The organism is Mesorhizobium sp. M5C.F.Cr.IN.023.01.1.1 (genome assembly GCF_003997585.1).
GTDB lineage: Bacteria > Pseudomonadota > Alphaproteobacteria > Rhizobiales > Rhizobiaceae > Mesorhizobium > Mesorhizobium wenxiniae.
Window position 1 is genome coordinate 1 of the sequence record NZ_RZSU01000016.1, and the last position, 87727, is coordinate 87727.

Genomic DNA, 87727 nt, shown 5'->3' on the forward strand with positions numbered 1-87727 from the left:
GATCAGGGTGAAGCGTGGGCTCAGCCGGCACGTTCCGTGCAAGCAACCCCCTTTCTGCGATCTGATCGTTGTTCAACGCATTTGGGGCACTTGGGCAGCCGATGGAACGTTATGTCGAGGACTACCAGAAACGACGGCTCACCGAGCGCGTCGACATCATGACCGCCATCAACATTCTGAAATCGCAAGGATACGATCACGACGAGCTGATCGCAGAGATCACCAAGGTCTTCTACGTCGATCTCGATGCTTACAACGAGGTCTTGATGGCGGCGTGAGGGCTGACGGAAGGGGCGGTACGCCGCCAAGCGGCTAGCTTGCGCGTCGGAAGGTCGAGGCCGCGACGCGGTTGCGACCGCCGCGCTTGGCGGCATAGAGCGCCTTGTCGGCGGCGCTGAGCACTTTGTCGAAGGTCATGCCGTCCTTGCTGCCGAAGGCGTATCCGGCGCTGACCGTACATGTCAGGGGACGGGTTTCGGTCTCGATGATACGCGCGGCAAAGGCGGTGCGTATACGCTCGGCGGTGAACTCCACCGCTTCGGGCAGGGTCCGCTGCATAACCAGCGCGAACTCCTCTCCGCCCATGCGCGCGGCGACATCGGTGGGGCGAAGGTTCTCCACCAGTTCCTCGGCGAACACTCTCAGCACCTGATCGCCTGTGGCGTGGCCGAATTCGTCGTTGATGGCCTTGAAGCCGTCGAGGTCGAATACGACCACCGCCGTGAAGGCCCCGATCGGGGCGCCGCCATTGAGATCGAACAGGGCGCGCCGATTGAGCAGGCCAGTCAGCGGATCGGTTAGCGCAGCCAGACGATGATATCGGGCCAGACGGCCCTGGTTGAGTGCCAGTGAAAGAGCGCCGATGCCAGTCATGCTGGCGATGACGACGACGAGGCTCAGATCCTCGGCCCAGTTGCTCGGCGCATGTCCGAGGACAAGCTTCCCATCCCATGCAAGAGCCATGGCACACAGTACAAAGGAAATGCCGGTGGCCGAGTAGAGCACGGCGAGGCCGATGATCGGGACAGGGGCTTCAGCGCGCCCGATCCAGTACTGATAAGCCGTTGCAAATAGAAGCAGGGCGGCAAGAAGATTTTCGAACATGAAGCCGAGCCCGTCATAGCCGAGCGCCATCGGCGGCAACGCCAGGGCAAGCGAGATGCAACTGCCGAAAACCGTCAGCGGGATCGGCGACCGGCCGGACCTGAACTGGTAGGCGGCGCCCAGCATGGTCGAGAACCCAACCAGGAGCAGGGCGAACGTCGCGATGCCGAGGATGCGTCCGGGCGTCTCAATATAGTCCTCGTAGATAAAAACATCGCCGACGATCAACAACGCGCTGATCGACCATGTCAGCAGAAACTTTTCAGTTCGCGCGGTCAGCCAGATGCCGAACAACGTCAGGCTCAGGCAGGCGGCGGAAAAACCGACAGCCAGCAGAAGTGAGTGGTAGTCGAGCGACATGCCCTAACCCGCGGCTGCCCTAGCTCCGCGGATTCATGCAGCAAGGAGGTATCGATAAGGTTACGATGGTGATGTAGATGTCACAACTCGAGCCATCAGCCTGTGACGCGTTTCATCAGCGCCATGGCGCCGAACGGCGCGCGGACCTTGCCTTCGGTGATGAAGTAGGCAAACACATCACGCGGTTTGACTGGTGCGTCGGTTGAAGGATCGGTGCGCGGCAGGTCGGCAGGCACATTGCCTTCCGCCCAGGTTTTTGCCCGCGCCGCCCATTCGTCGAGCGCCTTTGGCGTGTAACAGTCGGGATTGTCGTCGCTGCCTGTCTGCAGCCGGAGATAGACGAAATCGCCGGTGATATCGGCGATTGCTGGATATTTGGCGTGGTCGGCGTAGACGATCGCGACCTTGTATTTGCGCGCCAGGGCGGCGAATTCCGGCACGACGAAGCTGTCGTTGCGCACCTCGACCGCATGGCGCAGCGCAACGCCGTCCTGCTTTTCAGGCAACAGCTTGAGGAAGGCCTCGAAATCGTCCGGATCGAACTTTTTCGTCGGCGCGAACTGCCACAGGATCGGCCCGAGCTTGTCGCCGAGTGCGGCGACGCCCGACCCCAGGAAGCGCGTCATCGACTCGCCGGCCTCGCCGAGCACGCGGCGGTTGGTGACGAAGCGGTTGCCTTTAAGCGAATAGACGAAGCCATCCGGCGCTTCGTTAGCCCATTTGACGAAGGTCGGCTCCTTGAAACTCGAATAATAGGTGCCGTTGACCTCGATGCTCGGCACCTGCCGGGTTGCGTAGTGCAGTTGCTTCGCCTTGGACAGTTTGTCCGGATAGAAGGACGTGTCCCATGGCTCGAAGGTCCAGCCACCCATGCCGGCGCGAATTTTTCCAGGTTGGGTCATTGTCGTCCTCCCGAGTTTGAAATGGATCAAGCCGTAGCGATCGTCTCGACACTCTTGGCCATATCGACGAGCGTCCATCCTGGCCGGTACGGATTGGGCCGACGACCCGTTTCGTTAAAGCCATACTTTTTGTAGAGCGCGATGTTTCGTTCCATCTTCGGGTTTGTATAGAGCCGCACCTCGGGCAAACCCCACAGCCGTGTGTGTTCGTTCGCCCATTTGAGCAGGGCGACGCCATGACCCTTGCCTTGGAAGGCGGGCGAGACCGCAACGCTGAAAATCACGCTGTGGTCCCGATGCCGTTCGAGAACCAGCAGTCCAGCCGGCTGTCCATCTTGCTCCAAAAGCCAGACCTCGCCGCGTTCGATCCGCGGCGCATAATCCTCGGTGACCGGGATCGGTGGCGCGCCGAGCAGAGCGGTGTAGGGCGCGTAGGCGGCGGTGGTCAGCTGGACGACAGCATCAAGATCACCGGCAAGCGCTCTTCTGATCTTCATTTGAAGGTTCTTCCAGACGCCAGCCAGTCCTCATTCACTCTGCCGCTTCGCGCTTGCCTCCGGGCCGCCGCTCCAGCAGTTCCCGCAGGAACTGGCCGGTGTAGCTGCGCTTCTCGCGGACGATATCCTCCGGCGTGCCGGACGCCACCAGCTCGCCGCCGCCGTCGCCACCCTCGGGGCCGAGGTCGAGCACCCAGTCGGCGGTCTTGATCACTTCGAGATTGTGCTCGATGACGACCACGGTGTTACCCTGGTCGACCAGCTCGTGCAGCACTTCGAGCAGCTTGGCGACGTCGTGGAAATGCAGGCCGGTGGTCGGCTCGTCGAGGATGTAGAGCGTCTTGCCGGTCGCCTTGCGCGACAGTTCCTTGGCGAGCTTGATGCGCTGCGCCTCGCCGCCCGACAGCGTCGTCGCCTGCTGGCCGACATGGATGTAGCCGAGGCCGACCTGCTTCAGCGTCTCCAGCTTGTCGCGCACGCCGGGCACGGCGGCGAAGAAATCGACGCCCTCCTCGACCGTCATATCGAGCACGTCGGCAATCGACTTGCCCTTGAACAAGACATCGAGCGTTTCGCGGTTGTAGCGCTTGCCATGGCAGACGTCGCAGGTGACGTAGACGTCGGGCAGGAAGTGCATCTCGATCTTGATGACGCCGTCGCCCTGGCAGGCCTCGCAGCGGCCGCCCTTGACGTTGAACGAGAAGCGGCCCGGCTGATAGCCGCGCGCCTTGGATTCCGGCAGGCCGGCGAACCAGTCGCGGATCGGTGTGAAGGCGCCGGTATAGGTGGCGGGATTGGAGCGCGGTGTCCGTCCAATGGGCGACTGGTCGATATCGATGACCTTGTCGAGGAACTCCAACCCCTCGACGCGGTCGTGCTCGGCCGGGTGCTCGCGTGAGCCCATGATGCGGCGCGACGCTGCTTTGAACAGCGTTTCGATCAGGAAGGTCGACTTGCCGCCGCCGGAGACGCCGGTGACTGCGGTGAAGGTGCCGAGCGGGATTTCGGCGGTAACGTTCTTCAGATTGTTGCCGCGCGCGCCGACGATCTTCAGACGCCGGTTCTTCTTGGCTTCGCGCCGCACGGCCGGCGTCGCCACTTCGAGCTCACCCGACAAATATTTGCCGGTGATCGAGGCCGGGCTCGCCATGATCTGCTGCGGTGTTCCCTGCGCGATGATGTGGCCGCCATGGATGCCGGCGGCCGGGCCGATGTCGACGACATAGTCGGCATGCAGGATGGCGTCCTCGTCATGCTCGACGACGATCACCGTGTTGCCGATGTCGCGCAGGTGCTTCAGCGTGTCGAGCAGGCGCGCATTGTCGCGCTGGTGCAGGCCAATCGACGGCTCGTCCAGCACATAGAGCACGCCGGTGAGGCCGGAGCCGATCTGCGAGGCCAGGCGAATGCGCTGGCTCTCGCCGCCCGACAGCGTGCCGGAATTACGCGATAGCGTCAGGTAGTCGAGCCCGACATCGTTGAGGAAGCGCAGCCGCTCGCGGATCTCCTTGAGCACGCGCACGGCGATCTCGTTCTGCTTTTCGGTGAGCGAAGCGGGCAGGGCGGTAAACCATTGGTCGGCCTTGCGGATCGACAGTTCGGTGACCTCGCCAATGTGCTTGTCGGCAATCTTCACCGCAAGCGCTTCCGGCTTCAGCCGGTAGCCGCGGCAGGCCGGGCAAGGCGTGGCCGACATGAAGCGCTCGATCTCCTCGCGCATCCAGGCAGATTCGGTCTCCTTCCAACGCCGCTCGAGATTGGGGATGACCCCTTCGAAGGTTTTCGTCGTCTTGTAGGAGCGCAGGCCGTCATCGTACTGGAAGGTGACCTCGCGCTCGCCGGTGCCATGCAGGATGGCTTGCTTTGCCGCTTCGGTCAGATCCCTGAACTTGTCGCCGAGCTTGAAGCCATAGACCTTGCCCAGCGCCTCCAGCGTCTGCACGTAATAGGGCGAGGTCGATTTCGCCCACGGGCTGACGGCGCCGGCACGCAGGGACAGGTTGTCGTCGGGCACGACCAGGCTGGCGTCGATGGCGCGCTGGCTGCCAAGGCCGTCGCAGGTCGGGCAAGCGCCGAACGGGTTGTTGAAGGAGAACAGCCGCGGCTCGATCTCGGGAATGGTGAAGCCGGACACCGGACAGGCGAACTTTTCCGAAAACAGAATACGTTCGTGCGTCTCGTTCTTCGACTTGTTGACCGAATCCTCGCCGGTCTGGCTGGAGTCGAGCGGACGGTCGGCGAATTCGGCCACCGCCAGCCCGTCGGCGAGCTTCAGCGCGGTTTCGATGGAATCTGCAAGCCGCGTCGCCAGATCGCCGCGCACCACGATGCGGTCGACGACGACATCGAGATCATGCTTGTACTTCTTGTCCAGCGCCGGCACGTCGGCGATTTCGTAGAAGACACCGTCGACCTTGACGCGCTGGAAGCCCTTTTTCTGCAGCTCCAGCAGTTCCTTGCGGTACTCGCCTTTGCGGCCTCGCACCATCGGCGCCAGGATGAAAAGCCGCGTGCCTTCCTCGACCGCCAGCACGCGGTCGACCATCTGCGACACCGTCTGGCTCTCGATCGGCAGGCCGGTGGCCGGCGAGTAGGGGACGCCGACGCGCGCGAACAGCAGCCGCATGTAGTCGTAGATTTCCGTGACGGTGCCGACCGTCGAGCGTGGATTCTTCGAGGTGGTCTTCTGCTCGATCGAGATGGCCGGCGACAGGCCGTCGATCTGGTCGACGTCCGGCTTCTGCATCATTTCGAGGAACTGCCGCGCATAGGCCGACAGGCTCTCGACATAGCGGCGCTGGCCCTCGGCATAGATGGTATCGAAGGCGAGCGATGACTTGCCGGAGCCCGACAGGCCGGTCATGACGATCAGGCTGTCACGCGGCAGGTCGAGATCGACATTCTTCAGGTTGTGTTCGCGCGCCCCGCGAATGGAAAGATATTTATGGTCGGCCATCGCCGGTCGCCGCCTCAGGTCTGGAATCTCGTGGGATGGCGGGTTGTCCCGGCCGTCCCCTATGTAGGTAATTTCGCCACCTTTTCGAGAGACGCCACAACTCTCGACCAAAGCCTTTAACCGTCTTTCGCGCGGGCGGGCAAGCGGAAAGAACAAAGACCGAACAAGCTCCTGACAAAAGCGTCCACGTAATCCAAGGCCGACGCCGGGCTGCTTGAAACGGATGCAAATTTCGGATTCGCCCCACAAGCGATCACATTTTTTGTAATCGGCTGTCCAACGGTTGACGTCTCAGGCTCAGGGAGTCAGACTCCAAACGTCACCGAAGCCGGCCGTCTTTCGATGGCCTCGCCGCCCCAAGGTGGTCTGCGAGACGCCGCGGGTTTTTGCGATATGCGCTTCGGACGACACCAGTCGCAATGGACAGAAAAGGAGAGCAGAGGAATGACTCCACCGGACAGTCCCTTGAGGCTCCACGTGTCGCTGGAGCCGCGGCAGGCATAAGTGCCAGGGCCAGGCGTGTGCGCCGCCCGACAAACCGTGACTTGCCGATCCCCACCAAAATCAGAGACTACTAGTCGGATCGTCGGCTGAATGCCGCGAAGCATCCGAAATCAAAAGCCGGTCACTCCCGGCCAGTTGGATTTTAGATCCAAGAAAGCCCCGACCGTTTGCGGAAGCAGCGGCGGGGCTGTTCGTTTTAGGGCCGCAAGGGCACGAGTGCCTGGAGGTCGTGGCAGCGATGATGGCCCGCACGCATGCCTTATTGCCGAGGGACCTTGATCGCGCCGGCGCCGACATCGATGGTTATGCTGCCGGAAATCCTGATGTCGGTTTCGCCGATCTTGAACTGGCCGTTACCGTTGCTGAGCACGGCGTCGTCGGGTTCGGGAGCCGGCTCGGCGATGCGATAGTCGTTGGACACCGGGCAGCGTGCCGTTCTGCAAAGGCGTTGAATTGTCTTGGGCGAACGCCGTGCCGAAGGTCATCGCCGCGACGGCAACACCGATGACTAGCCGGTTCAAGCGGGTGCGTGAAATCTTGTGGAGCATTGACGGACTATATCCGCCGAGCCCTGGTCGAGCCAGACCGGCGGCGATGAAACTTGCCGAACGACTTGGCCCCCATCGCTCATGAGCCGGCTACCTTTTCACGCCGCCTTCTTACGGGTGTCAAAAACATGATCGACGAGCCCCCAAGTCTTTGCCTCCTCGGCGGTCATGAAATGGTCGCGGTCAAGCGTGCGTTCGACCTCTTCGAACGTGCGACCGCAATGGTGCGCGTAAAGCTCGGTCATGCGCCGCTTGGTCCTGAGGATGCCTTCGGCGTGGCGCTGGATGTCGGAGGCCTGGCCCTGGAAGCCGCCTGACGGCTGGTGCAGCAGGATGCTGGTGTTGGGCAGCGCGATGCGCCGGCCCGGCGTGCCTGCCATCAGCAGGAACGAGGCCATCGAGGCGGCAAAGCCCATGCAGACGGTCGATACCGGACTGCTTATATACTGCATCGTGTCGTAGATGGCGAAACCGCTGGTCACCACGCCGCCCGGCGAGTTGATGTAGAGCGAAATCTCCTTATCGGGATTGTCGGATTCCAGCGACAGAAGCTGGGCACAGACCAGCGCCGACACATTATCGTCGATCGGACCGTTGATGAAGACGATGCGCTCGCGCAGCAGCCGCGAAAAAATGTCGAAGGCGCGTTCGCCGCGGCTCGACTGCTCGATCACCATCGGCACCAGGTTGGCAAAACCGCTCATCGCTTTTCTCCGTTGTGCCGCTCAGGCCGCGCCCAGGAAGAGGCGAGGCGAGTTTGCAGCTATGATCTGTCTGGGGCTGTGTGCGTTGAGCGAAAGCCGGCAACCGGCGCCTGCAAACGCAGGCGTAGCTACTCGTGCAAATCCGTCGTGGACGATGCGCAGATGCGTGCCGCCCGACACGGTGCGGTCGAGCGTGAAGGTGACGATACTGTCCAGCGGGCTGGTAAGCGGATCCGCTGCGTTGCCAGGCGCCGGCCGCTCCCGCCAGGAATAACGCAGCAGGCGTTCGGGCTCGGCGTCGAGGATTTCGCACTCGATCTGCGCATCAGCCTTAGCAAAGGCAAAGCGGCCGCCGATCTCCGGCTTGATGTCGTTCGGCATCATCCAGGCCGCGAGCAGGTCCGGCACCGTCAGCGCCCGCCACACTTTTTCCGGTGGGTCTGGAAGCTCGCACTCGAACTCAATCGAATCTGCCGCCATGTCCGAATGGTGTTTTACCGTCATTGGTCCATATCCTTCAAAACCGCCTTGAGCCGTTCGATACGCTCGGGCCAGAACGCACGGTAGCGTTCGATCCAGCTGAGCAGAGGGTCAAGCCCTTGCGGATCGGCGCGGTAATAGGCGTTGCGGCCGGTCCGCCGCTCGGTGACCAGGCCGGCGCCGCGCAGCACCGCCAGATGCTGGGAGACCGCCGGCTGCGACACCGTCATGCCGGTGCGCAATTCCGACACCGTCATCTCGCTGGCGGCGAGCCGCTCATAGACGGCACGGCGCGTCGGGTCGGCAAGGGCGCGGAAAATCTCTGCTTCGATCATGGCAAAAGCATAAGTGGATACTTATTGGTTTGGCAAGCGCTGTTTTACGGAGCCGCCAAAAGCCAGCGCTTCACCGGCGCGGCGGATCCGTCAAACGTGGCCTCGAAGATCGATGATGCGAGCACAGCATGGACGTGAAGTGTATCGGAGCCGACATTTCGGAAACCGTGCTTCCTAAAGGCTGGAACGATGAGTGACTGGCCGGAGGTCAGGACGGTGTGCTCTTCGTCGATCCACATCTCGGCATTGCCGGTGACGACGGTAAGCACTTCCTCGACCGGGTGCCAATGCGTTGGGGCACCTGCCGCAGGTTCCACCCATTGCTCGAAGAGGCAAAGGTTACTTGCGCCGCTACTGGCCGAGATAAGCATCCGGGTTTCCACTCCCGCTCGCCATTGCTCGCGCTGCTGGTCCTTGTGAATGATTGGCTTCATTTGGACTCCCTCATATCGTGGAAATTCTGGTTCGAAACACTACATGCTGCTGACAAGCATTGACATGACATTGCTTTGTTCTGTAGAACGAAAAGAGAACAAAAACCTTGTGGGAAAAGGCAGCCGCGGCAGGCGGGGAGTGTCCCCAGTCTATAAGGTGAGCGACAGAAATTTTGTTTCGGATGAGCGCGGAGAAGTATCATGGCGGGTAGCGTCAACAAAGTCATTCTGGTGGGCAATCTCGGGGCGGACCCGGAAATCCGTCGTTTGAATTCGGGTGAGCCGGTCGTCAACATCCGCGTCGCCACGTCGGAAAGCTGGCGCGACAAGACTTCCGGCGAGCGCAAGGAAAAGACCGAGTGGCACAATGTCGTCATCTTCAACGACCAGCTCGCCAAGGTAGCCGAGCAGTATCTGAAGAAGGGTGCGAAGGTTTATGTCGAGGGCCAGTTGCAGACGCGCAAATGGCAGGACCAGACCGGCAATGACCGCTACACGACCGAAATCGTGCTGCAGAAATTCCGTGGCGAGCTGCAGATGCTCGACGCACGCGGGCAGGGCGAGGGCGGTCAGGTCGGCAGCTATGCCGGTGGCGGCAGCAGCCGCGGTTCCGATTTTGGCCAGTCCGGCCCTGGCGAGAGTTTCAATCGCGGCGGTGGTGGCGGCAACAAGGGTGGCGGCGGTTCGTCGCGCGAGCTTGACGACGAAATTCCGTTCTGATCCCTCGGAGCGAGCGGCTCTGCGCGGGCTGACAACGCCAGCTACTCGAGGCCACGAATTGGCGTCCCGAAAATCTGTCTTGGGTTTCGGGACGTTCTGCATTTGAGCAGTGCGCGATGAAAGGACCATCAAGTGAAAGCAAGGGTCAAATGGGTCGAGGAGCGCACCTTTGTCGGCGAGTCCGGCAGCGGCCACAAGCTGGTGCTGGGGACTGCGTTCGGGCCGGAAGGCAGGACGCCGGGGCCGAGCCCGATGGAGCTGGTGCTGCTCGGCACTGGCGGCTGTTCGGCCTATGATGTGGTTCACATCCTCGAAAAAGGACGCGAGGCGGTCGAAGACTGCGTGGTCGAACTCGATGCCGACCGGGCAGAAACCGAGCCCAGGGTGTTCACCCGCATCCACATGCATTTCATCGTCAAGGGCCGGGCGCTCTCGCAGGACAAGGTGAGGCGGGCGATCGATCTGTCGATCGAAAAATACTGCTCGGCGACCGCGATGATGGCCAATACGGCGACCATCACTCACGATTTTGAAGTCATCGACACGGCGAAGTAGGATAGCGTCACAGCGGCAGCGGTTCGCCGCGCGAGCTGGACGACGATAATGACGGCCTCGGCAATCAAACGCGAGGCCGCTTTCGTTTTCATGCCGCCATCAGCGCTTTGATGCCATCGGCGACGAACTGCACGGCGAGCGCCGCCAGGATGACGCCGAGCAGCCGGGTCAGGATCGAGCGGCCGGTCTGGCCGAGGATGCGGTCGATGCGCTCGGCCAGCACGAACACCAGGTAGGTGATGACAAGACAGATCGCGATGATGCCGACAAGGGCTGCCTGCGCGCCAAAACCTGGAAAAGAGCCGGACAGCAGGACGGTCGCTGAAATCGCGCCCGGACCGGCGATCAGGGGGATCGCCAGCGGAAACGCGGCGATGTTGTGGATCATGTCCTTGGTGATGGCGACGTCGCCGATCTTTTCCTTGCGGTCCTGCCGGCGCTCGAACACCATTTCAAAGGCGATGAAGAACAGCAGGAACCCGCCGGCGACGCGGAACGCCGGCAGCGTGATGCCGAACACCGACAGGATCGATGCACCGGCGATTGCAAACAGCGCCATCACCAGGAAACCGATGATCGAGGCGCGGACGGAAACCTGGTTGCGCTCCTCGCGGTTCATGCCTCGCGTCACGGCGAGGAAGAGCGGTGCCAGGCCGGGCGGGTCGATGGTCACGAGAATGGTGACGAAGGCGTTGAACAGGCTGTCGAAGCTCGGCATCTCTGACCCTCCCCGCCGGGCCGTGCCCGAGACCCCTGCATTGGTAGAGCAAAGCAGCGTCAGGGGAAACCGTGCAGGTCAGGTGCTGCCGGCTCGCCGCGCCAGGAACTCGACTTCGAGCCGCCAGGTCGCGCCATCGTCCTGAGAGCGTTCGCCCTGCCAGCGGAAGGAGTTTTCGGTAATCCGGGAAAAGCTCCAGCGCACCGAGGCGCCGCTGCCGTCAGCGCCTTGCTGGACGATGGTGTCGCCCTCGGCGCGGCCGAGCTGGCGGCTGTAGTACTGGGTGCGCGGATCGCTCCAGAAAATATGCCAGGCGTCGACGCCGGGGTCATAGACACGCAATGTCGTGCCATAGAAAGTCCATTTGCCGAGGGAGGGTGAGGGACCGGCGTCGCGCGCCGGCAGGATCCATACGTCCTGGATCGCGCGGCCCTCGAGCACCCAGCCGAAATGCACCTCGCCGCGCCCGGTCAGCACCTGGCCGTTCTCGAGATGGCGCGTGGCATCGAATGTCCAGGCGCCGACGAAGCGGCCGTAAAGGTTCAGTTTTTCGGCCAGGTCCCCGGCAGGCTCGTCGCTATGCAGGGCTTCGACAAAGGAAGATGAATTGAACATGATTTCGACCTCGTCTTGTCAGGAGACTGGAGGGAATAGGCGGCGGCAGGGTTCTGTGCTTGGGAAAAATTGCTATCTTTCAAGCCATGACGACGAGCGCGCATACACTGGCGTCCGGACGAGGCTGGCAGGTGTTGGACGTGGTCTGCACCGCCGGCGCCGCCGATCGCCCGTTCGAGGAAGAACATCGCAATTTCTGCGTCGCCGTGGTGACCAATGGCACCTTTCGCTACCGCGCACGCCAGGGCACGGCGATGCTGACGCCGGGCGCGCTTCTGCTCGGCAACCCCGGCACTTGCTACGAGTGTGGGCACGAGCATGGCGCCGGCGACCGCTGCCTCTCCTTCCAGTTCGAGCCGGCCTATATGGAACAGATCGTTGCCGACATGCCGGGCGTGAAGAAGCTGGCCTTCGAGACGCCGCGGCTGCCGCCCTTGCCGGCGCTGGCACCGCTGCTGGCCGAGGCGGAAGCCGCACGCGAGATGGCCGACGTCGACGCGTTCGAGGAAATCGGTCTGCGGATTGCCGGCGCAGCCGTCGCCTCCGGCGTCACGCCTGCTGCCCGGGTGCCGAGCCGCCGCGACCAGAAACGTGTCGCGGAGGCGGTGCGGCGCATCGAAAAAGATGCCGAAAGGCGGGTCTCGCTTGCCGAGCTTGCAAGCGAGACGGCGACCAGTCCGTACCATTTCCTGCGCAGCTTCCGGCACGTGGCGGGCATGACGCCCTACCAGTTCCTGCTGAAAACCCGGCTGCACAGGGCGGCGGTGCGGCTGCGCATGTCGGACGAGGCGATCTCGACGATCGCCTTCGAGGCGGGGTTCAACGATTTGTCGACGTTCAACCGCCGTTTCCGGCGCGTGATGGGGGATGCGCCAGGTGCTTATCGCGCTCGGCAACGGAGAGAAAAATTGCCAGACACCTCTATCGTTCAGAATTCGTGAGGCAATATCCTCCTGACGCTGTGCTACATTAATCAGCTCTTACCTCAAAGTGAGCTCGACCGCCCATTGAACGGACTTGACTCCGGCGGGGATGACCGATGACAGCCCCTTCTCGGGCTTCACTTGTTGTCGCGTTTTCGATAGATGCTTTAAGAAAGCCGGAGACGCCGGAGGTCGGGTTAATGGTTTCAGTCAGAAGGGTGCTTCCGTCCGAGTGGCCGCAGGCGTTTCCGATAATCTCTCAACTGCGTCCGTTGGACGAAGAAGAATTCCTAAGTCGCGTGCGGCGACAGTCGTACTCGGGCTACGAGCTTGTGGGCGCGTATCGGGATGGCGAGCTCATTGGCGTGATGGGTATGCGGCCGGTGCACACGCTAGCGCGTGGTCCGCACCTTCACGTGGACGATTTAGTGGTCGATGCCAGAGCCCGCGGGAGCGGTGCCGGACGAGCCTTGATGTCATTCGCTGAGGCAGATGCCCGGGCTCGCGAAATGACAGCCGTGTTTCTCGACGCGCGACAAGAAGCGATCCCCTTCTACGAACGCGAGAATTATGTCTTTCATCCGGCTCCCTCGATGAAAAAGGCGCTTGCTACTCGCAGCTAAGGCGCGCCTCGGCCATATCGTCGCAATCAGTGATATCCTTTTGAAATCACCACAAAAATCGACACTGGAAAACTACCGCGGACATTGGAGTTTCGACCCGGCTTCCTATATAAGCACCGAGTGATTCCCGATTAGATTGTGACCTGATTTGACCGACCAGAAGACACCGCGCGGCGCCGACGGCGGCCCGACCGGCATCGAGCCGATATCCATCATCGAGGAGATGCAGCGCTCCTACCTCGATTACGCCATGAGCGTGATCGTCAGCCGTGCGCTGCCCGATGTACGCGACGGGCTGAAGCCGGTGCATCGCCGCATCCTCTATGCCGCCCATGAGAGCGGCTACCACTGGAACCGCAAATACGTGAAGTCGGCGCGCCCGGTCGCCGACGTGATGGGTAAATACCATCCGCATGGCGACGCCTCGATCTACGACGCCTTGGTGCGCATGGCGCAGGATTGGTCGCTGCGCGTGCCGCTAATCGACGGGCAGGGCAATTTCGGCTCGATCGACGGTGATCCGCCGGCGGCGATGCGTTACACCGAATCGCGCCTGACGAAGGTCGCGCATGAGTTGCTGGAAGACATCGACAAAGACACCGTCGATTTCCAGGACACTTATGATGCGTCCGGCAGCGAGCCGAAAGTCCTGCCGGCGCGCTTTCCAAACCTGTTGGTCAACGGCTCCGGCGGCATCGCCGTCGGCATGGCCACCAACATCCCGCCGCACAATCTGGGCGAGGTCTGCAACGGCGCCATCGCCCTCATCGACAATCCGGCGATCGATCTGCCGGCGTTGATGGAGATCATTCCGGGGCCGGATTTCCCGACCGGCGGAATCGTGCTCGGCCGCTCCGGCATCTACAGCGCCTATTCGACCGGCCGCGGTTCCATCGTCATGCGCGGGCGCGTCAACGTCGAGGCGCGCGGCAACGACCGTGAATCGATCGTCATCACCGAAGTTCCCTACCAGGTGAACAAGTCGTCGATGATTGAGAAGATGGCGGAGCTGGTGCGTGACAAGCGCATAGAGGGCATTTCCGACATCCGCGACGAGAGCGACCGCCAAGGTTACCGCGTCGTCATCGAACTGAAGCGCGACGCGGTCGCCGACGTCATCCTCAACCAGCTCTACCGTTTCACGCCGCTGCAGACGTCGTTCGGCGCCAATATGGTGGCGCTGAACGGCGGCAAGCCGGAATTGCTGACGCTGACCGACATGCTGAAGGCGTTTGTCGCCTTCCGCGAGGACGTGATCAGCCGGCGCACGAAATTCCTGCTGCGCAAGGCGCGCGATCGCGCCCATGTGCTGGTCGGCCTTGCCATTGCCGTCGCCAACATCGACGAGGTCATAAAGCTGATCCGCACCGCGCCGGACCCGCAGACGGCGCGCGAGCAGTTGATGGAGCGGCGCTGGCCTTCGGGCGACGTCGAATCGCTGATCCTGCTGATCGACGATCCGCGCCACCGCATCAACGAGGACGGCACCTACAATCTGTCCGAGGAACAGGCGCGCGCCATCCTCGAACTGCGCCTGCAGCGCCTGACCGCGCTCGGCCGCGACGAGATCGCCGACGAGTTGAACACGATCGGCGACGAGATCAAGGACTACCTGGACATCCTGTCGTCCCGCGCCCGCATCCAGCAGATCGTCAAGGACGAGCTTGCCGCCGTGCGCGACGAGTTCGGCACGCCGCGCCGCACCGAACTCTCCGAGGGCGGGGCTGATATGGAAGACGAGGACCTGATCCAGCGCGAGGACATGGTCGTGACGGTCAGCCATTCCGGCTACATTAAGCGTGTGCCGCTGTCGCTCTACCGGGCGCAGCGCCGCGGCGGCAAGGGCCGCTCCGGCATGTCGACCAAGGAAGAGGATTTCGTCACTAGGCTGTTCGTTGCCAACACGCACACGCCGGTGCTTTTCTTCTCTTCGCGTGGCATCGTCTACAAGGAAAAGGTCTGGCGCCTGCCGATCGGCAATCCGCAGTCGCGGGGCAAGGCGCTGATCAACATGCTGCCGCTGGAGCAGGGCGAACGCATCACCACCATCATGCCGCTGCCTGAGGACGAGACCAGCTGGGGCGAGCTCGACGTGATGTTCGCCACCACCCGCGGCACGGTCCGCCGCAACAAGCTGTCGGACTTCGTCCAGGTCAACCGCAACGGCAAGATCGCCATGAAGCTGGAAGAGGAAGGCGACGAGATCCTCGGCGTCGAGACCTGCACCGACAATGACGACGTGCTTCTGACCGCTAGCTCCGGCCAGTGTATCCGCTTCTCGGTCAGCGACGTGCGCGTATTCCAAAGCCGCAACTCGGTCGGCGTGCGCGGCATCGCCATGGCTGCCACCGACCGGGTGATCTCGATGGCGGTGATCGAACATGTCGAGGCGCCGCCGGCCGAGCGCGCCGCTTATCTCAAGCGGGTGGCGGCCGAACGGCGGCTCGCCGCCGGCATTGCGGCCGGCGAGGACGAAGACATCCAGCTCACCAATGAGGAGGTCGGCGAGGAGACGGAGCTTTCCGACGAGCGCTACGAATTCCTCAAGGCACACGAGCAGTTCGTGCTGACGGTGACGGAATATGGCTACGGCAAGCGTTCGTCTTCCTATGATTTCCGCCTCACAGGGCGCGGCGGCAAGGGCATCCGCGCCACCGATGTGTCGAAAGTGGCTGAGATCGGCCGTCTGGTGGCGACTTTCCCGGTCGGCAATGACGACCAGATCATGCTTGTCTCGGATGGCGGCACCGTCATCCGCGTGCCGGTCAACGGCATTCGTTTCGCCAGCCGCGCCACCAAGGGCGTGACCATCTTCAACACGGCCGACGGCGAGAAGGTCGTTTCGGTAGAGCGGATATCGGAACCGCAATCGGACGAGGAAGCCGAAGAGAGTGTCGAGGGCGACGCAACTCTGGATACCGGTACTGAAGGCGTTGGCCCGGACAACAACGCCGAGTAGGTCTTGACGGGCAATGCCGGCCCGATGGGCCGGCGGTATTCAGCTAGTGGCCGGTTAGAAGTGGCGATACGGCTTGCGGATACCGAAGCCTCCGAACCGCTTGGCATTGGACTTGGCGCGGACGCGCTCTGCTTCCTGATGCAGCCCGAATACGGTGGCGATCAGCATGGCGACGGTCATTGCGGTGGCGAGCATGTAGATCAGCATGTGCGTGTTCTCCTGCACCTAGCAACGATTAAATGAGGTTTTGGTTTCATCTTCTGAAGCTGCAACCTAGTGAACGCTGCGTGAGGGCTTCGTGATCGGCCCGTTCATTGGTCGTTCATCTCGGCCAAAAGGTTCACACAAAGCGCATCGCGATTACCGTGGCTCAGGCGTTGCGCTTTGAGGCTCTGTTTGGGTGCATGTCGTTGTCGAGTCCAAGGGCATGCTTTTGGGCGACATGCATTGGCGGCTCGCTGATCGGATTTGCCTTTAAGAGAGAGGCTCGTTAGAAGCACCTTCCATGACCGAACGCATCGCCCTTTATGCCGGCTCCTTCGACCCGCTGACCAACGGCCATCTCGACGTGCTGAAGGCGTCGCTGGCCGTGGCGGACACAGTGTATGCGGCGATCGGCATTCATCCTGGCAAAAAGCCGCTGTTTTCGTTCGAGGAACGGGTCGGCCTCATCGAAGCAGCGACGAAGGCCGAATTCGGCCGCGATGGTGCGCGCATCAGGATTGTCGCTTTCGACGGGCTGGTCATCGACGCGGCCAGGAAGCAGGGCGCCTCGATCATGATCCGTGGCCTGCGCGACGGCACCGATCTCGACTACGAGATGCAGATGGCCGGCATGAACGAGACGATGGCGCCGGAACTGCAGACAGTTTTTCTGCCCGCCAGCCCTTCGGTGCGAACCATTACCGCCACACTTGTCCGCCAGATAGCCTCGATGGGAGGCGACATCCGCCCCTTCGTGCCGGCGGCTGTGGCCGGCGCACTTACCGCCAAATTCGCGAAATAATGCATGTCGCCCAAAATTGGAACCCCGTTTTGGGACAACGACATGCATGAAACAAAGGTTTTCGGAGAAATATCCATGCAGCTCAAAAGGCTCGCCACCTGCTTTGTCGTTGTTTTCGGTCTTGTGGCTGCAACCGTTTCGGCGTTCGCGGCCGATCCGGAAAACACCATGATCATAACGCTGAAGGGCGGCGACGTGACCATCGCGCTCAGGCCCGATCTCGCGCCGAAGCATGTCGAGCAGATCAAGAAGCTGGTTCGTCAGGGCGCTTACGACAACGTCGCTTTCCACCGCGTCATCGACGGCTTCATGGCGCAGACCGGCGACGTGAAGTTCGGCAACATGAAGAACGGCTTCAACGCCGATGCTGTCGGTACTGGCGGTTCCGATCTTCCCGACCTACCGGCCGAATTCTCGACATCCGAGCGCTACGAGCGCGGCGTGGTCGGCATGGCCCGCTCGCAGGACCCGAATTCAGCCAATTCGCAGTTCTTCATTATGTTCGCGCCGGCGCCGCCGCTCGATGGCCAGTACACTATCGTCGGTAATGTCGAGAACGGCATGGAGTTGGTGGACCAGATAAAGAAAGGCGATGCGGCACAGAACGGGGTCGTCACCGATCCCGATCGCATGATCAAGGTGCGCATCGCCGCCGACGGCAAGTAAACCCATTAGTTTCAAAGGATATTCTGACATGGCCGAGATCAAGGACCGCGAGAACGCGCTCATCATGGAAACGACCAAGGGCAAGGTCGTCATCGAACTGTTTCCCGATCTGGCGCCTGGCCATGTCGGCCGCATCAAGGAACTGGCGCGCGAAGGCGCTTACGACGGCGTGGTGTTCCATCGCGTCATCGAGGGGTTCATGGCGCAGACCGGCGACGTGAAATTCGGCAATTCCACCAAGCCCTCTTTCGCACCGGCGCGCGCTGGCACGGGCGGCTCCGACAAGCCCGACCTGAAGGCGGAGTTCTCCAACGCCAATCACGGCCGCGGCACCTGCTCGATGGCGCGCTCGCAGAATCCGAACTCGGCCAATTCGCAGTTTTTCATCTGCTTCGACGATGCCGCCTTCCTCAACCGCCAATACACGGTCTGGGGCCAGGTCATCGAGGGCATGGACAATGTCGACAAGATCAAGCGCGGCGAGCCGGTGCCGGATCCCGACAAGATCGTGTCGCTGAAGGTGGCGGCCGACGTGAAATGACCTACCGGGCTGTCGCGGCTATCACTCTGATGCTTGTCGCGGCGGCCACTCCGGCGCTGGCGACGGAATCGATTGTTTGTAGCGCTGAAGGCGACGCGGCATCGATCGACGTCCTGATGGGGCAGACTGCCGTCATCGCGGTTGCGCGTGTATGGCTTGATGCCGGCGGCAGGAACTGGACCACCGACGGTCAGCCGGGTTCGACGAAAGTCATCGTCGGACAGGCATTCGAGGACGACCAGCACATGGCGATCGATCTCACCGATGAGGGCATCAGCTCGATCGTCGCCAAATTGCGACTGGTCAAGGCCAGCGAACAGTCCAATTTCGCAATGGGCGGCACGCTGAGCATCGACGGTGTTGGCGCCTGGGCGGTGACCTGCCCGGAATTTTGAGGCGGGATTTTCTTGCGCGTCGATCTTTTCGACTTTGATCTGCCGGAGGAGCGTATCGCGCTTCGACCGGCAGAACCGCGCGACAGCGCCAAAATGCTGGTTGTCAGGCCGGGTGAGGGCCGCGAAGACCGGACGGTGCGCGAGCTGCCGTCCCTGCTCGAGACCGGTGACGTGCTGGTCTTCAACGACACCAAGGTCATTCCGGCACAGTTGAAAGGCATCAGGCGGCGCGGCGAAGCGGTGGCGCAAGTCGAAGCCACGCTGCACATGCGGGTGGCTCCCGACCGCTGGCTGGCTTTCATGCGGCCGGGCAAGCGCATCGCCGCCGGTGACCGCGTCCATTTCGGCCATGACGCCAATTCCTGCTTTCTCGGCCAGCTCGATGCCACGGTGATCGAGAAAGGCGAGGCCGGCGAGGCTTTGCTCGGTTTTGACCTCTCAGGTCCGTTTCTCGATGAGGCGTTGCACGCCGTCGGTCACATTCCGCTGCCGCCTTACATCGCTTCGAAGCGCGACGACGACGAACGCGACCGCAAAGACTACCAGACCATCTATGCCAGGGAGGAGGGGGCCGTGGCGGCACCCACTGCCGGCCTGCATTTCACGCCCGAGCTTTTCGCGGCGCTGGATGCCAAAGGCGTCGAGCGGCGCTTCGTCACCCTGCATGTCGGCGCCGGCACGTTCCTGCCGGTGAAAGTCGACGACACCGCCGATCACAAGATGCATGCCGAAATCGGTTCGGTCAGCCGGGAAACCGCCGAGGCGCTGAACGCGGCGAAAGCGCGCGGCGGGCACATCATCGCCGTCGGTACGACGTCGCTGCGCCTGCTGGAGAGCGCCGCGCGGGAGGACGGCACATTGGCTGGATGGTCGGGTCCGACCGACATCTTCATCACCCCCGGCTACCGTTTTAAGGCCGCCGACATGCTGATGACCAATTTCCATCTGCCGCGTTCGACGCTGTTCATGCTGGTTTCGGCGTTTTGTGGTCTGGAAACAATGCGTGCGGCCTATGCGCATGCCATCGAGAACCGCTACAGGTTCTACTCCTACGGAGATGCAAGCCTTCTGTTCAAAGAGGAGAACGATGGACGCGCGCCCGGTATAGAACAAGGAATTCAATGACTAAGGCGTTCACCTTCGAGGTGCTGGCGACCGACGGAAAAGCGCGGCGCGGCTCTATCACTATGCCGCGCGGAGAAATCCGCACGCCAGCCTTCATGCCGGTCGGCACCGGCGGCACGGTCAAGACCATGTATATGGATCAGGTGCGCGGCGTCGGCTCGGACATTATCCTTGGCAATACTTACCATCTGATGCTGCGGCCTGGCGCCGAACGTGTGGCGCGGCTTGGCGGTCTGCATGAATTCGCCCGCTGGCCGCACCCGATCCTGACCGACAGCGGCGGCTTCCAGGTAATGTCGCTGTCGAAACTGAGGAAACTCACCGAAAAGGGCGTCACCTTTCGCTCACATATTGATGGCGCCCCCTATGAGATGTCGCCCGAGCGCTCGATCGAAATCCAGGGACTGCTCGGTTCCGATATCCAGATGCAGCTCGACGAATGCACCGCGCTGCCGGCTATGGAGAAGGAGATCGAGCGCGCCATGGAGCTGTCGCTGCGCTGGGCCGAACGTTGCAAGACGGCATTCGGCGACCAACCGGGCAAGGCGATGTTCGGCATCGTCCAGGGCGGCGACATACCGGCCCTGCGGCTGCGCTCGGCGCAGGCGCTGAAAGCGATGGACCTCAAGGGCTATGCGATCGGCGGGCTGGCGGTGGGCGAGCCGCAAGCGGTGATGCTCGAAATGCTCGACATCACCTGCCCGGAGCTGCCGGCGGACAGGCCGCGCTATCTGATGGGTGTCGGCACGCCTGACGACATATTGAAATCGGTGGCGCGCGGCATCGATATGTTCGATTGCGTGATGCCGACGCGCGCCGGCCGTCATGGCCTCGCCTATACAAGGCGCGGCAAGGTCAATCTGCGCAACGCTCGCCATGCCGACGATCCGCGCCCGCTGGACGAGGAGAGCGACTGCCCGGCCGCCAGAGATTATTCACGCGCCTATCTGCACCATCTGGTCCGCTCGCAAGAGGCGCTGGGGGCGATGCTGCTGACCTGGAACAATCTTTCCTACTACCAGAGGCTGATGCAGGATATTCGTGCCGCCATCGAAGCCGGCGCCTTCGAGGCGCGGGCGGCGGCAATTTCCCAGGGCTGGGCAACGGGCGATATCCCGGTGATGTGAGCAGGCCCTCTCAGCGAAGCGAACGCGCGCAGGCATAGCCTACGCTTGGCAACGCTCCACAGGGTCAGCGCCCGCGGCATCCGTCGTTTGGCTGCACTAAAGCTTCCCTCAGGTCGCGTTCTGCCTGAGCCCCGTCCTGATGCTTGAAAGCCGGGCGGCAGTCTGCCACAAGGGCCGCTTATGCGTGCAAGTTGAGCAGGACCGGGCAATGAAGGCATTTTTCGTGCAGATAAAGTGCGATCTGGGCAGGGCCTATGACGTTGCCGGCGCATTGGCCGATGCCGAGATCGCTTCGGAAATCTACTCGACAGCCGGCAACTACGATTTGCTCGCCAAATTCTATGTCGACGACGAGGAAGACATCGGCCACTTCGTCAACGAGAAGGTGCAGATTCTTCCCGGCATCAAGGACACGTTTACGGTCGTCACCTTCCGCGCCTTCTGAGCGGCGCCGGCCGCCTGCCCGGGCAAAAGGCAAAGCCTGACCCAGCCATATCGGCGCTGCCCCAATTTTAGGCAGGTCGCGACATACTGATCGCCAGCATCCTCCAAATCACCGATTGCGCTTGATTTTCTCCCGTGACGCCAGTGAAATGGTCTCACAGGGGAGTATGCGATTGGCAGCGTTCGACGAAATGCTTCCGGAAGTCTCCGGATTGAGAAAACCGTATTCGGCTTACGATCGCTGGCTGAAGGAGCAGGATCCAGCCAGGCTTACCGAGAAGATGCAGGACGCCGAACGCGTCTTTCGCAAGACCGGCATCACCTTTGCCGTCTATGGCGAGCAGGAAGCCTCCGAACGCCTTATTCCCTTTGATATCGTTCCGCGCATCATTTCCGGCAACGAATGGCGACGGCTGACGCAAGGCATCGAGCAGCGCGTCCAGGCGCTGAACGCGTTTCTCGACGATATCTACCACCGCCAGGAGATATTGCGCGCCGGGCGCGTCCCCAAGGAATTGATCGCCAGGAACGAGGCGTTCCTGCCGGAGATGATCGGGGTAAGGCCGCCGGCCGGCGTCTACACCCATATCATTGGCGTCGATATCGTGCGTATCAGCGAGAACGAATTCTACGTGCTGGAGGACAATGCGCGCACGCCGTCCGGCGTCTCCTACATGCTGGAGAACCGCGAGACGATGATGCAGCTCTTTCCCGAGCTGTTCCAGCAGATCAAGGTGCGGCCGGTGGAAAACTATCCGCAGCTCTTGCGCCAGTCGCTGGCGGCGGTGCGGCCGCAAAGCACCAAGGGTGCGCCGACCATTGCCGTGCTGACGCCGGGCAGCTTCAACTCCGCCTATTTCGAACATGCCTTCCTTGCCGACCAGATGGGCGTGCAGCTTGTCGAGGGGCAGGATCTGCGCGTCGTCGATGGCCACGTCGCAATGCGTACGACCGAAGGCTACAAGCAGATCGATGTGCTTTATCGAAGGGTTGACGATTCTTTCCTCGATCCGCTGACCTTCCGTCCGGACTCGGCACTTGGAGTGCCGGGCATCATGGATGTCTACCGCGCCGGCAACATCACCATCGCCAATGCGCCGGGAACCGGCATCGCCGATGATAAGGCGATCTATTCCTACATGCCCGAGATCGTCGAATTCTACACTGGCCGCAAGGCAATCCTCGGCAACATCCCGACCTGGCGCTGCTCGGAGCCGGACAGCCTGAAATACGTGCTCGAACATATCGACGAGCTGGTGGTGAAGGAGGTGCACGGCTCAGGCGGCTACGGTATGCTGGTCGGGCCGGCGGCGACCAAGAAAGAATGCGAGGATTTTTCCAAGAAACTCGCGGCAAAACCGTCGAACTACATCGCCCAGCCAACGCTGGCGCTGTCGACCTGTCCGATCCTGACCGACAAAGGGCTGGCGCCGCGCCATGTCGACCTCAGGCCCTACGTGCTGGTTTCCGACCGCATCCAGATCGTGCCGGGCGGGCTGACGCGCGTGGCGCTGAAGGAAGGCTCGCTGGTGGTCAACTCATCGCAGGGCGGCGGCACCAAGGATACGTGGGTGCTGGATGATTGAGACGAGTAAGTAGTGAATAGTAAGTATTCAGTAGTAGGGGAAAGCACAATGTCATACTCCGTCAAAATCCAAACATTCGCCATGCACTACTCACCACTCACTACTCACTAGCCCGAAGGGCAGCCCCACATGCTTCTCGGCCGCACCGCCAACGGGCTCTACTGGATGAACCGCTACATCGAGCGGGCGGAAAACATGGCGCGGCTGGTCGATGCCGGGCTGCGCATGGCGCTGACCCGTACCCAGAACGCCTCCGAAGAGTGGAATTCGGTGCTGCTCAGCGCCGGTTCGGACGCTGCCTTCACGCAGAAATATTCCGACTATACCGCCGCCAACGTCGCGGATTTCCTGCTTCGCGACACATCGAACCCGTCGAGCACGATGGCGTCGATCGAGACGGCTCGCAACAACGCCCGCATGGTGCGCACCGCGCTGACGCGCGAAACCTGGGAAAGCATCAACGAGGCCTGGATGTCGCTGAAGCGCATGCTGGCCAAGCCGATCGACGAACGTGACCTGCCCAGCGTGCTCGACGCGATCAAGCGCGAAACGGCGCTGATCCGCGGCGCGTTCTACGGCACCATGCTGCGCAACGAGATCTTCGATTTCTCGCAGCTCGGCACCTATGTCGAACGCGCCGACAACACGGCACGTATTCTGGACGTGAAATACTACGTGCTGTTGCCGTCGATCTCGTGGGTCGGCTCTACGCTCGATAACTACCAGTGGGAATCGATCCTGCGCTCGGTGTCGGCGCATCGCTCCTATCGCTGGGTCTACGAGGCCGACTACAAGCCGAGCAACATCGCCGACTATCTGATCCTCAACGTTCGGATGCCGCGCTCGCTGACCTTCTGCTACCGTTTCCTGACGGAGCACCTGAAATTCCTGGGCGACGATTATGGCGAACGCCACGCCTGTCACGCGACAGCCGGCAAGACCCAGGCCATGCTGACGGCCGGCTCGATCAAGGACATATTCGATGCCGGCCTGCATGAATTCCTGGCCAATTTCATTCGCGACAACACCAGGCTCGGCGACGAAATCGCGCAGGACTACAGGTTTTATTGATCATGATACCGGAAAGTGGAAGCCGGTTTCCGGAAAAGATCATGCTCTGGGGACGAGAGCAATGCGGCTGAAGATCACCCACCGGACCGAGTACCGCTACGATGCGCCGGTGCACTATCTATTGCAGCGGTTGCGGCTGCTTCCGGTCAGCGGGCCGACACAGACCGTTTTGTCCTGGGCGCTGACGATCGAAGGGGCACGCGAGGAGGTGCGCTTTACCGACCATTTCGGCAACGACACGCGGCTTTTGAGCGTCGAAGGTGACCGCGATTTCATCACCGTCGAGGCATCAGGCGAGGTGGTGACACGCGACACCGCTGGCGTCTCCGGGCCACATCAGGGTTTTGCGCCGCTCTGGCTGTTTGGCCATGAAACGCCGTTGACCACGATCGGCAGCGGCATTCGCGAACTCGCGGCCTCAGTAGGCGAGGGGACCGATATCGAAAGATTGCACCGGCTGATGGCCGTGATCGGCGAGCGCGTCGCCTACACGCCGGGCACCACCAACGCAGCGACCCCGGCCGAGGACGCGCTGGCGCTCAAGACCGGCGTCTGCCAGGACCACAGCCACATCTTTGCCGCCGCCGCGCGCGCCATGGGGTTTCCCGCCCGCTACGTCAGCGGCTATTTGATGATGGATGCGGCGGTCGAGCAGGCGGCAAGCCATGCCTGGGCCGAGGCGCATGTTGCGGGCCTCGGCTGGGTCGCCTTCGACGTCGCCAACGGCATTTCGCCCGACGAACGCTATGTAAAGGTGGCGACCGGCCGTGATTACCGCGACGCCACGCCGGTGTCGGGAATTCGGCTGGGACAAGCGGAAGAACAGCTTGCGGTCACCGTCACCGTGGAGCAGTAATCCCCGGCAAGATTTGCTGCCAAAGAGATTCGATGACCTATTGCGTCGGCCTGAAGATCGATCGCGGGCTCGTGTTCATGTCCGACACGCGTACCAACGCCGGCATGGATTCGATCTCGACCTTCAAGAAGATGCATGTCTGGGAGGAGCCGGGCGAGCGCGTCATCGTGCTGATGTCGGCCGGCAATCTGGCGACGACGCAGGCCGTCGTAAGCCTGCTCGACGAGCGCACCAAGGCGGTGGCCGATCGCCACGCCACTTTGCTTGAAACGCCTTCCATGTACCAGACGGTGCGGATGGTCGGCGACACCGTCAAGGAAGTCATCGCCAGTTCGTCACCGGCGGGCGAAAAGGCCGATTCCTATTTCAATGCCTCCTTTATCCTCGGCGGCCAGATCAAGGGCAGCGCGCCTCGGCTGTTCATGATCTATCCGGAAGGCAATTTCATCGAATCGACCGATGACACGCCGTTTTTCCAGATCGGCGAGACCAAATACGGCAAGCCGATCATCATCCGCGCCTATGAAAAGTCGATGAGTTTCGCCGAGACGGTGAAACTGCTGCTGGTGTCGTTCGACTCGACGCTGAAATCGAACCTGTCGGTCGGTCTGCCGCTTGACCTGCTGTTCTACGAAAAGGATGCCTTCAAGGTCAGCCTGAAGAAACGGATAGCCCAGGACGATCAATACTATCGCACGATCTCGGACGGCTGGTCGAACGCGCTGAAGACCGCTTTCGCGAGCTTGCCTGATTTTCCCGAATGAAAGCCTCCGTTTTTCGTGCTCTTTGATCGCTGGGCTCGCTGCGACGGAGAGCAAGATGAATAGCAACGAATTCCGGGAATGGTCGCTGTACGCGGCCGAATGGGGTGCCGATTACAGGAGCACACTTCGCGAAAGACCGGTGCGGCCGCTTGTCGAACCGGGCGAAATCTCTAGAAGCATCGATGTCTCGCCGCCGGAAGAGGGCGAAACGATGCAGGCAATCTTCGCCGACTTCGAGCAAAAAATCCTGCCGGGCATGACACATTGGCAGCATCCGCGCTTCTTCGCCTATTTCCCGGCCAACGCCGCACCGGTCTCGGTGGTGGCCGAATATCTGGTCTCGGTGATGGCCGCGCAATGCATGCTCTGGCAGACCTCGCCGGCAGCGACCGAACTCGAGACGCGCGTCGTCGACTGGATGCGTCAGGCGCTTAGCCTGCCGGAAGGGTTTTCCGGCGTCATGCAGGATTCGGCATCATCGGCGACGCTTGCCGCCGTGCTGACCATGCGCGAGCGCGCGCTAGACTGGCAGGGCAACAAGAAGGGCCTGCAAGGCCAGCCGATATTGCGCATCTATTCTTCCGACCAGGTCCATACTTCCATCGACCGGGCGATCTGGGTATCGGGCATTGGCGAGGACAATCTCGTGCGCATTCCGGTTGCTGGCCGCCTTCGCGCCATGGATGTCACAGCCCTCGAAGCGGCGATCGTCGCCGACCGGGATGCGGGCATGCTGCCGGCCGGCATCATCGCTTGTGTCGGCGGCACCAGCACCGGCGGCACCGATGACATCGCCGGCGTCGCCGCTGTGGCTAAGCGGTACGGGCTCTATCTGCATGTCGATGCCGCCTGGGCCGGATCGGCGATGATATGTCCGGAATACCGGCATTTCTGGGCCGGCGCGGAGCACGCGGATTCCATCGTCTTTAATCCGCACAAATGGCTGGGCGCGCAGTTCGACTGCTCGATGCAGTTCATCCGCCGGCCGGAAGACCTGGTGCGGACGCTCGCCATCAAGCCGGATTACCTGAAGACGCACGGGCGCGACGGCATCATCAACTATTCAGAATGGTCGGTGCCGCTCGGGCGGCGCTTTCGCGCACTGAAACTGTGGTTCCTGCTGCGCGCCCACGGGCTGGAAAATCTCCGGACCATGATCCGCAACCATGTCGGCTGGAGCGAAGGCCTTGCCGCGCGGCTGGCTCGGGAACCGGATTTCGAGATCGTCACGGAACCGATGCTGTCGCTGTTCTCGTTCCGGCATTTGGCGGCCGGCATCGATTCGGACGAACACAATCTGCGGCTGGTCAACGCGATCAACGACGATGGCCGCATCTATCTGACACAGACACGGGTGGACGGGCAGATCGCGATCCGCTTTCAAGTCGGTCAGTTCGAGACGACGGCGGCGGATATCGATACAGCTTTCGAGGTCATCACCGAAGTCGCCCGCGGTCTGGGTTGAGTTGAAATGGACGGCAAAGTTGCGCAGTGGTTGTCTTTGGACGGATGTAATTTCGTTAGCCGGCTTATGCCTTTTCATCACTTTCGTTTTCCGCTATAGACAAGAAAAACGAAAACGAGAGGCCCCCAATGTATCTGTCGCCGCGTCATTCCGAAATCATCCAGATGGCCAAGGACAATGGCCGCGTGCTGGTCGACGATCTGGCAACGCATTTCAGCGTGACGCCGCAGACCATCCGCAAGGACCTTAACGACCTCTGCGACCAGCGGCTGCTTTCCCGTATCCATGGCGGGGCGCTGTTTCCGTCCGGCATCGAGAACATGGAGTATGAAGCGAGGCGCAAGATCGCCGCCGAGGAGAAGGAGGCGATCGGCCGCGCAGCAGCAAGGCTGATCCCGGACAATGCCTCGCTGTTCATCAATATCGGCACCACGACGGAGTCAGTCAGCAAGGCGCTCCTTGATCATACCGGCTTGATGGTCATCACCAATAATATCAATGTTGCCAATAGGATGCGCATATATCCTTCCATCGAAGTTGTTATTGCCGGCGGTGTTGTGCGCGGCTCCGATGGCGGCGTGGTCGGCGAGGCGGCGGTCGATTTCATCAGGCAGTTCAAAGTCGACTACGCGGTGATCGGCGCCTCGGCTATCGACCATGACGGTGCGTTGCTCGATTTCGATTTTCGCGAGGTGAAGGTGGCGCAGGCGATCATCGCCAATGCAAGGCATGTCATCCTCGTTTCCGACCAGACCAAATTCGAGCGGACGGCGCCGGTCCGCATCGGCCATCTGTCGCAGGTCAACACCTTCATCACCGACCGCTGCGACATTCCCTCGGTGCGCAAGATCTGCCAGGAGGCCGAGGTTCAACTGATCGAAACGTCGCTCTCCTAGAGGGTGCCGTTGCGGCAGCAGCCGCCGTTTACATTTCGTTTGACATTCGTTCTTATTTCGAAATAATCCCACCACGGTTTCGTAAAAACCTAAAAATGCTGCAATGCGAAATCCGGGAGGACTATTGTGAGCGCACCCCCGATCCATGACATCTTCGTCATCGGTGGCGGTATCAACGGCTGCGGCATTGCTCGCGATGCGGTTGGGCGCGGCTTTTCGGTCTTCCTTGCCGAAATGAACGATCTGGCCAGCGGAACCTCCTCCGGCTCGACCAAACTGATCCATGGCGGCCTGCGCTATCTCGAATTCTACGAATTCCGCCTGGTGCGCGAGGCGCTTATGGAGCGCGAGGTTCTCTGGAAGATCGCGCCGCACATCATCTGGCCGATGCGCTTCGTGCTGCCCTATGCCAAGGGTTTGCGTCCGGCCTGGCTGATTAGGCTCGGCCTTTTCCTTTACGACCACATTGGCGGGCGCAAATTGCTGCCGGCGACCAAGACCCTGGACATGGCAAAGGACCCGGCGGGCAAGCCGCTGAAGCCGTTGTTTCGCAAGGCCTTCGAATATTCCGACGGCTGGGTCAACGATGCGCGGCTGGTGGCGTTGAACGCCCGCGACGCCGCCGATCGCGGCGCAACGATCCGAACGCGCACGAAAGTCATCGGCGCACGCCGTGAAGGCGAGCTTTGGACGGTCAGTCTGAAAAACGCGCAGACCGGGGACACCGAGGAGGTCAAGGCGCGGCTTTTGGTCAACGCCGCCGGTCCATGGGTCGACCACGTGCTGTCGGCTACGGTCGGCTTGAACGAGGTGCACAATGTCCGGCTGGTACAGGGCAGCCATATCGTCATCGGCAAGAAGTTTGACGATCCGCGCGCCTATTTCTTCCAGAACAAGGATGGCCGCATCATCTTTGCTATCCCCTACGAGGAAGAGTTCACGCTGATCGGCACCACCGACCAGGACTATGCTGGCGACCCACATGACGTGAAGATCAGCGATGCCGAGATCGATTATCTGTGTGCTGCGGCGAGCGAGTATTTCGCGCAGCCGGTCAAGCGTTCGGACATCGTCTGGACCTATTCCGCCGTGCGCCCGCTTTATGACGACGGCGCTTCGAAGGCGCAGGAAGCAACCCGCGATTATGTGCTGAAGACCGACGGCGGCGAGGGCACGGCGCCGATCATCAACACCTTCGGCGGCAAGATCACCACCTATCGCCGGCTGTCTGAGTCGATGCTCGAGAAAATCGAGGGTCTTCTCGGCAAGCGCGGCAAGCCGTGGACGGCAAACGCGCCGCTGCCGGGCGGCGATTTCCCGGCGAGCGGTTTCGAAGCCGAAGTGGCGAAACTGAAAACGGCCTATCCGTTCCTCGACGCACGTCTGGCGCGCCGCCTGAGCCGGCTTTACGGAACTCGCGCAAGGATGCTGCTGGGCCTCGCCAGATCGAATGCCGACCTTGGCCGCAACTTTGGCGCCGATCTCTATGAGGCCGAAGTGCGCTACCTCGTTCAAAATGAATGGGCGATGACGGCTGAAGATGTATTGTGGCGCAGGACCAAGCGCGGCCTGCATCTGAGCCGCGAGCAGACGGCAGCGCTCGACGAATTCATGCGCGGAATAAGCCGGCGCCATGTCGCGGCTGCCGAATAGTCATGCAGAAAGCCTGGGAGGAGGCATCATGCTGGAACTGAGAAACGTGACGAAGACGGTCGGGGCGACGGAGCATATACGCGACGTGTCGCTGACGCTTCAGCACGGCTCGCTCAATGTCCTTCTCGGGCCGACGCTTTCCGGCAAGACCAGCCTGATGCGGCTGATGGCCGGCCTCGATGTGCCGACATCAGGCTCGGTCTGGTTCGATGGCAAGGATGTCACCGGCATGCCGGTGCAGAAGCGCAACGTCGCCATGGTCTACCAGCAGTTCATCAACTATCCGGCGATGACCGTTTACGAGAACATCGCCTCGCCGCTGAGGGTGGCCGGGACCGAGCGGGCAAAGATCGACAAGGAGGTGCGCAGTGCGGCAGCCCTTCTCAAGCTGACGCCCTATCTCGACCGCACGCCGCTCAGCCTCTCGGGCGGCCAGCAGCAGCGCACCGCGCTGGCGCGCGCCATCGTCAAGAACGCCAGCCTCGTGCTGCTCGATGAGCCGCTCGCCAACCTCGACTACAAGCTGCGCGAGGAGCTGCGCGCGGAATTGCCGAAAATCTTCGCGGCGACCGGCACCATTTTCGTCTACGCCACTACGGAGCCGCACGAAGCCTTGCTGCTCGGCGGCAACACGGCGACGCTTTCCGAAGGCCGCATCACTCAGTTCGGCCCGACGATCGACGTCTTTCGCAGGCCGAACGACCTCGTCACGGCCAAGACATTCGCCGATCCGCCGCTCAACACGATCGTGCTGAAGAAGAGCGGTTCGAGCTTCCTTCTTGATGGTGGGGTGAACCTCCCGGTGCCGGCTGAACTCGCCGGTATTGCCGATACGAGCTACACGATCGGCTTCCAGCCTCACCATCTCTCTCTTGCTCGGCCGAGCCCGTCTGCGGTTGCGGTGAGAGCCAAGGTCTCGGTCACCGAAATCACTGGTTCGGAAAGCTTTGTGCATCTCGATTTCGCCGACGTCCGCTGGGTGATGCTGGAGCACGGCATCCTGGTGTTCGAACCGGACCAGACCATCGAGGTGTTCATCGATCCGCGGCACATCATGGTATTCGACGCGAACGGCCGCTCGGCCGCGCCGCCACAGATGCTGGCGGCTTGAGGAGGAGGGCACATGGCGCGCATCGACTGCAATCATATCCGCCACGCCTACGGGCCGCATCCAAAGTCGGACAAGGACTATGCGCTGAAGGAGGTGCATCACGCCTTCGAGGATGGCGGCGCCTATGCGCTGCTCGGGCCGTCGGGCTGCGGCAAGACCACGCTGCTCAACATCATTTCCGGCCTGTTGTATCCGTCGCATGGCGAGCTTCTGTTCGACGGCAAGGACGTTACCAATCTGTCGACGCAGGAGCGCAACATAGCGCAGGTGTTCCAGTTCCCGGTCATCTACGACACCATGACCGTCTACGACAATCTGGCGTTCCCGCTGCGCAACCGCGGCGTTCCGGAACCTGACGTTGACCGTAAGGTGCGCGAAACGCTGGAAATGACCGGTCTGGCCAATATGGCCAAAAGAAAGGCGAGGGGTCTGACCGCCGACCAGAAGCAGAAGATCTCGCTCGGACGCGGGCTGGTGCGCTCCGATGTCAACGCGATCCTGTTCGACGAGCCGCTGACCGTCATCGACCCGCATATGAAGTGGGTGCTGCGCTCGCAGTTGAAGCAGCTGCACAGGCGTTTCGGTTTCACCATGGTCTATGTCACGCACGACCAGACCGAGGCGCTCACCTTCGCCGAAAACGTCGTCGTCATGTATGAGGGCGAGGTTGTGCAGATCGGCTCTCCAGCCGAACTGTTCGAGCGGCCCAAGCATACGTTCGTTGGCTATTTCATCGGCTCGCCGGGCATGAACGTCATGCCGGTCGCGGTCGAAGGCAGGAATGCGCGGCTCGGCAGCCAGACGATCGAATTGCCTGGCGCGCCAAAGGCTGGAACCACAGGCATGATCGAACTCGGCATCCGCCCCGAATATGTCAGGCTTGGCGCTGGCGGCATGCCGGTTTCTATCCGGAAGGTCGAGGATATCGGCCGCCACAAGGTGGTGCGCGCCAGTTTCGAAGGCCGCGACATAGCGGCGATCGTCGGCGAGGACGAGGATATTCCCGCCGATCCGAAGATCGCTTTCGACCCGGCCGGCATCAACATCTATGCCGATTCATGGCGCGTCGAGATGGGAGGCTGAACTCCATGGATAAGACCTGGAACAACAAGGCGTGGTTCATGGTGCTCCCGGTGCTGGTGCTGGTGGCGTTCAACGCAATCATCCCGCTGATGACGGTGGTCAACTATTCAGTTCAGGAGACGTTCGGAAACAACCTGTTCTTCTTTGAAGGCGTTAAGTGGTTCCAGGAAGTGCTTAATTCGCCGCGCTTCCACGCATCGCTCCTGCGCCAGTTCGCCTTCACCGGGTTAATCCTGCTGATCGAGGTGCCGCTAGGCGTGGCGGTGGCGCTTGCCATGCCGCGTTCCGGCCCATGGGTCGCGGTCTGCCTGGTGTTGATGTCGCTGCCGTTGCTGATCCCATGGAACGTCGTCGGCGCTATGTGGAACATCTTTGCGCTGCCGGACATCGGGCTGCTCGGCTATGTTATCAACGCGATGGGCATCAGCTACAATTTCACCAGCCAGCCGCTGTCGGCGTGGTTCACCGTCGTCCTGATGGACGTATGGCATTGGACCTCGCTGGTGGTGCTGCTTGCCTACGCAGGCCTCGTCTCGATACCCGACGCCTATTATCAGGCTGCAAAGATTGACGGTGCATCACGTTGGTCGGTGTTCCGCTTTATCCAGCTGCCCAAGATGAAGCGCGTGCTGACCATTGCCATGCTGCTGCGGTTCATGGATTCCTTCATGGTCTACACTGAACCGTTCGTACTGACAGGCGGGGGACCGGGCAATGCCACGACCTTCCTGTCGATCGATCTTGTCAAGGCAGCGCTCGGCGAATTCAACCTTGGAATCGCGGCGGCCATGAGCATCATCTACTTCCTGATGACGCTGCTGGTGTCGTGGCTCTTCTACACCCTGATGACCCAATCCGAAGCGGAGGGCTGAGATGACATCGGTGAAGGAAGGCCTCGGGGATAAAAGGGGCGACGTTTTGATGCGAGAGCAGACAACGCCGCCACCGGCGTCGAATGCGGCGGGTCTCCAGTCAGCAAGCGTAATGAGCGGACGCGGCCGGGAGGCGCGCTTCCTTTGGCTCGTGCCGACGGGCTACATCATCTTCCTGATGCTGCCGATCTACTGGCTGCTCAACATGTCGTTCAAGACGACGAACGAAATCCTCGGCGGCTTTTCATTGTGGCCACGCAGTTTCACGGTGGCGAGCTATGTCGAGATCCTCACCAACCCCGTTTGGTACAATGGCTACATCAGCTCCATCAGCTATGTATTTATCAACACTGCGATTTCCGTCAGCGTGGCGCTGCCCGCTGCCTATGCCTTCTCGCGCTACCGTTTTCTCGGCGACAAGCACCTGTTCTTCTGGCTGCTGACCAACCGCATGGCGCCGCCGGCGGTTTTCGCGCTGCCGTTTTACCAGCTCTACTCGGCCATCAATCTCTTCGACACGCCATGGGCCGTTGCGCTGGCGCACTGCCTGTTCAACATACCGCTCGCAGTGTGGATTCTCGAAGGCTTCATGTCCGGCGTGCCGAAGGAGATCGACGAGACGGCCTTCATAGACGGCTATTCCTGGCCGCGGTTCTTCGTGAAGATATTCATGCCGCTGATCGCTTCCGGCATCGGTGTCACGGCGTTCTTCTGCTTCATGTTCTCTTGGGTCGAGCTGTTGCTCGCCAAGACGCTGACGTCTGTCGCCGCGAAGCCGATCGCCGCCGTGATGACCCGGACGGCGAGCACATCGGGCTACGAACTCGGATTGCTGGCGGCCGCCGGCGTGCTCACCATTGTTCCGGGCGCGATCGTCATCTGGTTCGTCCGGAACTATATCGCCAAGGGGTTTGCGCTCGGCCGCGTCTAGCGGCGGCGCGGGAAGGAGTAAAGACGATGGATCTGTCATGGATGGCCTGGACCTGGCAGACCGCCACTTTCTTTGGCGTGATCCTGCTTCTTCTGGTCGGAATGACCGTGTGGGAGTGGGCCAGTCCTGGCGGAGCGCCGCGCCATGGCGTTCTCGGCCTCGATACTACGCGTGGCGACCGACTGTTCATTTCGCTGTTAGGCAGCGCCTACATCCATCTCGCTTGGCTGGGTCTTGTCGGACCCAACCTGTGGTGGGCACTCGCCCTCTCGATCGTCTACGCCATCGGCGTTTTTCGATTCGTCTAGGGGGAGAAACTGTTGGAGCGGCCGCGCAACGACCGCTCCGATCGCACTTGAAACCGAAAATGGGAGGAACCTTATGCGACGTCACCTACTAACATCGACAACGGCACTAGTCCTGCTGCTCGGGGCCAGTCAGGCCTACGCAGGCATGGACGAAGCCAAGACATTCCTTGACACGGAAATCAATGGCCTTTCGACCCTTGATCGCTCGGCTCAGGAAGCCGAAATGCAATGGTTTGTCGATGCCGCGAAACCCTTCGCCGGCATGGAAATCAACGTGCTGTCGGAAGGTATCCCGACACACACCTATGAATCGACCGTGCTCACCAAGGCGTTCGAGGCGATCACCGGCATCAAGGTCAACCACCAGATCCTCGGCGAGGGCGAAGTCGTCCAGGCCGTGCAGACCCAGATGCAGACCAACCGCAATCTTTATGACGCTTATGTCAACGACAGCGACCTGATCGGCACCCATTCGCGGCTGCAGCTTGCCGTAAACCTCACCGATTTCATGGCCGGCGAAGGCAAGGATGTCACCCTTCCGACGCTCGATCTCGAAGACTTCATTGGCATTAAGTTCACGACCGGCCCGGACGGCAAACTCTACCAGCTCCCGGACCAGCAGTTCGCCAACCTCTACTGGTTCCGCAAGGACTGGTTCGACAAGCCGGAACTCAAGGAAAAGTTCAAGGCCAAGTATGGCTACGATCTCGGCGTCCCGGTGAACTGGTCCGCCTACGAGGATATCGCCGAATTCTTCTCCAAGGACGTGAAGGAAATCGACGGCGTGCAGGTCTTCGGACATATGGACTACGGCAAGCGGGCACCCGATCTCGGTTGGCGCATGACTGACGCGTGGCTGTCCATGGCCGGCACCGGCAGCCCCGGCGAGCCGAATGGCATCCCGATCGACGAATGGGGCATTCGCATGGAGGCTGGCACCTGCAATCCGGTCGGCGCGAGCGTTTCGCGCGGTGGCGAGGCGAATGGTCCGGCGTCGGTCTATGCCATCGCAAAGTGGGACGAGTGGCTGCGTAACTTTGCGCCTCCCGGAGCAGCGAGCTACGATTTCTACCAGTCGCTGCCCGCGCTGAGCCAAGGCAACGTGGCCCAGCAGATCTTCTGGTACACGGCTTTCCTCGCCGACATGGTGAAGCCCAAGTCGGAAGGGAACAACACGGTCGATGATGAGGGCAATTTGTTGTGGCGAATGGCCCCGTCGCCGCACGGCCCGTACTGGAAGGAAGGGCAGAAGATCGGCTACCAGGACGTGGGCTCTTGGACGATCCTGAAATCGACCCCGGCCGATCGTGCCAAGGCCGCCTGGCTTTATGCGCAGTTTGTCGTGTCGAAGACCGTGTCTTTGAAGAAGTCCCATGTCGGGCTCACTCTGATCCGCGATTCAGACATTCGGCATCAGTCGTTTACCGACCGTGCGCCCAAACTCGGCGGCTGGGTGGAGTTCTACCGCTCTCCAGACCGGGTCGCCTGGTCGCCCACCGGCATCAACGTGCCCGACTACCCGAAGCTCGCCCAGATCTGGTGGCAGCAGATCGGCGACGTGAACTCCGGGGCGTTCACGCCGCAGCAGGCGATGGACCGCCTCGCTGAGGAAATGGACATCACGATGGCCCGCATGCAGGCTGCCGACGAGTCCGCCAAGGTCTACGGCGGCTGTGGTCCGCGACTCAACGAGCCGAAAGATCCGGCCGAATGGTTGGGCAAGGAGAACGGTCCCAAGGCCAAACTCGAGAACGAGAAGCCGAAAGGCGAGACCATCGTCTATGAGGAACTGATCAAGCGCTGGACCACCCAGTAGGCTTGCCGAACCGCGAAAGCGAAAAGAGGCTACAGGGAGGCGGCGCGAGCCGTCTCCCTTCTTTGCGAATGATGGGGGAGACAGCATGACCGGATACATCCTTGCAATTGACCAGGGGACGACGTCGAGCCGGGCGATCTTGTTCGATCCCGAAATGAAGGTCGCAGGCAGCGGGCAGAAGGAATTTACCCAGCATTATCCGGCCTCCGGCTGGGTCGAGCACGATCCGGAGGAAATCTGGTCGAGTGTCGTGGCGACGGTGAAGGCTGCGCTGAACAGCGCCGGCCGCGATGCGTCGGATGTCGCGGCAATCGGCATCACCAATCAGCGCGAGACCGTCGTCATCTGGGACAGGGCGACCGGCAAGCCGATCCATAACGCGATTGTCTGGCAAGACCGCCGCACCGCGCCGCTGTGCCAGAAATTGAAGAAGCAGGGGCTGGAGAAGAAGTTCACCAGAAAGACCGGCCTGCTGCTCGATCCCTATTTCTCCGGCACCAAGATCGCCTGGATGCTGGACAAGGTGAAGGGCGCGAGGAAACGCGCCGCCAAGGGCGAATTGCTGGCCGGCACCATCGACAGCTTTCTGATCTGGCGGCTGACCGGCGGCAAGGTTCACGCCACCGATGCCACCAATGCCTCGCGAACGCTGGTCTACAACATCGAGAAGAATGCCTGGGACGACGAGCTTCTGGCCATTCTCGGCATACCGGGAAAAATGCTGCCGCAGGTGAAGGATTGCGCTGACGACTATGGAATCACAGAGAAAAGCCTGTTCGGCGCAGAGATAAGAATCCTCGGCGTGGCTGGCGACCAGCATGCGGCGACCATCGGCCAGGCCTGTTTCGAGCCGGGCATGATGAAGTCCACCTATGGCACCGGCTGCTTCGCGCTGCTCAACACCGGCAGCGATCTGGTGCGCTCGAAGAACCGGTTGTTGACGACCATTGCCTACAGGCTGAACGGCACGACCACTTATGCGCTGGAGGGGTCGATCTTCATCGCAGGTGCTGCCGTGCAATGGCTGCGCGACGGCATCAAGGTGATCGGCAAGGCCGAGCAGAGCGGCGTGCTGGCGGCGAGCGCCGACCCGACTCAAGAAGTGTATCTAGTGCCGGCTTTCGTTGGACTTGGCGCGCCACACTGGGACGCCGACGCGCGCGGCGCCATCTTCGGGCTGACCCGCAATTCGGGCCCGGCCGAATTTGCCAGCGCCGCACTTGAATCCGTTGCGTTCCAGACGCGCGACCTGCTCGACGCGATGCGCAAGGACTGGAAGGGCGCGTCAGCGAAGACCGTTCTCAGGGTCGATGGCGGGATGGTGGCGTCGGACTGGACCTTGCAGCGGCTGGCCGACATCCTCGATGCGCCGGTCGACCGTCCGACGATCCTGGAGACGACGGCGCTTGGCGCGGCATGGCTGGCCGGCTCGAAAGCGGGAGTCTGGCCGAAGGCCAGGGACTTCGCCAGGAGTTGGGCGCTGGAGCGACGGTTCAAGCCGGATATGAACGCTACGGTTCGTTCCGTAAAGCTGGCGGGCTGGCGCGATGCTGTGCGCAGGACGCTGAGCACGCTTTAGATTCGCGCACCAAAAAAAGCCCACGCCGTTGTCGGCGCAGGCTCTTCAACAAAACTTACACGACTTCGCCCGGGCTTTATCAATAGGGCGAGATGCACTGCCGACGCGGCCCGTAGTAAGGCTGGTACGTGTTGTCATATGCCCGGTAGGATCTGTAGCGATTATAGCACCACGCCACGTGGGCATCGCCTCCTCGATAGACGCGGTTCTGGTTGTTGATGATCGCGCCGGTAATCAGCGCGCCAGTGGCGAAGGCTGCCAGCGGGAACCAGTAGTCGCCGTGACGGCGATAGCCGCGACGCCAACTGCGGTAGCCGCGATGGCCGCGCCAATACCTGCCGTCGTCATGCGAGAAACTGCGACGAAAATCGCGGCGCGAGAAATCGCGGCGGGAAAAATCGCGATCGCCGTCGAAACGCCTCCAACGCCTGTGGTCGACGGTCTGGACATCCGACGCGACGTTCTGACCTAGCGGCACGTAAATGGGCTGGGCGTTGACGGGCACGATTTCCGCCACAGCGAATGACGCTGACAGCGCGGTCGCCAGCAAGCCCGACATGATTCTGTTCATGATCTTCTCCTTGAAAGCGTCGTCCCTTGTAGCGACAAAAACGGACAGGTTGCGCAATTGTTCCGCTAAAAATAGCAAGCTGCTGATTTGTAATGCGTCTCAGCTTTCTGCGGGACAGCCACGCAGGCTTTGCCGAAGCGGTTGGAGAGGCGCTGCAAGTGTGCGGAAAAGCCCTGCTTGCGCGTCCTCTTTTTCCAGTTGACCGGTCGAGGCACTCTCCCTATGTTCCGCGCAATTTCGAGGGCGGCATTCTGAGCCCGCGGGAGCGCGTAGCTCAGCCGGTAGAGCAACTGACTTTTAATCAGTAGGTCCAGGGTTCGAATCCCTGCGCGCTCACCATTGTTTCATTGAATTCAACTACTTAGGCTTACTCGGCGAGCGTAGCCAGAACCTGGGAGACTGCAAAGCCTCACGGCACAGCTGTTTCCGCCGTCAGATGGCTGACTATCGCAAAACGATAGCACAGCAGCATTCTCCTAGCCGCCCGCCCCGTCGTCCATCATTGTATTGGTCAGCGCCTCATAGGCCATGCTGCATAGCTGAGAACGTGGACAATTTTACAATGAGTACTGGCGCCACTGTAAGAATCGCGGCGACCGGGATTTGCAGGCAAAGATGGCTCCCGGCCTCGTGCCGAGCACCGCGGTCAAGAAAAAGTAAATGCCTTGGGCCATAGTGGCTGCCGTCAGGCTGCCCAAAAGCGTTCTGGTCGCTCTTGCGAAGGGCGATGTATACCCATCCGGAAAGCCCAGCATGCTGAGTTCCTTAGACCATTGCAGGGCTAGCACAACGCTCAACGCCGCCCAAAGAACAGCGGTCGCACGAGTGAATGGCATCCGGAAAACCTCGATCAAACCAGCGAGACATTGCCGCCGGCGTGGCGCTCCAGCCGGCCGGCGAGGTCGAGTTCCAGCAACACCATGAAAACCTGGGCGGGATGCAGGCCGGTGTGGCGGATGATTTCGTCGACCGCCACCGGCGTCGGGCCGAGGGCTTCGATGACGCGGGCGCGGTCTGAAATGATGGCGCCGCCGCGCTCGGCAATCTCGTTACAGAGTTCGGCATTCTCGGGCGGGTAGGGCAGGTCGAGGCCGCCGGCCAGCACGCCGATCGTGCCGGTCGCAAGGCTGCCCTGATGTGCTGCCGTGTCGATGCCGCGCGCCAGACCGGAGACGATGCCGTATCCGTCGCGGCCGAGTTCGGCGGCGAGCGTTCGCGCCAACTTGATGCCGGCCAGCGAGGCGTTGCGGGCGCCGACGATGGCGACTGCCGGTAGCCGAAACACCGCGCCTTCGCCTTTGACCGCGAGCAGCGGCGGCGGATGGTCCATGCTTTTCATCAGCGGTGGATAGTCGGCCTCGCCGATGCCGACGAAGCGGGCGCCGGCACGCCGGGCTGTCTCCACTTCCGCCTCGGCCTCGGCAATCGACGGGATGCGGACGATCTTTCTGGCACCGCCCGAAATCATCAGCTCGGGCAGCATCTCAAGCGCCGTCTCGGCCGAGCCGAAACGGTTGATCAGGTCGCGAAAGGTGGCCCGGCCGACATTCGGCGTGCGGATCAAACGAAGCCAGCTCAACCGCTGCCGGTCGCTGAGCCGCGGCCCGGCGGCGCGCTGGCTCACTCCTTGGCCCCGATCTTGCCCTCGGTGCCGGCCAGCAGCCGCGTGATGTTGGCCCGGTGTTTTATGATGACGATCAGGCTCATCAGTGCGAACAGCCCGGCAATCTCAGGCGTGCTGAGGACATAGAGCGCGATCGGCACGATGACTGCTGCCGTCAGCGCCGCCAGCGAGGAATAGCGGAACAAGAAAGCGACGGCCAGCCAGACGATGGCGAAGATCAGTGCCACCTGCCAGGCCAATGCAATCAGTACGCCGAGATAGGTGGCGACCCCCTTGCCGCCCTTGAAACCGAGCCAGACCGGAAAGAGATGGCCGAAAAAGGCGCCGAGACCGGCCCAGGGCCCGAGCTCCAGTGCAAAGCGACCGGCGATCAGCACGGCCGCCGTGCCTTTCAGCGCGTCGAGCAGCAGCGTGGCGGCGGCCAGGCCCTTGTTGCCGGTGCGCAGTACATTGGTGGCGCCGATGTTGCCGGAGCCGATATTGCGGACGTCGCCCAGACCGGCGGCGCGGGTGATCAGGAGCCCGAACGGGATCGAGCCGAGCAGGTAGCCGAACACTAGTGCCAAGACGATGCCGTAAGCCATTGTTCCCCCAGATATGCCCTAGGCTGAAAACATTGTGCGGCCCGCCACCATCGTTTGCAAGACCTTGCCCTGCAGCCGCGCGCCTTCGAAACAGGTGTTTTTCGAGCGCGAACGGATACCGGCTTCGCTGACGATCCATGGCTCGTTGAGATCGACCAGCGCAAGATCGGCGATCGCGCCTGGCTTCAGCGTGCCGCCGGGCAGGCCGAACAGTCTTGCCGGCGCGGTGGACAAGGTCTCGACCAATCTAAGCAGCGTCACGTCGCCATTGTGATAAAGCCGCAGCGCCGCGCCCAGCAGCGTTTCCAGCCCGATCGCGCCGGCCGCGGCGTCGGCGAAGGGCAGGCGCTTGGTGTCGACATCCTGCGGGTCGTGCGAGGACACGATGAGGTCGATCGTGCCGTCCTTGACCGCCTCGATCATCGCCAGCCTGTCTTCCTCGGCGCGCAGCGGCGGCGTCAGCCGGAAGAAGGTGCGGTATTCGCCGACATCGTTCTCGTTGAGCGACAGATTGTGGATCGACACGCCTGCTGTGACATTCGCGCCGTCGGCTTTCGCCCGCGTTACCGCGTTTGCCGCCATGGCCGTCGAGATCTTGGCCGCGTGATAGGCGCCGCCGGTCAGCCGCGCCAGCGCAAGGTCACGCTCCAGCGGAATGGACTCGGCCTCGCGCGGAATGCCGGCGAGGCCGAGCCAGCTGGCATAGAGGCTTTCGTTCATGACGCCTGATGAGGCGAGGTCGGCGTCTTGGGTTTCATGTGCGATCACGCCGCCGAAGTCGCGCGCATAGGTCAGCGCGCGGCGCATCACCAGTGCGCTTGATATGGTGTGCCGCCCGTCAGTGAAGGCGACCGCGCCGGCCTCGCGCAGCAGGCCGAATTCGGTCATCTCGCGGCCTTCGAGGCCCTTGGTGATCGCCGCCGCCGGAAAGATGTTGACGATGGCCGTATCCTTGGCGGTGCGTAGCACGAATTCGACCAGCGCCACATTGTCGATCACCGGGTCGGTGTCGGGCATCATGACGATGGAAGTGACGCCGCCGGCCGCCGCCGCCAGGCTGGCCGAAGCGATGGTTTCGCGGTGCTCGCCGCCCGGTTCGCCGATGAAGACGCGCGCATCGATCAGGCCCGGGATGATTGCTTTGCCGCCGCAGTCGATGACGGTAGCATCTTGCGGAGCGCCCTGGTTCAAGGCCGACTTGCCGGCAGCCACGATCTTGCGGCCCTCGACAATGACGGTGCCGACCTCGTCAATGCCGCGCGACGGATCGACGATGCGGGCCCGGCTGAAGACCGTTGTGCTCATCGGGCAACTTCGCGGTTGCGACGGGGGTCGAGCAGCGCTTCCATCACTGCCATGCGCACGGCAACACCCATCTCCACCTGTTCCTGGATGACGCTCTGAGGACCGTCGGCGATTTCCGATGCGATCTCGACGCCGCGGTTCATCGGGCCGGGATGCATGACCAGAGCGCCGTCCTTGGCCGCCTTCAGCTTCTCGGCGTCGAGGCCGAAATAGTGGAAATACTCACGCACCGAAGGCACGAAGGCGCCTTCCATCCGCTCGCGCTGCAGCCGCAGCATCATCACCACATCCGCGTCCTTGAGCCCTTCGGCCATCGAACGGGTGACGACCACGCCCATTTTCTCGATGCCGGCGGGCAGAAGCGTCGACGGCGCCACGGCGCGGACCTGGGCGCCGAGCGCGTTGAGCAGTATGATGTTGGAACGCGCCACGCGCGAATGCAGGATGTCGCCACAGATCGCCACGATCAGCTTCGACAGCGGGCCCCTGGCGCGGCGGATGGTCAGCGCGTCGAGCAGCGCCTGCGTCGGGTGCTCATGGGCGCCGTCGCCGGCATTGATCACCGAGCAGCCGACCTTTTGCGCCAGTAGTGCGGCGGCACCCGCCGACTGGTGGCGGATGATCAATATGTCCGGGCGCATGGCGTTCAGCGTCATCGCCGTGTCGATCAGCGTCTCGCCCTTCTTCACCGAAGAGCTCGCCACCGACATGTTCATCACGTCGGCGCCTAGCCGTTTTCCGGCCAGCTCGAACGACGACTGCGTGCGGGTCGAGGCTTCGTAGAAGAGGTTGATCTGGGTGCGGCCGCGCAGCGTCGAGGTCTTCTTCTCCGACTGCCGAGAGATCGCGACCGCCCGGTCCGCCTTGTCCAGCAAAAGCTCGATGTCGGCGGGGGAAAGATCGCGGATGCCCAGAAGATGGCGGTGAGGATAGAGTGGCAGGGACGAAGCGTCGGTCATCTCAAGGCGCTGCTATAGGGTGGAGGACCTTTGGCTGCAAGCACCAGCTTTGGATTGCGGTCTTTCTCCCCGGTATTTTCGTCGCGCGCGTTGCGCGGCTTGGGCTATAAACCGCTACTGGCTTCGGATTCGTGGCCTTGTGATGATAAGGACAGTGCGTGACCGACGACGTGACGAACCAGCCGCCGCCGCTGGCAGGCGGCAACGCCTGGCGGGGCGATCCGTTGCTGATCCAGCTTGCCGAGCGTTTTTCCGATCCGGTGCGCAAAGATCTCGATGGGCTTGGCCGTTTCGTGCTGACGCACGAGGCGCAGGAACTGGCTCGCCTCGCCAATGTCGAGACGCCGAAGCTCAGGACCCATGACCGGCAGGGCCGGCGCATCGATCTGGTTGAGTTTCATCCAGCCTATCACGCACTGATGCGCCGGTCGGTGGCGAACGGTCTGCATTCGTCGGTCTGGGAAAATGGCGATGCCGAGATCGGCCGCCGTCATCAGGTGCGCGCCGCCCGTTTCTACCTGACGGCCGAGCTCGAAACCGGGCATCTCTGTCCCATCACCATGACCAGCGCATCGCTGGCAGCGCTGATGGCCAGCCCGAAACTGTTTCGCGAATGGGCGCCGCGGGTGACGACACGCAAATACGACCAGAGCCAAAAGCCTCCGGTCGAAAAGGCCGGGCTGACGCTCGGCATGGGCATGACCGAGAAGCAGGGCGGCACCGACGTCCGCGCCAACGTCACCAGGGCCGAGCGGGCCGCCAGCAGCTTCTATCGGCTGACCGGCCACAAATGGTTCATGTCAGCGCCAATGTCGGATGCGTTCCTGGTGCTTGGACAGGCGCCGGAAGGACTTTCGTGCTTTCTCGTTCCCCGCATTCTCGGCGACGGTTCGGGCAACGGCTTCCGCTTCCAGCGGCTGAAGGACAAGCTCGGCAACCGCTCCAACGCCTCGTCCGAAGTGGAGTTCGTCAACGCCATCGGCGAGATGGTCGGCGAGCCCGGGGCAGGCGTCAAAACGATCATGGACATGGTGACGCTGACCCGGCTCGACTGCGCGATCGCCTCGTCGGCGATCATGCGTGCCGGGCTGGCCGAGGCCGTCCACCACACCCGTCACCGCCAGGTGTTTGGAACCAATCTGATCGAGCAGCCGCTGATGCAGCGCGTGCTGGCCGACATGGCGCTCGACGTCGCCGCGGCCACCGCGCTGTCGTTCCGGCTGGCGCGCTCCTTCGACGAAGCGGCCGGCGACCGCGGCGAGGCAGCCTTCGCTCGCGCCATGACGCCGGTCGTAAAGTACTGGGTCTGCAAGATCGCACCACAGCTGCTCTACGAAGCGATGGAGTGCCTCGGCGGCAATGGCTATGTCGAGGAGGCGCCGCTCGCCCGCTACTATCGCGAAGCTCCGGTCAACGCGATCTGGGAGGGATCCGGCAACGTCATGGCGCTCGACGTGCTGCGCGTGCTGGGGCGTGCACCCGGCCTGTTCGAGGAGGTGCTGGCCGGCATCGATCGCGATCTCGGCGCAGGCGGACGCGGCACCGTCGGTGTACTCAAGGCGGCAATGCAGGTCGCGGCAACCGACGAGGGCTCGGCCCGCCTGCTCACCGAACAACTGGCGCTGTCGGCGGCAGCGGCAGAACTTCGCAGGCTGGGGGCAGGGCGGATCGCCGACGCCTTCGTCGAGACGCGCCTCGCCGGCCAGTGGCGCAACACCTATGGCATGCTCGATTCGCGCCATGACGCGCGCATGATCATCGACACGCTCTATCCGCCGACGAACTGAGCCGCGAACAGCAGTACAACCGGGATGGTCGCGAAGGAAGCAAGCGTCTGCAGCGTCGTAACCGTAGCGTAAAGCTCGGCGTCGCCGCCCATTTGCTTGGCCAGCACATAACCGTTCATGGCGGTCGGCACGGCGCCGCACAGGATGAGAAACAGCAATTCCTCGCCAGTGACGCCAAGTAAGAGCGAAATGGCCAGCAGCAGCGCCGGAAACACCACCAGCTTGACTGCAACCGGGACGAGAATAGCGATCCTGGGCTTGACCAGGCTGTCGAGCCTCAGGCCCGCACCAATGCCGACGAGGCCAAGCCCAAGCGCGGCCTGGCCGATCAGCTGAAGCGTCTTGTTGACCGGCGCAAAAAGTTCGAAGGGCAGTGCGCGTAACAGAAGACCGCCGGCAGCCGCGATCACCATTGGATTAGTCGCCATGCGGCGGATCAGCGTCGGCCAGTTGGCCATCCTGTCGGCGAAGCGTGTAACCACGAAAACCGTCACAAGATTGATCGGCAGGATGACGATCGCCATCACCAGCGCGACGACAGCCATTCCGGCGGGCGGAAACAATTTTTGGGCAATGGCCAGAGCCATGAAACCGTTCCAGCGGATCGACGTTTGGAAAATCGACGAGAATTCGGCCGCTCCGGCAAGACCGGCCTTGCGCAGAAACGGCCACAATGACAGCACGAATACAAACATCAGCGGCACGGTGATTGCCAGCGCCAGCATCATGGCATCCAGCTGCAGGCCGGTGAAATCGGCGTTTACGATCGTCACGAGAATCAGTGTCGGATAGAAGAACCAGTAGCCCAACTGGTCGATGCCGTGCCAGCCGGCCGGATCGATCACATCGACGTACCGAAGAATATTCCCGCACAGGATAAGCAGGAAGATCGGCAGGATACTTTCGAACGTGGCTTGCATGGAAGCGTCTCGGAGGGAGACCGTGCCATAGCAGGCATTGCCGGCATGTAAAGCGCCACGACCGGCGCTGGCGTGGGCCTGTGGACGACCGTTAACCTTAACAAATGGTTTCCATTGCGGTCGCAAGCCGCAAGGCCCACTGTCCTGTTTACGGAAGCAGGAACGCCATGCGGCATATATTGAGCTCCTTTCTGGCCTTGCACTGGGCGGTCGTTTTCGCCCTGCTGGCGTTCCTCTGCATCGACGGGAATCGCGGTGTTGCGGCAGCGCTTGGTGTGCTCGGCGTCGCCGTCCAGAACACCCGTTTCGCCGACCTCGAAAACGCCGTTGTCGTGGCACCGCTAGCCGTAGCGCTGCTGGTCGTAGCGGTGCTGTTCTGCTGGGCCTTTGTCGAGACTCTGTTTAGCGGTCCGACAAATCCGGACGCCACCGACAGCGTCGTGCGGGTGGCCTTCATCTCCGCCTCCGGCGTATTGTCGCTGATTGTCGTCGGCGGCGCCGCGCAAGGCATCAACGGGCTGTTCATGGTTGTCGCGGTGCAACTGGCGGCGCTGCTGGCGTCCTATGTCGCTATGCTCGCAGAGCGGCGGTCGGCCCTTGGCGCAGCGGTTCCGGGCACGGGTAAAATCCGGGCCGCCGCGCATGTAATGGCAAAAGCGGCGGCGCACAACTCGGCGCTCTCGCGCATCTCCGGCCGGCTGGCCACGAACTTGAGGCCGGACACGAATTTGAGGGATGGCCGCTGATGCGTACCTTGTTCGCGCTATGGGCGGCGCCGCTCGCCCTGTTCTGGGGCTGGTTCTTCCTGTCGCTCAACGACATCAATTTCGGATATGTCATGCTGAGCCGCCAATTGCATGACCTCGTCTTCCAGCTTTATGGGGAGATGCTCGGCATTGATCCGGCGCTCATTCCCGGCATGGTGGCAAAGGCCTGCATCTTCGACAGTCTGCTGCTCATGGCATTTTGGGCGTTCCGACGCCGCCGGGTGATCGGCGGCTGGATCAGGATAATGCGCGACCGCTATTTCGGCCAGGCATCGACGCCGAGCGCCTGAAGCCGGTCGAGAACGCCCTGCAGAATAAAGGCCGCCGCGGCCGAATCGATCTTGCCGGCGCGTTTGCGGCGCGAAAAATCCATCTCGATCAACGTCCGCTCAGCCGCCACCGTCGACAGTCGCTCGTCCCACAAAACGAAGGGCAGGTCGGTCACACCAGCCATGTTGCGGGCGAAGGCGCGGGATTTCTGGGCGCGCGGGCCTTCCGACCCGTCCATGTTGATCGGCAGGCCGAGCACCACGGCGCCGACATTCTCTTTGTGCAGCAAGGCGAGCAGCACAGCTGCATCCAGCGAGAATTTCCTGCGCATGATGACCGGACGCGGATGGGCGAAGGCAAAGCCCCTGTCGGAAACCGCCACGCCGATGGTCTTGTCGCCGAGGTCGAGCCCGGCCAGCGTCTTGCCGCCGCTGAGCCGCGCCGGCAACTCTTCGATGGTGATGATGCTCAACGGCCTTCCTTGGACCACACGCCGCGAAGGGACGCTGTGGGACTTTAATTTCACTGCCGGCGTTCTATCCTTGGGCGAAGCAAAAATCGAGGAAAGCATTTATGAAACTGACCTGGTACGGACATTCCGCATTCCGCATCGAAACCACCGACGCGAAAATCCTCATCGATCCCTATCTGATCGGCAATCCGTCATGGACGAGCGGCTGGGAAGGACCGGCGGAAGGGGTCACGCATGTTCTATTGACCCATGGCCATAGCGATCACATCAGCGGTGCGCTCGAAGTGCTTGGGAAAAGCGGCGCTATGCTGGTCGCCAATTTCGAGGTCTGCATGTACCTGGTCGGCAGGGGCGCCAGCGACAAGAAGATCAATCCCGGCAATATCGGCGGCACGATCGATTGCGGCGGGTTCACCACCACCTTCGTCCTGGCGCTGCATTCATCGTCGTTCCCGGGTGACAATGGCCAGAACACCTATCTCGGCAATCCAAGCGGCCTCGTCCTGCATTTTCCGGAAGACAAGACGCTCTATCACATGGGCGACACCGACATCTTTTCCGACATGGCGCTGATCAACGAATTACATGAGCCGAAGATCGGCATCGTTCCGATCGGCGACCGCTTTACCATGGGTGGCGCGGTGGCAGCCCTTGCCTGCCGCCGATTCTTTCAGTTCGAGACGGTCATTCCCAGTCACTTCGGCACGTTCCCGATCATCGACCAGACCGCCGACAAGTTTGTCGCAGGGTTGGAGGGATCCGGCGTGAAGGTGGCGTTGCCGGAGATCGGTGGGACGATTAGCTTGTAGAACATGCTAGGTATAAGACGCTAAAAGGGAGCGAAAACATGATTTTGAGGGGCTTTCTTTGCATTTCTATTCTCTCTGTGGCGTCCGCCGCTCCCGCCGCGGAGGACTTCATCGAAGGCGTCTATCTCCAGTCCGAGGATCTTTGTGCGCAGGCCAAGAAGGACACACTGGAAGCGCTGATCGACGCCGGCAACATCGTGCTCTCGGCGCGTGGCCTGCAAAGCGTCGAATACGATTGCGAGTTCCTTCAGATCACCAAGGCGACGCTCTCGCCGAGCTGGGCGGTGACAGCCATATGTCAGGAACCGGGCCACGTCTTTCCGGACGTTCTCTCCGTAACGCAATTGAGCCCGAAGCAGATCGATCTGGTTTCGGTCCGGCCTGCGGAAGACGAAAGCGAGGCGAGCGGCAACAGCGGCAGCTATTTCCTCTGCGACGGTGTGGCCCTGCCATAGACCTTCTGCCTGAGTTGTCGGCACGATGCATGTTGCGCGGCACGCGCCGCGCCGCTATAGCGCGGACTGGTTTTCCAGAGGCACAAAACAACCATGTCCGTTGATCTTCAGACTGTGAAGCGCGTCGCGCGTCTCGCCCGTATTGCGGTGAGCGAGGAGGATGCCGAGCGCATGACCGGCGAGTTGAACGCCATTCTGGGTTTTGTCGAGCAATTGAACGAGGTCGACGTCTCCGGTGTCGAGCCGATGACTTCGGTGATTCCGATGGAAATGAAGAAGCGCCCGGACGTCGTCACCGACGGCAGCAAGGCGGTCGACATCGTCGCCAACGCACCGGCCACCGAAGAGAATTTCTTCCTCGTTCCGAAGGTGGTGGAGTAGCGGGCCGATGGCAATCGAGATCGCCATCGAAATGTCGCTGCAGGACGATGTGCGCGGGCTGGTTAAGGAGCTCAACGACACGCTGCTGGAACTGACGCCGCCGGAGCACTGCTATCACATGACCGTCGAACAGATGGCCGACAACGACACAACTGTCTTCATCGCTCGCGACAACGGCCTTGCCATCGGTTGCGGCGCGCTGAAGCGCCATGATGGCACCGTCGGCGAGGTCAAGCGCATGTACACGCGGCCTTCGCATCGTGGACAGAAGATCGGCGCCAGGATCGTCGAGCGGATCGAAGCGCTGGCGCGCAATGAAGGGCTGAAGCGTTTGGTGCTGGAAACCGGCGACCGCCATCCGGCAGCGTGGACCGTCTATGAAAGCGCCGGATTTTCGCGCTGCGGCCCGGTGCTGAACTATCCCGATACCGAGTGGTCGGTGTTTTACGAAAAGAGCCTTGCCTGATGAGCGACCTGACCCACCTGACGATTTCGCAGGCCCGCACCAAGCTGCGCGCCAAGGAAATCACCGCAACCGAGATCACTGAAGCCTATCTCCAGGCGATCGAGCGGGCCAATCCGACGCTCAACGCCTATGTCGTCGTTACCGACGACAAAGCGCGCGACATGGCCAAGGCCTCGGACGCGAAGCTGGCGAAGGGCGAGGGCGGGTCGCTCGAAGGCATTCCGCTCGGGATCAAAGACCTGTTCGGCACCGAAGGCATCCACACCCAGGCCTGCAGCCATGTTCTGGACGGGTTCAAGCCGCACTACGAATCGACCGTCACTGCCAATCTGTGGGCCGACGGCGCCGTCATGCTCGGCAAGCTCAACATGGACGAGTTCGCCATGGGCTCCTCCAACGAGACCTCCTACTACGGCCCTGTCGTCAATCCGTGGCGGCGTTCGCGCCTCGACACGGTGGTGATGCCGACCACGCATCAGGGGGATGGCGGTTTCGTCTCGGCCGGCGGCACCAGGACCGCGCGCACGCTTGACAACGCCCAACTCGTGCCAGGCGGCTCGTCGGGTGGCTCGGCCTCCGCCGTTTCGGCGCTCCTATGTGCCGGCGCCACCGCCACCGACACCGGCGGCTCGATCCGCCAGCCTGCCGCCTTCACCGGCACGGTCGGCATCAAGCCGACCTACGGCCGCTGCTCGCGCTGGGGTACTGTCGCCTTTGCTTCGTCGCTCGACCAGGCCGGACCGATCGCGCGCGATGTGCGTGACGCCGCGATCCTCTTGAAATCGATGGCCTCGGTCGATCCGAAGGACACCACCTCGGTCGACCGGCCGGTGCAGGATTACGAAGCGGCGATCGGCAAGCCGATCAAGGGCATGAAGGTCGGCATCCCCAGGGAATACCGCGTCGACGGCATGCCCGACGAGATCGAGGCGCTGTGGCAGAAAGGCATTGCCTGGCTGAAAGATGCCGGCGCCGAGATCGTCGACATTTCGCTTCCGCATACTAAATATGCGCTGCCGGCCTATTACATCGTCGCGCCCGCCGAAGCCTCTTCGAACCTGGCCCGCTATGACGGCGTCCGCTATGGGTTGCGCGTGCCGGGCAAGGACATCGTCGACATGTACGAGAAGACCCGCGCCGCCGGCTTCGGCCGCGAGGTCAAGCGCCGCATCATGATCGGCACCTACGTCCTCTCCGCCGGCTACTACGATGCCTACTATCTGCAGGCGCAGAAGGTGCGGAGTCTCATCAAGCGGGATTTCGAAAATGCATTCACGGCCGGCGTCGATGTCATCCTGACACCGGCAACGCCGTCGGCGGCCTTCGGCATCGCCGACGAGGACATGGCCGCCGATCCGGTCAAGATGTACCTCAACGACATCTTTACGGTGACGGTGAACATGGCTGGACTGCCGGGCATCGCCGTGCCCGCAGGGCTAGACGCCAAGGGCCTGCCGCTCGGCCTGCAGCTCATCGGCCGGCCCTTCGACGAGGAAACTTTGTTCCAGACCGCCCATGTCATCGAACAGGCGGCGGGTACGTTCCAGCCGGAAAAGTGGTGGTAGTGTCCTCTCCCATCTGAAGGGGTGAGGGATGTTCTACTATCTTTCCAAGGTATTTTGGCTCCTCGTCCAGCCGTTGAATCTGGCGATCATCCTGTTGTTGGTCGCGTTGCTTTCTGCCTTGGTCGGGCGCGGAAAGCTGTTTGCCACCGGCAGCGGGCTGGCCTTTCTCATCCTCGCCCTCTCGACCTGGACCTCGCTCGGCGCACTGATGCTCAACCCGCTGGAAGAGCGCTTTCCGCGCCCGCCGCTGCCGGAAAAGGTCGATGGCATCGTCGTGCTCGGAGGCGGCATGGAGGGCGCCGTCAATTTCGCGCGTGGCGGCTATGAACTGAGTGCCAGCGGCGATCGGATGGTCGCGGCGGCCGTGCTGGCACGGCATTTTCCGACAGCGAAAGTCGTCATCTCAGGGGGCACTATCGCAATGATCGGCGAAGGCGAGGGCGATGCAGAGACGGCGCCGCGTCCGTTCGCCGCACTTGGTGTGACGGCCGATAGGCTGATCCTCGAGAACAGATCCCGCAACACATACGAGAACGCCGTCTTCACCCGCGAACTGGTCACCCCGAAACCGGGCGAGACCTGGTTGCTGGTGACCTCGGCCTTCCACATGCCGCGCGCCAAGGCGCTGTTCGACAAGGCCGGCTTTGCCGCCCTTCCCTGGCCGGTCGATTACCGCACCTCCGGCAAGGAAGGCATCGGCCTGTTCCGCGACGATCCCTTCGGTTCGCTGCAGACCACCAGCACGGCGGTCCGCGAATGGATCGGGCTCGTCGCCTACTGGCTGTCGGGCCGCATCGATCGGCTTTTCCCTGGACCGGGTGTTGGTTCGGGCGGCTGACCGATCACGGCTTGCCGCGCCGCCGAGAAGAACTGGCGACGCACCAGGACCGCCAGCAATAGCAGCGTCGACAGCACGAACACTTTTGGGTCGACGAACCAGCCGAGATAACCGATCGAGAAAAACACGCCGCGCAGGCCGGAATTGAAGTGTTTCCCGGCCAGCATGTTCATGCGCGCCGCACGCCATACCGCCGTCTCGCTAACCGGGTTACGTGAAGCCTCGCCATGCGGAATCGGCACAGCTCCGATCAGGATCGAGCAGTAGTTGAACAGCCGGTAGGCCCAGCCGAACTTGAAGAAGGAGTAAGCCAGGATCAGCACCAATCCGAACACCTTCATCTGAAAAGCGGTGCGGGACGATGTCGCGCCGAGCGGCAGGTTACTCAGCACCGAAATAACCTGATCGGAGGCGCCGAGCAGCGCAAAACAGCCGCCGATCGCAATCAGTGAACTGGAGGCGAAGAAGGCGGTTCCCTGTTGAAGGCCTGCCATGATGGCGGTGTCGACAATGCGGATCTCGCGTTCGGCCATGGTCCGCATCCAGGCTTCGCGCTGAGCGTTCATCGCCGTCGTCAGTGACATGCGGCTGACCAGCTTTCCGTCGGAGGCGAGCGTATGCAGCACCCATACGAAAAGGAAGAAGGCCAGCGCCACGAGGTCTGCCGTCGACAAATGGAAAGAATCGCCCATGCGACCCTTTTACCACACGCCGTGGCGCCGCTTCGATGGCGGAACGCAACGATGTCGCTGCCGGAGCAAACAAGGTCGGCAGGTGCAGCGCCGCGATCTTCGAAAGAGCGGAAACATCACAGGAATTCCTATATGTAAATTCCAATAGGAGAGAGCGGCGCGTGTTCCTTTCGGTTTTCGACCTGTTCAAGATCGGGATTGGACCATCGAGTTCGCACACGATGGGACCGATGACGGCTGCGCGGCGTTTTCTCGACGAGGTCGCGGGAGATGACTGGCCACGCCCGGCCGGCGCCAAGGTCGACCGCGTCGCCGCCAGCCTGCACGGCTCGCTTGCCTATACCGGCGTCGGCCATGGTTCAGATCGCGCCGTCGTGCTCGGGCTTGCCGGCCAGACGCCGCAGACGGTGGACCCCGATCAGGCGGACAGCATCGTCGACCGTATCGCCGCCGACAAGCGGATATCGCCGCCCGGCCACCCGTCCTATCGCTTCGACCCGGCCACGGATCTGGTGCTGGACCGCAAAACGCCGCTACCCGGTCACGCCAACGGCATGGCTTTCTCCGCCTATGATGCCGACGACCGCCTACTGCTCAAGCGCATCTATTATTCGATCGGCGGCGGCTTCGTGGTTTCCGAGGAAGAATTGCAGCGGATGAAGGTGAAGGGCTCGGTGACGACGGAAGGCAAGAAGGTTCCATACCCCTTCAAGAACGCCGTCGAGATGCTGTCGATGGCGGCGAAAAGCGGCCTTTCCATCGCCGACATGAAGCGCGTCAACGAAGAGACGCAGATGCCGCGCGAGGAACTCGACGCCGGCCTCGACGGCATCTGGAGCGCCATGAAGAGCTGCATCGAGCGTGGCCTGTCGCAGGACGGCATCATGCCGGGCGGGCTGAAGGTGCGCCGACGCGCGCGGCAATTGCATGACAAGCTGCAGGAGCAGTGGCGGCAGAACCGGCCCAATCCGCTGCTCGCCAACGACTGGCTGTCGATCTATGCCATGGCGGTGAATGAGGAGAACGCCGCCGGCGGGCGCGTCGTCACCGCGCCGACCAATGGTGCTGCAGGCACGCTGCCCGCGGTGCTGCGCTACTGGCTGCATTTCCATCCCGAGGCCGACCAGCCAAGCATCCGCGATTTCCTGCTGACCGCGGCAGCGATCGGCGGCATCATCAAGACCAACGCTTCGATCTCGGGCGCCGAAGTCGGCTGCCAGGGCGAGGTCGGTTCGGCCTCGGCGATGGCGGCGGCGGGGCTGTGCGCCGTGATGGGCGGCACGCCCGAGCAGGTCGAGAACGCCGCCGAGATCGCGCTTGAACATCATCTCGGCATGACCTGCGATCCGGTCGGCGGGCTGGTGCAGGTGCCTTGCATCGAGCGTAACGCACTCGGCGCCGTCAAGGCGGTGACTGCTGCTTCGCTGGCCATCAAGGGCGACGGCGTTCACTTCGTGCCGCTCGATGCCGCGATCGAGACCATGCGCCAGACCGGCCTCGACATGAACGAGAAATACAAGGAAACCAGCCTCGGCGGACTGGCCGTCAATATCGTGGAATGCTGAGCCAACCTTTGCACTGGGGATTGGCACTGTGGAGAACAGCACTGCGAAGACTGGCACTGTGGAGAAAGTCGGCCAGACCGTTGACGCCCTCGCGCGCCGGACTAAACCTTAATCCATGTCCCTCAATCTCATAAAGCTCTGCGTTGGCTGCGACAGCGTCGAAGATCTCGAAGAGTGGATCGCCTTCCGCCTCGACGAACGGCAGCGCGCCGGTGAACCGGTCGAGCATTACCACACCACCCGCATGATGCCGACGCGCGGCGCCGAGGTCACCGATGGCGGTTCCCTCTACTGGGTGATCAAGGGCAATGTGCAATGCCGCCAGTTGATCACGGAAATCCGTCCTTTCACCGATGACGAGGGCATCGGCCGCTGTCATCTGATGCTCGATCCCGCGGTGGTGCGCACCGAATGGCAGCCGCGCCGCGCCTTTCAAGGCTGGCGCTACCTGAAACCGTCGGACGCGCCGGCCGATCTCGGCAAGGGTAAAGCGGGATTGGTCAAGATGCCGCCGAAACTCAGGCGCGAGCTTGCCGATCTCGGCCTTCTCTAGGAAGGTCCCCCAAATTCAAAGCTGCCGGGATAGCTGACCCTCCAGGTCGCCTCATGCTGGGCTTGCAAGCGGCGCAACAACGCCACATCTTGAATGTCATGAGCGACAAGAAGCAGCCCGTGCCCGCAAAGGCCAATCCTGCGCCGGTCGAGTCCCAATCGAGCACTGGCGAGATCGACGCCTTTATCCGTCAGGCAAGGACGCTCGCTGCGTCCGCGACCGGTTCTGGCAGGCTGATCCTCTCGCTCGACGCGACGATGAGCCGCCAGCCGACCTGGGACCTTGCCTGTGCGCTGCAGGGCGAGATGTTCGACGCCGTCGGCAAGGCCGGAGCGCTGAAGGTTCAATTGGTTTATTTTCGTGGTCTTGGCGAGTGCCGCTCATCTGCATTCGTCACCGATACGGACGCGCTGAAGCAGCTGATGACGCGGATCGAATGCCGCAGCGGCCACACCCAGATCGGCAAGGTTCTCGCCCATGCGCTGAAACAGACGGTGGCGGCCAAGGTGAATGCGCTGGTCTATATCGGCGACGCGATGGAAGAAAACATAGACGATCTGGCCGAAAAGGCCGGCAGCCTCGGCCTGCACGGCGTTCCTGTGTTCGTCTTTCAGGAGGGCCATGATGCCGGCGCAGAAAAGGCATTTAAGGAGATTGCGCGGCTGTCCAAAGGTGCTTGGTTCCGATTTGATCGGCGGGCCGCCGCAACCTTGGCCAGCCTGCTTTCGGCGGTCGCCGTGTTTGCAACCGGCGGGCTGAAGGCACTGGAGGCCAGGGGCAGGCCGGAAGACCGGTTGATGATCGAGCATCTGCGGAGCGGCAGGAAATAATGGGCGCGATTATCGCATTCGTGGCGTTGCTTTTGGTGCTGCTCGGCGTGGCCACGATCTTTCTCCGCGCCGACCCCGCGAGACTCGCAAGCGGGATGAGGACACTTGGGCCCGTCCTGCTGGCGCTGATCGGCGTCGCCGTGCTTCTGGTCGGACGCGAAGGTATCGGCGGCTTGATCCTATCGACGGCGCTCGCCTGGTATGGCTCCATGCGGATGAAGCGGCCGACGGCGAAACTGGAGCCGGGCAAGCATTCGACGGTGCGCACCGCTGCACTCGAAATGGAGCTTGATCACGATACCGGCAATCTGGAGGGGCTCGTGCTCGCCGGCCGCCATGAAGGCAAGATGCTTGGCACGATGAGCCTTGCGGAATTGCAGCAACTTTATCGCGAACTTCCCGGCGACCCGGAGAGCCGCCAGTTGCTAGAGACGTATCTTGACGGCAGATTTCCCATCTGGCGCAAAGACGCTGAGGCGGATGGTGGCGACGGGCTGGGTGTTTCGCCAGGTTCGGGCGCCATGACTAAGGAGGAGGCCTACAAGATCCTTGGTCTTGAAGCGGGGGCCGCCGCGGCGGATGTCCGCAAGGCGCACCGCCGCCTGATGCAGCGCCTGCACCCCGATATCGGCGGCACGTCTTTTCTGGCGGCGCGGATCAATGAAGCCAAGGACGTCTTGCTCTCCAATCACAACTAGTCTCCTTCGACGCAGAATTTTTCCGGGAGATGTTTTCGACGCCGCCTACTGCTGGATGGCGTAGCACTCGATTTTCTTTTTCTTCAGGGCGTTGCAGGCTTTCCAGGCAGCAGTCTTCGAACCAAAGCCGAACCGGGCGCGGTAATAGGTGACGCCGTCCTTTTCGAAGGCGACGGTGAAGCCTGTGGCATCGGCGAGGATCGAAGGCGCCTGCTTGCTCGTCTCGTCCAGGAGAGCCTGGGCTTCGGATTGTTTTGGCGAAGAGGCGACCTGGACTGCCCAGCCTGACGGCACCGATGCCGTGTTGACGGGATCGACCGCCGCCGGTTCGGCGTAAGCTGCTGCGACCCTTGCCGTCGCCACATCGTCCGCCGTGGCCGCGGCCACTGTGTTGACCTTCCTGGTCTGAACGACGGGCCTGGTCTGAACGACGGGCCTGGTCTGGACGACGGGGGTGGCTTCTTCAACGGCGGGCTCGGTTTCCTCAACAAGCGAGGCAATGGCATCATCGTCCGGGGCATCGTCGTCCGGCCGGCTGTCCGGCGTCGGCGCGTCGCGCTTGGGCAGGAACACTTTTGCCAGGGCGCTGATCGGGTTGCCGCTGCCGGCCTTGGCGACCAGCATGCCGCTGCCGCGCGACGACGCTTTCGGCATGTAGGTGTTGATCAATGCGGCCATCTGGTTGTCGCGGCTGCCGCCGGATTTCCCGCCTATCACCACCGCGACAATGCGGCGATCGCCGTCGTCGACCGAGGAAACGAGATTGTAGCCGGAGGCGCGGGTGTAACCGGTCTTGATACCGTCGACGCCCTTGATGCGCCCAAGCAGGCGGTTATGGCCGTTGATACGCCTCCGGCCGTAGAGAAAGGAACGCTGCGAGAAATAGCCGTAATACTGAGGAAAATGTTCCCGCAGCGCGATGCCGAGCACCGCCATGTCGCGCGCGGTCGTGAATTGACCGGGGTTTGGCAAGCCGTGGGCGTTGCGGAAAACGGTCCCCTTCATGCCCAGCGCCCGCGCCTTGGCTGTCATCATGTGGGCGAAATTGGCTTCATTGCCGCCGAGAAGCTCGCCGAGCGCCGTTGCCGAGTCGTTTGCCGACTTGGTCACCATCGACAGGATCGCGGTCTCGACCGTGATCGCGCCGCCCCGTCTGACGCCGAGTTTCGTCGGCGGTTCAGCAGCAGCATTGGCCGAAAAGACGACCCGGGAGTTCTTGCTGATCTTGCCGTTCGCCATGGCCTCAAAGGCCAGGTAAAGCGTCATCATCTTGGTGAGTGAGGCCGGATAGCGCCGACCATCGGCATTCGAAGAATAAAGTACCTTGCCGGTCTTGGCATCGATGACGATGGCCGCCGACCTCGCTGCCATGGACGAAGCAGCGTCGGCAAAGACGAATGTCATCGCCAATGCGAGGATCATGATCGTTTTCAAAGAGGACGCGGATTTGGAGAGAATGCCCGACAACGCCTGACGCACCGATGGTTCCTTTGAATTTTTTGTTGCTGGAGGCGGCAAAGGTCCTGCCTCACTTCGAGCCAAACTATCGCGGCCAGCGTTACCAATCCGTTTATGGTAACCATCGTGTTCACCATTTTCTTCGGACTTGAGCTTCCCTTTATTCGAATTTTAGCCATTGCCGGTGGCTGGGCCTGCACGCCGGGCCGGTCGCCTGGAACCGCGCTCGGCGAAACATTGACTTTTTGTGCAGTGCACAATATATAACTTGCATGGCACAACGCGGCCCCGGACAGGGCGCGTCCACCGTTCAACGGCAACTGTCAAGGGAGCGTGAAATGACCCAGACCTATGAAGATTTCAGCAAATACGGCAAGGAGTTTGCCGACACCGGCTTGAAGAGCTTCGCATCCCTTTCCAAGGGTGCGCAGGCCATCGCCACCGAGGCGGGCGAGTACACCAAGAAAAGCTTCGAGGCCGGCAGCGCAGCAGCCGAGAAACTTTTGTCGGCCAAGTCGCTGGAGAAGGCGATCGAGATCCAGTCCGATTTTGCCAAGCAGTCGTACGAAGCCTTCGTCGCCGAAGCGACCAAGATAGGCGATCTTTATGCCGAACTCGCCAAAGAAGCCTACAAGCCGTTCGAATCAATCGTCGCAAAAGCGAAATAATCTCGCTATAATGTGAAGATGGCCCTCGGGCCTGCAAGACAGACCCGGTCGCGAACGCGCGGCCGGGTTTTTTCATGGCAATTTGAAATCAGGGGCTCTGCCGCCTTCACGATTTCGAAAATCGGCCAAGTTTGGCCACCTAGCCATATTGTCAGCTAAACAGAAGGGCTTAAAATCGTTCATCGAAGACCTACATGTCGAACTTGCATGGGTATTCGAAAAGGCAGGGCTACGTGACGATTGGTTTGACTGCCACGAGAGATGTGGTGCGGATGCAAAACGGCAACGACGGCAATGAGGCCGGTCGCGGCACGGCTGTCATCACGCGCACCAAAACCAAGACCAAAAAGCCTAGCCTTTATCGGGTCCTCATTCTCAACGACGACTATACGCCCATGGAATTCGTGGTTCACGTACTGGAGCGTTTTTTCCAGAAGGACCGTGAAGCCGCCACACGCATCATGCTACATGTTCACAATCATGGAGTGGGCGAGTGCGGGGTCTATACATTCGAGGTGGCCGAGACCAAAGTGTCTCAGGTCATGGATTTCGCCCGACAGAATCAGCATCCGCTGCAATGCGTGATGGAGAAGAAGTGAGGTAACATGCCGGCTTTCTCCCAAGGCCTGGAAAAGGCGCTTCACCAGGCGCTGACGCTCGCCAATGAGCGGCACCACGAATACGCAACCCTTGAACATTTGCTGCTCGCTCTCATCGACGACACCGAGGCGGCCGCGGTCATGCGCGCCTGCAACGTCGATCTCGACGAGCTGAAGCACACGGTTCTCACCTATATCGACACCGAACTCGACAATCTCGTCACCGGCTACGACGAGGATTCCAAGCCGACGGCAGGTTTCCAGCGCGTCATCCAGCGCGCGGTGATCCATGTGCAGTCGTCCGGCCGCGAGGAAGTCTCCGGCGCCAACGTGCTCGTTGCGATCTTCGCCGAGCGTGAGAGCCATGCCGCCTATTTCCTGCAGGAACAGCAGATGACCCGCTACGACGCGGTCAACTACATTTCGCATGGCATCGCCAAGCGCCCCGGGGCATCCGAGACGCGGTCGCCGCGCGGCGCCGACGACGAGCAGGGCGGCCAGAGCGGCGCCGAGCCGCAAGAGGACGGCGGCAAGAAAAAGCAGCAGCAGGACGCGCTGACCGCCTATTGCATCAATCTGAACAACAAGGCCAAGGCCGGCAAGATCGATCCGCTGATCGGCCGCGAGTCCGAGATCAACCGCACCATCCAGGTGCTGTGCCGCCGCTCCAAGAACAATCCGCTCTATGTCGGCGACCCCGGCGTTGGCAAGACGGCGATCGCCGAAGGCCTTGCCAAGCGCATCGTCGAGGGTGACGTGCCGGAAGTGCTGCACAACGCCACCATCTTTGCGCTCGACATGGGAACATTGCTGGCCGGCACCCGCTATCGCGGCGATTTCGAGGAGCGGCTGAAGCAGGTCGTCAAGGAACTCGAGGATTATCCGGGCGCGGTTCTGTTCATCGACGAGATCCACACCGTGATCGGGGCAGGGGCAACGTCGGGGGGCGCCATGGATGCGTCGAACCTGTTGAAGCCGGCGCTGTCGTCCGGAACCATCCGCTGCATCGGCTCGACCACCTACAAGGAGTTCCGCCAGTTTTTCGAGAAGGACCGCGCTTTGGTGCGGCGCTTCCAGAAGATCGACGTCAACGAGCCGACCGTCGAGGACGCCATCGAGATCATGAAGGGCCTGAAGCCGTATTTCGAGGAGTTCCACAAGGTTCGCTACACGGCTGAGGCGATCAAGGCTTCGGTCGAACTGTCGGCGCGCTACATCAACGACCGCAAGCTGCCGGACAAGGCAATCGACGTGATCGACGAGACCGGCGCCTCGCAGATGCTGGTGCCGGAGGCCAAGCGAAAGAAGACTATCGGCATCAAGGAGATCGAAGCGACGATCGCCACCATCGCCCGCATTCCGCCGAAGACGGTTTCCGCCGACGACGAGAAGGTGCTGGCCGGTCTCGACGTTGAGTTGAAACGTGTCGTCTACGGTCAGGACACCGCGATCACGGCGTTGACCTCGGCGATCAAACTGGCGCGGGCCGGCCTGCGCGAACCGGAGAAGCCGATCGGCTCCTACCTGTTCTCGGGACCGACCGGCGTCGGCAAGACCGAAGTGGCAAAGCAGCTCGCCGCCTCGCTCGGTGTCGAGCTGATCCGCTTCGACATGTCGGAATATATGGAACGCCACACCGTCTCGCGGCTGATCGGCGCGCCTCCCGGCTATGTCGGCTTCGACCAGGGCGGCCTGTTGACCGACGGCGTCGACCAGCATCCGCATTGCGTGCTGTTGCTGGACGAGGTCGAGAAGGCGCATCCGGACCTGTTCAACATCCTGCTGCAGGTCATGGACCACGGCAAGCTGACCGACCACAACGGCAAGCAGATCGACTTCCGCAACGTCATCCTGATCATGACCACCAATGCGGGCGCCTCGGATGCGCAACGCGCGGCGATCGGGTTCGGCTCGACCAAGCGCGAAGGCGACGATATCGAGGCGATCAACCGGCTGTTCACGCCGGAATTCCGCAACCGTCTCGATGCGATCATCCCGTTCGGCTCGCTGCCGGTTCCGGTCGTCCACCAGGTGGTGCAGAAGTTCGTCATGCAGCTCGAGGCCCAGCTCTCCGAGCGTGGCGTCACCTTCGACCTGTCGCAGGAAGCGATCGCCTGGCTGGCCGAGAAGGGCTACGACGAGCGCATGGGAGCACGGCCGCTCGGCCGCGTCATCCAGGAGCACATCAAGAAGCCGCTGGCCGACGAGGTGCTGTTCGGTAAGCTCAAGAAGGGCGGCACGGTGCGTGTCACCGTCGAGAAGAAGGAGACCGGCGAGACCGGCCTGAAGCTCGAGTCGCTCGCCGACGAGGCGCCGGTCAAGCCGAAGAAGGAAGAACCGGACGACACGCCGAAACTCAAGAAAGCTGCCAGCAAGAAGCCCGTCGCGAAAAAGGCGATCGCGCAGAAGGCGGAGCCCAAGGGCAAGGATGGCGGCAAGCGCAGCTTGGTGCCGCAACTGCCCCGCAAAGGGTGATGGCCTGAAAGCTAAAAAAAGCCCCGGAAACGGGGCTTTTTTATTGGAAAAAGAGGTAGTGGATGCTGGAAGCGTTGTGCGCGACGCCCGGCTTCAGCTTCCCAGCGCCATTCGTATCTTGCCGGCGTTCTCGGCCAACACTTCCGGCTTCTCCATCTGCCCGCTATGCGGCTTCAAAGGAATGCCCTCGAAGCGTGGAATGATGTGAACGTGGAGGTGAAAGACGGTCTGGCCCGACGCAGGCTCGTTGAACTGCATGACTGTGACACCATCGGCATCGAAGGCCTTTTTTACTGCCCGCGCTACTTTCTGGACATTTGCGAAGAGCGGGCCGAATACTGCCGGGTCCGCGTCAAGCAGGTTGCGCGACTGCGCCTTCGGCACAACCAGCGTATGACCCGGCCCTTGCGGCATTACATCCATGAAGGCAACGACGGCGTCATCTTCATAGACGCGATGCGACGGGATTTCACCGCGCAGGATTTTCGCGAAGATATTGCTGCTGTCGTAGATGGTTTCGGCCATGGCGTGCGCTCCGGATTGTGCCTTGCTCTACCGCATCGACCCGAAAATCGGAATCGATTTTCGGAAAGTACGATGCGGAGATTCAAAGTGTTAGAGCATGCTTTGTGCGTCCAATTGGACGCCGCCGCCCTAATCGTTCGCCATATCCTTGCGGAACGGCGTGTGCTCTTCAAGATAGTCGCCCATCCGCTCCACTTCGCGCCGCTCGCGCCTGAGATAGTCGGCGACCGCGTTGCGCAAGCCGGGATGCGCGATGTAATGCGCCGAATGCATGGTCACCGGCCTATAGCCGCGCGCCAGCTTGTGCTCGCCTTGCGCGCCGGCTTCGACCACTTTCAGCTTACGGTCGATCGCGAAGTCGATCGCCTGGTGATAGCAGACCTCGAAATGCAGGAACGGATGGTCTTCGATGCAGCCCCAGTTGCGGCCGTAGAGCGCATCGGAACCGATGAAATTGATGGCGCCGGCAATGTAGCGTCCATTGCGCTTGGCCATCACCAGGAGGATGTCGTCGGCCATGCGCTCGCCGATCATCGAGAAAAACTCGCGGTTGAGGTAGGGCCGCCCCCATTTCCTGCCGCCGGTATCCATGTAGAAGGCAAAGAAGTCGTCCCAGATCCTTTCGGTGAGATCCCTGCCGGTCAGCCAGTCGATCGAGATGCCGTGTGCGAGCGCCTCGCGCCGCTCTTTCTTCATGGCCTTGCGCTTGCGCGACGCCAGAGTGGCGAGAAAATTGTCGTAGGTCGAAAAACCTTCGTTGAAGAAGTGGAACTGCTGGTCGGTGCGGTGCAGGAAACCCGCCGCTTCCAGCGCCCCGACATCCTTCTGCTGCGCGAAGGTTACGTGCGCGGAAGAAATGCCGAGCTTGTCCGTCACCGCCTTCAGGCCCGCTGCCAAGCCGGCTTTAACGGCGCGACTGTCCTCGCCCTTGTTGACCAGCAGGCGAGGACCGGTGACCGGCGTGAACGGCACGGCGCATTGCAGTTTTGGGTAGTAACGCCCGCCGGCGCGCTCGAACGCGTCGGACCAGCCGTGATCGAAAACATACTCGCCCTGGCTGTGCGATTTCAGGTAGCAGGGAACGGCACCGAGCAGTTTTCCCTGCGCCGTCTCCAGCCTGAGATGATGGCCCTGCCAGCCGGTGCGCCGCACGGCGCAGCCCGAATCCTCAAGCGCGCTCAGAAAAGCGAACGAAACGAGGGGGTTGTAGCCGTTTTCTGTATCGGCGCGTGCGGTACCGCCGAGGCCATCCCATTCCGCGCAGGTGAAGGCTCCGATGCCGGAGGCAACCCGGATTGCATACGCTCCATTCGCCGTTTGCCCGTCGCCTTCATCGCCTTGATCCATGAGGCTTATTTAAGCTCCGTGCCGGTCCATGCAAGCTCGGTTTCAAGCGACCTGTACAAGATCGGGTTCGAATCCTTCGAAAGTCATTTGGTCGGCATATCTAAAGGTTAGGTCGACCGCCGGTTGGTCGAGCACGGTCCAGGTGATGACCGGCATTTTGAGCCTTTCGCGCACGAAACTGACAAACCGGTTCGGCAGGTCACCGGCGGCGTAGGAGGTGAAGGCGATGTCGTGCGCCAGCATGGCGAAATGCGCCTCGATCAGCTTGTCGTCCTTGCCATAGGCGGTCAGTCCGCCCGGAATGCCGGGCGCGTGTTTCGGGAAATCGCGGATCAGCCAGTGGTCGAACGACATGATCGCTGCCTTGCCCTTGTATCGCTTGAGCATCTTGCCGACGCTTTCCACCAGCCCTTCGTCCCGGCCGGGAACCCCTTTCAGCTCGACGACCATCGGCACACGACCATCGACCAGGTCGAGTGCCTGCTGCAGAGTCGGCAGATGGTCTGTTGTGCCGCCAACCCTGAGTGCCGTCATCTCCGCCGCTGTTCGCTGCCAGACGAAGCCATCCTGGCCGGTCAGCCGCTTCAGATCGCCATCGTGAATGACGACCGGGATGCGATCAGACGACAGATGCACGTCGCATTCGATCGCATAGCCGCGTTCAGCTGCCGCGGCAAAGGCGGAAAGCGTGTTCTCCCACCGCGTCTTATTCATGTCGTGGAGGCCGCGATGGGCAACGGGTCGGGCGGTCAGCCAGGAAAGATCGGTCATGACTGGCTCATTCGACTTCGAAGATGGCTTCGATTTCCACTGCGGCATTAAGCGGCAGGGAGGCGGCGCCGACGGCGGAGCGGGCATGTTTGCCGTGATCGCCGAGCACTGCAACCAGAAAATCCGAGGCGCCGTTGGCAACCAGGTGCTGTTCGACAAAATCCGGCGCCGAGGCGACGAAGACGGTGATCTTCACCAGGCGGCGGATTTTTTCGAGATCGCCAAGGGCTGCCTTGGCCTGCGCCAATATGTTGATTGCGCAGTATTTTGCCGCTTCCTTGCCGCTTGCGGTGTCGACATCGCGGCCGAGCAGCCCGCTCGCCTGCAGCTTGCCCTCGCTGAGCGGCAGCTGCCCGGCGGTGAACAGCAGATTGCCTGACCTGGAATAGGGCACGTAGTTGGCGGCGGGCGCGGCGGCGACCGGAAGCCTCACGCCGAGATCGCTTAGCCGCTTTTCGATTGTTTCACTCATGGTATTTCCCTATTGCTTGAGGACGCCGCGCAGGCCGGGCCGAAATTGCTATTTTTGCCTCGCTTCCGCCACGACTTTTTTTAAGCTGGACCCTCTTTCCTGCGGCCTGCCATCAGGCGCGATGATCGGAGCCCCTCATGCGCGCAACACGCCTCGCATTCCACGCTGTCCTGCTGCCAGCGGTGTTCTCGATGGCGCCGGCTTTTGCCGTACCGGCGCTGCAGGCGCATCGCGCGGTTTATGATCTGAGCCTGGACAAAGCCTCCGATCGCTCCGGCATTACCGGCATTTCCGGCCGCATGGTCTATGAGTTCAACGGCTCACCTTGCGAAGGCTACACGGTGAAGTTCCGCTTCGTCACCCAGATTGCCACCAACGACAATGCAACAAAGCTGACCGACCAGCAGACGACCACTTTCGAGGACGCCGAAGGCAAGACGTTCTCGTTCGTGACAAAATCCTTCGTCGACCAGAACCTCGACAAGGAGGTCAAGGGCACCGCGACGAAGGAGACGAAGGGCCTCAAGGTCGACATCGACAAGCCGGAGAAGAGCAGCCTCGAACTCGCCGCCACCCAGTTTCCGACCCAGCATCTGGCCGAACTGATCGACAAGGCCGAAAAAGGCGAAAATTTCTACGAAACCAACCTGTTCGACGGCTCGGAAGATGCCGACAAGGTGATGACCACCACCGTTGTCGTCGGCAAGAAAGCCGATGCCGACAAGGCTGATCCGGAAGCGCCGGCACTGGCGAAACTCGCCACCGACAAATACTGGCCAGTCGACATCGCCTATTTCGACGGCACCGACAAGTCAGGCGAGGAGGTGCCGGAGTACCGGATCAGCTTCAAGCTGCATGACAACGGCATCACGCGCGACCTCGTCATGGACTATGGCGAGTTCTCGATGACCGGCAAGCTCGTCAATCTGTCGTTGTTCGATCAGTCGAAAGCCTGTCCGCCGAAATAGGCTTCAGGTTAACCACGCCCGCAAGGTGGCGCCTACAGCGCCGCGCGTTCTTGCGCGTTCTTGGACGCGCAAAAGGACGCTGTAGCACTTTGATTTTGCGCATGATCCTTTCCGAAAATCGATTCCGATTTTTTGGGGTCATGCGCCATGACTTGAACACGCCGCAATTGCATCTCAACTTCTACGCCGATGGGTCGATCGGGGGGTGGGTTGAGCAGAATCGATGTGTTCGTGGCGCCGAGGCCCAATCCGGCGCTGATCAGGATCATGACTGTAGTCAACCGGGTTGTCATGCTGCATGGCATTCCCGGGGTTCGCGACGTGTTGCCGTTCAACCGCCTGGCCGGATTGCGCGGCGTCGCCAATGTCCGTCATTTCGACTTTCCCGACGACGACCGGCAGCGACTGAAGGCCTGTTGCGGCGCCGGCAAGGCGACGTTCATCACGCCCAACCATCCGGAATTCTTTACGGACTGGATGATCGACAAGGAGATCGTCTCGCAGGTCAGTCCGCTCGCGGCATCCTGGGCGACGCATGGCGTCGTCAACGGCCTCGGCCGGATCATGCAGAAATTCTGGCTGGCCAACAATCTGATCGCCCAGATTCCCGGCAACAGTGGGGCCGCCAAGGAACACTCGATCGCCTGGGCGCTGAAAGGGCATGGTGTTCTCTTGCATCCCGAAGGCGGCGTCGGCTGGCATGCAAATGTCGTCGGTTCGCTCCTTCCGGGGGCGGTCGAGATGGGGTTCGAAGCGCTCAAGCGCGGTCGCGCCACGGATCAGGATTGTAGGATTTGGATCGCGCCTGTTGTCTGGAAGCTCGCCTTCACCAAAAATGTCGAGCCGGCGCTGGCGCAGGAATGCGCGTATGTCGAGAAGAGCCTGAAGATCGAACGCCGTGCCGCCGATACGCTGCCGGAGCGCGTCCACCATGTCTATGCGACGTTGCTGTCGCGCGATGAGATTGCCTGTGGCATGGCGCCCGACGAACGAGCTTCGTATGCAGCGCGTCAGACGCAACTGCTGCTCGAATTAAGCCGGCGCCTGGGGGAGGGCATTTCGTTCGATCCCGGTGCCAACGAGATCGCCGAGCTTTTGCGCCGGTCGCGCCGTTGGCTGCGGGAAAATACCGGCGAAGCTGAGAGACAAAAACAGGTCCGCACGCTGGCGGCCACGATCCAGCGTCTCCAGCGCGTCGGACCGTGGGCCTCAGTGAACTCGCGCATCACGCAAGAGGAGATCGCCGAGCATCTGAAGCGCGTCCGCAACGACTATTGCAAGGGCACGCTGCGCGATACGATCAACCGCTTCGTGCCGCAGCCGGCCGGGCCGCGCTGCGCGCATATCCGGGTGCCGGAACCGTTGGGATTGCACGCCTTTCCGGGCTCGATCGACGATGCGCTCGCCGAATTGCACAGCCGTATGCAGGCGGCTGTCACCACGACCGTAGCCGAACTCGAAGCCGCGCGCGGCTTCATTTTCTATCCGAATCCCTTCTATCATCGCTAACGTTTGGATCTTGGCCCCAGGTGAACTGCGGCTCCGCTGGTCGGCGCAAGATGAAGGAGTGCGGCAAACCTCATGGCGGTGTATGTCGACGCGGCGATCTGGAAATGGGTCGGCCACCGCTGGTGTCATCTGCTGGCCGACGACACCGACGAGCTGCATCGTTTTGCAGCACAGCTCGGCGTCAAGCGCTCGTCCTATCAGGGGCCGCCGAAGACATCGGCGCCGCATTATGACATAACCGGCTTCGAGCGCGACCGCGCGGTGCGGCTGGGCGCCATCGAATGCAGCCGCGAGCAGATCGTTGCCGTTTTCCGGCGTGTCCGGGTGCCGAAGGGGAAGATACGACTATAGCCGGGTGCGCTGATCGCCGCACGCTGACCCGCAAGACACCGCGCCGCTTGCGTTTGCCGCGCAACCCCTCTATATGCGCGCTCATTCCACACACGGACTTTGGTGTCTGCCCGGGAGAAATCCGGCTGAAACCTCCGGTGGCGTTCGAGGACAAAGTCCAGAAATGCCTGTGTCCGTGGAGGCTAACCGGAAAGGATACTCAAGAATGGCTCTGCCTGATTTCAGCATGCGCCAGCTTTTGGAAGCTGGCATTCACTTCGGCCACCAGACTCACCGCTGGAACCCCAAGATGGCGCCCTATATCTATGGCGCCCGCAACAACATCCACATCATCGACCTGTCGCAGACGGTGCCGCTGCTGCACCAGGCGCTCAAGCAAGTTTCCGACACCGTCGCCAAGGGTGGCCGCGTGCTGTTCGTCGGCACCAAGCGCCAGGCGTCCGACATCGTCGCCGACGCCGCGCAACGCTCGGCCCAGTACTATGTCAACTCCCGCTGGCTCGGCGGCATGATGACCAACTGGAAGACGATCTCGAATTCCATCCAGCGCCTGCGCAAGCTCGACGAGATGCTGGCTGGCGAGGCCCAGGGGCTCACCAAGAAGGAGCGCCTCAACCTCGATCGCGAGCGCGAGAAGCTCGACAAGGCGCTGGGCGGCATCAAGGACATGGGCTCGACGCCCGACCTGATGTTCGTGATCGACACCAACAAGGAAGCGATCGCCATTCTCGAGGCCAAGCGCCTCGGCATCCCGGTCGTCGCCATCATCGATTCCAACTGCGACCCGGACAAGATCGATTTCCCGATCCCCGGCAACGATGACGCGGCCCGCGCCATCCAGCTCTATTGCGATCTGATCGCCAAGGCTGCAATCGACGGCATAGCTCGCCAGCAGGGCGCGCTTGGCGTCGACGTTGGCGCTTTGGCCGAGGCCCCGATCGAGCCGGCACTCGAGCCGACGCCGACCGCCGAGACACCGGCTGCCCAGACACCGGAAGCGTAACAGGGAAGGCCGGTTTCGGCCTTCATCTTTCTCATATTCTGGCGCGCTAAGCGCTGGCGCCAGGCGCATCATCGAGGACCGGTGGTGCGTCGGTGCATTTTAAACAAAGAGGCGACAATGAGTATTTCGGCTGCACAGGTCAAAGAACTCCGCGACTTGACCGGCGCGGGCATGATGGACTGCAAGGCGGCGTTGAACGAGACCAACGGCAACATGGAAGAGGCCGTCGACTGGCTGCGCAAGAAGGGCATTTCCAAGGCCGACAAGAAGGCCGGCCGTACCGCGGCCGAAGGCCTGATCGGCGTCGATTCCGGTATCCGCGAGGCGGCGGTCGTCGAGGTCAATTCTGAGACCGACTTCGTTGCCCGCAACGCCGCCTTCCAGGATATCGTCGCCAAGGTCGCCAAGGTCGCGCTCGCCTATGGCGGCAAGACCGAGGCCGTCGCAGCCGCCCCGTATCCGGGTTCCGACAAGTCGGTTGCCGACACCATCAAGGACGCTGTCGGCACAATCGGTGAGAATCTTGGCTTCCGCCGTTCGGCCAAGCTCACGGTCGAGCACGGCGCTGTCGCGACCTACGTCCACAATGCGGTTGCCGACGGCCTTGGCAAGCTCGGCGTACTGGTCGCCATCGAGACGACAGGCAACGCGCAGGCCGCCAACGCCTTTGCCCGTCAGGTCGCCATGCATGTCGCGGCCACCAACCCGATGGCGCTGACGACGGAGCAGCTCGATCCGGCCGCGGTCGAGCGCGAGAAGGCGATCTTCGCCGACCAGGCGCGCCAGTCCGGCAAGCCGGAGGCGATCATCGAGAAGATGGTCGAGGGCCGTCTGCGCAAGTTCTACGAAGAGGTCGTGCTGCTCAAGCAGGCTTTCGTGCTCAATCCCGACATCACCGTCGAGAAGGCGCTGCAGGATGCCGAGAAGGAAATCGGCGCACCGGCCAAGATCACTGCTTATCTGCGCTTCGCGCTCGGCGAGGGCATCGAGAAGGAAGAGACCGATTTTGCGGCGGAAGTCGCGGCGGCGGTCAAGAAGTAAACCGCACCCTATCTTTCTGAAAAGACCTAATGGCCGGGTGTCCGCGAGGATGCCCGGCCGATTTCTTGCGCGGTGCGGCCGGCGACGGGCCGGCTGGCTGTCTGCCGGATCTGCTCATGCCCGGATCTGCTCGTGCCCGGATCCGCTCGTGCAAGATGCATTTGCCGGCGTAAGCTAAAGGCTGGAAGAGAGTTTTCCGGTTCGGGCGCCGCGTGACATCGCGGCGCCCTTCGTGTATCGGAACCCAATGTTTCGGGGCAGCGCCTGCGCGGCGGCAGCCCGCGGCGCATCACACGCATGATAATGAGGACCAGATGACGGTGAAGCCCCTCTACCGACGTGTCTTGCTGAAAGCATCTGGCGAGGCGTTGATGGGCGAGCAGCATTTCGGCATCGACGTGTCGGTAGTCGATCGCATCGCCGCCGACATCGCCGAGGCCCGCGCCCTGGGCATCGAGGTCGGCATCGTCATCGGCGGCGGCAACATCTTTCGCGGCGTGGCGGTTGCGTCCAAGGGAGGTGACCGGGTCACCGGCGACCACATGGGCATGCTCGCCACCGTCATCAACTCGCTGGCGCTGCGCACTTCGCTGAATAAGATCGGCGTCGACGCGGTGGTGCTGTCGGCCATCGCCATGCCTGAGCTTTGCGAGAGCTTTTCGCAGCGCCAAGCGACCGCCTACATGAACCAGGGCAAGGTCGTCATTTTCGCCGGCGGCACCGGCAATCCTTTCTTCACCACCGATTCGGCCGCGGCGCTGCGCGCGGCGGAAATCGGCGCCGATGCGCTGTTCAAGGGTACCCAGGTCGACGGCGTCTATTCGGCAGATCCCAAGAAGGACCCGAATGCGACCCGCTTCGAGCGCATCAGCCATGGCGAAGTCATACGACGCGGTCTTTCGATCATGGATACGGCCGCGATTGCACTTGCGCGCGAAAACAACATTCCGATAATCGTCTATTCGATCCACGAGAAGGGTGGTTTCGGTGATATTCTGAGGGGCGGCGGCCGTTGCACGGTCGTCACGGACGACTGATCGGGAGCCCGATCCCGAACCGAAGGTTTCCCATAGGCGAAAAGCGGGAACCGGTTTTCGGATTGAGGCTTGAATACAGGGTTACCCTGAAGTGAACCCGGCTAACGGGTCGAGGAGACGATGATGAGTGGCGAATACGATGATCTCAAACGGCGCATGGACGGGGCGATCGCTGCGTTCAAGCACGATCTGGCTTCGCTGCGGACCGGCCGCGCTTCGAGCAACCTGCTCGACGCGATCCAGGTGCAGGCCTACGGCACCACCATGCCGATCAACCAGGTGGCAAACGTGTCGGTGCCGGAACCGCGCATGATTTCGGTTTCGGTCTGGGACAAGTCGATGGTCGGTGCGGTCGATCGCGCCATCCGTGAATCCAATCTCGGTTTCAATCCGATCGTCGATGGCACCAATCTCAGAATTCCGCTGCCCGAACTTAACGAACAGCGCCGCAAGGAGCTGGTCAAGATCTCGCATGGCTATGCCGAGAATGCGCGCATCGCCGTGCGCCACGTGCGCCGGGACGGCATGGAGTTTCTCAAAAAGGCGGAAAAGGACGGCGATATCAGCGAGGACGATCATCGCAAGCGGTCCGACCAGGTCCAAAAGCTCACAGACGAGATGATCGGCACCATCGACCATCTGCTTTCCGATAAGGAAGCAGAAATCATGCAGGTTTAAGGGTAGGTGACCGACCCGAAAGCGAGACTATGACAAGCCCCGCGCATGTCGCGATCATCATGGACGGAAACGGACGCTGGGCCAAGGCGCGTGGCTTGCCACGGCTTGCTGGGCATCGTGCCGGCGTCGAGGCGCTGCGCAACACGGTGCGCGCCGCTCCTGGGCTCGGCATCTCGTTCCTGACCGTCTACGCCTTCTCGTCGGAAAACTGGTCGCGGCCGAAATCCGAAGTCAGCGACCTGATGGGCCTGTTGAAAATCTTCATTCGCCGCGATCTCGCCGAACTGCACCAAAACGGCGTGCGGGTCAGGATCATCGGCGACAGGGCAGGGCTGGAGCCTGACATCAGGACCCTGCTTGAAGAGGCCGAAACCCTGACCGTCCGCAACGACGCGCTGACCCTGGTCATCGCTTTCAACTATGGCGGACGCGACGAGATCGTGCGCACAGCGCGCAAGCTTGCCTCGGCGGTGGCGCGCGGCGAGCTCGATAGCGAGGCGATCACGGCCGAATCCTTTGCCGGCTCTCTCGACACCCAGGGTATTCCGGATCCGGAACTGGTCATCCGTACCAGCGGCGAGCTCAGGCTGTCGAATTTCCTTCTGTGGCAAGCGGCCTATAGCGAGCTTGTCTTCCTGCCTTGCTACTGGCCCGATTTCAGCCGCGAGCATTTGGCCGACGCATTGCGCGACTTTGCCAGTCGCGAGCGCCGTTTCGGCGGTCTGGGCGCTCAAGACGTCGCCGTGACGGCCAAGGGATGAGCAATCTCCAGCTTCGCGTCATTTCTGCCGTCGTGCTTGCGGTCGTCACACTCAGCCTGACCTGGCTCGGCGGACTGCCCTTCCGGTTGCTTTGCGCGGCCATGACGATCCTGATCTTCTACGAATGGTCGCGAATGTGCCGCCCGGTCGCCGCCACGGGTCTTGGTTTTCTGCCGGAAGCGCTGCTTCTGGTTTTCGTCGGCGGTTTGGTCGCCGGCCTGCCTGCGTCATGGCTTCTGCTTCTTGTGGCAGTGATGGTCGTTGTCACCGTGGTCGTGGGTTCGATGCGCCAGACTTCGATGCGCCAGGCGGGACAGTGGGACGCGTCCGGCCTTGCCTATGCCGCCATTTCCGGATTGTCGCTTGCACTTTTGCGTGACGGCGATCATCCTGGTCTCGTCGCCGTTCTCTTCCTGTTCGCGGTGGTTTGGGCGACCGACATATCAGCCTATTTTGTCGGCCGCGCTGTCGGCGGTCCGAAGCTTGCACCATCGATCTCGCCCGGCAAGACGCAGAGCGGGGCCCTCGGCGGCGCTGTCGGCGGCGTGGTTGCCGGACTGCTTCTTGCGGCCGCGGCCGGAGCCGGCAATCTCGCAGTGCTCGGCGTCGTCGCGCTCGTGCTTTCGCTCGTCTCCCAGGCCGGCGATCTTTTCGAATCATGGGTGAAGCGCCGCCACAACCGCAAGGATTCGGGCACGCTGATACCGGGCCATGGCGGCGTCATGGACCGGGTCGACGGGCTTGTCGCGGCGGCTTTCGCCCTGTACGCCATCGGCTGGATTTCGGCGACCGCCGACCATCCGGCACAGGGGCTGTTTCCAGCTTGACCAGCATTGATTCCTGGCCTGGTTTCTTGACCTGCGCAGGATGCGCCATGGATTCGCCTGGATTGATGCCACAGTCGCGGTACGACCGTGCTGCGGACGAATTTGAGGACATGAGTTGAACGAGATTCTTCACGCGGTTTTCAGCACGCAAGGCTTTGTCCTCGGCACGCTGGTGCCGTTCCTGTTCGTGCTGACCGTAGTCGTGTTCGTCCACGAGATGGGTCATTATCTCGTCGGCCGCTGGTGCGGCATCGGCGTGAAAGTCTTTTCGATCGGCTTCGGCCCGGAACTCTTCGGCTTCAACGACAGCCATGGCACGCGCTGGAAACTCTGCGCCATACCACTCGGCGGCTACGTCAAATTCGTCGGCGACATGAACGCCACCTCGAGCCCGCCCAGCTCGGAGGAGATCGAAACGCTGACCGATGCCGAGCGCAAGATCGCGTTTCACACGCAGCCGGTCTGGAAGCGCGCCGCGACTGTGGTGGCCGGTCCGCTGTTCAATTTCCTGCTGACGATCGCCGTCTTCGCGGTGCTGTTTACCGCCTATGGCCGCCCTGTGATGGAGCCGATGGTGGCTGAAGTCACCGCCGACAGTCCGGCGGCGCAGGCCGGCATCCTGCCCGGGGACCGATTCGTCAGCGTCGACGGCAGCAAGGTCCAGACCTTCGCCGACGTCCAGCGCCGGGTCTCGGGCCGCGGCGGCGATGCCATCACCTTCGTCATGCTGCGCGACGGCAAGGAGATCACCGTTACGGCGACGCCGCGGTTGATGGAACAGGAGGACGCGCTGGGCAACAAGGTCAAGGTGGCCGTGATCGGCGTCGTCAACAACCAGGAATTCGGCCAACCCCGCCTGATCACCTACAGCCCGGCTGGCGCACTGGCTGCCGCGGTCGAGGAAACCGGCCACATCATCCAGGGTACCGGCCAGTTCCTGCAGCGTTTCGTCGTCGGTCGCGAAGACAAATGCCAGCTGGGCGGTCCAATCAAGATCGCAAAGATGTCGGGGCAGGCGGCAAAACTGGGCTTCGACTGGCTTGTGCAACTTGTTGCGCTGTTGTCGGTCGGGATCGGTATTCTCAACCTGTTGCCGATTCCCCCCCTCGACGGCGGCCATCTCCTGTTCTACGGCGTGGAGGCCGTCATTCGGCGACCGGTGTCGGAACGGATGATGGAGATGGGTTACAGGGCCGGCCTGCTTCTCGTCTTGGGCTTCATGGGGTTCGTTTTCTGGAACGACCTGTTTGGATGCTGAAATCATGAAGAAATTTGGCTTCGGCACAGCCAATGTTGAGACGCCGTTTACCATGCATGGGGATATGCGTGACGCGAAAGCCACGCAACAGGGTTAAGTAAATACAAATTAACCAGGAGCCTTGCGTGTAGGGAAAATCCGGTTAATACGGTAGGGGAAATTACCGCACGTCCGGTTTTCTCGCCGTGGGGACTTCGAGAAAAGGTACAAAAGCCCGATGAAGGCAGCATCCAAGTTTCTGAGCGCCGCGTCCGCGGTGGCCCTGTCCGCCGCCCTGGTCGTACCAGGTGCGCTCGCAGTGCAGTTCGTTGCCACATCGGCGGCCGAGGCCGCTGTTGTTTCAAGAGTTGAAGTCAGCGGCAATCAGCGTGTCGACGCCGACACGATCCGCAACTACGTCACGATCAAGCCCGGCAAGCCCTTTTCCAGTTCCGATATCGACGATGCGGTCAAGGCGCTGTTCGGCACCGGGCTGTTCTCGGACGTCCAGATCAACCAGGTCGGTTCGTCGCTGGTCATCAAGGTTTCCGAATATCAGGTCGTGAACCAGGTGCTGTTCCAGGGCAACAAGAAGCTCAAGGACAACGCCCTTGCGGCGGCGGTCCAGTTGAAGCCGCGTGGAACGTTCTCGCAGCAGGCGCTCGATGCCGACGTCGAGGCGGTCAAGGCTGCCTACAGGCGTATCGGCCGCGACGACGCCGCCGTGACCACCCAGATCATGGATCTCGGCGACAACCGCGTGAACGTGGTCTTCAACATCAACGAAGGCGGCCGCACGCAGATCGCCGCGATTAATTTCGTCGGCAACAGTGCCTACTCGAGCCGTCGCCTGTCCGACGTCATCTCCACCAAGCGCTCGACCATCCTTTCGTTCGTGCTGCGCGACGACGTCTATGACGAAGATAAGCTGCGCGCCGACGAGGAGCTGCTGCGCCGTTTTTATTACAATCACGGATATGCCGACTTCCAGGTGATTTCCGCGGTCGGCGAACTCGACGAAACCACCAACAAGTACACGGTGACCATCACCGTGCAGGAGGGCGACCGCTACACCTTCGGCGACGTCAGCGTCGAGAGCACGATTCCCGAGGTCGACGCTGCATCGCTGCAGTCGGCGGTCGAAACCCACAAGGGCGACGTCTACAACGCTGAGAACGTCGAAGACACCATCATTGCGTTGACCGAGAGGGTCGCCGGTTCCGGCTATCCCTTCGCCCAGGTGACGCCGCGCGGCGACCGCAATTTCGAGAACCACACCATTTCAGTGGTCTATACGATCGACCAGGGTACCAAGGCCTATGTCGAGCGCATCGAGATTCGCGGCAACGACCGGACACGCGACTATGTCATTCGCCGCGAATTCGACGTGAGTGAGGGCGATGCCTTCAACCAGGTTCTCATCCAGCGCGCGAAGAAGCGGCTGGAAGCGCTCGATTTTTTTGAAAAAGTCGAAGTTTCCACCGTTCCCGGCTCTGAGCCGGACCAGGTGGTGCTCGTGGTCGACGTGGTCGAAAAATCGACCGGCGAGTTCTCGATTGGCGCCGGCTATTCGACAGGCGGCGACACGTCAGGCCCGTCCGTCGAGGGATCGATCACCGAGCGCAACTTCCTCGGACGCGGCCAGTTCATCAAACTATCGGCGGGCGGCGGCAGGAATTCGCGCGACTACAGCTTCTCCTTCACCGAGCCCTATTTCCTCGGGCGGCGCATTGCCGCCGGTTTCGATATCTTCAACCGGACCAGGGAATACGACGACTATAAGAGCGAGACGCTAGGCGCGACAGTGCGCTTCGGCCTGCCGATCACCGACAACATCTCGACGCAGCTGGCGTACAATATCTCGCAGGAGAAGTATAAGCTCGACGATGACTGCGATCCAATGGCTGGCTGCGACATCTCTCAGGCTGTCCTAAACGGGATTGAGGAAAGCCCATGGCTCAAGTCGTCGGTCAGTCTCGCCCTGGTCTACAACACCATCGACGACATGAAGAACCCGCATGAAGGCATCTTCGCCAACGTCACCACGGAATTCGCCGGCCTCGGCGGCGACGCCAAATTCGTCAAGGTGACCGCGCGCGGCAGCGTCTACCAGACATTGTCGGAGCAGCTTGATCTGGTGGGGGTGATTTCGGGCGGGGCTGGCCATATCCAGGGCTTCGGCAACGACGACCTGCGCATCTTCGATCATTTCCAGAGCAGCGACCGCATGATCCGCGGCTTCGCCTATGGCGGCATCGGTCCGGCGGCCCCAGCACCCAGCGACGACCATCTCGGTGGCACCACCTATTTCAATGCCTCTGCGGAAGCCCAGTTCCCGATGCCGGTCATTCCGGAAAGCTTCGGCCTGCGCGGCGCAGTGTTCGCCGATGCGGCGACGCTCTATGGCAGCAAGATCGAGACTGCACTGGTCGATCAGTCGACGGTCGACATGCAGTGGCGCGCCTCTGTCGGCGTCGGTCTTATGTGGGCGTCGCCCTTTGGCCCGATCCGCATCGACTATGCGATTCCGGTCCTCAAGGAGGACACCGACGAGGTACAGGAATTCAACTTCGGTATATCGACCCGCTTCTGATCGGCGGGCAACGATGCTTCGGGGCCGTTGGCGTCCGGAAGAGAGTGATCCGACACTACAGCGCCGCGCGTCCTCTTGGACGCGCAAAGGACGCTGTAGAACTTTGATTTTGCGCATGATCCTTTCCGAAAATCGATTCCGATTTTCGGGGTCATGCGCTAGCTGGATATAGCTTCTGGAATGACCGATCCGGTGTTCTTCGCGCCATCACGCCGGTATACGGCTGGCGAAGTCGCGAATCTGACCGGCTCGGTGCTTGTTGATTCCGACCTCTCCGACATATCGATCGAAGCCTTGGCGCCGGCAAGCGAAGGCGGCGAGCACGCTCTTGTCTTCGTCGATGGCAGGCGCAACTTCGCGCTGATGCAATCGCTGCGGGCAGCGGCGGTTCTCTGTCCCGCCGAATTTGCCGGGAAAGCGCCGGCGGGCATCGCGGTTCTGGTCCATCCGCGCCCGCAACAGGCTTTCGCGATGGTCGGACGCCTTCTTTTTCCGGCGGCTGCGACACCGGCGCCGATGACCGGCGAAACCGGTATCTCGCCGCATGCCCATGTCGATCCATCGGCGCATGTCGAGGCCGGCGCGATCGTCGAGGCCGGCGCGATCATCGGCCCCCGCGCTTCTATCGGCAGCGGAACCGTCATTGCTCCTCATGCCGTCATCGGTCCCTCCTGCCAGTTCGGCCGCGACGGCTATGTCGGTCCAGGCGCCAGCATCCAGTACGCGCTTATCGGCAACCGCGTCATCATTCATGGCGGCGCCCGCATCGGCCAGGACGGTTTTGGCTTCGTGGCCGGCGCCAAGGGCCCGGAGCGCGTCCCGCAAATCGGCCGGGTCATTATCCAGGACGACGTCGAGATCGGCTCGAACACCACGGTCGATCGTGGCGCCATGTCCGACACGATCATCGGTCAAGGCACCAAGATCGACAATCTGGTGCAGATCGCTCATAACGTCCGTATCGGCCGCAACTGCATAATCGCCGGCCTTTCGGGTATTTCCGGTTCCGTAACGGTGGGCGACAACGTCACCATGGGTGGCGGTGTCGGCCTTGCAGATCACCTGACCATAGGAACAGGAGCCAAGCTTGCTGCAAGAAGCGGGTTCATGAGCAACGTCCCCGCGGGCGAGATTTGGGGTGGATACCCAGCGCAGCCGATGGCGGAAGCCATGCGGGAGATCGCGGCTCTGAGAAGACTGGCCAGGGCGCGCAAATCCGGCGACGGAGGAAAGAGCTGAAATGGTGGCGGCGACGACGCTCGAGGCGGTCGACATATTGGGGCTGATGAAGCTCCTGCCGCATCGCTATCCGTTCCTGATGATCGACCGCATCATCGACATTGATGGCGACGAGTCCGCTATCGGCATCAAGAACGTGACCATAAACGAGCCGCATTTCCAGGGTCATTTCCCGGATCAGCCGGTCATGCCGGGCGTGCTGATCGTCGAGGCGATGGCGCAGACGGCCGGCGCCATCTGCATCCGCAGCCTTGGCACCGAAAAACCGTCGCTGGTCTATTTCCTGACCATCGACAATGCCAAATTCCGTAAACCGGTCGTTCCCGGCGACCAGTTGAAGATCCATGTGAAGAAAATCAAGAAACGCGGCAACCTTCTCAAATTCGCCTGCGAGGCTCTGGTCGACGGCGTCAAGGCCGCGGAAGCCGAGATCTCGGCGATGATGATTACGAGCGACTGACGATCGAATGCTTATGAAAATCCAGACAGTCATCCATCCATCGTCGGTCATCGAGGCCGGCGCAAAAATCGGTGAAGGCGTCCGCGTCGGGCCATTCTGCCACATCAGCGCCGACGCGGTGATCGGCGACCGCGTCGAACTGGTCAGCCACGTCTCGGTGAAGGGCGCGACCATCATCGGTGCGTCGACCAAAGTGTATCCGATGGCGACACTGGGCGCGCCGCCGCAGAACACCAAGCACAAGGGCGGCCGCACCACGCTGGTCATCGGCGAGAACTGCACGATCCGCGAAGGCGTGACCATGCACCTCGGCACCGATTCCAGCCGCGGCGAGACGACGATTGGCGACAACGGCAACTTCCTTGCCTACGCCCACATCGCCCATGACTGCATCGTCGGCAAGAATGCCACCTTCGCCAATCAGGCGACGCTGGGCGGCCATTGCGAGATCGGCGACAACGTCTATATCGGTGGCCTCACCGCCGTTCATCAGTTTGTCCGCGTCGGCGACAACGCCTTTCTCGGCGGTTGCTCGGCAATCGTCGGGGATGTCATTCCCTACGCCATCGCCGTCGGCAATCGCGCCAGCCTTCGCGGCCTCAACATCATCGGCCTGAAGCGCGCGGGCCTGCCGCGCTCCGAGATCCATACGCTGCGCAAGGCCTACAGGACGATCTTCGATCGCTCCCGAACCGTCGGCGAGAACGTCGAGTTCGCCAAGGCGGAATTCGCCTCGTCACCGACCGCCATGAAAATTATCGATTTCATCGCCAGTCGCGGCAAGCGGCACTATGCCGTCCCATCGCTCAAGGCTGGCGACGGCGACGATGCAGATGACAAAGATTGAGGCCACCCGGACGGGCCTTGATCTCGCGCCAGACGCCAAGGTCGGCATCATTGCCGGCGGCGGCAGTCTGCCGGTCGAAGTTGCGATCAGCCTGGCCGCACAAGGCTATCCGCCCGTCATTATCCTGATCGAAGGCGAAGCCGACCGCAAGTCCGAGCTCAGCGGCTACGAGCGTGAGAATCTCGCTCTGGAAGATATCGGTTCACTCGCTTCGTTGCTGAAGCGCCGACGGATCAGCCATCTGGTTCTTGCCGGCGAGATCAGGCGCCGGCCTCGATTGATCGACATGCGCCCGAGCCTTGGCTTGCTTGCCGTCGTTCCTTCGGTGGTCATGGCGCTTGCCCGCGGCGACGACGGCCTGCTGAAGGTTTTGACGCGGGCCCTGGAGGCGCGTGGCGTCAAGGTGGTCGGCGCCCATGAGATCGTGCCGGAACTGGTCGCGGCCGAAGGCGCGCTGACCAAGGCTATGCCGCGGAAATCCGACTGGCGCGACATCGAAGCGGCGCATGCGGCGGCAAAGGCCATCGGCGCGCTGGATATCGGCCAGGCGGCTGTTGCGATCGGCGGCCGCGCCATCGCGCTGGAAGGCGTCGAGGGCACTGACGGATTGCTCGAACGAACAAGGCAGTTGCGCGGCCATGGCAGGCTGGCCGGCAGAACGCGCGGCGTCCTGGTCAAATGCGCAAAGCCCGGCCAGGAATTGCGCGCCGATCTGCCCTCCATCGGCCCGCAGACGATCGAGGCGGCGCATGCCGCCGGACTTGCCGGCATTGCCGTCGAAGCCGGCCGCTCGCTGGTTCTGGAAGGCCCTACGGTCGTTGCCCGCGCCAATGCGCTCGGCCTGTTCGTGATCGGCCTGCCTGCTGCGGAGCCGATGCATGGCGACTGAGAAACCGCTGAAGATCGCCATCGTCGCCGGCGAGGAATCCGGCGACCTGCTTGGCGCCGACATCGTAGCGTCGCTCAAGCGCGCGACCGGCCGCGAGGTCCGGCTTGTCGGCATCGGTGGCCGGCATTTGCAGGCGCTCGGCCTCACGCCGCTCTTCGACGGCGGCGAGATCGCGCTGATGGGCCTGAGCGCCATCCTGCGCGACCTGCCGCGCCTGATGCGACGGATCAGCCAGACGGCCGATGCGGTCGCCGGTGAAAAGCCCGACTGCCTCATCACCATCGACAGCCCGGATTTTTCGCTGCGCGTGGCGAAGAAGGTGCGTGCCGCCGATCCGGCAATCCCGATCGTCCACTATGTCTGCCCGAGCGTCTGGGCGTGGCGGCCGGGCAGGGCGCTGGCGATGAAACCGTATGTCGATCATATCCTCTGCATCCTGCCTTTCGAGGTGAAGGAGCTCGCCCGCCTCGGCGGTCCGCCCGGGACCTATGTCGGCCATCGCCTTACGCACGATCCGGGCGTGCTCGGCGCTGCCAAGGCGCAAAGCCTGCCGCGCGACCTGTCCGAGGATCGTGTGAAGACACTGCTTGTGCTGCCCGGCTCGCGTCGCGGTGAGGTGCGACGGCTGGTTGGCCCGTTCGGCAAGACGATCTCGATCCTACGCGCACGCGGACACCGCTTGCGCCTGCTGTTGCCGACGGTGCCGCATGTCGCCGACCTGGTCAGGGCTTCGGTGGCAAGCTGGGACGAGAAGCCGGAGATCATCCTTGAGACCGAACGCAAATGGCAGGCCTTCGGCAAGGCCGATGCAGCGCTGATCGCATCGGGAACGGTGTCGCTGGAACTGGCGCTGTCGGGCGTGCCGATGATCTCCTGCTACCGGCTCGATCCGGTCATGCGGATTGCCCAGCGCCTGATCACCGTATGGAGCGCCGCCTTGCCCAATCTCATCGCCGATCGCCCGATCGTGCCGGAAAGCTACAACGAATATGTGCGGCCGCACTATCTGGCGCGGCAGTTGGAGGCGCTTTTTTCCGACACCCCCTATCGCGCATGGCAGAAGGACGGTTTTGCCGAGGTGGCCAGACGCATGGCCGTTGACAAACCTTCCGGCGATATCGCTGCGGGGGTCGTGATGAGATACATCAAAGGGTGAGTAGTGAGTAGTGAAGATAGCAGAGCACCGCTCGGCGTCTGGAATTCCTATTACTACTCACTACCACTTCTTCTATTTCACCGTTTAGCAATCGGCACGTAGTCGCGTTCCGGCGCACCTGTATAGAGCTGGCGCGGGCGACCGATCTTCTGGTGCGGATCCTCGATCATCTCTTTCCACTGCGCGATCCAGCCGACGGTACGGGCGACCGCGAACAGCACGGTGAACATGGTGGTGGGGAAGCCCAGCGCCTTCAGCGTGATGCCGGAATAGAAATCGACGTTCGGATAAAGCTTCTTCTCGATGAAATAGGAGTCGGTCAGCGCGATCTTTTCCAGTTCCATGGCGATGTCGAGCAGCGGATCATCCTTGATGCCGAGTTCGCCCAAAACCTCATGTGCGGTCTTCTGCATGATCTTGGCGCGCGGATCGTAGTTCTTGTAGACGCGGTGGCCGAAGCCCATCAACCGGAACGGATCGTTCTTGTCCTTGGCGCGGGCGATGAATTCCGGGATGTGGTCGACATGGCCGATCTCGCCCAGCATGTTCAAGGCCGCCTCGTTGGCGCCGCCATGAGCCGGTCCCCACAGGCAGGCGATGCCGGCGGCGATGCAGGCAAACGGGTTGGCGCCCGACGAGCCGGCGAGGCGAACGGTCGAGGTCGAGGCGTTCTGCTCGTGATCGGCATGCAGGATGAAGATGCGCTCCATCGCACGCGCCAGCACCGGATTGATCTTGTATTCCTCACACGGCACGGCAAAGCACATATGCAGGAAGTTGGCCGCGAAATTCAGCTCGTTTTTCGGGTAAATGAAGGGCTGGCCGATGTGGTACTTATAAGCCATCGCCGCGATCGTCGGCATCTTGGCGATCAGCCGCATCGACGCGACCATGCGCTGGTAGGGGTCCGAGATGTCGGTGGAATCGTGATAGAAGGCTGACAGCGCGCCGACCACGCCGCACATCACCGCCATCGGGTGCGCGTCGCGGCGAAAGCCGGTGAAGAAGCGCGACATCTGCTCGTGCACCATGGTGTGGCGCGTCACTCGGTAGTCGAAATCGTCCTTCTGCGCCTTGGTCGGCAATTCGCCGTAGAGCAAGAGATAGCAGACTTCGAGGAAGTCGCCATGCTCGGCCAACTGGTCGATCGGATAGCCGCGATGCAAAAGGATGCCGGCATCGCCATCGATGAAGGTGATTTCCGACTCGCAGCTTGCCGTCGAAGTGAAGCCGGGATCATAAGTGAACGCCCCGGTGGTGCTGTAAAGCGAGCCGATATCGATGACGTCCGGTCCGACCGAGCCGCTTCGCACCTTGAGTTCGTGAGTTTTGCCGCCGAATTCAAGTTTCGCAGTCGACGCGTGGGTTTTGCCGCCAAATTCCATTTTTGTCGCAGCTTCGGACATTGCAAACTCCTTTAGGTTTTCTCAGTGCCGGCAAAGGCGAAATATCTGCAACGCAACACGTCGAAAGCACCGGAGTTCGCGCGTTTGCGCCCGCAATTGGATTTGCGTGCCAAATTGGGCCAAGATCTAATGTTGCACTGCGAAACCCACCTTTCAATGCCAATCTTCTTGGGCCAGTTTTGCTAATCGATTTGATCCGCGACGCGCGCCAGGCTTTCCTCGCGGCCAAGCACGGCAAGCACGTCGAACACGCCCGGCGAGGTGCTTTTGCCGGTGAGCGCGGCGCGCAATGGTTGGGCCACAGCGCCGAGCTTATGGCCGCCGGCCACCGCATATTCCCGGATCGCAGCCTCCGCTGCTTCGGCCGTCCAGTCGCCTGAAATCGCCTTCAGCGCCGCATGAGCACCCCGCAGGATCTCGCGCGCATCATCGCCGAGCAGCGCCGCCGCCTTCTCGTCGATCCGCAGCGGCCGCTCGGCAAACAGGAAGGCGGCACCGTCGGCCAGCTCGACCAGTGTCTTGGCCCGCTCCTTTAAGCCGGGCAGGGCGGCGAGCAACTGCGCCTTGCGCGTGTCGTCGAGGCGCCCTGCGATCGCCGGGCCGCCTTCCAGATAGGGCAAAGTGGCGATGAAGATATCGAGCAATTCGGCGTTCTTCATGCGGCGCATATGCACGCCGTTCAGCGCCTCGAGCTTGGCGAAGTCGAAGCGGGCGGCCCCCTTGTTGACGTCGCCGATGTCGAACCAGGCAATCATGTCGGCGATCGACATGACCTCGTCGTCGCCGTGGCTCCAGCCGAGCCGCGCCAGGTAGTTGAGCAGTGCCTCAGGCAGGTAGCCCATGGCACGATAGGCTTCGACGCCTAGGGCACCGTGCCGCTTCGACAGCTTGGCACCGTCGGCGCCATGGATCAGCGGGATATGCGACATCGACGGCACGTCCCAGTTCATGGCTTGATAGATCACCATCTGGCGGGCGGCATTGGTCAGATGGTCGTCGCCGCGGATGATGTGGGTGATGCCCATGTCATGGTCGTCGACGACGACGGCATGCATATAGGTCGGATTGCCGTCCGAGCGCAGGATGATGAAATCGTCGAGATCCTTGTTGGGGAAGCGGACTTCGCCCTGCACGCGGTCATGCACCACCGTCTCGCCGCCGGCCGGCGCCTTGATGCGGATCGCGCCCTTGGCGCCGGCCGGCGCCTCCGACGGGTCGCGGTCGCGCCAGCGGCCGTCATACCGAGGAGGCAGCCCCTTGGCACGCGCGCTCTCGCGCATCGCCTCCAGCTCGGCCGGCGTCGCATAGCAGTAATAGGCTTTGCCGAGCCGCACCAGCTCCTCGGCGACCGCGCGGTGGCGCGGCGCGCGCTCGAACTGCGATACCGGCTCGCCGTCCCAGGTGAGGCCGAGCCAGGCGAGCCCATCGAGAATGGCAGCGGTTGCCGCATCGGTCGAACGCTCACGATCGGTGTCCTCGATGCGCAGCAGCATCTTGCCGCCAGTGTGTTTCGCATACAGCCAGTTGAACAGCGCCGTGCGCGCCCCGCCAATATGCAGGAAGCCGGTGGGCGAGGGGGCAAAACGGGTGACGACCTTGTCGGACATGGAACTCTCAGGCAAGCGCAGGAAACGGATGTGGTTGCGCGGACTTTCGCGCGTCGCGCGTTCATGTAGCATAGGAGGTCAAGGGCGCAAGGGGCAGACCCGATGGCTGGACCAGGCCGGGGCGTGGACGAGAGCGAGGGCGCGATCACAAGCGTCAGCGAACGATCGCTGTTTGCCGACGTTCCTCACGCCGAGCCGCTGCCCGCTTCGCTGCCTGCATCGCACCCGGCCACCCAGCCTCTTTCGCCGGACCGCTCCGCGCCAATACCGGCTCCACAACCCGGGCCTGTCATTCGTTTCCGCCGACAGCTCAGCCATCTTTCACCATCCGGTATCCGCAACAGCGTGGCCTCGGCAGCCGGCCTGGAACTCGACCGCGGCGTCGCCTTCCTGCTGGTGCCGGTTTTTCTGGCGTGCGGGGTGATCGTCTATTTTTCGCTTGCCGTCGAACCGGACTTTCCGCAGCCCATTGCCGTCGCGGTCCTCACGGCATTGTGTGCGGCTGTCACCCGCTCATGGCGCAAGACGCATCTGTGCTTCATGGCAGCGTTGCTGTGCGCATTCGGTGTTCTCGCCGCCAAGGTTGAAACCTGGCGCGCGGGAACGCAGATGCTCGGTTCGGAAATCCAGACCCAGCTCACCGGCCGTGTCGTTAGGCTCGATCAGATGGCGAACGGCCGGATCAGGCTGACCATCGACGTGATGTCGACCGCCCGGCCGACACTGCGTTATGCACCGGGACGTGTCAGGGTTTCGGCACGCAAAATTCCCGCTGAGATGACTGCAGGCTCGGTGGCAACCGGTTATGTGAGGCTTTTGCCTCCGACTGGCCCGGTTAGGCCGGACAGTTATGACTTCTCCTTTGACAGCTATTTCGCCGGTATCGGTGCCAGTGGCTTTTTCCTCGGCAATCCGAAGATCGTCGTTTCCGAGGATGCGCCGCTCGCCGCGCGCCTTTCTTCCTCGATCGAAAAGGCGCGCGAAAACATTGCCGACCATATCAGGGACAGCATTGGTGGCGCCGAGGGGGAGATTGCCGCCGCACTGATGGTCGGCGTGCGTGCCGGCATTCCCGAAGAGATAAACGAATCGATGCGGCGCACCGGCATCTACCACATCATCTCGATTTCCGGCCTGCACATGGCGCTTGTCGCCGGCACGATCATGGGATTGCTGCGCGGCGCCTTTGCGCTGTTTCCCGATTTTTCGTCACGCCGGCCGGTCAAAAAATATGCGGCTGCTGCCGCACTCCTTTCCATCGCTGCCTATCTCATTTTTTCCGGTATCGTGGTCGCGGCTGAACGCAGCTTCATCATGCTGGCGGTAATGCTTGTCGCCGTGCTGTTCGACCGAGCGGCACTTACCATGCGCAATCTGACGGTTTCTGCCATCGCCGTCATCGTCGTGTCGCCGCACGAGGTGGTCGGCCCAAGCTTCCAGATGTCCTTCGCCGCGACTGCTGCTCTCGTGGGCGCCTATGCCGGCTGGTCCGACTATCGTACCGACAGGGCCACGGCGCCGCCACAGCGACGGTCGCCGGTCGCTTTCGTCACGCGAAAACTCGCCGCTGGGACAGGTACCATCGCAATGACCTCCATCATTGCCGGCAGCGCCACCGCGCTCTTCGCCATCTGGCACTTCCAGCGCGTATCGCCGCTTAGCCTGTTCGCCAATCTGGCGGTCATGCCAATCGTCACGGTCGTCATGTTCCAGGCTGTCCTCAGCGCTCTGGCAATGCCTTTCGGCTTCGACGGACCTTTCCTCTACATGATGGGCAAGGGACTGACGGCCATGATCGCAATATCGGGATGGATTTCCGAGCGGTCGCCGGTCGATGCAGTCGGGCTGATCTCGTTGCAGTCGGTTCTGCTGGTGACGGTCGCCCTGGTCATCGCCACGATGGCGACGACATGGTTGCGGCTTGCGGCACTTCCCTTTGCGCTCGCCGGCCTGCTGACGATTTCCGACACGCGCACCCCCGATGTGCTGATTTCGGAAGATGCGCATCTGGTGGCGCTGCCGATCGGCGGCGGCGAACTTGCCGTCAACCGGGTGCGTTCGAACGAATTCACCACCGACAACTGGAAACATGCGCTGGTTTCAGCGACCATTGTCGAGCCGGAAAAATTCGAAAAAGGAGACGTGCGGTTCGACATCGCCGACCCGGCCGACCTGCCGCCGGGAGCGCCCTTTTACTGCACTGCCGGCCTGTGCCTCGCCCGACACCCGTCCGGCGCGATCATCGCACTCGCCGACGACCGCAAAACCGCACGGCCAGCCTGTGCCTATGCGGATTTGATCGTCATCGACGATGCCACAGCCTATTATAATCCCTGCCGCAATCCGCTGGTTCTCGTCGTCACCAAACGGCAGCTCGCTCGCATGGGCAGTGCCGCCGTCTTCTTCGATCCGCTATCAGCGACGACGCGCGCAGAAATCCGTTTTGCCGTCAGACAGCCATATAGGCCTTGGCACGAGCAGCGGAGATTTTCGCGCGAGGCGAGGGGCTTGCCGCAATACCGCAGGGCCGAGAAACCCAAGAAGCCTGCCGCTCAGTAACGCCGGATCAGTCCGACGAGCTTGCCTTGCACCTTGACCCGGTCCGGCCCGAAGATGCGCGTCTCATAGGCCGGATTGGCGGCTTCCAGTGCGATCGAGGCGCCCTTGCGGCGGAACCGCTTCAGCGTCGCTTCCTCCTCGTCGACCAAGGCGACGATGATCTCGCCAGGCTGGGCGGTGTCGGCGTTGCGGATGATAACCGTGTCGCCGTCGAAAATGCCGGCCTCGATCATCGAATCACCCTTGACCTCCAGCGCGTAGTGCGTGCCGCCGGTGATCATGTCCGGTGGTACCGAGATCGAATGCGTCTGGTGCTGGATGGCGTCGATCGGCACACCGGCAGCGATGCGGCCCATCACCGGTATGGAGATGGTGGCAACGACGTCGTCGTCATTGCCGGCCGCGGGCAGGCGCGAAGGCGCCGGTTTGATTTGTCGTCCGAGGCTGCCCTGCCCAAGGCTGCCCTGAATGACGCTTGGCGAGAATTTGCGCGCCGCATTGAGGCCGGGCGCGATCGAATCGGGCAGGCGCAGCACCTCCAGCGCGCGGGCCCGGTTGGGCAGGCGGCGAATGAAACCGCGCTCCTCCAGCGCCGTGATCAGCCGATGGATCCCCGACTTGGAGGCGAGGTCGAGCGCTTCCTTCATCTCGTCGAACGAGGGCGGAATGCCGCTTTCCTTCAGCCGCTCGTGGATGAACATCAGCAGTTCATGTTGTTTGCGTGTCAGCATCGCGACCCCCAACAGAATCAGAAAAACAAACCCAGAACAAACACTATCTGTTCCAGTTGTGTTCCGCAACCGTTTAAAGTTTAATGAATGTGTTGACGTTTTGTTCAGCGTAGCATCAGCACGCTGCACGCGGCGCCCGTCGCGGCTGGGGGAGCGAATGGCTCGCGCACGATCAGCCCGTTGGCGTCGGCCAGCATTTTGAGCATCGAGGAATCCTGGATGCCGAACGGGGTCGCCAGTGGCGTGCCGGCTTCTTCTTCCTTCACCACCGCGCGTACATAGTCCTGCCTAAGATCGTTGGCTGGCATGGCGGCGCCGAGCCGCGCCTGACGCATGTCCTGCCGGAAGGCCCGGCCGCCGAGCCGCGCAAGCAGCGGCTTCAGAAAGAGCTGCGTGCAGACCAGGCTCGCCACCGGATTGCCAGGCAGGCCGATGCAGCGGATGTCGCCCAGCCGCCCGAACATCAGCGGCTTGCCCGGCCGCATGGCGATTTTCCAGAAATCGAGCGTCATGCCTTCGCCGGTCAGCACGTCATGGACCAGATCATGGTCGCCGACCGAGGCGCCGCCCAGCGTGACGATGACGTCGGCGTCTGCGTCGACCGCCTGTTTCACCAGCGTGGCGATCGCCTCCTTGCGGTCGGGGGCGATGCCGAGATCGAGCGCGCTTGCGCCGACCGAGCGGGCCGCGGCGGCGACGCCATAGGCATTGGACGAGATGATCTGGTCGGGGCCAAGGCCGCTGCCCGGCGGCAGCAATTCGTCGCCGGTGGCGATGATGGCGACCAGCGGCCGTTTCACCACGCTGACCTGCGGGTGGTTGGCCGACGCCGCCAGCGACAATGCCGCCGGATCAAGCGGGCGGCCTTTCTCCAGCAGGACGTCGCCCTTCGAGAAATCGAGCCCGAGGCGGCGGATGTTGCGGCCTTCAACCGTCGACGCGGTCACTTCGACGCTGCCGCCGCCGAGATCCCTGGCATTCTCCTGGATGACGATGGTGTCGGCGCCTGCAGGAAGCGGCGCGCCGGTGAAGATGCGCACGGCCTGCGCCGGGCCGACTGTTCCGGCAAAGCCGCGCCCGGCCGGCGCCATGCCGATCACCGAAAGTCTTGCGGGCACGGACGCGACGTCCTCGGCCCGCACGGCATAGCCGTCCATGGCGGACGCGTTG

General features: G+C 62.0%; 88 protein-coding genes, 1 tRNA gene and 2 pseudogenes. 61 read left to right on the forward strand and 30 right to left on the reverse strand.

Going from position 1 to position 87727, the window contains the following annotated elements; translation table 11 throughout:
• Window positions 1–101 precede the first annotated feature (101 nt).
• Entirely contained in the window at window positions 102–278 is a 177-nt protein-coding gene (locus EOA78_RS09065; RefSeq protein ID WP_127314859.1) for a hypothetical protein, read from the forward strand.
• A gap of 34 nt (window positions 279–312) precedes the next feature.
• On the opposite strand, the gene EOA78_RS09070 is transcribed toward EOA78_RS09065, so the two are convergent.
• The 9 genes and pseudogenes from EOA78_RS09070 to EOA78_RS09110 form a co-directional block, all read right to left on the reverse strand.
• Complete coding sequence (locus EOA78_RS09070; RefSeq protein ID WP_127314861.1) at window positions 313–1464, reverse strand: GGDEF domain-containing protein; 1152 nt, start codon at window positions 1462–1464, stop codon at window positions 313–315.
• Between the two features lie 95 nt (window positions 1465–1559).
• Window positions 1560–2366 carry a DUF72 domain-containing protein gene (locus EOA78_RS09075; RefSeq protein WP_127314862.1) on the reverse strand — a complete coding sequence of 269 codons (807 nt, stop codon included), beginning with the start codon at window positions 2364–2366 and terminating at the stop codon, window positions 1560–1562.
• 26 nt (window positions 2367–2392) lie between these two features.
• On the reverse strand, window positions 2393–2863 hold the full coding sequence (locus tag EOA78_RS09080) for a GNAT family N-acetyltransferase (protein WP_127314863.1): 471 nt from the start codon (window positions 2861–2863) through the stop codon (window positions 2393–2395).
• 34 nt (window positions 2864–2897) lie between these two features.
• Window positions 2898–5819, reverse strand: a complete 2922-nt coding sequence (gene uvrA, locus EOA78_RS09085) for an excinuclease ABC subunit UvrA (RefSeq protein WP_127314865.1) — start codon at window positions 5817–5819, stop codon at window positions 2898–2900.
• A 763-nt stretch (window positions 5820–6582) separates the two neighbouring features.
• A pseudogene (locus EOA78_RS09090) lies at window positions 6583–6808 on the reverse strand (hypothetical protein).
• Window positions 6809–6969: 161 nt separating this feature from the next.
• A complete protein-coding gene (locus EOA78_RS09095; RefSeq protein ID WP_127314869.1) occupies window positions 6970–7575 on the reverse strand; it encodes an ATP-dependent Clp protease proteolytic subunit in 606 nt (201 codons plus the stop codon).
• 21 nt (window positions 7576–7596) lie between these two features.
• Complete coding sequence (locus EOA78_RS09100; protein WP_127314871.1) at window positions 7597–8079, reverse strand: SRPBCC domain-containing protein; 483 nt, start codon at window positions 8077–8079, stop codon at window positions 7597–7599.
• Window positions 8076–8390, reverse strand: a complete 315-nt coding sequence (locus EOA78_RS09105; protein ID WP_127314872.1) for a metalloregulator ArsR/SmtB family transcription factor — start codon at window positions 8388–8390, stop codon at window positions 8076–8078. The genes EOA78_RS09100 and EOA78_RS09105 overlap by 4 nt, the downstream gene beginning before the upstream one ends.
• A 44-nt stretch (window positions 8391–8434) precedes the next feature.
• Window positions 8435–8824 (reverse strand): cupin domain-containing protein, encoded by a 390-nt coding sequence (locus EOA78_RS09110; protein ID WP_127314874.1) that lies wholly within the window; start codon window positions 8822–8824, stop codon window positions 8435–8437.
• Window positions 8825–9025: 201 nt separating this feature from the next.
• On the opposite strand from EOA78_RS09110, the gene ssb reads away from it, so the two are divergent.
• Window positions 9026–9544 carry a single-stranded DNA-binding protein gene (gene ssb, locus EOA78_RS09115; protein ID WP_127314876.1) on the forward strand — a complete coding sequence of 173 codons (519 nt, stop codon included), beginning with the start codon at window positions 9026–9028 and terminating at the stop codon, window positions 9542–9544.
• 132 nt (window positions 9545–9676) lie between these two features.
• Window positions 9677–10099 (forward strand): OsmC family protein, encoded by a 423-nt coding sequence (locus EOA78_RS09120; RefSeq protein WP_127314877.1) that lies wholly within the window; start codon window positions 9677–9679, stop codon window positions 10097–10099.
• 88 nt (window positions 10100–10187) lie between these two features.
• Here EOA78_RS09120 and EOA78_RS09125 read toward each other — a convergent pair whose 3' ends face one another.
• Entirely contained in the window at window positions 10188–10817 is a 630-nt protein-coding gene (locus EOA78_RS09125) for a MarC family protein (RefSeq protein ID WP_029352879.1), read from the reverse strand.
• Between the two features lie 78 nt (window positions 10818–10895).
• Complete coding sequence (locus EOA78_RS09130; RefSeq protein WP_127314878.1) at window positions 10896–11432, reverse strand: hypothetical protein; 537 nt, start codon at window positions 11430–11432, stop codon at window positions 10896–10898.
• Between the two features lie 86 nt (window positions 11433–11518).
• Between EOA78_RS09130 and EOA78_RS09135 the strand changes: the two genes are divergently transcribed.
• The 3 genes from EOA78_RS09135 (at window position 11519) to gyrA (ending at window position 15937) form a co-directional block, all read left to right on the forward strand.
• Window positions 11519–12373 carry an AraC family transcriptional regulator gene (locus EOA78_RS09135; protein WP_127314940.1) on the forward strand — a complete coding sequence of 285 codons (855 nt, stop codon included), beginning with the start codon at window positions 11519–11521 and terminating at the stop codon, window positions 12371–12373.
• Window positions 12374–12555: 182 nt separating this feature from the next.
• The gene (locus EOA78_RS09140; RefSeq protein WP_127314879.1) at window positions 12556–12978 is read left to right on the forward strand and encodes a GNAT family N-acetyltransferase; all 423 of its coding nucleotides are present in this window, start codon (window positions 12556–12558) and stop codon (window positions 12976–12978) included.
• A gap of 148 nt (window positions 12979–13126) precedes the next feature.
• Window positions 13127–15937 carry a DNA gyrase subunit A gene (gene gyrA / locus EOA78_RS09145; protein ID WP_127314880.1) on the forward strand — a complete coding sequence of 937 codons (2811 nt, stop codon included), beginning with the start codon at window positions 13127–13129 and terminating at the stop codon, window positions 15935–15937.
• Between the two features lie 54 nt (window positions 15938–15991).
• On the opposite strand, the gene EOA78_RS09150 is transcribed toward gyrA, so the two are convergent.
• Window positions 15992–16144: a hypothetical protein gene (locus EOA78_RS09150; RefSeq protein ID WP_127314881.1), complete on the reverse strand. Its 153-nt coding sequence runs from the start codon at window positions 16142–16144 to the stop codon at window positions 15992–15994.
• 298 nt (window positions 16145–16442) lie between these two features.
• Here EOA78_RS09150 and coaD point away from each other — a divergent pair, with 298 nt between their 5' ends.
• The 21 genes from coaD to glpK all read left to right on the forward strand — a co-directional run bounded on the left by coaD (window position 16443) and on the right by glpK (window position 37232).
• Window positions 16443–16943, forward strand: coding sequence for a pantetheine-phosphate adenylyltransferase (coaD, locus tag EOA78_RS09155; RefSeq protein WP_127314882.1), 501 nt, complete (start codon window positions 16443–16445; stop codon window positions 16941–16943).
• A 75-nt stretch (window positions 16944–17018) separates the two neighbouring features.
• Window positions 17019–17609: a peptidylprolyl isomerase gene (locus EOA78_RS09160; protein WP_127314883.1), complete on the forward strand. Its 591-nt coding sequence runs from the start codon at window positions 17019–17021 to the stop codon at window positions 17607–17609.
• A gap of 28 nt (window positions 17610–17637) precedes the next feature.
• Window positions 17638–18150 (forward strand): peptidylprolyl isomerase, encoded by a 513-nt coding sequence (locus tag EOA78_RS09165; protein WP_065009548.1) that lies wholly within the window; start codon window positions 17638–17640, stop codon window positions 18148–18150.
• On the forward strand, window positions 18147–18545 hold the full coding sequence (locus tag EOA78_RS09170) for a hypothetical protein (protein WP_127314884.1): 399 nt from the start codon (window positions 18147–18149) through the stop codon (window positions 18543–18545). The genes EOA78_RS09165 and EOA78_RS09170 overlap by 4 nt, the downstream gene beginning before the upstream one ends.
• 12 nt (window positions 18546–18557) lie before the next feature.
• On the forward strand, window positions 18558–19670 hold the full coding sequence (queA, locus tag EOA78_RS09175; RefSeq protein WP_127314885.1) for a tRNA preQ1(34) S-adenosylmethionine ribosyltransferase-isomerase QueA: 1113 nt from the start codon (window positions 18558–18560) through the stop codon (window positions 19668–19670).
• Window positions 19667–20797, forward strand: coding sequence for a tRNA guanosine(34) transglycosylase Tgt (gene tgt, locus EOA78_RS09180; protein WP_127314886.1), 1131 nt, complete (start codon window positions 19667–19669; stop codon window positions 20795–20797). The genes queA and tgt overlap by 4 nt, the downstream gene beginning before the upstream one ends.
• Window positions 20798–21005: 208 nt before the next feature.
• The gene (locus tag EOA78_RS09185) at window positions 21006–21242 is read left to right on the forward strand and encodes an Lrp/AsnC family transcriptional regulator (RefSeq protein WP_029352863.1); all 237 of its coding nucleotides are present in this window, start codon (window positions 21006–21008) and stop codon (window positions 21240–21242) included.
• A gap of 172 nt (window positions 21243–21414) precedes the next feature.
• Window positions 21415–22827, forward strand: coding sequence for a circularly permuted type 2 ATP-grasp protein (locus EOA78_RS09190; protein WP_164783686.1), 1413 nt, complete (start codon window positions 21415–21417; stop codon window positions 22825–22827).
• A 129-nt stretch (window positions 22828–22956) separates the two neighbouring features.
• Window positions 22957–23898, forward strand: coding sequence for an alpha-E domain-containing protein (locus tag EOA78_RS09195; RefSeq protein ID WP_127314888.1), 942 nt, complete (start codon window positions 22957–22959; stop codon window positions 23896–23898).
• A 61-nt stretch (window positions 23899–23959) separates the two neighbouring features.
• Entirely contained in the window at window positions 23960–24754 is a 795-nt protein-coding gene (locus EOA78_RS09200) for a transglutaminase family protein (protein WP_127314889.1), read from the forward strand.
• Window positions 24755–24786: 32 nt separating this feature from the next.
• Window positions 24787–25518 (forward strand): peptidase, encoded by a 732-nt coding sequence (locus EOA78_RS09205; protein WP_127314890.1) that lies wholly within the window; start codon window positions 24787–24789, stop codon window positions 25516–25518.
• Window positions 25519–25573: 55 nt separating this feature from the next.
• On the forward strand, window positions 25574–26983 hold the full coding sequence (locus tag EOA78_RS09210; RefSeq protein ID WP_127314891.1) for an aspartate aminotransferase family protein: 1410 nt from the start codon (window positions 25574–25576) through the stop codon (window positions 26981–26983).
• Between the two features lie 128 nt (window positions 26984–27111).
• On the forward strand, window positions 27112–27879 hold the full coding sequence (locus tag EOA78_RS09215; protein WP_127314892.1) for a DeoR/GlpR family DNA-binding transcription regulator: 768 nt from the start codon (window positions 27112–27114) through the stop codon (window positions 27877–27879).
• Window positions 27880–28005: 126 nt separating this feature from the next.
• On the forward strand, window positions 28006–29532 hold the full coding sequence (gene glpD / locus EOA78_RS09220; protein ID WP_127314893.1) for a glycerol-3-phosphate dehydrogenase: 1527 nt from the start codon (window positions 28006–28008) through the stop codon (window positions 29530–29532).
• Between the two features lie 28 nt (window positions 29533–29560).
• Entirely contained in the window at window positions 29561–30643 is a 1083-nt protein-coding gene (locus tag EOA78_RS09225) for an ABC transporter ATP-binding protein (protein WP_127314894.1), read from the forward strand.
• Between the two features lie 12 nt (window positions 30644–30655).
• On the forward strand, window positions 30656–31726 hold the full coding sequence (locus EOA78_RS09230; protein WP_127314895.1) for an ABC transporter ATP-binding protein: 1071 nt from the start codon (window positions 30656–30658) through the stop codon (window positions 31724–31726).
• A 5-nt stretch (window positions 31727–31731) separates the two neighbouring features.
• The gene (locus tag EOA78_RS09235; RefSeq protein WP_065007669.1) at window positions 31732–32598 is read left to right on the forward strand and encodes a sugar ABC transporter permease; all 867 of its coding nucleotides are present in this window, start codon (window positions 31732–31734) and stop codon (window positions 32596–32598) included.
• Between the two features lie 112 nt (window positions 32599–32710).
• The gene (locus EOA78_RS09240) at window positions 32711–33529 is read left to right on the forward strand and encodes a carbohydrate ABC transporter permease (protein ID WP_127314896.1); all 819 of its coding nucleotides are present in this window, start codon (window positions 32711–32713) and stop codon (window positions 33527–33529) included.
• Window positions 33530–33555: 26 nt separating this feature from the next.
• Window positions 33556–33837, forward strand: coding sequence for a DUF2160 domain-containing protein (locus EOA78_RS09245; RefSeq protein WP_065007667.1), 282 nt, complete (start codon window positions 33556–33558; stop codon window positions 33835–33837).
• Window positions 33838–33910: 73 nt separating this feature from the next.
• On the forward strand, window positions 33911–35653 hold the full coding sequence (locus EOA78_RS09250) for an ABC transporter substrate-binding protein (RefSeq protein ID WP_127314897.1): 1743 nt from the start codon (window positions 33911–33913) through the stop codon (window positions 35651–35653).
• Window positions 35654–35738: 85 nt separating this feature from the next.
• Entirely contained in the window at window positions 35739–37232 is a 1494-nt protein-coding gene (gene glpK / locus EOA78_RS09255; protein ID WP_127314898.1) for a glycerol kinase GlpK, read from the forward strand.
• Window positions 37233–37311: 79 nt separating this feature from the next.
• Here the strand turns inward: glpK and EOA78_RS09260 are convergent, their stop codons facing one another.
• The gene (locus tag EOA78_RS09260; protein WP_127314899.1) at window positions 37312–37803 is read right to left on the reverse strand and encodes a BA14K family protein; all 492 of its coding nucleotides are present in this window, start codon (window positions 37801–37803) and stop codon (window positions 37312–37314) included.
• A 263-nt stretch (window positions 37804–38066) separates the two neighbouring features.
• On the opposite strand from EOA78_RS09260, the gene EOA78_RS09265 reads away from it, so the two are divergent.
• Window positions 38067–38142, forward strand: a tRNA-Lys gene (locus EOA78_RS09265).
• A 511-nt stretch (window positions 38143–38653) separates the two neighbouring features.
• On the opposite strand, the gene EOA78_RS09275 is transcribed toward EOA78_RS09265, so the two are convergent.
• From EOA78_RS09275 to EOA78_RS09290, 4 genes are read right to left on the reverse strand one after another with little or no spacing between them, the layout of a single operon-like run.
• The gene (locus tag EOA78_RS09275; protein WP_127314900.1) at window positions 38654–39427 is read right to left on the reverse strand and encodes a DNA-processing protein DprA; all 774 of its coding nucleotides are present in this window, start codon (window positions 39425–39427) and stop codon (window positions 38654–38656) included.
• Window positions 39424–40011 (reverse strand): glycerol-3-phosphate 1-O-acyltransferase PlsY, encoded by a 588-nt coding sequence (plsY, locus tag EOA78_RS09280; RefSeq protein WP_127314901.1) that lies wholly within the window; start codon window positions 40009–40011, stop codon window positions 39424–39426. Before plsY ends, EOA78_RS09275 begins: the two co-directional genes overlap by 4 nt.
• An 18-nt stretch (window positions 40012–40029) precedes the next feature.
• Window positions 40030–41316 carry a dihydroorotase gene (locus EOA78_RS09285; RefSeq protein ID WP_127314902.1) on the reverse strand — a complete coding sequence of 429 codons (1287 nt, stop codon included), beginning with the start codon at window positions 41314–41316 and terminating at the stop codon, window positions 40030–40032.
• On the reverse strand, window positions 41313–42275 hold the full coding sequence (locus tag EOA78_RS09290; protein WP_127314903.1) for an aspartate carbamoyltransferase catalytic subunit: 963 nt from the start codon (window positions 42273–42275) through the stop codon (window positions 41313–41315). The genes EOA78_RS09285 and EOA78_RS09290 overlap by 4 nt, the downstream gene beginning before the upstream one ends.
• A 158-nt stretch (window positions 42276–42433) precedes the next feature.
• On the opposite strand from EOA78_RS09290, the gene EOA78_RS09295 reads away from it, so the two are divergent.
• Entirely contained in the window at window positions 42434–44062 is a 1629-nt protein-coding gene (locus tag EOA78_RS09295; RefSeq protein ID WP_127314904.1) for a DNA alkylation response protein, read from the forward strand.
• Here the strand turns inward: EOA78_RS09295 and EOA78_RS09300 are convergent.
• Entirely contained in the window at window positions 44044–44982 is a 939-nt protein-coding gene (locus tag EOA78_RS09300) for an AEC family transporter (protein WP_127314905.1), read from the reverse strand. The two genes, EOA78_RS09295 and EOA78_RS09300, sit on opposite strands and share 19 nt — an antisense overlap.
• A 167-nt stretch (window positions 44983–45149) precedes the next feature.
• Between EOA78_RS09300 and EOA78_RS09305 the strand changes: the two genes are divergently transcribed.
• On the forward strand, window positions 45150–45728 hold the full coding sequence (locus EOA78_RS09305) for a hypothetical protein (RefSeq protein ID WP_127314906.1): 579 nt from the start codon (window positions 45150–45152) through the stop codon (window positions 45726–45728).
• Window positions 45728–46039 (forward strand): DUF6105 family protein, encoded by a 312-nt coding sequence (locus EOA78_RS09310; RefSeq protein ID WP_127314907.1) that lies wholly within the window; start codon window positions 45728–45730, stop codon window positions 46037–46039. Before EOA78_RS09305 ends, EOA78_RS09310 begins: the two co-directional genes overlap by 1 nt.
• Here EOA78_RS09310 and ruvX read toward each other — a convergent pair.
• Window positions 46006–46491 carry a Holliday junction resolvase RuvX gene (ruvX, locus tag EOA78_RS09315; protein WP_127314908.1) on the reverse strand — a complete coding sequence of 162 codons (486 nt, stop codon included), beginning with the start codon at window positions 46489–46491 and terminating at the stop codon, window positions 46006–46008. The genes EOA78_RS09310 and ruvX overlap by 34 nt on opposite strands.
• 101 nt (window positions 46492–46592) lie before the next feature.
• Here ruvX and EOA78_RS09320 point away from each other — a divergent pair, with 101 nt between their 5' ends.
• The 6 genes from EOA78_RS09320 (at window position 46593) to EOA78_RS09345 (ending at window position 51005) form a co-directional block, all read left to right on the forward strand.
• Window positions 46593–47300 carry a metal-dependent hydrolase gene (locus tag EOA78_RS09320; RefSeq protein WP_127314909.1) on the forward strand — a complete coding sequence of 236 codons (708 nt, stop codon included), beginning with the start codon at window positions 46593–46595 and terminating at the stop codon, window positions 47298–47300.
• Between the two features lie 38 nt (window positions 47301–47338).
• Complete coding sequence (locus tag EOA78_RS09325) at window positions 47339–47755, forward strand: hypothetical protein (RefSeq protein WP_127314910.1); 417 nt, start codon at window positions 47339–47341, stop codon at window positions 47753–47755.
• A 93-nt stretch (window positions 47756–47848) separates the two neighbouring features.
• The gene (gatC, locus tag EOA78_RS09330; RefSeq protein ID WP_127314911.1) at window positions 47849–48136 is read left to right on the forward strand and encodes an Asp-tRNA(Asn)/Glu-tRNA(Gln) amidotransferase subunit GatC; all 288 of its coding nucleotides are present in this window, start codon (window positions 47849–47851) and stop codon (window positions 48134–48136) included.
• Between the two features lie 7 nt (window positions 48137–48143).
• Complete coding sequence (locus EOA78_RS09335; RefSeq protein ID WP_127314912.1) at window positions 48144–48602, forward strand: GNAT family N-acetyltransferase; 459 nt, start codon at window positions 48144–48146, stop codon at window positions 48600–48602.
• Window positions 48602–50167, forward strand: a complete 1566-nt coding sequence (locus tag EOA78_RS09340) for an amidase family protein (protein ID WP_127314913.1) — start codon at window positions 48602–48604, stop codon at window positions 50165–50167. Before EOA78_RS09335 ends, EOA78_RS09340 begins: the two co-directional genes overlap by 1 nt.
• A gap of 28 nt (window positions 50168–50195) precedes the next feature.
• Window positions 50196–51005: a YdcF family protein gene (locus EOA78_RS09345; protein WP_127314914.1), complete on the forward strand. Its 810-nt coding sequence runs from the start codon at window positions 50196–50198 to the stop codon at window positions 51003–51005.
• On the opposite strand, the gene EOA78_RS09350 is transcribed toward EOA78_RS09345, so the two are convergent.
• Window positions 50942–51697, reverse strand: coding sequence for a DUF599 domain-containing protein (locus EOA78_RS09350; RefSeq protein WP_127314915.1), 756 nt, complete (start codon window positions 51695–51697; stop codon window positions 50942–50944). The genes EOA78_RS09345 and EOA78_RS09350 overlap by 64 nt on opposite strands.
• 161 nt (window positions 51698–51858) lie before the next feature.
• Between EOA78_RS09350 and EOA78_RS09355 the strand changes: the two genes are divergently transcribed.
• The 4 genes from EOA78_RS09355 to EOA78_RS09370 all read left to right on the forward strand — a co-directional run bounded on the left by EOA78_RS09355 (window position 51859) and on the right by EOA78_RS09370 (window position 55343).
• Window positions 51859–53262 (forward strand): L-serine ammonia-lyase, encoded by a 1404-nt coding sequence (locus EOA78_RS09355; protein ID WP_127314916.1) that lies wholly within the window; start codon window positions 51859–51861, stop codon window positions 53260–53262.
• Window positions 53263–53377: 115 nt separating this feature from the next.
• A complete protein-coding gene (locus EOA78_RS09360) occupies window positions 53378–53815 on the forward strand; it encodes a DUF1489 family protein (RefSeq protein WP_127314917.1) in 438 nt (145 codons plus the stop codon).
• Between the two features lie 98 nt (window positions 53816–53913).
• Window positions 53914–54645 carry a VWA domain-containing protein gene (locus tag EOA78_RS09365; RefSeq protein WP_164783687.1) on the forward strand — a complete coding sequence of 244 codons (732 nt, stop codon included), beginning with the start codon at window positions 53914–53916 and terminating at the stop codon, window positions 54643–54645.
• Window positions 54645–55343, forward strand: a complete 699-nt coding sequence (locus EOA78_RS09370; RefSeq protein WP_127314919.1) for a DnaJ domain-containing protein — start codon at window positions 54645–54647, stop codon at window positions 55341–55343. The genes EOA78_RS09365 and EOA78_RS09370 overlap by 1 nt, the downstream gene beginning before the upstream one ends.
• A 45-nt stretch (window positions 55344–55388) precedes the next feature.
• Here EOA78_RS09370 and EOA78_RS09375 read toward each other — a convergent pair whose 3' ends face one another.
• Window positions 55389–56822, reverse strand: a complete 1434-nt coding sequence (locus EOA78_RS09375) for a D-alanyl-D-alanine carboxypeptidase (protein ID WP_127314920.1) — start codon at window positions 56820–56822, stop codon at window positions 55389–55391.
• A gap of 317 nt (window positions 56823–57139) precedes the next feature.
• Between EOA78_RS09375 and EOA78_RS09380 the strand changes: the two genes are divergently transcribed.
• The 3 genes from EOA78_RS09380 (at window position 57140) to clpA (ending at window position 60543) form a co-directional block, all read left to right on the forward strand.
• A complete protein-coding gene (locus EOA78_RS09380) occupies window positions 57140–57469 on the forward strand; it encodes a phasin family protein (protein ID WP_029352797.1) in 330 nt (109 codons plus the stop codon).
• A 272-nt stretch (window positions 57470–57741) separates the two neighbouring features.
• Window positions 57742–58068 (forward strand): ATP-dependent Clp protease adapter ClpS, encoded by a 327-nt coding sequence (clpS, locus tag EOA78_RS09385; protein ID WP_029352795.1) that lies wholly within the window; start codon window positions 57742–57744, stop codon window positions 58066–58068.
• A 6-nt stretch (window positions 58069–58074) separates the two neighbouring features.
• Window positions 58075–60543 carry an ATP-dependent Clp protease ATP-binding subunit ClpA gene (gene clpA, locus EOA78_RS09390; RefSeq protein ID WP_127314921.1) on the forward strand — a complete coding sequence of 823 codons (2469 nt, stop codon included), beginning with the start codon at window positions 58075–58077 and terminating at the stop codon, window positions 60541–60543.
• A gap of 93 nt (window positions 60544–60636) precedes the next feature.
• On the opposite strand, the gene EOA78_RS09395 is transcribed toward clpA, so the two are convergent.
• The 4 genes from EOA78_RS09395 to EOA78_RS09410 all read right to left on the reverse strand — a co-directional run bounded on the left by EOA78_RS09395 (window position 60637) and on the right by EOA78_RS09410 (window position 63658).
• Window positions 60637–61068, reverse strand: coding sequence for an HIT family protein (locus EOA78_RS09395; protein WP_127314922.1), 432 nt, complete (start codon window positions 61066–61068; stop codon window positions 60637–60639).
• Window positions 61069–61197: 129 nt separating this feature from the next.
• Window positions 61198–62415 (reverse strand): GNAT family N-acetyltransferase, encoded by a 1218-nt coding sequence (locus tag EOA78_RS09400; protein WP_127314923.1) that lies wholly within the window; start codon window positions 62413–62415, stop codon window positions 61198–61200.
• Window positions 62416–62457: 42 nt separating this feature from the next.
• Window positions 62458–63186 (reverse strand): glycerophosphodiester phosphodiesterase, encoded by a 729-nt coding sequence (locus EOA78_RS09405; protein WP_127314924.1) that lies wholly within the window; start codon window positions 63184–63186, stop codon window positions 62458–62460.
• Window positions 63187–63193: 7 nt separating this feature from the next.
• Window positions 63194–63658: a RidA family protein gene (locus EOA78_RS09410; protein WP_127314925.1), complete on the reverse strand. Its 465-nt coding sequence runs from the start codon at window positions 63656–63658 to the stop codon at window positions 63194–63196.
• Between the two features lie 137 nt (window positions 63659–63795).
• Here EOA78_RS09410 and EOA78_RS09415 point away from each other — a divergent pair, with 137 nt between their 5' ends.
• Window positions 63796–64626, forward strand: a complete 831-nt coding sequence (locus tag EOA78_RS09415; protein WP_029352783.1) for a cell envelope integrity EipB family protein — start codon at window positions 63796–63798, stop codon at window positions 64624–64626.
• A 32-nt stretch (window positions 64627–64658) separates the two neighbouring features.
• On the opposite strand, the gene EOA78_RS35890 is transcribed toward EOA78_RS09415, so the two are convergent.
• The gene (locus EOA78_RS35890; RefSeq protein WP_164783685.1) at window positions 64659–64895 is read right to left on the reverse strand and encodes a hypothetical protein; all 237 of its coding nucleotides are present in this window, start codon (window positions 64893–64895) and stop codon (window positions 64659–64661) included.
• Between EOA78_RS35890 and EOA78_RS09420 the strand changes: the two genes are divergently transcribed.
• From EOA78_RS09420 to lpxB, 15 genes and pseudogenes are all read left to right on the forward strand, one after another.
• Window positions 64894–66135 (forward strand): hypothetical protein, encoded by a 1242-nt coding sequence (locus EOA78_RS09420; RefSeq protein ID WP_245477439.1) that lies wholly within the window; start codon window positions 64894–64896, stop codon window positions 66133–66135. The genes EOA78_RS35890 and EOA78_RS09420 overlap by 2 nt on opposite strands.
• A 72-nt stretch (window positions 66136–66207) precedes the next feature.
• A complete protein-coding gene (locus EOA78_RS09425) occupies window positions 66208–66486 on the forward strand; it encodes a DUF4031 domain-containing protein (protein ID WP_127314927.1) in 279 nt (92 codons plus the stop codon).
• 205 nt (window positions 66487–66691) lie between these two features.
• Window positions 66692–67489, forward strand: coding sequence for a 30S ribosomal protein S2 (gene rpsB / locus EOA78_RS09430; RefSeq protein ID WP_077384079.1), 798 nt, complete (start codon window positions 66692–66694; stop codon window positions 67487–67489).
• 117 nt (window positions 67490–67606) lie between these two features.
• Window positions 67607–68530, forward strand: coding sequence for a translation elongation factor Ts (gene tsf / locus EOA78_RS09435; protein WP_127210555.1), 924 nt, complete (start codon window positions 67607–67609; stop codon window positions 68528–68530).
• A gap of 314 nt (window positions 68531–68844) precedes the next feature.
• Window positions 68845–69567, forward strand: a complete 723-nt coding sequence (pyrH, locus tag EOA78_RS09440; RefSeq protein WP_029352773.1) for a UMP kinase — start codon at window positions 68845–68847, stop codon at window positions 69565–69567.
• 123 nt (window positions 69568–69690) lie between these two features.
• Window positions 69691–70245: a ribosome recycling factor gene (gene frr / locus EOA78_RS09445; protein WP_077384157.1), complete on the forward strand. Its 555-nt coding sequence runs from the start codon at window positions 69691–69693 to the stop codon at window positions 70243–70245.
• A 17-nt stretch (window positions 70246–70262) separates the two neighbouring features.
• Window positions 70263–71006: pseudogene (locus EOA78_RS09450) on the forward strand (isoprenyl transferase); the annotation flags it as partial.
• Window positions 71003–71833, forward strand: coding sequence for a phosphatidate cytidylyltransferase (locus tag EOA78_RS09455; protein ID WP_127314929.1), 831 nt, complete (start codon window positions 71003–71005; stop codon window positions 71831–71833). The pseudogene EOA78_RS09450 and the gene EOA78_RS09455, both read left to right, overlap by 4 nt.
• 115 nt (window positions 71834–71948) lie before the next feature.
• Complete coding sequence (rseP, locus tag EOA78_RS09460; RefSeq protein WP_127314930.1) at window positions 71949–73091, forward strand: RIP metalloprotease RseP; 1143 nt, start codon at window positions 71949–71951, stop codon at window positions 73089–73091.
• Window positions 73092–73308: 217 nt separating this feature from the next.
• Window positions 73309–75663, forward strand: coding sequence for an outer membrane protein assembly factor BamA (gene bamA, locus EOA78_RS09465; protein ID WP_127314931.1), 2355 nt, complete (start codon window positions 73309–73311; stop codon window positions 75661–75663).
• A 180-nt stretch (window positions 75664–75843) separates the two neighbouring features.
• Entirely contained in the window at window positions 75844–76902 is a 1059-nt protein-coding gene (gene lpxD / locus EOA78_RS09475; RefSeq protein WP_127314933.1) for a UDP-3-O-(3-hydroxymyristoyl)glucosamine N-acyltransferase, read from the forward strand.
• A gap of 1 nt (window position 76903) precedes the next feature.
• Complete coding sequence (gene fabZ / locus EOA78_RS09480; protein ID WP_127314934.1) at window positions 76904–77362, forward strand: 3-hydroxyacyl-ACP dehydratase FabZ; 459 nt, start codon at window positions 76904–76906, stop codon at window positions 77360–77362.
• A gap of 13 nt (window positions 77363–77375) precedes the next feature.
• A complete protein-coding gene (gene lpxA / locus EOA78_RS09485) occupies window positions 77376–78209 on the forward strand; it encodes an acyl-ACP--UDP-N-acetylglucosamine O-acyltransferase (protein WP_127314935.1) in 834 nt (277 codons plus the stop codon).
• Window positions 78196–79098, forward strand: a complete 903-nt coding sequence (lpxI, locus tag EOA78_RS09490; protein ID WP_164783688.1) for a UDP-2,3-diacylglucosamine diphosphatase LpxI — start codon at window positions 78196–78198, stop codon at window positions 79096–79098. Before lpxA ends, lpxI begins: the two co-directional genes overlap by 14 nt.
• The gene (gene lpxB, locus EOA78_RS09495; RefSeq protein WP_127314937.1) at window positions 79088–80254 is read left to right on the forward strand and encodes a lipid-A-disaccharide synthase; all 1167 of its coding nucleotides are present in this window, start codon (window positions 79088–79090) and stop codon (window positions 80252–80254) included. The genes lpxI and lpxB overlap by 11 nt, the downstream gene beginning before the upstream one ends.
• Before the next feature lie 77 nt (window positions 80255–80331).
• Here the strand turns inward: lpxB and gltA are convergent, their stop codons facing one another.
• Both gltA and gltX read right to left on the reverse strand, forming a co-directional pair.
• On the reverse strand, window positions 80332–81660 hold the full coding sequence (gene gltA / locus EOA78_RS09500) for a citrate synthase (protein WP_065009590.1): 1329 nt from the start codon (window positions 81658–81660) through the stop codon (window positions 80332–80334).
• A 182-nt stretch (window positions 81661–81842) separates the two neighbouring features.
• Complete coding sequence (gene gltX / locus EOA78_RS09505) at window positions 81843–83267, reverse strand: glutamate--tRNA ligase (protein WP_127314938.1); 1425 nt, start codon at window positions 83265–83267, stop codon at window positions 81843–81845.
• 102 nt (window positions 83268–83369) lie between these two features.
• On the opposite strand from gltX, the gene EOA78_RS09510 reads away from it, so the two are divergent.
• Window positions 83370–85826 carry a ComEC/Rec2 family competence protein gene (locus tag EOA78_RS09510; protein WP_127314939.1) on the forward strand — a complete coding sequence of 819 codons (2457 nt, stop codon included), beginning with the start codon at window positions 83370–83372 and terminating at the stop codon, window positions 85824–85826.
• On the opposite strand, the gene lexA is transcribed toward EOA78_RS09510, so the two are convergent.
• Both lexA and glp read right to left on the reverse strand, forming a co-directional pair.
• Window positions 85820–86557, reverse strand: coding sequence for a transcriptional repressor LexA (gene lexA, locus EOA78_RS09515; protein WP_065009592.1), 738 nt, complete (start codon window positions 86555–86557; stop codon window positions 85820–85822). The genes EOA78_RS09510 and lexA overlap by 7 nt on opposite strands.
• A 104-nt stretch (window positions 86558–86661) precedes the next feature.
• The coding region (glp, locus tag EOA78_RS09520) for a gephyrin-like molybdotransferase Glp (RefSeq protein ID WP_164783689.1) at window positions 86662–87727 on the reverse strand (1066 nt) is incomplete at its 5' end.

What these genes read in the sequence shown, in the direction of transcription:
- EOA78_RS09065 (WP_127314859.1), top strand. Translation starts at nt 102, where the DNA reads ATGGAACGTTATGTCGAGGACTACCAGAAACGACGGCTCACCGAGCGC.
- EOA78_RS09070 (WP_127314861.1), bottom strand. Translation starts at nt 1,464, where the DNA reads ATGTCGCTCGACTACCACTCACTTCTGCTGGCTGTCGGTTTTTCCGCC.
- EOA78_RS09075 (WP_127314862.1), bottom strand. Translation starts at nt 2,366, where the DNA reads ATGACCCAACCTGGAAAAATTCGCGCCGGCATGGGTGGCTGGACCTTC.
- EOA78_RS09080 (WP_127314863.1), bottom strand. Translation starts at nt 2,863, where the DNA reads ATGAAGATCAGAAGAGCGCTTGCCGGTGATCTTGATGCTGTCGTCCAG.
- uvrA (WP_127314865.1), bottom strand. Translation starts at nt 5,819, where the DNA reads ATGGCCGACCATAAATATCTTTCCATTCGCGGGGCGCGCGAACACAAC.
- EOA78_RS09095 (WP_127314869.1), bottom strand. Translation starts at nt 7,575, where the DNA reads ATGAGCGGTTTTGCCAACCTGGTGCCGATGGTGATCGAGCAGTCGAGC.
- EOA78_RS09100 (WP_127314871.1), bottom strand. Translation starts at nt 8,079, where the DNA reads ATGACGGTAAAACACCATTCGGACATGGCGGCAGATTCGATTGAGTTC.
- EOA78_RS09105 (WP_127314872.1), bottom strand. Translation starts at nt 8,390, where the DNA reads ATGATCGAAGCAGAGATTTTCCGCGCCCTTGCCGACCCGACGCGCCGT.
- EOA78_RS09110 (WP_127314874.1), bottom strand. Translation starts at nt 8,824, where the DNA reads ATGAAGCCAATCATTCACAAGGACCAGCAGCGCGAGCAATGGCGAGCG.
- ssb (WP_127314876.1), top strand. Translation starts at nt 9,026, where the DNA reads ATGGCGGGTAGCGTCAACAAAGTCATTCTGGTGGGCAATCTCGGGGCG.
- EOA78_RS09125 (WP_029352879.1), bottom strand. Translation starts at nt 10,817, where the DNA reads ATGCCGAGCTTCGACAGCCTGTTCAACGCCTTCGTCACCATTCTCGTG.
- EOA78_RS09130 (WP_127314878.1), bottom strand. Translation starts at nt 11,432, where the DNA reads ATGTTCAATTCATCTTCCTTTGTCGAAGCCCTGCATAGCGACGAGCCT.
- EOA78_RS09135 (WP_127314940.1), top strand. Translation starts at nt 11,519, where the DNA reads ATGACGACGAGCGCGCATACACTGGCGTCCGGACGAGGCTGGCAGGTG.
- EOA78_RS09140 (WP_127314879.1), top strand. Translation starts at nt 12,556, where the DNA reads ATGGTTTCAGTCAGAAGGGTGCTTCCGTCCGAGTGGCCGCAGGCGTTT.
- EOA78_RS09150 (WP_127314881.1), bottom strand. Translation starts at nt 16,144, where the DNA reads ATGCTGATCTACATGCTCGCCACCGCAATGACCGTCGCCATGCTGATC.
- coaD (WP_127314882.1), top strand. Translation starts at nt 16,443, where the DNA reads ATGACCGAACGCATCGCCCTTTATGCCGGCTCCTTCGACCCGCTGACC.
- EOA78_RS09160 (WP_127314883.1), top strand. Translation starts at nt 17,019, where the DNA reads ATGCAGCTCAAAAGGCTCGCCACCTGCTTTGTCGTTGTTTTCGGTCTT.
- EOA78_RS09165 (WP_065009548.1), top strand. Translation starts at nt 17,638, where the DNA reads ATGGCCGAGATCAAGGACCGCGAGAACGCGCTCATCATGGAAACGACC.
- EOA78_RS09170 (WP_127314884.1), top strand. Translation starts at nt 18,147, where the DNA reads ATGACCTACCGGGCTGTCGCGGCTATCACTCTGATGCTTGTCGCGGCG.
- tgt (WP_127314886.1), top strand. Translation starts at nt 19,667, where the DNA reads ATGACTAAGGCGTTCACCTTCGAGGTGCTGGCGACCGACGGAAAAGCG.
- EOA78_RS09185 (WP_029352863.1), top strand. Translation starts at nt 21,006, where the DNA reads ATGAAGGCATTTTTCGTGCAGATAAAGTGCGATCTGGGCAGGGCCTAT.
- EOA78_RS09195 (WP_127314888.1), top strand. Translation starts at nt 22,957, where the DNA reads ATGCTTCTCGGCCGCACCGCCAACGGGCTCTACTGGATGAACCGCTAC.
- EOA78_RS09200 (WP_127314889.1), top strand. Translation starts at nt 23,960, where the DNA reads ATGCGGCTGAAGATCACCCACCGGACCGAGTACCGCTACGATGCGCCG.
- EOA78_RS09205 (WP_127314890.1), top strand. Translation starts at nt 24,787, where the DNA reads ATGACCTATTGCGTCGGCCTGAAGATCGATCGCGGGCTCGTGTTCATG.
- EOA78_RS09210 (WP_127314891.1), top strand. Translation starts at nt 25,574, where the DNA reads ATGAATAGCAACGAATTCCGGGAATGGTCGCTGTACGCGGCCGAATGG.
- EOA78_RS09215 (WP_127314892.1), top strand. Translation starts at nt 27,112, where the DNA reads ATGTATCTGTCGCCGCGTCATTCCGAAATCATCCAGATGGCCAAGGAC.
- EOA78_RS09225 (WP_127314894.1), top strand. Translation starts at nt 29,561, where the DNA reads ATGCTGGAACTGAGAAACGTGACGAAGACGGTCGGGGCGACGGAGCAT.
- EOA78_RS09230 (WP_127314895.1), top strand. Translation starts at nt 30,656, where the DNA reads ATGGCGCGCATCGACTGCAATCATATCCGCCACGCCTACGGGCCGCAT.
- EOA78_RS09235 (WP_065007669.1), top strand. Translation starts at nt 31,732, where the DNA reads ATGGATAAGACCTGGAACAACAAGGCGTGGTTCATGGTGCTCCCGGTG.
- EOA78_RS09240 (WP_127314896.1), top strand. Translation starts at nt 32,711, where the DNA reads ATGAGCGGACGCGGCCGGGAGGCGCGCTTCCTTTGGCTCGTGCCGACG.
- EOA78_RS09245 (WP_065007667.1), top strand. Translation starts at nt 33,556, where the DNA reads ATGGATCTGTCATGGATGGCCTGGACCTGGCAGACCGCCACTTTCTTT.
- EOA78_RS09250 (WP_127314897.1), top strand. Translation starts at nt 33,911, where the DNA reads ATGCGACGTCACCTACTAACATCGACAACGGCACTAGTCCTGCTGCTC.
- glpK (WP_127314898.1), top strand. Translation starts at nt 35,739, where the DNA reads ATGACCGGATACATCCTTGCAATTGACCAGGGGACGACGTCGAGCCGG.
- EOA78_RS09260 (WP_127314899.1), bottom strand. Translation starts at nt 37,803, where the DNA reads ATGAACAGAATCATGTCGGGCTTGCTGGCGACCGCGCTGTCAGCGTCA.
- plsY (WP_127314901.1), bottom strand. Translation starts at nt 40,011, where the DNA reads ATGGCTTACGGCATCGTCTTGGCACTAGTGTTCGGCTACCTGCTCGGC.
- EOA78_RS09285 (WP_127314902.1), bottom strand. Translation starts at nt 41,316, where the DNA reads ATGAGCACAACGGTCTTCAGCCGGGCCCGCATCGTCGATCCGTCGCGC.
- EOA78_RS09290 (WP_127314903.1), bottom strand. Translation starts at nt 42,275, where the DNA reads ATGACCGACGCTTCGTCCCTGCCACTCTATCCTCACCGCCATCTTCTG.
- EOA78_RS09300 (WP_127314905.1), bottom strand. Translation starts at nt 44,982, where the DNA reads ATGCAAGCCACGTTCGAAAGTATCCTGCCGATCTTCCTGCTTATCCTG.
- EOA78_RS09305 (WP_127314906.1), top strand. Translation starts at nt 45,150, where the DNA reads ATGCGGCATATATTGAGCTCCTTTCTGGCCTTGCACTGGGCGGTCGTT.
- EOA78_RS09310 (WP_127314907.1), top strand. Translation starts at nt 45,728, where the DNA reads ATGCGTACCTTGTTCGCGCTATGGGCGGCGCCGCTCGCCCTGTTCTGG.
- EOA78_RS09320 (WP_127314909.1), top strand. Translation starts at nt 46,593, where the DNA reads ATGAAACTGACCTGGTACGGACATTCCGCATTCCGCATCGAAACCACC.
- EOA78_RS09325 (WP_127314910.1), top strand. Translation starts at nt 47,339, where the DNA reads ATGATTTTGAGGGGCTTTCTTTGCATTTCTATTCTCTCTGTGGCGTCC.
- gatC (WP_127314911.1), top strand. Translation starts at nt 47,849, where the DNA reads ATGTCCGTTGATCTTCAGACTGTGAAGCGCGTCGCGCGTCTCGCCCGT.
- EOA78_RS09335 (WP_127314912.1), top strand. Translation starts at nt 48,144, where the DNA reads ATGGCAATCGAGATCGCCATCGAAATGTCGCTGCAGGACGATGTGCGC.
- EOA78_RS09340 (WP_127314913.1), top strand. Translation starts at nt 48,602, where the DNA reads ATGAGCGACCTGACCCACCTGACGATTTCGCAGGCCCGCACCAAGCTG.
- EOA78_RS09345 (WP_127314914.1), top strand. Translation starts at nt 50,196, where the DNA reads ATGTTCTACTATCTTTCCAAGGTATTTTGGCTCCTCGTCCAGCCGTTG.
- EOA78_RS09350 (WP_127314915.1), bottom strand. Translation starts at nt 51,697, where the DNA reads ATGGGCGATTCTTTCCATTTGTCGACGGCAGACCTCGTGGCGCTGGCC.
- EOA78_RS09360 (WP_127314917.1), top strand. Translation starts at nt 53,378, where the DNA reads ATGTCCCTCAATCTCATAAAGCTCTGCGTTGGCTGCGACAGCGTCGAA.
- EOA78_RS09365 (WP_164783687.1), top strand. Translation starts at nt 53,914, where the DNA reads ATGAGCGACAAGAAGCAGCCCGTGCCCGCAAAGGCCAATCCTGCGCCG.
- EOA78_RS09370 (WP_127314919.1), top strand. Translation starts at nt 54,645, where the DNA reads ATGGGCGCGATTATCGCATTCGTGGCGTTGCTTTTGGTGCTGCTCGGC.
- EOA78_RS09380 (WP_029352797.1), top strand. Translation starts at nt 57,140, where the DNA reads ATGACCCAGACCTATGAAGATTTCAGCAAATACGGCAAGGAGTTTGCC.
- clpS (WP_029352795.1), top strand. Translation starts at nt 57,742, where the DNA reads ATGCAAAACGGCAACGACGGCAATGAGGCCGGTCGCGGCACGGCTGTC.
- clpA (WP_127314921.1), top strand. Translation starts at nt 58,075, where the DNA reads ATGCCGGCTTTCTCCCAAGGCCTGGAAAAGGCGCTTCACCAGGCGCTG.
- EOA78_RS09395 (WP_127314922.1), bottom strand. Translation starts at nt 61,068, where the DNA reads ATGGCCGAAACCATCTACGACAGCAGCAATATCTTCGCGAAAATCCTG.
- EOA78_RS09400 (WP_127314923.1), bottom strand. Translation starts at nt 62,415, where the DNA reads ATGGATCAAGGCGATGAAGGCGACGGGCAAACGGCGAATGGAGCGTAT.
- EOA78_RS09405 (WP_127314924.1), bottom strand. Translation starts at nt 63,186, where the DNA reads ATGACCGATCTTTCCTGGCTGACCGCCCGACCCGTTGCCCATCGCGGC.
- EOA78_RS09410 (WP_127314925.1), bottom strand. Translation starts at nt 63,658, where the DNA reads ATGAGTGAAACAATCGAAAAGCGGCTAAGCGATCTCGGCGTGAGGCTT.
- EOA78_RS09415 (WP_029352783.1), top strand. Translation starts at nt 63,796, where the DNA reads ATGCGCGCAACACGCCTCGCATTCCACGCTGTCCTGCTGCCAGCGGTG.
- EOA78_RS09420 (WP_245477439.1), top strand. Translation starts at nt 64,894, where the DNA reads ATGACTGTAGTCAACCGGGTTGTCATGCTGCATGGCATTCCCGGGGTT.
- EOA78_RS35890 (WP_164783685.1), bottom strand. Translation starts at nt 64,895, where the DNA reads ATGATCCTGATCAGCGCCGGATTGGGCCTCGGCGCCACGAACACATCG.
- EOA78_RS09425 (WP_127314927.1), top strand. Translation starts at nt 66,208, where the DNA reads ATGGCGGTGTATGTCGACGCGGCGATCTGGAAATGGGTCGGCCACCGC.
- rpsB (WP_077384079.1), top strand. Translation starts at nt 66,692, where the DNA reads ATGGCTCTGCCTGATTTCAGCATGCGCCAGCTTTTGGAAGCTGGCATT.
- tsf (WP_127210555.1), top strand. Translation starts at nt 67,607, where the DNA reads ATGAGTATTTCGGCTGCACAGGTCAAAGAACTCCGCGACTTGACCGGC.
- pyrH (WP_029352773.1), top strand. Translation starts at nt 68,845, where the DNA reads ATGACGGTGAAGCCCCTCTACCGACGTGTCTTGCTGAAAGCATCTGGC.
- frr (WP_077384157.1), top strand. Translation starts at nt 69,691, where the DNA reads ATGAGTGGCGAATACGATGATCTCAAACGGCGCATGGACGGGGCGATC.
- EOA78_RS09455 (WP_127314929.1), top strand. Translation starts at nt 71,003, where the DNA reads ATGAGCAATCTCCAGCTTCGCGTCATTTCTGCCGTCGTGCTTGCGGTC.
- bamA (WP_127314931.1), top strand. Translation starts at nt 73,309, where the DNA reads ATGAAGGCAGCATCCAAGTTTCTGAGCGCCGCGTCCGCGGTGGCCCTG.
- lpxD (WP_127314933.1), top strand. Translation starts at nt 75,844, where the DNA reads ATGACCGATCCGGTGTTCTTCGCGCCATCACGCCGGTATACGGCTGGC.
- fabZ (WP_127314934.1), top strand. Translation starts at nt 76,904, where the DNA reads ATGGTGGCGGCGACGACGCTCGAGGCGGTCGACATATTGGGGCTGATG.
- lpxA (WP_127314935.1), top strand. Translation starts at nt 77,376, where the DNA reads ATGAAAATCCAGACAGTCATCCATCCATCGTCGGTCATCGAGGCCGGC.
- lpxI (WP_164783688.1), top strand. Translation starts at nt 78,196, where the DNA reads ATGACAAAGATTGAGGCCACCCGGACGGGCCTTGATCTCGCGCCAGAC.
- lpxB (WP_127314937.1), top strand. Translation starts at nt 79,088, where the DNA reads ATGGCGACTGAGAAACCGCTGAAGATCGCCATCGTCGCCGGCGAGGAA.
- gltA (WP_065009590.1), bottom strand. Translation starts at nt 81,660, where the DNA reads ATGTCCGAAGCTGCGACAAAAATGGAATTTGGCGGCAAAACCCACGCG.
- gltX (WP_127314938.1), bottom strand. Translation starts at nt 83,267, where the DNA reads ATGTCCGACAAGGTCGTCACCCGTTTTGCCCCCTCGCCCACCGGCTTC.
- EOA78_RS09510 (WP_127314939.1), top strand. Translation starts at nt 83,370, where the DNA reads ATGGCTGGACCAGGCCGGGGCGTGGACGAGAGCGAGGGCGCGATCACA.
- lexA (WP_065009592.1), bottom strand. Translation starts at nt 86,557, where the DNA reads ATGCTGACACGCAAACAACATGAACTGCTGATGTTCATCCACGAGCGG.